Annotated in this window: 19 protein-coding genes; 7 read left to right on the plus strand and 12 right to left on the minus strand. The window is 69.3% G+C overall.

All coding sequences use genetic code 11. The features are described 5' to 3' along the window. Together BLU09_RS22240 and BLU09_RS22245 are read right to left on the minus strand one after the other, a co-directional pair. The coding region (locus tag BLU09_RS22240) for a non-ribosomal peptide synthetase (protein WP_244171946.1) at window positions 1-8,600 on the minus strand (8,600 nt) is incomplete at its 3' end. Between the two features lie 59 nt (window positions 8,601-8,659). Further along, a complete protein-coding gene (locus BLU09_RS22245; RefSeq protein WP_244171941.1) occupies window positions 8,660-13,267 on the minus strand; it encodes a type I polyketide synthase in 4,608 nt (1,535 codons plus the stop codon). A 513-nt stretch (window positions 13,268-13,780) separates the two neighbouring features. On the opposite strand from BLU09_RS22245, the gene BLU09_RS22250 reads away from it, so the two are divergent. Next, the gene (locus tag BLU09_RS22250) at window positions 13,781-18,310 is read left to right on the plus strand and encodes a type I polyketide synthase (protein WP_090491512.1); all 4,530 of its coding nucleotides are present in this window, start codon (window positions 13,781-13,783) and stop codon (window positions 18,308-18,310) included. A 55-nt stretch (window positions 18,311-18,365) separates the two neighbouring features. Next, entirely contained in the window at window positions 18,366-21,560 is a 3,195-nt protein-coding gene (locus tag BLU09_RS22255; RefSeq protein ID WP_090491513.1) for a type I polyketide synthase, read from the plus strand. Between the two features lie 102 nt (window positions 21,561-21,662). Here BLU09_RS22255 and BLU09_RS22260 read toward each other — a convergent pair whose 3' ends face one another. Next, complete coding sequence (locus BLU09_RS22260) at window positions 21,663-22,901, minus strand: GNAT family N-acetyltransferase (protein ID WP_090491514.1); 1,239 nt, start codon at window positions 22,899-22,901, stop codon at window positions 21,663-21,665. A gap of 31 nt (window positions 22,902-22,932) precedes the next feature. Continuing rightward, entirely contained in the window at window positions 22,933-23,619 is a 687-nt protein-coding gene (locus BLU09_RS22265; RefSeq protein ID WP_090491515.1) for a glutathione S-transferase, read from the minus strand. A 143-nt stretch (window positions 23,620-23,762) separates the two neighbouring features. Between BLU09_RS22265 and BLU09_RS22270 the strand changes: the two genes are divergently transcribed. Both BLU09_RS22270 and BLU09_RS22275 read left to right on the plus strand, forming a co-directional pair. Beyond that, window positions 23,763-26,027 carry a lantibiotic dehydratase gene (locus BLU09_RS22270; RefSeq protein WP_090491516.1) on the plus strand — a complete coding sequence of 755 codons (2,265 nt, stop codon included), beginning with the start codon at window positions 23,763-23,765 and terminating at the stop codon, window positions 26,025-26,027. A 55-nt stretch (window positions 26,028-26,082) separates the two neighbouring features. Further along, window positions 26,083-27,522 carry a hypothetical protein gene (locus BLU09_RS22275; protein WP_090491517.1) on the plus strand — a complete coding sequence of 480 codons (1,440 nt, stop codon included), beginning with the start codon at window positions 26,083-26,085 and terminating at the stop codon, window positions 27,520-27,522. 15 nt (window positions 27,523-27,537) lie between these two features. On the opposite strand, the gene BLU09_RS22280 is transcribed toward BLU09_RS22275, so the two are convergent. The 8 genes from BLU09_RS22280 to BLU09_RS22315 all read right to left on the minus strand — a co-directional run bounded on the left by BLU09_RS22280 (window position 27,538) and on the right by BLU09_RS22315 (window position 41,396). Next, the gene (locus tag BLU09_RS22280) at window positions 27,538-28,404 is read right to left on the minus strand and encodes a cupin-like domain-containing protein (RefSeq protein WP_090491518.1); all 867 of its coding nucleotides are present in this window, start codon (window positions 28,402-28,404) and stop codon (window positions 27,538-27,540) included. A 22-nt stretch (window positions 28,405-28,426) separates the two neighbouring features. Then, window positions 28,427-28,750, minus strand: a complete 324-nt coding sequence (locus BLU09_RS22285) for a hypothetical protein (protein WP_090491519.1) — start codon at window positions 28,748-28,750, stop codon at window positions 28,427-28,429. Between the two features lie 25 nt (window positions 28,751-28,775). After that, entirely contained in the window at window positions 28,776-29,528 is a 753-nt protein-coding gene (locus BLU09_RS22290; RefSeq protein WP_090491520.1) for a thioesterase II family protein, read from the minus strand. Next, complete coding sequence (locus BLU09_RS22295; RefSeq protein WP_090491521.1) at window positions 29,525-30,802, minus strand: glycosyltransferase family 4 protein; 1,278 nt, start codon at window positions 30,800-30,802, stop codon at window positions 29,525-29,527. The genes BLU09_RS22290 and BLU09_RS22295 overlap by 4 nt, the downstream gene beginning before the upstream one ends. A 34-nt stretch (window positions 30,803-30,836) precedes the next feature. Next, the gene (locus tag BLU09_RS22300; protein WP_244171942.1) at window positions 30,837-33,917 is read right to left on the minus strand and encodes a type I polyketide synthase; all 3,081 of its coding nucleotides are present in this window, start codon (window positions 33,915-33,917) and stop codon (window positions 30,837-30,839) included. A gap of 18 nt (window positions 33,918-33,935) precedes the next feature. Then, window positions 33,936-38,540 carry a type I polyketide synthase gene (locus BLU09_RS22305; protein ID WP_090491522.1) on the minus strand — a complete coding sequence of 1,535 codons (4,605 nt, stop codon included), beginning with the start codon at window positions 38,538-38,540 and terminating at the stop codon, window positions 33,936-33,938. A 146-nt stretch (window positions 38,541-38,686) separates the two neighbouring features. Then, window positions 38,687-39,718: an LLM class flavin-dependent oxidoreductase gene (locus BLU09_RS22310; protein ID WP_090491523.1), complete on the minus strand. Its 1,032-nt coding sequence runs from the start codon at window positions 39,716-39,718 to the stop codon at window positions 38,687-38,689. Window positions 39,719-39,947: 229 nt separating this feature from the next. Continuing rightward, complete coding sequence (locus tag BLU09_RS22315; RefSeq protein WP_090491524.1) at window positions 39,948-41,396, minus strand: hypothetical protein; 1,449 nt, start codon at window positions 41,394-41,396, stop codon at window positions 39,948-39,950. A gap of 291 nt (window positions 41,397-41,687) precedes the next feature. On the opposite strand from BLU09_RS22315, the gene BLU09_RS22320 reads away from it, so the two are divergent. The 3 genes from BLU09_RS22320 to BLU09_RS22330 form a co-directional block, all read left to right on the plus strand. Beyond that, window positions 41,688-58,841, plus strand: coding sequence for a non-ribosomal peptide synthase/polyketide synthase (locus tag BLU09_RS22320; protein WP_244171943.1), 17,154 nt, complete (start codon window positions 41,688-41,690; stop codon window positions 58,839-58,841). After that, window positions 58,834-71,979 carry a hybrid non-ribosomal peptide synthetase/type I polyketide synthase gene (locus tag BLU09_RS22325; protein WP_090491526.1) on the plus strand — a complete coding sequence of 4,382 codons (13,146 nt, stop codon included), beginning with the start codon at window positions 58,834-58,836 and terminating at the stop codon, window positions 71,977-71,979. The genes BLU09_RS22320 and BLU09_RS22325 overlap by 8 nt, the downstream gene beginning before the upstream one ends. Window positions 71,980-71,982: 3 nt before the next feature. Continuing rightward, a partial coding sequence (locus tag BLU09_RS22330) for a non-ribosomal peptide synthetase (protein WP_143043166.1) occupies window positions 71,983-83,763 on the plus strand: 11,781 nt, incomplete at its 3' end.

The raw sequence follows: 83,763 nt of genomic DNA on the forward strand, positions 1-83,763 counted from the left end.
AGCAGGGCTGCGAGTTCGTCCAGAGAAGGCGTGTGAGGCGGAGCGAGGACGAGGCGTGCACCGTGAAGCAGGGCGCCCCAGAGCTCCAGGGTGGAAGCATCGAAGGCGACGGGGGCGAGCTGGAGGAAGACTTCGTCAGGGCCGAAGTGGATGAAGGGATTGGCGAGGACGAGCCTGACGACGGCGCGGTGGGGGATGCAGACGCCCTTGGGCCTTCCGGTGCTGCCGGAGGTGAACATGACGTAGGCGAGGTCATCACCGCCCACATCCACGGAAGGAGGCGCGTCATGGGGCAACGCGGCGATGAGGTCTGCGTCCGTGTCCACACACACCATCAGCCCGCCCGAGCTGGGCAGCTCATCTGCGAGCGACTCCTGCGTGACGAACACGCTGACGCCGGCCTCCTGAAGCAGCAAGGAGATGCGTTCAGCGGGGTAGTGGTGGTCGATGGGCACGTAGGCGCCGCCGGCTTTGAGGATGGCAAGGAGGCCCACCACCATGTCCGGCGAACGTTCCAGACAGAGGCCCACGCGGGTGCCGCGGGAAACGCCATACGCGCGCAGGTGGTGCGCGAGCTGATTGGAGCGGCGGTCCAGCTCCGCGTAGGTGACGACGCTCTCACCGCTGATAAGCGCCATAGCATCTGGCGTGCGAGCCGCCTGCTCGGAGAAGAGAACGTGAATCGGCGTATCGCGCGGGAACCCGGCGGCCGTCGCGTTCCAGTCGACCAGGAGTTGCTGACGCTCCTCGGTGCGCAAGAGGGGCAACTCCGCCAGACGCTGGTTCTCATCCTCGACGATGGATTCCAGCAGCGTGCGGAAGTGCCCCATCATGCGCTCGGCGGTGGAGGCATCGAAGAGGTCGGTGTTGTAGTTCAGCGCGCCGGAGAGCCCTTCCGGGGTCTCTTCCAGCAAGAGACTCAAGTCGAATTTGACGGTCTCCAGCTCCGTCTCCAGCACACGCAACGAGAGCCCCTGCAACTCCAGTCGCACGGGCGGCGTGTTCTGCAGGGTGAAGGTGACCTGGAAGAGCGGCGAGCGGCTCGGGTCTCTCGCGGGTTGCAGCACCTCGACCAGCTTTTCGAACGGCACGTCCTGGTGTTCGGACGCGCCCAGCGCTGCCGCCTTGGCCTGGGCCAACAGCTCGCGGAAGGTGAGCTCCGGCGACATGCGGGCCCGGAAGACCAGCGTGTTGACGAAGAAGCCAATAAGCCCTTCCAGCTCCGGCCGGGTGCGGCCCGCGATGGGCGAACCGACGCAGAGGTCCTGCTGACCAGAGTAGCGAGAGAGCAGCAACTGCCAGGTCGCCAGCAGGACCATGAAGGGCGTCGCCTCCTGACGGCGCGCCAGTGCAGTCACAGCATCGGAGAGCTTCGCGGGTATCTTCACCGGGAGGAGCGCTCCCCGGTACGTCTGCACCGCTGGGCGCGGCCTGTCGGTAGACAGCTCCAGGGCCGCGGGAGCTCCAGCGAGCTGTTCACGCCAGTAGTTCAGCCGTGATTCCAGCACCGGCCCCTGCATCCATTCTCGCTGCCAGAGGGCGTAGTCGGCGTACTGCACCGAAAGCGGGGGCAGCTGTGCGACGCGGCCTTGGACGGCGGCTTCGTAGCCCTCCGCCACCTCCCGTACCAGTACGCCCACGGACCAGCCGTCGGACACGATGTGGTGCATCGTGACGAGCAGGACGTGCCTGTCCAAAGCCAGCCGGAGCAAGCGCGCCCGGAAGAGCGGGCCACGCACCAGGTTGAACGGGAGATGGGCCTCTTCGTTCGCGAGCTGACGAGCCCGGACATCACGCTCACCTTCGGGCAAGGTGGAGATGTCCGTGATGGGCAACTTCAGCGTCTTGATCGGATGGACGACCTGAACAGGCAGGTCCCCCTCGTTCCGGAAGGTCGTGCGCAGCGCCTCGTGTCGCTGCACCACTCGCAACAGGGACTGCTCCATCGCGCGAACGTCGAGCGCTCCGTCGATGGCCACCGCCGCGGGGTTGTTGTACGTCGCGGTGTCGGGTGTCAGTTGCTCCATCACCCACAGTCGCTGCTGGACGAAGGACTGGGGCAGTGGCTGATCGCGTGGCGCGCTACGGATGGGAGGCAGGGCACTCGCGGTGCCGCGAGCCCGCTCGGAGTCCAGACGCGCGGCAAGCGCCGCCACCGTGCTCTGCTCGAAGAGGGCCCGCAGCGGCAGGTCGACGCCGAAGTCCTGTCGCAGCCGAGTCACCAACTGGGTGGCCAGGAGCGAGTGGCCCCCGAGTGCGAAGAAGTCATCCTCGGCGTTGACCGTCTCGACACGCAGTAGCGAGGCCCAGTGGGCGGCGACACGACGCTCCGTTTCTGTGCTGAGCGGGCGCGTGGCGGCGTGCCGAGGAGCTTCCGGTGCCGGCAGTGCCCTGCGGTCCAACTTGCCATTGGGGGTGAGTGGCAGGGCCTCCAAGGTGACGAAGGCCGAAGGCACCATGTGCTCGGGCAGCCGCTCCTTGAGGAACGGGCGGAACGTACCGGAGTCCACGACAGTGGTGGTCTCCGCCTCCGCAACCACGTAAGCCACCAGGCGTTGCAGCCCTGGCGTGTCTTCGCGGACCAGGACCACGGTGTCGCGCACGGCGGGGTGTTGGCGTAGCGCGGACTCAATCTCTCCCAGTTCGATGCGGAAGCCGCGCAGCTTCACCTGGAAGTCGATGCGGCCCAGGAACTCGAGTTCGCCCTGGGGCAACCAGCGAGCCCGGTCTCCCGTCCGATAGAGGCGGGCGCCGGGGGCCGCGCTGAAGGGATTGGGGATGAACCGGTCGGCTGTGAGCTCAGGGCGATTCAGGTAGCCACGCGCCAGGCCCGCTCCACCAATGTAGAGCTCGCCTGGCACACCTACCGATACAGGCTGCAGGTAGGCGTCCAGCACGTAGGTCTGAGCGTTCGCCAACGGACCGCCCAGCGAAGGAGGCAGGGACGCTCCGCGCACGGGACGCAGCGTGGAGTCCACGGTGCACTCCGTAGGGCCGTAGACGTTGAAGCACTCGATGTGGGGATGGGCGGAGAGCCGGGCCCAGAGCGCCTCGTCCAGTGCCTCGCCCCCAGCCAACACGCGCAAGGGGCGGTGTGCGGCAAGGCACTCGTCCAGCAGCAGCCGCAGCTGTGAGGGAGCGCAGTCCAGCACGTCCACGTCATGCTGCTCCAGCCACGTCAGCATGTCGCGCGCATCCTCGCGAGCGGTCTGCGGCACCACGCACAGCGCATGTCCATCCGCGAGCTGCACCAGTTGCTGCACGGAGGCGTCGAAGGACAGTGACGCGTTGAGACTGACCCGTAGGGGCTTCTCCATGCCTGCGTAAGCGGTGGCCGCCAGCGCCGCGCGCAGGTTCATCACCGAGGCGTGCTGCACCATGACGCCCTTGGGCATGCCGGTGCTACCCGACGTATAGATGACGTAGGCGAGGTGCTGGGGCCCGCTGAGTCTCGGAGGATTGGACGCGTCCCGTGAACCGCTCACGAGCCCTGCGTCATCCACGCTGAGGACCTCCACCTCGTGCCCGGCGAGCTTGTCCGCGACCCGCTGCTGCGTGAGCACGCAGCCGACATTCGAGTCACTCACCATGTAGGCCAGACGCTGGGCGGGATATGCCGGATCCATGGGGACGTAGGCGCCGCCTGCCTTGAGGATGGCGAGGACGCCGACGACCATGTCGACCGAGCGCTCCATGCACAGGCCCACGCGGACCTCGGGCCCAACGCCTCGGGTATGCAGGGCCCAGGCGAGCTGGTTGGCCCGACGGTTGAGTTCGGCGTAGGTGAGCGAGTGCTCATCGTCCAGCACGGCGAGCGCATCGGGAGAAAGGGCCGCGCGGTCCTCGAACCGCTCGTGCAAGCATCCTTCCCAGGCGACCTCTCGGCGCGTGGCATTCCACGCCTCCAGCAGTGTGTCGCGGTCGGCCGGTGGGAGCAGCGCTGCCTGCTCATAACGGCCACCTGGTCCCGCGGCCACGGCTTCCAGTGCGCGCAGGTAGTACTGCCCCAACTCCCGCGTCCGCTCCGCTTCGTGCCGAGTGCCTGTGGTGGCGATGGAGACCGATAGCGACGAGGTGTCGGGATCCTGGGTGAAGGTGACGCCGAGCGGGAGTTCCATCCAGGCGGCGCCCAGCATCTCGTCAACGAAGCGCAGCCCCTTTTGCTGAGACAGCCCTCCCGCGACGTAAAAGTGGATGAAGTTGAAGAGCGTGTCGAACAGGGGCTGGCCGCCGCGTTTCTGCTGGAGCCGCGCCATGGGGTAGCGGCGATGCGGCATCAACTCCTGCTCATGCCTCGCGACCTGTTGAATGAGCTCCAGCCATGTGCCTCCAGGCAGCGTCACCGGGAAAGGCACGCTGTTGAGGAACAGGCCAATCATCCGCTCGCCATCGACGACTTCGGGGCGGCCGTTGGTGACGATGCCGGTGACGACGGATGTGCTGCCTTCGACGAAGCCCCGGACGCGCAGATGCACGGCCAGTAGCACCGTCTTGAGGGACACGCCCGCTTCGTGCGCCACGCGTAGCAAGGCCTGCTGAAGCGGACCAGGGATGCGCACGTCGTGGGTGTGCAGGACGCGCTCGTCGTCCCGGGACCGGAGCGGGCGCGGACTTGCTGCGTCCACTCCATCCATGCGCCGCAGCCAAAACTGCTCGCTCTCGTGGGAGTTCTGGGCTTCGCGCTCCAAGGCCACGAACTGCCGGTAAGTGGCGGCGGGGGACGGCGCGGCGGGGGCGTCCGTGCCCTCCAGCAATTCGAGGTAGCGGCCGAAGAGTTCCGAGAGAAGGGTCGCGGCGCTCCAGCCATCGAGGATGGCGTGGTGGAAGACGATGGTCAGCTGGACGGTGGTTTCCGACCGGCGATGCACGCAGAGCCGCATCAGCGGCGCCCGGTTCCAGGTGAACGGTTGGACGCGCTCCTTCTCCGCCCACGCCTGCAAGTAGGCCGTTTGCTGGGCGGCCTCCAGGTGCTGGAGGTCTTCGAACTTCAGCGGCGGTTCCACTTCACGGTGGACGAACTGGAGGGGCTCTTCATGGCCGTCCAGGTGAAACGACGTGCGCAGGATGGCGTGACGCGCGAACAGCTCCCGGAAGGCTTGTTGGAGCAGCGGTTCGTTCAGCGCCATCTCCACATGGAAGCTGAACATGTCGTGGTAGATGCCGGCCGAGGCATCCAGCGCGCTCTCGAACAACATGCCCGACTGGAGCGCGGCCAGCGGGTAGGCGTCTTCTACGTCCTCGGGCAGCCGCTGACGGTCTGTCTCGGACACGAGGCTGAAGGGCGCGACCTGGCTCGCGGGGGCCACGCTCGTGGCTTTGATGACACCGGCGAGTTCGCGGATGGTCGGGTGTTGGAGCAGCTCCAGTGTGGGCAGTTCCAGGCCTTGTTCCCGCAGCTTCGCGATGACCTGGATGCTGCGGATGGAGTCTCCACCCAGCTCGAAGAAGCTGTCGTCGATGCCGACCTGACGGAGGCCCAGGACCTCGGCCCAGATATCGGCAAGGGTCTTCTCGGAGGCGTTCCGCGGTGCTTCGAACAACGTTCCTGTCCGATTCAGGTCCGCGTACGGGGCGGGCAGCGCCTTGCGGTCCACCTTGCCGTTGGGGGACAGCGGCAGGACCTCCAGCGGCATGAACACCGCGGGCAGCATGTATTCGGGCAGCTGCGCCTTGAGGAATGCTCGGATGCTGCCCACGGCATTCGCGGTCTGTTCTTCCGACCGCGTTGCGGCGTTGGGCACGAAGTAGGCCACGAGGCGCTTGTCGCCAGGAGCGTCCTCACGAGCGAGGACGACGGCCTCCTGGACGCCCGGGGCCAGCTGGAGGACGGCTTCGATTTCGCCCAGTTCGATGCGGAAGCCGCGCACCTTCACCTGGAAGTCGGAGCGGCCGAGGAACTCCAGGGAGCCGTCGGCCCTCCAGCGGACGCGGTCGCCGGTGCGGTAGAGGCGAGCACCTGGGGCGGAGGAGAAGGGGTGAGGGAGGAACTTCTCGGCCGTCAACTCCGGGCGGTGGAGGTAACCCCAGGCGAGGCCGTCACCACCGACGAAGAGTTCGCTAGGGACGCCGACAGGGACAGGCTCCATGCGCGAGTCGAGGACGTAGGCGGAGGAGTGGCCCAGGGGCCTGCCAATGGGGACAGAGGTGCCGAAGGCCTCACCCGCGCGAAGGGAGTGTGTGGCGGAGAAGGTGGTGTTCTCAGTGGGGCCGTATCCGTTGACGAGGACTGCGCCGAGGGCAATGCGCTCCAGGTGCTGACGGACGCGAAGCGGCGGCAACACGTCACCTCCGGCGAGCACCTGCCGGACACCGGCCAAGGCGCTGCCCTGGTGAAGCACCATCTGCTCGAAGAGGGCAGCGGTGAGCCAGAGGGTGGAGACGCGGTGGTGAGTCAGCAGGGCTGCGAGTTCGTCCAGAGAAGGCGTGTGAGGCGGAGCGAGGACGAGGCGTGCACCGTGAAGCAGGGCGCCCCAGAGCTCCAGGGTGGAGGCGTCGAAGGCGACGGGAGCGAGCTGGAGGAAGACTTCGTCGGGGCCGAAGTGGATGAAGGGGTTTTCGAGAACGAGCCTGACGACGGCGCGGTGGGGAATGCAGACGCCCTTGGGCCTTCCGGTGCTGCCGGAGGTGAACATGACGTAGGCGAGGTCATCACCGCTCACGGCCACGGAAGGAGGCGCGTCATGCGGCAAGGCGGCGATGAGGCCCGCATCTGTGTCCACACACACGTGCTTGCTGTTGGATGCAGGGAGTCCTTCCGCCAGTGGCTTCGTCGTGACGAGCACGCCGATGCCGGCCTCCTGAAACAGCAAGGAAATGCGCTCAGCGGGGTAGTGGTGGTCGATGGGCACGTAGGCGCCGCCGGCCTTGAGAATGGCGAGCAGGCCCACCACCATGTCCGGAGAGCGCTCCAGGCACAGTCCCACGCGGGTGCCTCGGGAAACGCCGTACGTGCGCAGATGGTGCGCGAGTTGGTTCGCACAGCGCTCCAGCTCCGCATAAGTGACGATGGTCTCCCCACTGACGAGCGCCACTGCGTCTGGCGTGCGAGCCGCCTGCTCGGAGAAGAGCGAGTGAATCGGCGTCTCGCGTGGAAACGCCGTGGACTCCGCGTTCCAGTCGACCAGGAGCTGTTGACGCTCCTCGATGCGCAGCAGGGGCAGCTCGGAGAGTCGCTGGTCGGCGTTCTCCACCACGCTCTCCAGCAGGCGCACGTAGTGGCGCTCCATCCGTTCGACGGTCTTCGCGTCGAACAGGTCCGCGCAATACTCGATGCGGCCGATGAACCGGTCCGGCCGGTCCTCGCGCAGCTCCATCAGCAGGTCGAACTGGGACGCGCCCAGATCCAACTCCACGTAGCGCGCGAGCAGGCCCGGAATCCGCAGGGCGGGCTGAGGCACGTTCTGGAGGACGAAGACGGCCTCGAAGAACGGATTGCGGCTGGGGTCGCGGGGCGGTTGCAGCTCCTCCACCAGCTTGTCGAAGGGTACGTCCTGGTGTGAGTAGGCATCCAGACAGACCTGCCGCACCCGGTGCAGGAACGAGCGGAACGTCGGGTCCCCTGACGCATCCGCACGCATCACCAGCATGTTGACGAAGAAGCCGATGAGCGGTTCGAGCTCGGGCGCCCGGCGATTGGCGACAGGCGAGCCCACCGCGAAGTCCTGCTGGCCGCTGTAGCGGTGCAGCAGCGTCTGGTAGGCCGCCATCAGCACCATGAAGAGCGTGGCGCCTTCCTTCTGCGCCAACTGCTTGAGCTTCCGTGCCAGCTCTGGCTCGAGCCGGAAGTGGTGCCACCCGCCGCGATATGTCTTCAGCGCCGGTCGGGGATGGTCCGACGGCACGACCAGCGCGGGAGGCTGCGGCGTGAGCTGCCGTCGCCAATAGTCGAGCTGACCGGCCAGCTCCCGCGTTTCGAGCTGATCGCGCTGCCACCGCGCGTAGTCTGGATATTGGAGTTCCAACTCCGGCAGGGGCGAAGGCAGGCCCTCCTCGAAGGCCTTGTAGAGCGCCATCAACTCCTGGAGGAACACGCCCAGGGACCACTGGTCCGTTACGGAGTGGTGCAGGGTCAACAGCACCAGTGCGTGCTGCGCATCGAGCCGCAGGATGCCGACGCGCAGCAGCGGCCCGGCGGAGAGGTCGAACTCGAAGTTCGCCTCCGCGATGATGCGGCGGCGTACCTCATCTCCCTGTGCCTCCAGGGACAGCGCGGACAGGTCCTCTTCCGGGAGGGTGAGCTCCAGCGAGGGGGCGACCACCTGCACCGGATCTCCGCCGTGGCTCCTCAGCGTCGTGCGCAGGGATTCGTGACGGCGCACCACCTCGTTCACACAACGGGTGAGCAGGGCCCGGTCTAGCCGCCCGAAGAACTCCACGCTCACGTGGACGTTGTAGGCAGCCATGCTGCTGGGATCCAGCTCATGCAGGACCCACAGGCGCTGCTGAGGGAAGGATGCCGGAGCGGGCTCGTTGCTTTCGCGCCGCACCAGGACGGGCGCCGCCGCGTGAGGCTGCGCCGACTGCTGCTCCTGGAGGAGCAGGTCGAGAAGGGCGCGCTGCGAGGGAGAAAGCTGCTCGAGGGCCCGAGAGATGTCAGTCATCGAAGTCGATATCCAGAAAGTGGGGGATCGGGTGCTCCAGCGGGGGCTGGAGCTTCCGTTCACGCGGCCTTCACGCCGCGGCGTCGAAGCTCTTCGGCGAGCTCCTGCTCGGAGACGCGGGTGACCCGGTCGAGCAGCTCGCGATAGAGGGACTCTTGTTGCCGCGCCTGGAGGTCGGCGATTGCCTTCGCCAGACCCGCCACAGTGGGCGACGTGAAGAGCAGTGCCAGACTCACGTCCAGCTGCAACCGTGAGCGCAACCGCCCGACGACCTGCGTGGCGAGCAGCGAGTGCCCGCCCAGCTCGAAGAAGTGGTCGTGCCGCGCCACCTGTTCGACGCCCAGGATTTCCTGCCACAGGCCCGCGATGAAACGCTCCAGCTCATTGGCGGGAAGCTCTTCAGCTCCGGTGCGGACCTTGCGAGCGACCTTGGGCAGAGCGACCGTCCGCTGGAGCCACGCCGTCAGACGGCGTGACACGTCACCCGTGGCCACCACCACCGGGCCATCCAGGCCGCCCGTGACGACTCGCTGGAAGGCCTCGGTGGCTTCGTCCTCGGTCATGGCATAGGGCTCGAGGTCAGGAGCGCGCGCATCGCTGGCGCCGGCCGCCCGCGGCCACGGGTCCCAGGCCACGCTCATCCAAGGCGTTCCTGGGCCCCGGCTGCGATGGGCCGCGAACGCATCCACGAAGAGGTTGGCCGCCGTCGAAGGCGTGTCGCCGAACGGAGACAGCACGGCCGCCGACGCGGAGAACAGCATCACGAAGTCCAGCGCCCGGCCGCGCAGGACGTCCTCCAGCACGTACGTGCCGCGCACCTTGGCGCGGAAACGGGCCTCCGCGTCCGGGTTCGTCGCGGAGGGCGAGGTCCGTTCGGGCGGAGCCAGGGGAAGGTCCGCGCAGTGCAGCACCCCGTGGAGCGCGCCGAAGCGCTGGTCCACCTCGGCCAGGACTTCCTGCATCCAGTGCGGCTTGGAGACGTCGGCGCTCAGGACGAGCACCTCTGCTCCGTGTGACTCCAATTCACGCACGCGCTGGATGAGCAGGCTGGCGTCGTCGTCCTCACCCTGGGTGGAAACCCAATCGTCCCAGAGCCGCCGGGGCGGCAGCGGCGTGCGGCCCACCAGCGCCAGCCGTGCCTGCTTCGTGCGCGCCAGATGGCTGGCCAGCAGCAGGCCCACGCGGCCCAGGCCGCCGGTGATGAGGTACACGCCGCGCTCACGCAGAGGCCGCGCGGGGGCGGCTGTCTCCGTCAGCCGAACGGGAGACAGCTCCTGGACCCAGCGGCGTGAACCGCGCAAGGCCACCCGGACGTCTCGGGCCTCCGTGGCGAGCTCGGCGACGAGCTGTTCGGCCAGCGCCGCAACGCCTTCGGAGCCAGGGAGGATCACATCGACGCCGCGCGCGGTGATGTGCACGTGTTGCTGCGACAGCACCTGGCAGGGGCCCAACAGGGGCGCCTTCTCCGGCAGCGCCTCCGCTCGGCCGTCCGGGTCGAACAGGTGGTTGGAGATGACCTCCACCCGGAGGGGGCGCGCATCCTTCAAGCCAGCAAGGGCTTGCCCCAGGTTCACCACGCTGTAGTAGCCCACCGCTTGCGCGGCCTGGAACCGCGTCAGCGCGGAGTCGCGCTCGTCCTGAGGCGTCAGGCTCCACAGGTGGACGAACACTTCAGGCCGGGGTGTCAGATCCTCCAGCGCGCTCAGCAGCGCGACGTAGTCTCCAGGTGCGCTCGGTGCCACGGTGAAGCGCCGGTCACTGTCACGGGAGAACACGGCGCCCGCGTGCACGGTGACGACATGCTGCCCCGCCTCTTCCAACCGGGAGACGAGCTGCGAGGCCAACGGGCCTCCGTCGGTAAACACCACCCAGCACCGGGGCTGGGCGAGCGCGGAGGGCGCCAGCGTGGCAGGGGGCGTGCGCCGCCACGAGGGCAGGTGAAACCAGTCCGCGATGTCGGTCAGCTTGCTGGCGCCCGCCGCCTGCGAGGCCAGCAGCGCGGCGGACCGGTCCAGTGGAGCAACCCAATATCGCTGCCCTTCGAAGGGGTACGTGGGAAGGGGGATGCGCCGAACGGTCTCCGTCCCGTGCACACCGCTCCAGTCCACCTCCACTCCCGCGAGCCACAGCCGTCCCAGCGCATTCAAGAAGACGGCCTCGTCCGGCTGGTCATCCTTGGGATGGCGCGCGGAGGGGACGATGGTGCGCGCGCCGGCGGGCTCGCCTTGGAGCCTTGCCACAGCGGTCAGCGACTGCGCGGGCCCCACCTCCAGCAGGACGCGCGTCGAGTCCTCCAGCAGCACCTGCATGCTGTCCCGGAAGCGTACCGAGTGGCGCAGGTGGTCCACCCAGTACCGAGGTTGAGTCACCTCGTTCCCCGTGACGAGCTGGCCGGTCCGGCTGGAGATGTAGGGCCGCTCGGGTGGACGGAGCGTCAGTCGGGACACGCGCTCGTGGAAGCGCGGCAGGATGCGCTCCAGCATGCGCGAGTGCGCCGCGGCCTCCACGTGCAGTTGGCGGTGCTCCACGCCTCGCGCCGTCAGCTCCGCCATCAATCGCTTCACCGCCGCCAGGGGGCCGGAGACCACGCACTGCGAGGGCGCATTCACCGCCGCGAGGTCCAGTTCCTGGCCCAGCAGCGGCACCACCTCCGCCTCGGGAAGGCTGATGCTCAGCATGGACCCGGCGGGCAGCTCATCCATGAGCTGGCCACGCAGCGCCACCAGGGCCGCCGCATCCTCCACCGACAGCACACCGGCGAGGCACGCCACCGCGTACTCGCCCAGGCTGTGGCCGAGCATCTGCTCCGGCTCCACGCCACATGACATCCACAGCCGCGCCAGGGCGTACTCCGTCAGGAAGATGGCGGGCAGCGCGAGCGCGTTGCGGGAAAGCCCCGGCACCTCTTGAAGGGGCTCCTGGTAGAGCACCGTGCGCAGGTCCACGCCCAGGTGCGGGCGCAGGACGCTGGCGACCTCGTCGGCAGCCTCACGGAAGACGGGCTCCGTGCGGTAGAGGCCCGCGCCCATGCCCAGGTGGTGGGTGCCTCCTCCCGGGAAGAGGAACGCCACGGGGCGGCCTCGAGCCTCTTGCTTCAGCGTCACCAGCCGCTCTGGCTCCTCGCCTCGCAACACGCGGATGGCGTGCTCCCGGTCCTTCACCACGGCGATGCGGCGGTGCTGGAAGGCCTGCCGGCCCACTTGCAGCGTGTAGGCCACGTCCTTCAGCGCCTGCTCCGGGTGTTGTTCCAGGTGGGCGGCCAGCGCCTCCGTCGCGGCATCCAGGGCGGTGCTCGTCTTCGCCGACAACGGCAGCACGTACCAGGGACGGGCGTCCGCGGTGGGGGCGACGGAGGGGGCCTCCTCCAGGATGACGTGCGCGTTGGTGCCACCAATGCCAAAGGCGCTGACGCCGGCTCGGCGAGGGGAGGGGCCCGGCGCCCAGTCCCTCAGGGTGGCGTTGACGAAGAAGGGACTGGTGGCGAAGTCAATCTGCGGGTTGGGCTTCTGGAAGTGCAGCGTGGGCGGCAGCTGCCGGTGCTTCAGCGCGAGGACCGTCTTGATGAGGCTGGCGATGCCAGACGCGGCATCCAGGTGGCCGATGTTGGGCTTCACCGAGCCGAGCGCGCAGAAGCCTGTGTCCTGCGTGCTCGTCCGGAAGGCGCGGGTGAGCGCGCGCACCTCGATGGGATCTCCCAGTTGGGTGCCCGTGCCATGGGCCTCCACATAGGTGATGCTCCGCGCGTTCACCTCCGCGGTCAGCAAGGCATTGCGGATGACGCGTGACTGGCCTTGGACGCTGGGGGCGTTGAAGCTGGCCTTCTGGGCGCCGTCGTTGTTGATGGCCGATCCACGGATGACGGCGTGGATGGTGTCTCCATCCTCCAGTGCGTCCTCCAGGCGCTTGAGCACCACCACGCCCGCGCCGTTACCGAAGAGGGTGCCCTGCGCCTGCGCATCAAAGGCGCGGCAGCGTCCGTCTGGCGATGCAACACCACCAAATTGATACAGGTACCCGGTGCGCTGAGGCGACTGGAGGGCTACACCGCCAGCGAGGGCCATGCGGCATTCGCCCGCGAGGAGCGCCTGGGCAGCCAGGTGCACCGCCACCAGCGAGGTGGAGCAGGCGGTGTGCAGCGAATAGGCCGGACCCTTCAGGTTGAGCCGGTGCGCCACCCGCGTGCTGAGGAAGGCCAGGTCGTTGCCGAGGCCCACCTCGAATGCGCCGAGCATCCCCAGCGCGGCCGGGTTGGAGAAGAGATTGAAGACGTACGTGTTGGTCCGGGCTCCCGCGTAGACGCCGATGTGCTCCCGATAGCGCTCGGGGTCGTAGCCCGCGTCTTCCAGGGCCGCCCAGGCACACTCCAGGAAGACACGCTGCTGCGGATCCATCACCTCGGCTTCCTTGGGGGTGATGCCGAAGAAGGCCGCGTCGAACAGGTCCGCGCCCTCGATGGGGGCCGCGGCGCGCACGTACTGCGGTGACTTGCGCAGCGCCGGGTCCTCCATGACGGAAGGCTCCAGCTCCGACTCCTGGAGGAAGGTGATGGACTCGACGCCATCCCGAAGGTTCCGCCAGTACGCCTCGGCGTTACGGGCCCCCGGAAAGCGGCACGCCAGCCCGATGATTGCAATCTCCAGCCCGTTCCAGTGGGTGTCGCCAGCCATGAGTTCTTGAGTCCCCAAAATGTTTTCGGGAGTCGGAGGTCCCGCACGCTCGCGCGCAGCGGTTCCATTCCGGAGCACGCCGGGGCCCTGGCGCGCGAAACAGCAAGCAACGAAGCAGGCCCCCCAGCGAATCAAGTAAAGCAGCTTTCAAGCCTAAAGTCGCTACAGCATGAAAAACTTATAAGGCACGCCAAGTTACTTTTTCTAGGTAAATTGACTAGGCTGTTATCGCTGGATTACGACTGAGGTTGCCACGTCAGGCAATGTCATACTGGTACCAGGATGAGCTACCTGGACTGTAGTTGCCGTTCTCAGAGAGAGCGGGCGAGCACGCGGCAGGCAGGTGCATGTCGGGCATCCGGTGATTGGGATGCTGGCGTCCCCTGACGTGAGTCCGTCCAGTCCTTCAGTTCATCGAGGCGCCGCCGAGTCTCGTCCCAGGGGCGCTCGGAGCAGCAGCTCGAGCGGTTCGAGTTCCATCCGCCGCGCGCAAGGAAGCAGGGGTAGACAAACATGGGTCGTCACACCCGGTATGAGGGGGACGCGAGTCTCGCGGTAGCCATCGTCGGCATGGCCGCCCGCGTGCCCGGTGCCGAAGACGTGGAGGCCTTCTGGCGCCTGCTGCGTGAGGGCAGGGAGGCCATCACCTTCTTCACCAACGAAGCGATGAAGGCGTTGGGCGTGGAGCCCGGCTGGCTGGCCAATCCCAACTTCGTTCGGGCAGCCCCTGTCCTGGAGCGGCCGGGGCGCTTCGACGCGGCCTTGTTCGGATACGCCCCACGTGAGGCGGAGTTGCTGGACCCGCAGCACCGCATCTTCCTGGAGTGTGCCTGGTCGGCGCTGGAGCACGCGGGCTACGCCCCGGGCCGGTTGACGGTCTCTACCGGCGTCTTCGCGGGCTCCAGCTTGAGCACCTATCTGCTGTTCAATCTGCTCTCCCGGGCGGAGTTCCAGGAGGCCGAGGACACGTTCCCGGCCATGGTCGGGAACGACAAAGACTTCCTGGCCACGCGCGTGGCCTATCACTTCAATCTCAAGGGGCCTGCGCTCACCGTGCAGACGGGGTGCTCGACGTCGCTGGTGGCCACGCACCTCGCCTGTCAGTCGCTGCTGGGCTACCAGTGCGACGTGGCGCTGGCGGGCGGCGTGTCCGTGCACATGCCCCAGCGCACGGGCTACCACTCTCAGGACGGCGGCATCACCTCGCCGGACGGGCACTGCCGCGCGTTCGACGCCAAGGGGCAGGGCACGCTCTTCGGCAGCGGCGCGGGCGTGGTGGTGCTCAAGCGCCTGGAGGACGCGCTGAGTGATGGTGACACCATCCACGCCGTCATCCGTGGCTCGGCCATCAACAACGACGGCGCCGTGAAGGTGGGCTACACCGCCCCCGGGGTCGAGGGACAGTCGGAGGTCATTGCCCGCGCACAGGCCGTGGCGGAGGTGTCCCCGGACTCCATCTCCTACGTGGAGGCGCATGGCACCGCCACGCCGCTGGGAGATCCCGTGGAGGTGCAGGCCCTCACGGAGGCCTTCCGCGCGGGAACGGACAAGCGTGGCTTCTGCGGGCTGGGCTCGGTGAAGACCAATGTGGGCCACCTGGACGCGGCGGCGGGAGTCACCGGCCTGCTGAAGACGGTGCTCTCGCTGGAGCATGGCGAGCTGCCTCCCAGCCTTCACTACGAGAAGCCCAACCCACGCATCGACTTCGAGAGCAGCCCCTTCTACGTCAACGCCGCGCTCAAGCCGTGGCCGGAGGGGGACACGCCTCGGCGCGCGGGGGTGAGCTCGTTCGGGATTGGTGGCACCAACGCGCACATCATCCTGGAGGAGGCGCCTGTCACCCTCCCGGGGGATGCGGCGCGCCCTTGGCAGCTCCTGGTGCTGTCCGCGAAGACATCCTCGGCGCTGGAGTCCCAGACGGCCGCGCTGCTGGCGCACTTGCAGGCCCACCCGGAGCAGCCGCTCGCGGACGTGGCCTGGACGCTTCAGGTCGGGCGAAAGCCCATGGCGCTGCGCCGCGTGGTGGTGTGTGAGGACCGGGCGAGCGCCGTGGCGGCGCTGGAGTCCAAGGACCCGCAGCGCATGTTTACCCTGGCCCCGGGCAACAGCACGCCGTCGGCCGTCTTCATGTTCCCCGGCGGAGGCGCGCAGTACCCGGACATGGGCCGTGGCCTCTACGGCTCCGAGAAGGTGTTCCGCGAGGCCGTGGACCGCTGCTGTGAGCTCCTGCGGCCCCGGCTGGGCTTTGACTTGCGGCCCGTCATGTACCCGGACGCGGCGAATGCCGCGGATGCCGTGCAGCGCCTCAAGCGCACCTCGCTGGCGCTGCCTGCGCTCTTCACCGTGGAATACGCGCTGGCGCAGCTGTGGCAATCCTGGGGCGTGAAGCCCGAGGCGCTCATCGGCCACAGCCTGGGCGAGTACGCCGCGGCCTGCCTCGCGGGCATCTTCTCCTTGGAGGACGCACTGGCGCTGGTGGTGCTGCGCGGCAAGCTCTTCGAAGAACTGCCCGGTGGCGGCATGCTCAGCGTCCCGTTGCCCGAGGCGGAGCTTCGCCCGCTGCTGGGGGATTCGCTGTCCATTGCCGCGATGAACGGACCCGCGCAGTGCGCGGTCGCCGGGACGGTGGAGGCCGTCGAAGCGCTGGCCGCCGAGCTGACCCGGCGCGAGGTGGAGTTCCGTCACATCCCCATCGACGTGGCGGCGCACTCGCACCTGGTGGAGCCCATCCTCGCGCGCTTCGAGTCCTTCGTGGGGACCCTGACGCGCAATGCGCCCACGTTGCCCATTGTCTCCAACGTCACCGGTACGTGGATGACGCCCGAGGAAGCGGTGGACCCGGCTTACTGGACGCGGCATCTGCGGCAGACGGTGCGCTTTGGTGACGGCATCCGCACGCTGGCCGCGCAGCCTGGCCGCGTCTACCTGGAGGTCGGTCCAGGCCGCACGCTGGGGACACTGGCGCGCCTGCAGCTCAATGGGCCCAAGGCCCCCTCGGTACTCTCCTCGCTGCGTCACCCCCAGGACCCGGTGCTGGATGATGCGTTTCTCACCACCACCGTCGGCCGGCTCTGGGCGGCGGGCATGGAGGTGGACTGGAGCGCGGTACATGGCGGCGCTCGGCGTCTGCGTGTGCCGCTCCCGACCTATCCCTTCGAGGGCCAGGATTACTGGCTGGCGCCGGAGGTGTCCTCCTCGCGTCGCAGGGGCGTCGCGCGCAAGAGCGCGGACGTGGCCGGCTGGTTCTATCTGCCCTCGTGGCAGCGTGCGCCGTTGATGCCCAAGGCAGGGCCCGTGACGCCGCGCGGATGGGTCGTCTACCAGGATGCGGGGGGCCTGGGGTCGGCCCTGGCGGAGCGGTTGGAGCGTCTGGGCCACGGTGTCATTCGCGTGACGCCCGGCCCCGGTTTCCGTCAGGTGACGGAGCGCGAGTTCACCGTGGATGGGCGAGCGCGTGAGGACCACGCCCAGTTGCTGGCTGCGTTGAAGGCTCGGAACTTCAACGTGGAGCGCGTGGTGTACCTCTGGAGCCTCGATGTGTCCGGGGCGGACTTCGACGAGGCCCAGGCGCGCGGTTTCCTTGGCGTGCTGCGGATGGCGCAGGCCCTGTCCGGAGCGGAGTTGGCCGGGCCCGTGGAGTTGACGGTGGTGGGCCGCGAAGCGCTGGAGGTGGAGAGCGCCGATGCGGTGGCTCCTGAGCGCGCCACGCTGCCGGCGCTGTGCAAGGTGATTCCGCAGGAGTTGGACACCGTGGCGTGCCGCTACGTGGACGTCCGCACGCCCTCGGTGGATGCATTGGTGCGGGAGGTGACGTCGGATGCCCCGGAGCCGGTGGTGGCCTGGCGCGGCCCTCATCGGCAGGTGCAGGCGTACGAGCCACTGCGCATCGAAGCCGACACGCCGGCGTCCTGGCCCCTCAAGCAGCGCGGCGTCTACGTCATCACGGGCGGCCTGGGCGGCGTGGGCCTGCGGATGGCGGATTATCTGGCGCGCACCAGGCAGGCTCGGCTGGTCCTGGTGGGGCGCTCCGGCGTGGAGCAGGACGCGGATGGCCGCCGTCAACGTGCGGTGCGAGCGCTGGAGGCCGCGGGAGCGGAGGTGCTGGTGGCTCGCGCGGATGTGGCGGATGAGGCGCAGTTGCGCGCGGTCCTGGCGGAGGTGGATTCTCGCTTTGGCGCGCTGGATGGAGTCATCCACGCCGCGGGGCTCGCGGGCGACGGCGCGGTATCGTTGCTTGGAGCCATGGAGCCGACGACGTGCGCGCCGCACTTCCGGGCGAAGGTGCATGGCACCTATGCACTGGACCGGGCGCTGGCGGGCCGCCCGTTGGATTTCGTGCTGTTGGTGTCCTCCAACGCCACGGTGCTGGGCGGCCTGGGATTGGGGGCCTACGCGGCGGCCAATGCCTTCCTGGATGCATTCGCGGCGGCGCGCTCGCGGACCGGGGGCACACGGTGGCTGAGCACCAACTGGGATGGGTGGCCAGCGGATGCCGCCGAGGGGGCGAAGGCGGTCCAGACCAGCATCGACCAGTTCGCCATGACGCCTGACGAGGCCGCGGAGGCCTTCCGCCGGGTGGTGGAGGCGCCTCTGGAAGGACAGGTGTTGGTGTCCACGGGCAACCTGGACGCGCGCGTGGCTCAGTGGGTACGGCGCGAGGGCGCGGGCGCGGGCGCGAAGAAGGACGCGGGGGGCACGTTGCACTCACGTCCCGCGCTGGGCACTGAGTATGTGGCACCCACCGATGAGGTGGAGCGCGCGCTCGTGCGTGTGTGGCAGGAGCAGCTGGGACTGGAGCAGTTGGGCATTCACGACAACTTCTTCGACCTGGGAGGGAATTCACTCCTGTGGCTGAAGATCGTCGGGCGGATGAAGCGGGAGCTGGGGCGGGACGTGCCCCTCACCAGCGTCTTCGAGGCCCCCACCGTGGCCACCCTGGCGAAGAAGCTGGGACAGGGACCGGCCCCTGCGGAGACCACCGCCTTCGAGTCCAGCCAGAGCCGTGGGGCTCAGCGCAGAGAGCGGCGCAGCCGTCGCGAGTAGGGCGCGTGCCCGCGCTGAAGCCCCCTTCGACCTACGAGAACCTGGAGACGACACCTTGGACAGCAAGCTCCCGCAGGAGTTCGACGACGCCGATGTCGCCATCATCGGCATGGCCGGGCGCTTTCCCGGCGCTCGGGATGTGGACACGCTCTGGGCCAATCTCCGCGAGGGAGTGGAGTCCATCCGCTTCTTCTCCAAGGAGGAGGCCCGCGCGGCAGGTGTGCCGGACGAGCGGCTGGAGGACCCGTCCTTCGTGCGGGCCGCGGCCATCCTTCCGGAGCCGGAGTCGTTCGACGCGGCCTTCTTCGACATGCCGCCACGTGAGGCGGAAATCACGGACCCCCAGCACCGTGTCTTCCTGGAGGCGTGCTGGGAGGCGCTCGAGCACGCTGGCTACTCACCGCGTGACTACGTCGGCGCCATCTCCGTGTTCGGCGGCGCCACGCTCAACACGTACCTGTTGATGAACCTGGCGCGGAACCCACGCGTGCTGGAGTCCTTCGAGCCGGTGCAGGTGAACATCGGCAACGGGGGCGACTTCCTGGCCACCCGCGTCTCGTACAAGCTCAACCTGAGGGGTGCCAGCCACACCGTGCAGAGCGCGTGCTCCACCTCGCTGGTGGCGGTGCACCAGGCCTGCCAGAGCCTGCTCAATGGCGAGTGCGACATGGCGCTCGCGGGTGGTGCGTCCGTCAACGTGGGGTTCTTCAACGGGTACCGGCACGCGGAGGGCGGAATGGCCTCGCCGGATGGCCACTGCCGGCCCTTCGATGCGAAGGCGCAGGGCACGCTCTTTGGCAGCGGCGTGGGCGTGGTGCTGCTGAAGAAGCTGCGAGCCGCGGTGCGGGACGGTGACACCATCCACGCCGTCATCAAGGGCACGGCCACCAACAATGACGGTGCGCTGAAGGCGGGCTTCACCGCGCCCAGCGTGGATGGTCAGGCTCAGGTGGTGGCGGAGGCGCTCGCGGCGTCGGCCCTGGAGGCGGATGACATCAGCTACGTGGAGGCCCATGGCACCGCCACGCCGCTGGGCGACCCCATCGAGGTGCAGGCGCTCACCAAGGCCTTTCGTGCCACCACCCAGCGGCGGTGCTTCTGCGCGCTCGGCTCGGTGAAGGGCAACCTGGGCCACCTGGACGCGGCGGCGGGAGTCACCGGCCTGATGAAGACGGTGATGGCGCTGAAGTATGGCGAGCTGCCGCCCAGTCTTCACTACGAGCGGCCCAACCCAGCCATCGACTTCGACAGCAGCCCGTTCTACGTCAACGCCACGCTCAAGCCCTGGCCCGCGGGTAACTCGCCGCGACGCGCTGGCGTGAGCTCCTTCGGCGTGGGTGGCACCAACGCGCACGTGGTGCTGGAGGAGGCTCCCCGGTTGCCCGCGAGCGCACCCTCGCGACGTGCATGGCACCTGTTGCCGCTGTCGGCCCGGACGCCCCCGGCGTTGGAGTCGGTCACGACGCGACTGGTGGAATCATTGAAGAACCAAGGGGGTGTGAATCTGGCGGACGTGGCCTGGACGCTCCAGGCCGGACGCCAACGTTTCCTGCACCGTCGCTTCGTGTTGGCGCGCGGCACGGAGGATGCGGTTGACGCGCTGTCGCAGCCACAAAGCCCTCGCGTGTTCACGGAGGCGCAGGACGCGGTGGAGCGGTCCGTGGCGTTCCTCTTCCCGGGCCAGGGCTCGCAGCACGTGGACATGGGGCGAGCGCTTTACGAGGCAGAGTCCGTCTTCCGCGCCGAGGTGGACCGCTGCGCGGAGTTGCTGAAGCCCCACCTGGACGGACTGGACCTGAGGACGGTGCTGTACCCTCAGTCCGAGGCCGCCGAAGTCAGCGGGACGAAGCTGGCGCAGACGGCGCTCACGCAGCCCGCGCTCTTCACGCTGGAGTACGCAACCGCGCGCCTGTGGATGTCCTGGGGCGTGATGCCGCAGTCGATGCTGGGACACAGCATCGGCGAATACGTGGCGGCGTGCCTCGCGGGGGTCTTCTCGCTGGAGCATGCGCTGAGACTGGTGGCCGCGCGTGGCCGGCTCATGCAGGGACTTCCTTCCGGTGCGATGCTGGCGGTGCCCCTGTCCGAGGACGAGGTTCAGCCGTACCTGCGCGCAGGCGGAGCCGAGCTGAGTCTGGCGGCCGTCAATGGCCCCATGCAGTGCGTGCTGTCGGGGACGCACCCCGCTGTCGAAGCGGTGCGAAAGCAGCTCCAGGAGGCGGGGATTCAGTGCCAGCCGCTGGTGACGTCGCATGCCTTCCACTCGTCGATGATGGACTCCATCCTCGACGCGTTCGCCGCGCAGGTGGCCACGGTGCCGCTGGCGGCGCCCACGCTTCCATTCGTCTCCAACGTCACCGGTACCTGGGTGACGGCTGAGCAGGCGACGAGCCCTCGTTACTGGGCCGAGCACCTGCGCGGGACGGTGCGCTTCGCGGACGGCTTGCACGCGCTCCTCACCGACGCCAGGCGCGTCTTGCTGGAGGCAGGCCCGGGCCAGGTGCTGGGGAAGCTGGCGAAGCGTCACCCCGCCTTCACGGCCTCACACACGGTGCTGGCTTCCATGCCTCCGCCCAAGGACGACGGGGCCACCGCCGGCATGGCGCCGCTGGCCTATGAGACGCTCGGCCGGCTGTGGCAAGCGGGCGTCCGCGTGGACTGGAAGGGGTTCCATGGCGCGGAGGTTCGCTACCGGGTGCCGCTCCCCACCTATCCCTTCGAGCGCCAGCGCTTCTGGATCGAACCCGCCGCCGGCGAGACCGCGCCTCGGGTCACGATTGCATCCCAACCTGTGACGGCGGCGCAGGACGCCACGTCTCAGGTTTCGCAGGTGGAACCAGGGGGCGAAGCTGGCAGTGCTCGCCCGTATCAGTCGCGCCCGCAGCTTCGCAGCGCATATGTCATGCCGGGCACGCCACTCCAGCGGTCGCTGGTGGAGCTGTGGCAGGAGATGCTGGGCGTGGCGCCCATCGGCATCCAGGACAACTTCTTCGAACTCGGCGGCGACTCGCTCATCGCCGTGCAGCTCAGTGGCCGCATCAAGAAGCAGTTGGGCTTGGACCTGCCTGCATCGAGCCTCTACGAAGGCGTCACCGTGGAAGCCCTGGCGGCGCTGCTGAAGCCGGCGGAAGCGGAGGGGCAGGAGCGTCGTGAAGAGGCGCCAGCGGCGGATGCTTCGCTTCAGCGTCGCAAGCAGACCCTGGCGCGGCAGCGCAACCTTCGTCGCTTCGACGACGATGATGATGCGTGACCGCTCCACCACTTGCTGTGATGGACGGCTCGCATGAAGGGGCCGTCCTTCGTGGGCATCGTTTGGGGCGGGGGGCGATGCGGGGGTCCCCGCCTCGAAGTTTCAGGGTGTCTTGCGAATGCGAGCGTTCTGGGTGCCGCTAGCAGCCATGGCCATTGCCACGCGGGAGTAGGCAGACACGTAAGGCTGAAGCACCGTGCGTGACCAGCGCCCCGGAATCCACAGGTAGCTGTACAGCCCGTGCCTGCGCGCGCCACGGCGCCGCTTCGTCTCGTACCCGCTGGCGCCCAGCCAGAGTTTCTTGACGCCGAGCTCATAGGCCCGGCGCAGGGGCTCGTAGAATGCGAGGTTGAAGTACAGCGGCGTCTCGGATGCCCCGGCCTCGGCGCGGCCGACCCGGTAGAACCACATCTCATCGTTCTTGTGGAGCAACAGAGAGAATCCGATGGGGTCGCCGTTCTGGTAGGCGACCACGGCCTCGGCCTCGGGCGAGACGTGCTGGTCGAGCGCTGCCCAGAACGTGGATGGATGGCGGAGGTGCTCGCTGCCGTACTTGGAGTAGGTCACCTCGTAGAACCGCTCCAGTTGCTCCGCCATCTCGCCCATCCGGGAGACGCGCTCGAAGCGAACGCCCGCATCCCGAGCGTGAGCCATTTCCTTCTTGAGCACCCGCCGGACGTCGCTCTTGAACTGCCCCAGGTAGGCGTCGAAGTTGTCCCCCGGGACATCCATGACGTTGTCGTCGTAGATGAAGATTTCCTGGAACGTCGCCGAGGTGAGCGCCTCTCTCAGCGTCGTGTCATCCCGTTCCACGCCGTAGAAGTAGAGCGGCAGCCGCTCGCTGGTGGCGAGGTCCCGGAGCCCTTGGAGGATGAGCTCCCGAGCCTGCTTCGCGACGTCCACGGACTGCGCGGCACAGTGGATGCTGCTCCGCATGCTGAGCGGGCTGGTGACGAAGACGCCGCCATCGAAGCCTGCTCCCGTGCGCCAGGCCACGTTGCGGTAGAGGTCCGCCGCAGCGATGGCCACCCGGCTCCAGGCCGGCCCGTTGGCGAAGCCTTTCTTCCAACTGGTGAAGAGGAAATGCTCCAGCGAGTAGGGCGTGTAGATGGTCTTGCTGCGGGTGATGAAACATGGGCACAGCGCGACGGGAGTGCCCTGCTGATACGCAATGGCATATCGCAGGGACAGCTCCCCCCGGGCCATGGCGGACAGGTCGACCGCGTCCAGCATGCGGAACCAGCGTCGGCCGAAGAAGACGCTCGACTCGGAGGTGAGGGCATCCAGCTCCGCGTCGCTCAGGTGGCTGACGGAGTCGTGGAATTTCAGGGTAAGCGTCATGGCCGGGTGGCTTCGTCGGGCGCGGATTCGCTCAGCCGTTGAGGAGCTGGACGGCGGGGTGCCGCTTGGGGCTGGCGAGGTGCCGCGCGAGGTTGGGGCGCTGCTTCATGCGCTCGAAGAACCCGAACAGCCCAGGGTAGGTGCTCTCCAGAAGATCCTGGAGGCCGTTGTCCACGAGCAGCTCCAGGAAGCCGAAGACGCTGGTGTCCGCCACCGTCACGGAGGGGCCGACGAAGAAGCCGTCACCACTGCCGTTGCTCTTCAGCAGCCGCTCGAAGTGCCCGAGCCACTGCGGCAGTTCCTCGCCCAGGATGATGGGGAGCTGCTCGGAGAGCTGCTCCGGCGTGAGCGAGGTCAGGCTGCGCGCACGCGCCGTCACTTCCTCGACGCCGTCGATGATCATGTCGCAGGCGGCGGTCTCCCGCGCGTCCTTCCCATAGAGGCCGCGGGTGCGCGCGACGTGGCGCATGATGGCCAGGCTCTGCACCACGCGGAAGCCGTCCGGCTCCTCCCACAGCGGCACCTTGTCGAAGGCCAGCATGCCAGCCGCCTTGATGGCCTCGAAGGCCGGTGTCTTCACCTTGGCCTGCACGTCATACGTGCCCAGGTCGATGTCCTCGTACTCCGTTCCGGACTCGGCGAGCAGCAGGCGGATCTTCTCAGCGACGCCTCGACCCGTGAAATACGACAGGCGCGGCAATGATGATTGAGCGTTCATACAGGGTTCGTGGTTGGAAGGGAGAGGCTCTATACTAGAGTAAACGTATTATTCGGAAGGGGCAGACTTCCTTGACTGGTGTATCCGAGCCTCTGGATTCCACGAAGCCCGACGCACCCGCGCTCGTCTCCCTTGCTCCAGGAATGGCCCTGTGGCCTTGGGCCGCGCTGCGTGGCGCCGGCTTTCCCGCTCAGGATGCGCTCCGCCTCGCGGCTCCGACAGCGGCCTCCGCCGCCGATACATGGCTTGCGTCAGGACTTGAGACACCTGGTGACGCACTGCGCACCGCGTTCGACTCGGACCTGCTGGGTATCAGCGCGGCGCTGCGCTCGCTCGCGGGGGAGTCCCACCTGCGCGAGGCCCTCCTGTGGCAGAACCGCCATGCCTATAAGACGGGCGTGGAGCCGCTGGCGGCCCTTCCCGCCACCGCTCGGAACAGCAAGGCCCGGCAGCGTGAGCGGCTGGTGGCCTCCTACGTCCAGCGCTACAGCACCAAGAACGACACCATTGGCTTCTTTGGTCCCGTGGGTTGGGCTCGGCTCTCGCCGTCGAATGAAGGGCTGCGCTGGACGCCCGGACAGCGGCTCGTCTCCCGGCGCGCGGTCTATTTCGAGACGTGGTGCCTGGATGCGCTCAGCGCCGCCCTGGCGCGCGACGCGTCTCTGCGTCACTGGGCACCGCCCCGGCTGTTGCCTTACTTCCGGCTGGAGGGGCACGTGCTTCACGGCCCCATGCCGACGCCGGTGGAGCTGAGCCCGGAGCAGGCGCTGCTGCTGTCTCGGTGTGATGGCTCGGCCAGCGCCGCGAGCATCGCGCGGGAGCTCACGGCCGGTGATTCGCCTGCCTTTGCCTCGCAGGATGAAATCTTCACGGCGCTCGAACAGGCGGTGGGTTTCGGTGTCCTGGTCTGGGGCTGGGAGGTGCCGCTCGTCATCCGGCCCGAGGTGGTGCTGCGCGGTGCGTTGATGGCCATCGAGGATGCAGACGCGCGGGCCCGTGCGCTGGCGCCGCTGGAGCGTCTGGAGCGCGCGCGGGCCGGCGTCGAAGCCGCGGCGGGGACGCCCACGGCGCTGGATGCCGCGGTCGCGGAGCTGGAGGCTGTGTTTCAGGAGGTGACAGGGGCGCCGCCGACGCGCGCGGCGGGCCAGACGTATGCTTCGCGGACGCTCATCTACGAGGACTGTGCGCGGGACGGCGATTTGGTGCTGGGCGCTCCGGTGATTGGCCGGCTCGGAGCCGTGCTGGAGCTGGTGCTGACCGGAGCGCGGTGGCTGGTGGGCGAGGTGACACGGGGGACGCGCGCGGGCCTGGATGCACTCTTCGACCGGTTGTCCGAAGGCGGCGCACCCGTGTCGCTCACGGCGCTCCAGCTCGCCTTCGTCCAGGGACTCAAGGACCCGGCCTCTGAAGCGGAGCTGATGCCCGTGGCCAAGGCCGTCGCCGAGCATCGCCGACGCTGGCGTGAGCTCTTTGCCCTGGAGCCAGAGGTCCGCCGCCAGACGCGCACCGTCGATTCGCTCCGGCCCCGCGTGCTCGAGGCCTTCGGCGAGGTGGGCCCGGCGTGGCGAAGCCGCTGGCACGCCTCACCGGACGTGATGATTGACGCGGCCAGCGAGGAGGCCGTTCGCGCCGGGGACTACCAGTTGGTGCTGGGCGAACTGCATTTGTGCAACAGCATCTCCTCGCTCTTCGTGGAACAGCACCCCGCGCCCGAGGAGCTCTTCGCGCTCGCGGAGCGGTGTGCCTCCGGGGCCGACGTGGTGCCCGTGTTCCCGAAGTCCGAGTGGAGCCAGCGGACGCTGCCGTGTCTCTTCCCGCGAGACAGCCTCTACTACCTCTCCGGGCAGGAGCCGCCGCCCCAGCCGGGTGCTCGCGCGCTCCGCGTGGGGGACATGGTGGTGGAGCGGCGTGACGGCACGCTGGAGGTCCTCGACCGCGTGAGCGGGCGCCGCTTCGGCCTGATGGAGTTCATGGCCGTGTTCCTGGAACAGCGCTGCGCCAGCATCTTCGACCTGGCGCTGGCCGATGACTACTCGCCTCGGGTGACCGTGGATGGCGTGGTCGTCGCCCGTGAGCGCTGGAGCGCGCCTGCTTCCGAGCTGGGCTTCGCCGGACTCACGGACCCGATGGCGCAATGGCTGGAGGCCCGGCGTTGGCAGCAGGGACTGGGCATTCCGCGTTTCGCGTTCTTCAAGGTGGCAACGGAGCGCAAGCCGTGCTTCGTGGACTTCGACAGCCCCTTGCTGGTGGAGATGATGGCGAAGCTGGTGCGGCGCACGGCGGAGGCGTCGCCGGCTTCACGCGTCCAGTTCTCGGAGATGCTGCCGGACCCCGAGCACCTCTGGCTCACCGACGCGGCTCAGCGCCGCTACACGAGCGAGCTGCGGCTGGTCTGCGAGATGTCTTGAACAGCTCGCGGCCTTTCAACGGTTTCACCCCTGTTCATGAAGGAGCCGTACGCCCATGAGCGTGCCCGAGCCGATTCCCGGCGGACAATTCCCTCCAGAAGTCAAAGCGCTGCACGGCCAGCTTTCCCCTGCCGCCGCTGCGTTCCTGGAGTTCACAGAGCGCGTCCCCGAGGCCCTTTCGCGCCACAAGTTCAAGCCGCACGAGGCGTCGCCGTTCATCACCTATGAGCTGCATGCGTGGCCTACCTTCGTGGAGGGCCCGGTTGCACGACAGATGCGGGAGGTCGCCCCGGCGCTCTGCCGGCTCATCAAGCGGGCCCCCCGGCGCCTGCTGGGAGCTACGGATCGCGCGGCGGCGTTCTACGGGCTGCCGCATGAGCGGGCGCACGCGGCGCTCGAGGCCCTGGCGCGGACGGATGACGCCCGCGGAGCCATTGGCCGTGGTGACTTCATCCATGACGGCACGGCCTTCAAGTGCGTGGAGTTCAACCTGACCGCGGGTGTCGGGGGCTGGGAGACGGCCATCCACGTCCAACAGGTGCTGGCGCAGCCCGCGATGCAGCGCTTCGCCATGGAGCAGCGGCTGCGCGTCCGTCAGCCGCGGACGCTGCGCGACTTCTTCTCCAACGTTGTCGACACCGTGCGGCGTGACATCGACTGGGAAGGGGAGTGCAACATCGGCATCCTCTTCTCCCCGAGCACCTTGCCGGAAGCAGGCCCGGCGGAGCAGGTGAGCCGGTTCTTCACCGCCCAGCTCCAGGAACTCCTCCAGCCCGAAGGTGCGCGCGGCGAGGTTCTCCTGGCCGCCTATGGCTCGGTGGAATCAGAGCCCGGCGCCCACCTCACGCTCCGGGGCAAGCGGCTGCACGCCGTGGTGGAGTACGACGCGCGAGACAGGCAGGCGATGGCGGGAGCGACCTACGTCGCGCAGGCTCAGGCCGCGTTCGATGCCCGGACGGTCAGCCTCCTCAACGGCCCGGCGCAGGATGTGCTCGACGACAAGCGCAACCTCGCGCTGCTCTGGGAGCACGTGACGTCGCCCGCGCTGTCCGAGGCGGAACAGGAGTTGGTGCGCCGGAACGTGCCCTGGTCATGCCGGGTGGAACGGACGCACGTCGAGCGGGACGGGGCGCGGTACCTGGTTCCGGAGCTGCTGGCCTCGCAACGCGAGTCCCTGGTCCTCAAGCCGGGCCGGGACTACGGCGGCGAGTCCGTTCTGGTGGGCGGGACGACCTCCGCCGCAGACTGGGACACCGCCGTGCGCAAGGCGCTCGACGTGGGCGGCTGGGTGGTGCAGGAGCGCGTGCACCCGATGCCCCTCCATACGCTGGGACCGGAAGGCACGGTGGTGCCCTACATCGCCGTCTGGGGGCTCTTCGTGCTCGGAGAGACCTACGGCGGGCACTTCCTTCGCATGTGCCCCATGCGGCGGGGCACCGGCGTGGTGAACGTCGCGCAGGGCGCCATCGTGGGCGCCCTCATCGAACTGGAGTGAGGCCTCGGGGCCGCGTTACTGCTCGCGGTACTCGCGGCCCAGCTTCTGCTGCTTGCGGATGCGGCCCACCGCGCTCAGGGCGATGGAGGGGATGAGCTTCGGGCCCAGCCTGGCCAGCATCGACCAGGTCCACCACCAGTAGTTGGTGGCGATGGCGTCCTCCACCGTGTACACGCGGTGCCACCAGCCGTAGGGCAGGTAGAGAATCTCCCCAGCCTCCAGGACGAAGTCGTAGTCCGGGACGAGGCCGCCGGGGAGCTGGTCCGCCTTGCCGCCGTGGGGCGTCAGGTCGTGGGCGCTCACGACGGACCACGGGTGGCTGAGCATCGCCGGGCTCAGCTCCGCGTCCCGCTTGGGCGAATACAACTGCCACTGCTTGCGGCCCACCATGACGGCGTGCAGGTTGTGGGCGCGGTCCAGGTGGAGCTGGGTGAAGGTGCCGCGCGGGCCCATGAAGAAAAGCTGCTCGGTGAGCTTGCGCTGGACGGCGTAGTCGTCGAAGCGGACGTCCTTGTGCAGCTCCGGCAGGGTGCGGAACAGGTCATTGCCGATGAGGTAGCCCGGCGTCTCGCCGCCCTTCGCCTTCAGCGTGTCGACGTACTCCTGCATGCTCATCTTCCGCACGCGGCCCACGCGCTCCACGCCGCCCGTGTCCTTGGCGTTGTATTGCAGCCACTCTACGGGGACGCTCACGTCGCGGTACTTCGTGGCGAAGTAGTCGAAGGTCCACCGCTCGGCCGCGGGCCAGCCCTTCATGGCGTCGGTGAGGATGACGGGTTTGTTGTTCGCTTCGATGCGCTCGTAGAAGGCCCGGCGGTTGTCGAGCGGCATGCGCTCAGGAACCAGGGGTTCTGCGCCCTTATGGGCGGTGGCGGTGCTCATGGCAGCTCTCCCGGGTGGTGCGTCAGGCCGCGCTCTCGCTCTGGCCCTGAGCCTTCTGCAGGCGCTCGAAGTTGTTGTCGATGCCGTGGCGCACGTCCGCCAACATGTGGATTTCGAACTCCTGGAACGCGAAGGACGGCCAGGCGCGCAGCAGCGACAGCAGCGACTCATGCGAGTCGGCGTTGAGGATACAGAGGCCCATCTTCGGGAGGACGTAGTAGGCACAGTCGAAGGTGCCGTCCTGGAGGCGGGCGCCCACCCAGTCACGGACAGCGCGGTTGAGGGCGATGGGGTCCTGGGGCTGGGGGCCCGAAGTGCGGTCCTTGACGTAGACGAGGTACTTCATCGGGAAGGCTCCTTTGGAAATGGGGTCAGCGAGTCGATGCGGGCCGCAGCCTGGTGAGGCTCCGGCGGATGTTCTGCAGCAGGCCGCGCGGCGTCTGTCGCAGGAAGAAGTGGTCTCCCAGGAACGTCTGGGTGGCGAACGGACCGGAGGTGAGCTGGCGCCACGCCTCCGTCGCGTCATCGGGCACGTAGTCGTCGAAGCCGCGGAAGGCGGAGAGCGGGCACGCCAGGACGGGGCCCGGCTTCCACGAGTAGCCCTCACACACGGCGGTGTCCGCCAACATGGTGGCGCGCATCAACGTCAGCAGCTCTTCCGCCATCTCGCCCGACACGGCGCGTGACTCGCCCAGGCGCCGGGCCTCGGACGCGTCGATGTCGTGGGTGGCCGTGGCCGGGGTGTGGGCCTGGAGCGTGTGCGGCGCCCGGTAGCTGGCGACGAAGAGGTGCAGCGGCGCCGGTAGCCCGCGCTGGCGCAGGGCCCGCGTCAGCTCGTATGCGAGCAGCGCGCCCATGCTGTGTCCGAAGAGGGCATAGGGCTTGTCCGTGTGCTTCGCCAGCACGTCCACCAAGGGGGCGATGACGTCCGGCAGTGCGCGCAGGGGCGGCTCGCGAAGGCGGTTCTCCCGGCCGGGGAGCTGCACCGGGCACACCTCGATGTCCTGTCCCAGCTCCGCTTGCCAGGTGCGGAACAGGGAGGCGCTGCCACCCGCGTGAGGCAGGCAGAACAGCCGCGCCCAGGACGCCGGTGCGGGGACGTGGAAGGCCAACCAATCCGTCATGACCGCACCTCGTGTCCCTGTCCGCCAACGAGCTTCTGGTACACGGCGAGGTTGGCGGCCACCATGCGCGGCAGGCTGAACAGCTCCACCACGCGTTGCTGACCGGCGAGCCCCATGCGCCGCGCCCGCTCACGGTCTTCCAGCAGGTTGAGCTGCGCGGCGGCGAGCGACTCGACGTCCACTTCGCGCGGGCCTCCCGGTGCGCCGGGGAGCACCGGGACGAGCAGGCCCGTCTTCTCGTGGTCCACGATTTCCGACGGGCCTCCGGAGCGCGTCGCCACCAGCGGCAGACCAGAGGCCATGGCCTCGATGGCCGTGTAGCCAAAGGGCTCGTAGAGCGAAGGCACCAGCGCCAGATCCGCGATTCGATGAAGCAGCCCGAGCTGCTGGCGTGGCAGCTTGCCCAGCAGCTTGATGCGGTGGCGCAGGTGCGCGTAGCGCTGGGTCAGCGTCTGCACCATCTGCGTGGACTCACGCGAGTCGGTGCCACCGGCCAGGAGGAAGCGCACGTTGGGGCGCCGTTCGAGCACGCGCTCGGCGGCGGCGAAGATGGCGCTGATGCCCTTCATGGGATGGAGCCGGCCCGTGTAGAGGACGACCGGGTCCTCCGGCGTGGCCACCGTGGCGCGCAGCCGGGCGTAGTCCTCCGGCTCGTGCGAGGGCTGGAGGAAGGGGCCCGCGTCCATGCCGCAGTGGATGGTGTGCAGCAGCGACGCCGGCATCCCATAGGTCTCCCGGATGAGCTCGCTCATGGAGTCACTCACCGAGATGACGTTCGTCGACCCGTCGTAGAAGCTGCGCTCCTCCTCGAGAATCTCCGGGTCGGGTGTCTGTCCCCACCATCGCTCGGCGGGCTCGGAGATGTAGTGGCTGGTCCCCAGCACCGGCACACCGTCCTCGTGGGCCAGCGCTCGCGCGGCACGGTGGGTGTGCCACTGATGGAAGTGGATGAGGTCTGGCTTCTCCTCGTGGATGAGCTCGCGGCCTCGGTGAATCAGGTCGTCGTTGAAGACGCGGATGCCGCCCACCAGGGAGAGCTTTCCCGCCTGGGAGAGGCTGCCGCGGCTGGGCGGCATCATGTGCACGGTGAGGTTGGGCTCGCGGAGCACGGCGGGCTCGCCGGGCGTGTACGCCAGGACGGTGACCTTGCACCCGCCGCGCGCCAGCCCGCGGGCCAGCTCGTAGACATAGGTGCCCACACCGCCGGCCACGTTCGGCGTGTACTCCATGGCCAGGAGGAGCGCCTTCAGGGGTGGGGAGATAGGAGGTGCCATGGGGCTGTCTCTCAAAAGGGGTGTGGGCGCGCGGCTAACGGCTGACCGCGCCCTCCTTGGCGGTGAGCTCGGCCAGCATTCGCAGCAGGGCCTCCACCTCCGGGTCGTCATGGCCGGGGCTCTTGCGCTGCTCGGCCACCAGGGCCGCCAGTCGAGCCACCGTCGGCGCCTCGAACAGCGATTGCAACGGCACCGTGAAGCCGAAGGTGTCCCGCAGCCGTCCCACCACCGTGGTGGCCAGCAAGGAGTGGCCACCGAGCGCGAAGAAGTCGTCGTGGACGCCCACCGGCCGCACGCCCAACACGTCCTCCCAGATGCGCGCCACCACCTGCTGGTCCTCGGTGTCGGGGGCCACGTAGGCCACGGCCATCGCGGGGCGGGAGTAGCCCGCGGCGGGGGCCTCGTCAGGCTCCTCCGCTTCGGGGGCGCGCTCCGCGGACGGCGCGGCGGCCAGGGCGCGGTGCCCGTCGGGGGAGACCCAGTAGCGCTTGCGCTCGAAGGGGTAGGTGGGCAGCCCGACGCGTTGGCGCCGTGCCTCGCCGTTGAAGGCTTCCCAGTCCACATCCACGCCGGACAGCCAGAGCTGTCCCAGCGCGCCGAGCAGCACGGCCGTATCCGCCTGCCGCGTGTCCGGATGACGCAGCGATGTCACCGTGGTGGGCGCCTGCCGGAGCGCGCCAGGCTGGGACGCGAAGGTGGTCAGCGTGCGGCCGGGACCGACCTCCAGGAGCACCTGCGCGGGTTGCAGCTGCGCGAGCCCCGCGGCGAAGCGGACGGGCTGACGCAGGTGGCGGGCCCAGTAGGCCGGGTCCTTCGCCTCGGCGGCCGTCACCCACGTGCCGGTGACGTTGGAGAGGAAGGGAATCTGCGGCGCGGACAGCTTCATCCGGCGCAGCCGCTCGGTGAAGGGGGCGACGATGGGGTCCATCATCGCCGAGTGGAACGCGTGCGAGGTGTGCAGGCGACGCGACTGGACGCCACGTGCGTCCAGCCGGGCCTTCAGCGCGTCCACGGCGTCGTCGGGGCCGGCGACCACCGTCATCGACGGCGCGTTCACCGCGGCCACGGACAGCCGCGCATCCAGCGACGACACCAGCTCTGCTTCCGACAGCGCGACGGAGAGCATGGCGCCCGGCGGCAGGTCCTGCATCAGCTGGCCTCGCGCGGCCACCAGGGCCAGCGCGTCCGGCAAGGTGAAGACGCCCGCGAGGCACGCGGCCACGTACTCACCGATGCTGTGGCCCACCATGGCCTCGGGCCGCACGCCCCAGGACATCCACAGCCGCGCGAGCGCGTACTCGATGATGAAGAGGGCCGGCTGGGCCAACCGCGTCTGCTGCAACTGTCGCTGGGCCTCCTCGGCGCGGTCCGCGGTGGGGAAGAGGACCTCGCGCAGGTCCAGCTTGAGGTGTGGGATGAGCCGGGTGGCGCAGTCGTCCACGTCCGCGCGGAACCCACGCTCGTTCTCATACAAGCCCTGCGCCATGCCCGCGTACTGCGCGCCCTGGCCAGGGAACATGAACACGGTGGGCCGGCTGGTGCGCTCCTCGGTGGCGGAGAGCTGCCGGCTGATGTCGCCCAGCGCCGTGAGCGCGTCCTCGCGCCCCTGACAAACGATGGCGCGGCGGTGCGGGTGGCGCCGCCTGCCCACCTGGAGCGTGTACGCCACGTCCGCGGGCTCCAGGCCCTTGTTCGCGCGGAGGTGCTCCTCCAGCCGGGAGACCTGCGCGGCGAGCGCGGTGGGCGTGCGCGCCGACAGGACCAGGAGTTGGTGCGGGCGCGTGGACGGAACCGGAGCGCGGGAGGGCGGCTCCTCCAGGATGACATGGGCGTTGGTTCCGCCCATGCCGAAGCTGCTCACGCCGGCGCGCCGAGGCTCGCGGGCGGGTGCCTTCCACTCGCGCAGCTTCGTGTTGACGTAGAAGGGGCTCGCGTCCCAGGGGATGTTGGGGTTCGGCGTCTCGAAGTTGAGGCTGGGTGGCAGCTTGCGGTGCTTCAGCGCCAGCGCCGTCTTGATGAGGCCCGCCACGCCCGCCGCCGCGTCCAGGTGGCCCAGGTTGGGCTTGATGGAGCCCAGGGCGCAGGTGCGCGGTCCGGCTGCCTCGTCGCCGAAGGCGCGGATGAGGGCCTGCACTTCGATGGGGTCTCCCAGCGCGGTGCCGGTGCCGTGCGCCTCCACGTAGCCGATGCTCCCGGCCGATACGCCCGCGCTGCCCAGGGCCTCGGAGATGACGGCGGCCTGGCCCTCGACGCCCGGCGCGGTGTAGCCCACGCGCGCGGCGCCGTCGTTGTTCACCGCGGAGCCCTTGATGATTGCGTAGATGGGGCTGCCATCCGCCAGCGCATCTTCCAGGCGGCGCAGCGCCACCACGCCCGCGCCGCTGCCGAAGACGATGCCCTTGGCCTGCGCGTCGAAGGGGCGGCAGTGCCCGTCCGGCGACAGGATACCGCCATCCACGTAGCGGTAGCCGCCCTGAATCTGGAGGTTGATGGACACGCCGCCCGCGAGCGCGAGGTCACACTCCTGGTTGAGCAGGCTCTGACAGGCGACGTGGACCGCGACCAGTGACGTGGAGCACGCGCTCTCGATGTTGAAGCTGGGGCCGCGCAGGTCCAGCTTGTAGGCGGCCCGCGTGGTGAGGAAGCTGCCCGCGTTGCCCAGGTTGAGCTGGAGCGGGTCCACCGTGCGCATCAGCTCCGCGTTCCCCAGCAGGTTGAGCAGCAGGTAGGTGCTCAGGGCCTGTCCGCCGAAGACACCCACCAACAGCTCGGGAGGCGGCGCGCCATGGCCCGCGTCCTCCAACGCCTCCAGGGCGCACTCCAGGAAGAGGCGCTGCTGCGGGTCCATGACCTCCGCCTCGCGCGGCGTGTAGCCGAAGAAGGCCGCGTCGAAGCCCGCCACGTCGTCCAGCCGTGAGGCCACCTTCACGAAGTGCGGATCCTTCAGCACCTCGGAGGGCAGGCCCGCCTTGAGGACTGCCTCGTCCGAAAGCGGCTCAATGGACTCCACGCCGTCGCAGAGGTTGCGCCACAGCTCCTCCAGGTTGCGCGCGCCTGGGAAGCGCCCGGCCATGCCGGTGATTGCGATCTCCATCCCCGTGTTGCTGTCCGACACGCTGTCCCCCTCTTGCGCTCAGTTCCCCGACTGGCGCCGCTGCTGGATGAGCTCCCGACGTCTGGCTCCACGGCTTCGCCGCTCACTGGTGGTGGCCGAGGCCTGCTCCTGCCCTCGGGTCAGCAGCCGGGCCATGGCGCTGAGCGTGGGGTTCTCGAAGAGCGACACCACCGGCAGGTCCTTGCCGAAGCGGCGCTTCACCTCGTTGATGACCTTCAGGCCAATCAGCGAGTTCCCACCGAGCTCGAAGAAGTTCTCGTGCAGCGCCACGCTCTCCACGCCCAGGAAGCGCTGCCAGATGTCCGCCAGCTCGCGCTCCGCCTCGTCCATGCTGGCGGGCGCCGCGCGCTCGGTCGCCGGCGCGGCGTCCGCCTCCATGGGGCCCATCAAGTCCTGGAGCAGCGAGGCGCTGCGCGCCATGGCCGCTCGCAGGTCCTCGGTGGACACCACGACGTGGGTGGGGGCCTGCGCCAACACGCGCTCGAAGACGTCCACGCCCTCGGCCGGGGTCAGGGCATGGGCCAGCATCGCCTCCCGCATCGGGTTGGCGCCGTCCGGCATCTGCGTCGTTACGGCCTGACCCACCTCGCGCCAGGTGTCCCAGCCCAGGGAGATGATCGGCAGGTTCCCCGTCGCCGCGGCCTGGTGCGCGAAGGCATCCTGGAAGGCGCATGCGGCGCAGTGGTCAACCTGCCCGGGCTCCGCCGTGTAGGCGGTGCGAGACGAGCAGAGCACGAAGAAGTCCAGGGGCGTGTCGTGCAGCAGCGCGTGCAGGATCCACGTGCCCCACACCTTGGGACGCAGGACGTCCTCCACGGCCTTCTGGGTGCGGAGCTGGGCCAGGCCGCCCGCGGGCACGCCCGCGGCGTGGATGACGCCGTGGAGTTCGCCAAAGGACTGGCGCGCCCGGCGCAGCAACTCGGCCATCTGCTCGGCGTCGCCCACGTCCGCCGGGAGGACCAGGACCTCGGAGCCCAGGGCCTCCAGCGCCAGCACTTGACGAATCCGCTGACTCACCCGGTCCTGCTCACCGTGCTCGGCGAGCCAGGAGTCCCAGGTGTCTCGTTCCGGCAGGGCATTGCGGCCCACCAGCACCAGCCGGGCCTGGACCTGCCGCGCGAGCGACTCCGCCAGCACCAGGCCGATGCCACCCAGGCCGCCGGTGATGAGGTACGTGCCTCGCGGACGCAGGCGCGGCGGCGCATCCGCGGCGGGCGCGGAGATGCGCACCTGCTCGAACGACTGTTCCCAACGGCTCGGGCCTCGGAGCGCCACGGCGCCGTTGGAGGAACCCGTGGCCAGCTCACCCACCAGCCGCGTCACCAGGGCCTGGAGCGTCTTGCTACAGCGCGGGGCCTCCACGTCGATCGACCGACATGTCAGGCCCGGCACCTCGTGCGGCAGCACACGGCAGGCGCCCAGGAGCGTGGCCTTCTCCGGGGCCAGCACCTCATGTCCGGTGACGGCCTGCACGCCGCTGGAGACCACCGTCATTTGCACGGGCCCGGCCGCGCCATGGCCAGCCAGGGCCTGTGCGAGGAAGAGCAGGCTGAAGAAGCCTGTACGCTGGGCGTGCTCCACGCCCGCCAGTCCTTCTCCCGTGGAGTCCACGCTCCACAGGTGGACGATGCGCTCGGGCCGGCAGGAGTCCTCGGCGAGCGCGTTCAGCAGCGCCGCGTAGGTCTCCGGGCGGGTTGGGTCCACTTCGAAGGCGCCGTCATCCACTCGGCGGAAGTCGGAGCCCTGTGACACCCGGGTGACCCGGCCGCCGCTCTCCGCCAGCCGTGTCGCCAAGGCGTCTCCCAGCCCGCCGGTGTCGGTGAAGACGAGCCAGTTCTGGGGCGCGGCGGTGGTCGCGCGCGGCACGAGCGTGCGCTTCCAGGAGGGCAGATAGAACCAGTCCGCCGCGTCCTTGCGCCGGGCGAGCGGGACGTCGCTGGCGATCGCGATGCCGGCTGCATTCGGCTCCAGCCAGTGCCGCTTGCGCTCGAAGGGGTAGGTGGGCAGCACCACGCGCCGGCGCTGCTCTCCGGCCTGGAGACGTCGCCAGTCCATGGGAACGCCCGCCGCCCAGAGCCGGCCCAGCGTGGTGAGGACGAAGCGCATGTCGGAGCCGGGCTCACGAGGCGCCCGCATCGACGTGAGCACCACGGTGGGCTGGCCGCGCTCCACCTGCAGGCGCGCGAGCGAGCCCAGCGTCCGCCCGGGACCGACCTCCAGCAGCACGCGCGACGGGTTCTCCAGCAGGCAACGCACGCCCGGACCGAAGCGCACCGTCTGCCGCAGGTGGCGCACCCAGTACCTCGGGTCGGTGGCCTCCTCCTCGGTCACCCATGTCCCCGTGACACCTGAGACGAAGGGCTGCGTCGGCGTCTGGAGCTTCAGCCGACCGACGAAGGCCGCGAACGCCGGCAGGATGGAGTCGATGAGGTGGGAGTGCGCGGCCACATCGATGTGGACGCGGCGGTGCTCGATGCCTCGCGCCGCCAGGTCGGCGGAGAGCGCATCCACCGAGGCGGTGTCACCGGCCACCACGCATTGCGACGGTCCGTTGACGGCGGCCAGGGACAGGTGCTCGCCCAGCATCGGCAGCAGCTCCTGTTCGGACAGGGCCACGCTCACCATCGCGCCAGAGGGAAGCTGCTCGAAGAGGCGGCCACGCTCGGCCACCAACGCCAGCGCGTCCTCCAGCGAGAAGACCCCCGCGAGGCAGGCGGCCACGTACTCGCCCATGCTGTGGCCAATCATCGCCTCGGGCCGGATGCCCCAGGACTCCCACAGCTTCGCCAGCGCGTACTCCACCGTGAAGAGCGCGGGCAGGCCCACGGAGGGACGGGGAAGGGGCGCGCCCGCGTCCGCGTCGCCCGCCGGGTACAGCACCGTGCGAAGCGACGGTCCGCCGCGGCGCTGGAAGATGGCGGCGCACGCGTCGAAGGCTTCGCGGAAGGCGGGCTCCTTCTCGTACAGCTCCTGCCCCATGCGCAGGTGCTGCGCGCCACCGCCGGGGAAGAGGAACACGACGGATCGGCCACCGTCCTTGGCCACGTCCGTGAACACGCGCTCGGGGTTCACCTCGGACAGCACCGTGGCCGCGTCCTCGCCACTCTCGCAGACCACGACGCGCCGGTGCGGGAAGGCCTTGCGGCCAACCTGGAGGGTGTAGGCCACGTCCGCCAGGGATTGCTCGGGGTGCGCCTCCAGGTGCGTGCCCAGGTTCTGGGTGAGCGCGTCGAGCGCGGCCGGCTTCTTCGCGGAGAGCACCAGCAGCTGCCATGGCCGCGACGGACCGGAGGGCGCTGGGGGCGGCGGCGCTTCCAGCAGTGCGTGGGCGTTGGTGCCACCAATGCCAAAGGAGCTCACGCCCGCGCGGCGCCGGTGGTCATGCGGTTGCCAGTCCCTCAACGCGGCATTCACGAAGAAGGGGCTGCGCGCCCAGTCGATGTTCGGGTTGGGCGTGTGGCAGTGGAGGGTGGGGGGAATGCGTCCGTGCTCCACCGCCAGGGCCGTCTTGATGAGCCCGGCCACGCCGGCCGCCGCGTCCAGGTGGCCGATGTTCGACTTGACCGAGCCGAGCGCGCAGAAGCTGGTGGCCTCGGTGCCGGCGCGGAAGGCGCTCGTCAGCGCGGAGACCTCGACCGGATCTCCCAGCAGGGTGCCGGTGCCGTGCGTCTCCACGTAACCCACGGTGTCCGGCGTCACGCCCGCCAGGGCGTGGGTGCGGGCGATGACCTCCGCCTGTCCCTCGGCGCTGGGCGCGGTGTAGCCGAGCTTCGAGGCACCGTCGTTGTTGATGGCGGAGGCCCGGATGACGGCGTGGATGTGGCTGCCGTCCGCGAGCGCGTCATCCAGCCGCTTGAGCACCACCACGCCCACGCCGCTGCCGAAGAGCGTTCCCTGAGCCTGTGCGTCGAAGGGGCGGCAGTGGCCATCCGGCGACGCGATGCCACCGGGCTGGTGCACGTAGCCCGTGCGCTGGGGCACGTCCACGGACACGCCGCCCGCGATGGCCACGTCACACTGGAAGCCCATCAGGGACTGACAGGCCAGGTGGGTGGCGACCAGCGACGTGGAGCAACCCGTCTGGACATCCAGGCTGGGGCCCTTGAGGTCCAGGTGGTACGCCAGTCGCGTGGCGAGGAAGTCCTTGTCGTTGCCAATCATCACCTGGAAGCTGTCGCTCGATTCGAGCAGCTCCGGGTGCGTGCGCAGGTTGAAGAGCAGGTACGTGCTCAGGCTCGTGCCCGCGAAGACGCCCACCGAGCGCGACTCCGTATCCAGTCCGTGGCCCGCGCGCTCGATGGCCTCCCACGCGCACTCCAGGAAGATGCGGTGCTGCGGATCCATCAGCGCCGCCTCGCGCGGCGAATAGCCGAAGAAGCTCGCGTCGAACGCGTCCACCTGGTCCAGCACGGCTCCGGCGCGCACGAAGCCTGGCTGTCGCAGGCGCTCCTCGGGAACGCCGCGTGCCTTCAGTTCGTCGTCCGTGAAGAAGCGGATGCCCTCCACACCCTCGCAGAGGTTCCGCCAGAAGGTCTCCACGTCGGGGGAGCCCGGGAAGCGGCCCGCCATTCCGACGATGGCAATGGCCAGATCGTCGCCTTCACTCAGGTTGTCTTCGCTCATGGCAGTCGACGAACTCACGTTCAGGAAGCGAGATGGGGTAGCGGCCCGGCGGCACCACGCACACTCCCCACGGAGCCCTCATGTCGCGGGGCTCAGGGCGGTGGCCGTGACGCGGGGCAGGGCTCCGCGTTGCGCGGAGGCGAGGCTCAGCTGGCTGCCTGGGCGGCGGGCGGCGTGCTCGTGAGAGAGAACGCGTCAGCAAGCAGCTCGTAGGAGCGCATCCGGGCGCGATGGTCGTGGACGATGGTGGTGACGAGCAGCTCGTCCGCCTGGAATTCGGCGGCCATGCGCAACAGCTGTTCCTTCACCTGGTCCGGTGAACCACACACGACGCGCTTGCGGTCGAACTCGAGTGTGGCCAGGTCCTCGGGCGTGTAGGCGTAGGCCTCCGCCTCCTCGATGGAAGGAATGGGCGCTTCGGGCCGGCCCCTGCGCGTGTTGATGGTCAGCAGGTCGCTGCTCCGGGCTATTCGCCGGGCCTCCTGCTCGGTCGGGGCACAGATGACGTAAACGCTGACGGCGGAGTTGGGCGCCGCCTGCACGTGCGAAGGCTGGAAGCGCTCGCGATACCCCCGCGTCACCGGGCCACCATGGATGGGGTTGAAGAAGTGCGCGAAGCAGAAGGACAGACCCAGCCGGGCCGCGAGCGCGGCGCTCTGCTCGCCCGAGCCCAGGGCCCAGACCTGCGGCATGCCCGGCGCCATGGTCTTCAGGCTCAGCTTCTCGAACTCGGGCGTCGCGGGCGTGGTGCCCGACAGGAAGGCGACGAGATCCTCCAGCTTCGTGGGGAAGTTCTCGTTGTTCATCGGCGGCCCGTAGGCCAGTGCGCGGGCCACCAGGTCCGTGCTGCCTGATGTCCGGCCGATGCCCAGGTCGATGCGGTTGGGGTGGAGCGTCTCCAGCAGCCGGAAGACCTCGGCGACCTTGAAGGGGCTGTAGTTCGACAGCAGGACGCCGCCCGTTCCCACCCGGATGCGAGACGTCGCCGCTGCGACATGCGCGACGAGGATTTCCGGCGCCACGCCCGCGAAGTGTCCTGAGCCGTGATGCTCCGCGAGCCAGAAGCGGTGATAACCGAGCTGCTCGGCGGCTCGAGCCAGCTCCACCGTGTTTTGGAAGGCCGCACGTGTCTGGGAGCCGCTGGCGACGATGGAGTGATCGAGAACACTGAGCTTCACGGCGAGCGTTCCTTCCCGGGCAGACGGCGCCCTCGGGGCCGCTTCGAGACGGGCCGAGTCGTCGCGTGTCCGCGTTTCATGATGGTGACAAAGCCTATAGTAACGCGGTTATCTGCGACAAATGGGATTTGGTTGATTATGCTTGAAAATTGAGAATGGGTGTCAGCCCGGAGTGAGCCTGAATGCCAGGGGCTCTTTCGTTCCCCGAGGCTCGGTGTGACACAGGCTGTTACTCAACGACGACGAGCGCGCACATCAACGCGCCTTGGGTCGCGTTGACCACGTCCTTGCCCTGACCGGTGGGGTTCAGTCGCACCATGGTTCCGCCGTAGCGCTCACCGAAGACAAAGGCGCCCCAGATGAGGATGTGGGGGCCCACGGCGCCGTCATCCCGCAGGAAGTGGTAGGGGCGGGGCTCGACGCGCTCCTGGACAATCCACCCGCCGTGCTCCAGGGCTTCCTGGATGGCGGCGTCCCAGTCCTCGGCGGTCATCGCGCGGCCAATCAGCACCGACTTGCCGCCATAGGCGCGGCCCGCCTTGAGCACCAGGCCTTCGCGCTTCGAGGCGGCGAGCTCGTCGGGCAGCCACACGGAGGCGCCGTCGCGCGTCGTCTGGGTGGAGCGCACGCGGCGCGTCCAGGGAATGTGCCGGCGGATGAGCTCACGCTCCTCTTGCGTGAGCTCGGGTGACGCTTCGTTCTCTGACAGCAGCGCGATGTTGAGCTTGTCGTCGAGCAGCTCCTGCGCTGGGCCGTTGTAGAGACACAAGGTGCGCGCGGCGAGCGCGGCGCGGACGCGGGCGTCGAAGTCCAGGCCCACCACTTCGAGCCGATCTCTCGCGTCATGTTCCTGCACGGCATGCAGTCGCCGGCCGCGCATCGTGAAGCAGTGGCCCTCCGCGTCCTTCACCTCGCTGTAGGTGCCAATGAGCACCTCGCCCTTCGCGCCTTCAGCAGCGAGCAACTCGCTCAGCGTGCTGTTGAGCAGCAGCGTTGCCATCTCCCTGCCCGTGGCGTCGGGCAGCTCGTTGTCGGGGAAGAGCACGGCCAGGTTGCATTCGCCCTCCCACGCAACGGTCCGTCGCACGTCCTCGACGACATGACTCAGGAAGGCTCGCAGCGTGTCCTGAAGCTGGATGCGCAGGCCCTGCTCCTCGGTGAAGCGCTGGAGCACGGGCTGGTCCATCACCACCTGAGCCTTGAGCCCCGTCTCCCATCCGCCCAGGCCCGCCATCATGTTGATCTCAAGGCACTTGAGGCCGTCGGCCGAGTCGATGAAGTCCCCGCGACTGAGCGCGCCGCGCGCGTCCTCCGTGTTAGCCAGGACCTCCGCCGCCACGCGCGCCCGTTCCAGCGAGACACCGTAGTAGTCGGCGATGCGCCGAGGGTCGCCGTCCAGCAACAACCGAGGCCCGCGCTTGACGAGCCGGCAGAGCTTGACCGAGACCTCCTCCAGCTCACGGTCGCGGCGCGAGTCGATGAGGAGTGGCCACCGGTGCAGCTCGTAATACATCAGCGGTGACGCTTCGAACTTGTGGAAGCGGTGCCGCGCGAACACCTCGGGCGTCCGCTCCGCGAACTTCAGGAAGGCCACCGCCGCCGCGGACAGCTCACCGTGCAGCGCCTGGATTTCATCGGAGAACTTCAGCTCGCCTGGGGATCTGTTGACGTGTGGCATTTTCCGGGTAATAGCACTTTGACTGAGAGTGCGTATAAAGCGGCTGTTTTACGTGCTCGAAGCGACGGCGGCTCACGCGGAGGCTTCAGCCTTCCGGGGCGTCGGCTGAGCTGATCCCGCAGCGCGAACGGGGTGTTGGTCTGGAGCCGCGTCAGCAGCCGCTGCGCGCGAGCCCAGCACCAGGACTCCGGACGAAAACCGGAATGTGGGTGCTCATAGCTTATGCTGCGCGTTCCCCCCCAGCGAAGGTCTCCGGCTTTTCCACAGCTCCACCCCTTGGAACCTCTCACCATGCGCTCCCACCCGGCCGCGACACTGCTGGAGCTCCTCGAAACGCAGACCCAGTCCCTGGGTGAACGGCCGCTGTACACGTTCCTGGAGGATGGCGGGGATGACGCGGTCCTGAGCTACGCCGGGTTGGATTTGCGAGCCCGGCGCATTGGCGCGGCACTCCAGGCCCTGGCGCAAGCGGGTGAGCGGGCGGTGCTCCTCTATCCACCGGGCCTGGAGTACGTCGCGGGTTTCTTCGGCTGCTTGTATGCCGGGTTGGTCGCCGTCCCAGCCTATCCGCCGGACCCGATGCGGCTGGAGAGGACGTTGCCTCGGCTGCGCGCCATCATCCGGGATGCGCGCGCGAGCGTCGTGCTCACCACCTCCTTCATCCAGGAGATGGGGGAGGGGCTCTTCGAAGGCGCCCCCGAACTCGCCGCGCTCCGCTGGGTGGCTACCGACGCGCTGCCTGAGGGGACCGAGGCGGGGTGGCGCCGTCCGGCTCCCTCGCGGGACACGTTGGCCTTCCTTCAATACACGTCCGGCTCCACGGGGGATCCGAAGGGCGTGCAGCTCAGCCATGGGAACCTGCTGCACAACCTGGGGCTGATCTCCCACGCGTTCCAGGTCCGCTCGGACAGCGTGGGCGTCATCTGGCTGCCGCCGTACCACGACATGGGCCTGATTGGCGGCATCCTCCAGCCGCTCTATGCGGGCTTCCCGGTGGCGCTGATGTCGCCGCTCGCGTTCCTTCGCCGCCCACGGTTCTGGTTGGAGTCACTGTCCCGCTTCGGTGGCACGATCAGCGGCGGCCCGTGTTTCGCCTTCGACCTGTGCGTGAGGAAGGTGCCTCCCGCGGAGCGTGAAGGGTTGGACCTGCGTCGCTGGGAGCTGGCCTTCTGTGGGGCCGAGCCCATCCGCCCGGAGGTCATGACCCGCTTCTCGGAAGCCTTCGCTCCCGTGGGCTTCCAGCGCGAGGCGCTCTATCCCTGCTATGGGCTCGCGGAAGGCACGCTGATCGCCTCGGGTGGACGCAAGGGCGAAGGTGTCCTCACGCGGACGTGGGACGCCCAGGCGTTGGAGCGGAACGAGGCGCTGGCGGTCGAGGACGGCCCCGGGGCGCGCCCGCTGGTGGGGTGCGGGCAGACGCTGCCTGAGCAGACGCTGCTCGTGGTGGACCCGGAGACGCGTCGCGCTTGCCCGCCCGAGCGGGTGGGGGAGATCTGGGTCTCCGGTCCCAGCGTGGCCCACGGCTACTGGGAGCGGCCCGAGGAGAGCGAGGCGGCGTTCGGAGCGCGATTGGCGGATTCGGACAGCGGCCCTCGGTTCCTGCGGACGGGAGACCTGGGCCTGCTGAAGGACGGCGAGCTGTTCGTCGTGGGCCGGCGCAAGGACCTCATCATCCTCCGCGGGCGCAACCTGCATCCGCAGGACCTGGAGCTGACGCTGGAGCGCAGCCATTCGGCGCTGCGGCCCGGTTGTGGCGCGGCGTTCTCCATCGACGTGGGCGGCGAGGAGCGACTCGCGGTGATGTACGAGGTGGACTCGCGCAAGCCGTGGACCGCCGAGGACGTGGTGGGCTCCGTCCGCCGGGGTCTGGCGGAGACGCACGAGGTCCAGCTCCACACGCTCGTCCTCATCGAGCCGGGCACGCTGCCGAAGACGTCCAGCGGGAAGATTCAGCGGCGTGCTTGCCGGGCCGAATGGCTCGCGGGGACGGCTCGGGCGCTGCTGACCTGGAGCGAGTCGGAAGCAGACGCGCCCCAGGCTGTGGCGCCCGCGCCTGACATCACCGCGTCCGAGCCGCTCACCGTGGAGGCACTGGAGGCGTGGTTGCTGGCGCGGATCGCCGCGCGGCTTCGCGTCCGTCCGGAGGAGTTGGCGACGGATGCGCCCATCACGTCCTTCGGTCTGGACTCACTGGGCGCCGTGGAGCTGGCGAACGACGTCGAGGCCCTGGGCGTGGTCCTTCGGATGGAGGTCCTGCTTCAAGGGCCGACGGTGGGGGAACTCGCGCGGACCCTCTTCGCGGCGCGTGGGAAGTCCGCTGGCGCCGAGCTGACGCGGGGGGAGGAGGGGACGCCCGCGCCGCTCTCCTCCGCGCAGCAGCGACTGTGGTTGTTCGAGCAGTTGGCGCAGGGAAGCGCTGCGTATCACCTGCCGGCGGCGGTACGGCTCACCGGTGTGCTGGATGAGATGGCGCTGGAGCAGGCCTTCACTGCAATCGTTCAGCGCCACGCGGCGCTCCGGGCGACGTTCCGCGACGAAGATGGCACGCCGTCGCAGGTGACCTCGTCGGTGCCGGTGTCATCACTTCGCCGGGTGGACCTCCGCGACGTCCCGGGGGATGCCCGCGAGGAGGCCGTGCTTCGTCTGGCCGAAGAGGAAGCGCGGGCGCCGTTCGACCTCGAGCGCGGTCCGCTGCTCCGGGCCACGCTGTTTCAATTGGACGCACACGATCACCTGCTGGTCGTGGTGATGCACCACATCGCCTCGGATGGTGCTTCGTTCGCCATCCTGGCCCGGGAGCTGAGCGCGCTGTACGCGGGTGATGCTGCGCTGCCGCCGTTGGCCTTCCAGTTCCCCGACTTCGCGCGCTGGCGCCGCGAGGTCGAGGCGGACGGTGCCCTGGCCATGTCGCTCGACTGGTGGAAGGCGCGGCTGGCGGGTGTGCCCGCTGCGCTGGAGCTGCCCGCGGACCGCTCTCGACCGCCCATGCCGTCCTATCGCGGTGGCCGCGTGGCAGTGCGGTTCCCGGAGGCGCTGACGGCTCGGTTGGAGGCGTTGGGCCGGAGCGAAGGCGCCACGTTGTTCATGACGTTGCTGGCGGCTTTCGAGGTGCTGCTCGCGCGTCATTCGGGGCAGGCGGACTTCTGCGTCGGAACGGCCGTCAATGGGCGTGAGCGGGCGGGGCTCGAAGGGTTGATGGGATGCTTCCTCGACCTGGTCGTCCTGCGCGCGTCCGTGTCCGGCTCATCACGTTTCCGCGAACTGTTGGGACAGACGCGGGAAGGCGTGCTGGCGGCCTTTGCCCACCGGGGCGTTCCTTTCGAGCGGCTGGTCGACGCCGTCCAACCCACGAGGGACCCCTCTCGCGCCCCCTTGTTCCAGGTGCTGTTCGTGCTCCAGCCGGAGCCCGGCGCGGGACTGGCGCTGCCTGGCCTGGAGTCTCGCCGCGTTGAGGTGGACCCGGGGGCCACGCCCTACGATTTGACGCTGTCGCTGGCCCGAGGGGCGGAGGGACTGGGCGGATGGCTCGAGTACGCCACGGACCTGTTTGATGCGGACACCGCCGCGCGACTGGTGGCGCGGCTGGGCGTGCTTCTGGAGGCCATTGTCGCGGACCCTGACCAGCGCCTGGCCATGCTTCCGCTGTTGCATGAGGCAGAGCAGCGCCAGGTGCTGGTCGACTGGAATGACACGCGGGCGGAGTTCCCGGAGACGTGCATCCATGCGCTCGTGGAGTCGCAGGCACAGCGCACGCCGGACGCCATTGCCGTGGTGTGTGGCGACGGGGTCCTCACGTACCGTGAGCTGAACCAACGCGCCAACGCCGTGGCATGGCGGCTGCGCGAGCAGGGCGTTGGTCCTGAGTGCATCGTGGGCCTCTTCGCCGACCGCTCCGCGGATCTGGTCGTGGGCCTGCTGGGCATCTTCAAGGCGGGCGGTGCGTACCTGCCGCTGGACCCGTCGTACCCCGAGGCTCGGCTCGCGCAGATGCTGGAGGACTCTGGCGCCTCGGTGGTGCTCGCGCACCGGCATCTGGCGGGCGCGCTTCCGGTCGGCGATAGGACCGTGGTTCCGCTGGATGTGGCTGGCGAGGCGGACGCCGCGCCACCGGGAGCCGTGGGGCCCGACAACCTGGCCTATGTCCTCTACACCTCGGGCTCCACCGGCAAGCCCAAGGGCGTGCTGATTCCACACCGCAACGTCGTCAGCTTCTTCACGGGCATGGACGCGCGCGTGGGGACCGAGCCGGGGACGTGGCTCGCGGTGACGAGCGTCTCCTTCGACATCTCCGTGTTGGAGTTGCTCTGGACGCTGGCGCGTGGCTTCAAGGTCGTCGTGCAGGGCGAGCAGGGGGCCTTGGGGGCCGCACCGCGCCGGGTGACGCGGTCGCGCCAGAAGCCTCTGGGCTTCAGCCTCTTCTACTTCGCGGCGGACGAGGGGGCTCCAGGCGCGGAGCGTTACCGGCTGTTGCTCGAGGGCGCGCGGTTCGCGGACCGTCATGGCTTCCAGGCGGTGTGGACGCCGGAGCGCCACCTGCATGCATTTGGTGGGCTCTATCCCAATCCGTCCGTGACGAGCGCGGCCATCGCCGCCATCACCGAGCGCGTGGCCATCCGCGCTGGCAGCGTCGTGCTGCCTCTGCACCACCCCGTGCGCGTGGCCGAGGAGTGGTCGCTCGTCGACAACTTGTCGAAGGGCCGCGTCGGCATCTCCGTGGCGCCGGGCTGGCACGCGGATGACTTCGTCCTCGCGCCAGAACGGTATGCGGAGCGCCGGGAGCTGGCGCGGCGGGACCTGGACACGTTGCGGCGGCTCTGGCGCGGTGAGTCGCTGTCGTTCCCCAATGGCGCGGGGACGCCCATCGATGTCCGCATCCGTCCGAGCCCCGTGCAGCGCGAGCTCCCTGTGTGGCTGACCGCCGCTGGCAATCCGGACACGTTCCGCGAAGCGGGCCGGCTGGGCGCGGGCGTCCTGACGCACCTCTTGGGACAGCGGTGGGAGGAGCTGGAATCACGCATCGCGCTGTACCGCGAGGCCTGGCGCGAGGCGGGCCACAAGGGGGAGGGGCATGTGACGCTGATGCTCCACACGTTCGTGGGGCACGACGTGGAGCGCGTGCGAGAGACGGTCGAAGCGCCGCTGCGGCGCTACCTGAGCAACTCCGCGGACCTGATGCGCGGGTTGGGCCGGACGCTGGGCGTGGACCTGGATCCCGCATCGGTGCGTCCAGAGGACCTGGACGCGCTCGTGGGACGGGCCTTCGGGCGCTTCTTCGACGGGGCGGGACTCTTTGGGACGCCGCGCACCTGCCGGGAGCAGGTGGCGCGCATCGAGGCGCTGGGCGTGGATGAGGTCGCGTGCCTCATCGACTTCGGCGTGGACACGGATGCCGTGCTCGCCAGCCTTCCGGCGCTGGATGCCGTGCGGCAGCGCTGCGAGCGGGACTTCCGGCTTCAGTCGCAGGAGGAAATCACCGTGCCCGCGCAGCTTCGCCGGCACGGAGTCACGCATCTGCAATGCACGCCTTCCCTGGCCCAGGCGCTGCTCTTGGAGCCCGGTGCGGCCGGGGCGCTCGCGGGGTTGGAGCGCCTGCTCGTCGGCGGTGAGGCGCTGTCCGCGGAGTTGGCGGAACGCTTGCGGGGCACCGTGGGCGGAGCGCTGCTCAACATGTACGGCCCCACGGAGACCACCATCTGGTCCTCGTCGCACGCCGTGGATGGTTCGCCGGGACCGGTGCCCATGGGGACGCCCATCGCCAACACGTCGCTGTACGTGCTGGATGCGGAGCTGCGGCCCTTGCCCGTGGGTGTGCCCGGTGAGCTCTACATCGGTGGCATGGGGGTCGCTCGGGGCTATCACGCGCGGCCGGAGCTGACCGCCGAGCGATTCCTCCCGGACCCGGCGTCCTCCAACGCGGGTGCCCGGATGTATCGAACGGGCGACCGGGCTCGGTGGCGCGCGGATGGAACGGTGGAGTTCCTGGGTCGGGTGGACCACCAGCTCAAGGTCCGTGGCTTCCGGGTGGAGCCTGGCGAAATCGAGTCCGTGCTGGCGCGGCACTCCGACGTGGCGCAGGCCGTGGTCGTGGCGCGGGAGGAGTCTGCTGGAGGCGCGCGCCTCGTCGCGTACGTCGTCGCCCGGCCGGGTACGGCGCTTTCGGTGGAGGCGCTGCGGGCCTTCTCCCGGCGCTCCCTGCCGGAGCACATGGTGCCTTCGGCGTTCGTGCCACTCGATGCGCTCCCGCTGACGCCCAACGGGAAGGTGGACCGGAAGGCGTTGCCCGCGCCGGAGGGCGTCCGTGACATCGCTCGGGAGTACGTGGCGCCTCGGACGGACACTGAACGCCGTTTGGCCGAGCAGTGGGCCTCGCTGCTGGGCGTGGAGCGGGTAGGCGCGGAGGACGACTTCTTCGCGCTGGGCGGGCACTCGCTGCTGGCCACGCGCGCTGCTTCCCGGATTCGTGAGGCGTTCGGGGTGGACCTGCCCCTGCGTGAGCTGTTCGAGTCGTCGTCGCCCGCGGCCTTGGGCGCGCGCATCGATGCTCGCCTCCTGGGGGCGTCCGGGGTGCCTCCGTTGGTGGCCCGGACTCATGAAGGGGCGCTGCCGCTGTCCTTCGCGCAGCAACGGCTCTGGTTCCTGGAGCAGCTCGAGCCCGGCGGCGCCGCGTACAACGATGCGGTGGCTGTCCGTGTGGAGGGGGCGCTCGATGTGGCGTTGCTGGAGCGCTCACTGAGAGAGGTGGTCCGGCGGCACGAAGTCCTCCGCGCCACCTTCCACGATGACGGAGGTACGCCTTCCTGGCGCATCCATCCCGAGGCCCGGCTTGCGCTGGACCGGGTGGACCTGACCTCGCTGTCGGGGGCTGCTCAGGCGGAGGCCCTATCGTCGCGATTGGCGGAGGAGTCGCTGCGGGCGTTCGACCTCGGCGCGGGACCGCCGCTTCGAGCCACACTGCTCCAGGTGAGCGCGCGTGAGCACGTGCTCTTGTTGGTGCTGCACCACCTGGTGACGGATGGCGCGTCCATGGGCGTGCTCGTGCTCGAGGCGGCGGCGCTCTATCGGGCCTTCTCCCAGGGGCAGGTTTCGCCGTTGTTGCCGCTCCCGCTCCAGTACGTGGACTACGCGGCGTGGCAGCGTGACTGGCTTCGCGGCGAGGCGTTGGAGGCGCAACTCGCGTACTGGCGGACCCGGTTGGGAGGGGCACCTCGGGCGCTGGACCTGCCCACGGACCGGCCTCGACCGGCCGTGCGCAGCAGCCGTGGTGTGAGCCGAAGCGTGCTCCTGGGCTCGGAGTTGTCGCGTGCGCTGAAAACGTTGGCCCAGCGCGAGGGCGCCACGCCCTTCATGGTGCTGCTGGCGGGCTTCTCCGCGCTGCTGTCCCGTCATGGCGGGCAGGATGACCTGTGCGTGGGAACGCCGGTGGAGGGCCGTGACCGGACCGAGCTGGAAGGGCTCATCGGCTGCTTCGTCAACACATTGGTCCTGCGCATGTCGCTGGCGGGCGCGCCGTCCTTCCGGGAGTTGATTGGCCGTGCGCGGGAGATCGTGCTGGGGGCCTTCGCGCACCAGGACGCACCCTTCGAGGAGCTGGTGAAGGCGCTCCAGCCCGAGCGCGACCTGGGCCGCAGCCCGCTGTTCCAGGCCATGATCGTGATGCAGGAGGACCCGCTGCCGGAGTTGGTGATTCCGGGGCTGCGGCTGAACGTCCAGCCGCAGCCGAGTCTCACGGCGAAGTTCGACCTGCGACTCATCATCACGGACACGGCGGACGGCTTCTCCGCGAACCTGGAGCTGAGCACCGACCTGTTCGAGCCGGATACCGCAACGCGCCTGCTGGAGCACCTGCGCGTCCTGTTGGAGGCGGGCGTCCGTGAGCCGGAACAGCAGGTGCACGCGCTTCCCCTGATGACCTCGGCGGAGCGGCACCGGGTCCTGGTGGCGTGGAATGACACGGACCGCCCTCGGCCGGGAGTGAGCGCCCTGCATCGGCTCGTCGAAGCGCAGGTGGACCGCACACCGGATGTGGTGGCGCTGAGCTTCGAGAGCGACACCCTCACGTATCAGGAGCTGGACCAGCGCGCGAATCAGCTCGCGCGCTATCTGCGGGCCCGAGGCGTGGGGCCGGACACGCGGGTCGCGCTGTGCGTGGAGCGTTCGCTGGAGATGGTGGTGGGGCTCCTCGGCGTGCTCAAGGCGGGGGGCGCCTACGTGCCGCTCGACCCGGAGTATCCCCGCGAGCGGCTGGAGTACATGCTCGCGGATGCCGCGGCGCCGGTGCTGCTGACGCAGGCTCGGTTGTCGGAACGCCTGCCTCGGGGCGGCGCCACCGTGGTGTGTCTGGACTCGGAGTGGGACGCGGTGGCGCGCGAGCGCGAGGAGCGTCTCGACGTGACCGTGGAAGGGAGCGGGCTGGCGTACGTCGTCTACACCTCGGGCTCCACGGGCCGGCCTAAGGGGGCGATGAACACGCATGCCGCCATCTGCAACCGGCTCCTGTGGATGCAGGAGGCCTACGGGCTGGATGCGAGCGACCGCGTCCTCCAGAAGACGCCGTTCAGCTTCGACGTCTCCGTGTGGGAGTTCTTCTGGCCGCTGCTGGCGGGCGCGCGGTTGGTGATGGCGCGGCCTGGCGGGCACCGGGAGCCCGCGTACCTGACGGACACCATCGCTCGCGAGCGCATCACCACGTTGCACTTCGTGCCGTCCATGCTCCGGCCCTTCCTGGAGGAGCCGGAGCTGGCGGTGTCCTGCGCCAGCCTGAGAAGGGTGTTCTGCAGTGGCGAGGCGCTGCCTCCCGAGCTGAGTGATCGCTACTTCTCGTGCCTGCTCGCCGAGCTTCACAACCTCTACGGCCCGACGGAGGCCGCGGTGGACGTGACGGCGTGGGCCTGCTCACGTGAGGACCGTGGGCATGTCGTGCCCATCGGGCGCCCCATCGCCAACGCGCGGATGTACGTGCTGGACGCGCGGCTGCGTCCCGTGCCGGCGGGTGTGCCGGGTGAGCTGTACATCGGTGGTGCACCGCTGGCGCGCGGCTACTGGCAGCGGCCGGACCTGACCGCTGAGCGATTCCTCCCAGACGCCTTCGCGGCGCAGCCGGGGGCGCGGATGTACCGGACGGGCGATCAGGCTCGCTTCCTGGCGAATGGCGCCATCGAGTACCTGGGCCGCCTGGATGACCAGGTGAAGCTGCGGGGCTTCCGCATCGAACTGGGAGAGATTGAAGCCGTGCTGTCCCAGCACCCCGGAGTGCGTGCGGCGGCGGTGGCGATTCGAGAGGACGTCCCGGGAGACCGGCGCCTCGTGGCGTATGTGGTCGCGTCTTCGGGGGACGTGGCATCGGAGCTTCGGGCCTTCCTCGGTGAGCGACTGCCCGAGCACATGGTGCCGTCGGCCTTCGTCACGCTGGACGCGCTCCCGTTGTCGCCCAGTGGGAAGCTCGACCGTCGTGGCCTCCCCGCACCGGTGCGGGCAGTGCAGGGGCGTGGTGCGGCCCACGTCGAGCCGCGTAACGCGCTGGAACTCGAGCTCGCGCAAATCTGGGCGGGCGTTCTGGGCGTCGAGCGGGTAGGCGCCGAGGACCGCTTCTTCGACCTGGGCGGTGACTCCATCCTCGCGCTTCAGGTGATTGCGCGGGCGCGGCAGGTGGGCATCCACCTCACCGCGCGCCAGCTCTTCCAGCATCCGACGGTGGCAGGGCTGGCCCAGGTGGCGACGAGCCGTCGTCGCCTGGGAGACCAGGGCCCGGTTGTCGGGCCCGTGCCGTTGACGCCCATTCAGCGGTGGTTCGTCGAGCGCGAGCTTCCCGAGGCGCATCACTTCAACCAGGCGTTGATGCTGGAGCCCCGTGAGCACCTGGGGGCGGACGTGCTGGCCCGTGCACTGCGGGCCCTCGTGGACCATCACGATGCGCTGCGGCTGCGGCTGTCGCGGAGTGAGACGGGGTGGGCTCAGTCGTGTGCGGAGCCAGCGTGTGACGTGCCACTGCGTCTCGTGGACCTGTCCGGGTTGGATGCAACCGCCCGGGCCGTGGCGATGGAGCGCACCGCTACGGAGGAGCAGGCGGGTTTGGACCTGAACGCGGGGTGCCTCCTGCGCGCGGTGTTGTTCGACCTGGGGCCAAATCGGACGGGACGGCTGCTGCTGGTCATCCACCACCTCGCGGCGGACGGTGTCTCCTGGCGCGTGTTGTTGGAGGACCTGGAGACGGCGCTTCGGCAGCTTGCCCGCGGCGAGCCGGTGGTGCTTCCCGCGAAGACGACGTCGTTCCAGGCCTGGGCACGACGGTTGGAGGCGCATGCCGCCTCGGGAGCGCTCGCGGAGGAGGGGGCCTACTGGCGGGACGTGCTGAGCGCGGATGTGGCCGCGCTTCCTCGGGATGTGCCGGGTGGGGTGAACGCGCAGGGCTCGGAGCGCGTCGTCACGGTGGCGCTGGATGCCGAAGTGACGCACTCGCTGCTTCGTGCATCGGCGGCGATGTCACAGCCGGGCGTTGAAGACGTGCTCCTCACGGGGGTTGCGAGCGCGCTGGCCCGATGGAGCGGCGAGCGTCGACTGCGCATCGACCTGGAGGGCCACGGGCGCGACGAGCTGTTCGACGACGTCGACCTCTCACGCACGGTAGGGTGGTTCACCGCGTTGTTCCCTGTGCGTCTGGAGTTGCCGGAGGGGTTGGCGTCCGCTTCCGTGCTCGCGTCGGTTCGCGCGGCACGCGAGCACCGGAAGGGCAGAGGCCTGGGATATGGCCTGCTGTGCCACCTCCGTCATGAGGCCGGCGCCTCGTCTGAGGTCCTCTTCAATTATCTGGGGCAGCTCGACTCGGGGGCTCGGGACTCGGCGCTGTTCACGCTGGCGCCCGAATCCACGGGGGCCTCGCAGGGAACGCGTGGGCTCCGGAGCCATGTGTTGGAGGTGGTGGCTCGCGTCGTGGGCGGACGCCTGGAGTTGGCCTGGCATTACAGCGAGGCGCTGCATTCGCGCGCGCGCATCGAAGCCGTGGCGCGTCACTGTGTCGAAACGTTGGTGGAACTCGCGGGCGCGACGGAGGAGCGTCATGCGCTCTCACCCCTCCAGCATGGGTTGTTGTTCCAGGTGCTGCTGGAGCCCGGCACCGGCGCGTACTTCGAGCAGCGGAGCTGGACGCTCGCCGGTCCGCTGAACGCCGGAGCACTCCGGCGGGCATGGGCGGCGGTGTCCGAACGGCATTCCTCACTGCGCACCTCGTTCCTCTGGGAGGGGTTGGAGGACCCTGTCCAAGTGGTCCATGTACGTGCGACCCCCGCGTGGACTGAGCTCGACTGGCGCGGGCGCTCCTCGGAGGAGCAAACCCAATCACTGGCCGCGTTCCTGCGTGAGGACCGGGCGCAGGGCTTTGTCCTGTCGCGGGCGCCGCTGATGCGGCTTGCGCTGATTCGACTGGAGGACCATGCCTGGCGGTTCGTCTGGAGCTTCCATCACCTGCTGCTGGATGGGTGGAGCCTGGCGCGCGTCCTTGGCGAGGTGCTCGATGCTTACGCGGCGATTGTCGCGGGGGCAGATTGGCGCCCGCCCGCCGCAATGGATTACCGCGCCTACGTCGAATGGCTGGGGCGCCGCCGACCTGATCAGGACGAAGCCTTCTGGCGGGAGCAGCTCGAGGGCATCGAAGCGCCGACACCATTGCCTGCGGAAGGAGGCTCCATCGCGGCGCATGACACGGGTGAGCACGCGCTGGAGCTGGGCGAGGCCGATACCGCTGCGCTCCAGGCGTTCGCACGCCGCCATGGGCTCACGCCGAGCACCCTGGTCCACGGTGCGTGGGCGTTGCTGTTGTCCCACTATGGGGGCGGGCAGGATGTCATGTTCGGGACGACGCTCGCGGGCCGTCCGCCGGAGCTGTCAGGCATCGAGGAAGCCGTCGGGTTGTTCATCCACTCGCTCCCGGTTCGCGCCCGTATCCAGCATGGCGCAGGGTTGCTGCCCTGGCTGAGCGAGCTTCAGTCCCTGCTGGTGGAGCTGGGGCAACGGGAGCACGTCCCGCTCACCCGGCTTCAGGGGTGGAGCGACATTCCCCGCGGCACGCCGCTGTTCGAGAGTCTCCTCGTGTTCGAGAACTACCCGGTGGATGCGGCGCTCGCGCGCGGTGCGGCCGGGTTGGAGCTGCGGGACTTCTCGGCCTTCGAGCGCACGCACTATCCGCTGACCGCCGTGGTGGTTCCGGGCCGCTCCATGCGGCTGAAGCTGCTGTACCGGCAAGAGCGAATCTCAAAGGCCGCCGCCGAGCAGTTGCTGACGCACTGGCGCGGTCTGCTTCAGGCGATGTGGCGTCGTCCTGAGCAGCGACTGGGCGACGTGTCCCTGTTGTCGGAGGCCGAGCGGCGCCGCGTGCTGGTGGAGTGGAACGCCACCGCGACCCCGTACCCCCGCGAAGCCACGGTGCATTCGCTGTTCGAGTCGCAGGCCGAGCGGACGCCAGAGGCCGTGGCGGTGCGGTATGGCGGCACGGCGCTGACGTACGCGGAGCTGAACGCGCGGGCGAACCAGGTGGCGCGCCGGCTGGGGGCCCTGGGCGTCCGACGAGGGACTCACGTGGGCCTCTGCGTGGAGCGCTCCGCCGAACTGGTCGTTGGGATGCTGGGCATCCTCAAGGCGGGGGCGGCCTACGTGCCCCTGGATCCGGCGTACCCGCGCGAGCGGCTCGCATGGATGGTCGCGGATGCGGGGGCACCCGTGCTGCTGACGCAGGAGCGGCTGCGGGGGGCGGTGCCTTCGGAGAGCGTGAGTGTCCTCACGGTGGAGGAGGTCTCGGCAATAGGGGACGCCGCTGGAACGGCGGCGCTTGGAACCGGAGTTGGCGCAGCGGATGCCGCCTACGTCATCTACACCTCCGGCTCCACGGGGACTCCCAAGGGCGTCTGCGTTTCCCATCAGGCCGTGGTCCGGCTGGTGGTGGAGACGGACTTCATCCGCGTGGTGCCTGAGGATCGCGTGGCGCAGGCATCCAACGCCTCATTCGACGCGGCCACGTTCGAAATCTGGGGTGCGCTCCTCAACGGCGCCCGGGTGGTTGGCGTGGAGCGGGAGACAGCGCTCTCTCCGAGTGCCTTCGCGTCCTGGCTGAGGGAGGAGGGCATTCGCGTCCTCTTCCTCACGACGGCCTGGTTCAACCAGGTGGCCGCGGAAGTGCCGGACGCCTTCAGCGGCTTGCGACAGCTGCACTTCGGAGGTGAGGCCGTGGACCCGAGGCCGGTCCGCCGGGTCCTTCGCGAAGGTGCTCCCGAGCGGCTGCTGCACGTCTATGGCCCCACGGAGAACACCACCTTCTCCACGTGGCACCTCGTCACGGATGTGCCCGAGGGCGCCGTATCGATTCCCATCGGGAAGCCGCTGGCGAACACGGTTCAGTACGTGCTCGACGAGGACATGGCGCCGGTGCCGCCAGGAGGCGTGGGGGAGCTGTGGCTTGGTGGCGACGGACTCGCCTGGGGCTATCTGGGACAACCCGCGCTGACGGCGGAGCGCTTCGTTCCGAACCCGTTCAGCGAGCGCCCCGGGACGCGGCTCTACCGGACAGGTGACCGGGTCCGTCTATTGGCGGATGGGGCGGTGACCTTCGAGGGCCGCGTGGACGCGCAGGTGAAGGTGCGAGGCTTCCGCGTGGAGCCGGGCGAGGTCGAGGCCATGCTGCTTCGTCACCCGGACGTCCGGCAAGCCGTGGTGTTGGCGCGAGAGGATGAAGCAGGGGGCTCGCGGCGCCTGGTGGCCTACGTCGTACCGACCGCGGAGGCCGCCGCGACTCCCGCGCCTTCGCTCCTGCGGACCTTCCTCGCCGCGCACTTGCCGGCGTACATGGTGCCTGCCGCCTTCATGGTGCTGGGGCGCCTGCCCCTGACGCCCAACGGCAAGGTGGACCGGCGTGCGCTACCCGCGCCCACCGTCGAATCGGAGGTCATCGCACCGAGAGGCCCCGAGGAGGAGTTGCTCGCGCGACTCTTTGGCGAGCTGCTCGGCGTCTCTCGGGTTGGAGCGTCCGACAGCTTCTTCGATTTGGGTGGACATTCCCTGCTGGCCACTCGGGTCGTCACGCGGATTCACGCCACCTTTGGCGTCGCCTTGTCGCTGCGGGAGCTCTTCGACGACCCGACCGTGGCGAGGCTGGCCGAGCGCATCCGCGAGGCCCGACAGTCCGCTGGCTCGGCGCGCCCGCCGCCCATCGTCCCCGTGTCCAGGGACAACCCCTTGCCACTGTCCGCGATGCAGGAGCGCTTGTGGTTGCTGGAGCAGCTCCAGCCGGGCACGGCCCTCTACAACGTCCCCTGGGCCGCATGGCTCTCCGGGCCGCTGGACGTGCCTGCCTTGGAGCGGGCACTGGCGGGGCTGTTCCTGCGTCACGAAGCCCTGAGGACCACCTTCTCCAGCAACGCGGGAGAGCCGGTCCAAGTCATCCATCCGAGCGGCAACGTGGCGCTTCTCGTGGTCGACCTTGGGGGGCTTCCGGAGGAGGCGCGTGAAGCACAGGCCGTGCTCGCCGCGTCGGAAGAGGCTCGCCGCCCGTTCGACCTGGTGAATGGACCGCTGTGCCGGGCATTGCTGATTCGCACGGCTGATGATTCGCACCTGCTGGTCCTCACGCTGCACCACATTGTCTCGGACGGGTGGTCACTGGGCGTTGCCGTGCGGGAGCTGTCGGCGCTCTACGCCGCGGAGCTGGAGGGCCGGCCTTCCTCGCTGCCAGTGCCCACCATCCAGCCAGCGGACCATGCGGTGTGGCAGCGTCAGTGGCTGCAGGGAGAGGCGCTCGCGGCGCAGGTCGGATACTGGAGAAGGCAGCTCGCCGGAGCGCCGCCCGTCCTGGAGCTTCCCAAGGACTTCCCCCGGCCGAGCTTGCAGCGCTTCCGGGGCGACACGCTGGCGGTGCGTTTCCCCGCCGAGCTGTCGGAGGCGTTCCGTGCGCTCTGCATTCGCGAAGGCGTCACGCCCTTCATGGGCCTGCTGGCGGCCTTCCAGCTCCTGCTGTCGCGGGTGTCGGGCCAGGAGGACGTGTGTGTGGGAGCGCCCATCGCGGGCCGGCAGCAGCCTGGGCTGGAGAACCTGATTGGCTTCTTCGTCAACACGCTGGTGCATCGCGCGCGTCTGCCGCGCTCGAGCTCCTTCCGTGAGCTCCTGCGGCAGGTGCGGGAGACGACGTTGGACGCGTACGCCCACCAGGACGTTCCGTTCGAGAAGCTGGTCGAGGCGCTGCAACCACCTCGGAGCTTGAGCCACGCGCCCCTGGTGCAGGTGGTGCTCGCGCTCCACGAAGCCACGCGCCAGGACGTCGCGCCGGAAGGGCTGGCTCTGCGCCCAGTGGAGCTGGCCTCGGGGACAGCGAAGTTCGACCTCACGTTGTCCCTGACGGACGCGGCAGAGGGGTTCACCGGAACCTTGGAGTTCGACGCGGACCTCTTCACTCGGGAGACAGCCGCGCGGCTGATGAAGGGGCTGCGGGTGTTGCTGGAGAGCGCGGTGGCGGATGCGGGCCAACGCCTGGGCGAGCTGCCGATGATGGACGCGGCGGATCGTCAGCGCCTGCTCGTGACGTGGAACGACACCGCGGTGGAGTACCCCCGAGAGGCGTGCCTCACGGCGCTCTTCGAGGCGCAGGCGGCCCGCTCGCCGGAGGCCGTCGCAGTGGTGTGCGAGGAGGCTCGGCTCACCTACGCGGAGCTGGACCGGCGGGCGAACCAGCTTGCGTGGTACCTGCGCACGCGTGGCGTGGGACCGGGAACTCCGGTGGGGCTGTGCGTGCCGCGTTCGTTCGACCTGGTGGTGGGGATGCTCGGCATCCTCAAGGCTGGTGGTGCCTACGTGCCGTTGGACCCCACGTACCCCCGCGAGCGCCTGGCCTTCATGGTGGAGGACACGCGCCTGCCCGTGGTGCTGGCGCAGCAGGCGGTGGTGGACTTGCTGCCTTCGGGCAGTGCGGACGTGGTGCTCCTGGATTCGGCCTGGGATGAAATCGCGCGTGAGCCCAAGGTTTCTCCTCGCGTGACGGTGCCGGCGGAGTCGCTGGCGTACGTCATGTACACGTCGGGCTCCACGGGGCGGCCCAAGGGCGTCTGCGTGCCGCAGCGCGCGGTGGCTCGGCTGGTGCTGGGCTCCCGTTTCGCGCGGTGGGGCGCGGACGAGGTCTTCCTCCAACTGGCGCCCATCTGCTTCGACGCCGCCACCTTCGAGCTGTGGGGCGCGCTGCTGCACGGCGCGAAGCTGGTCCTCTTCCCAGCGCAGCCTCCCACGGTGGACACGCTCAAGGACGTGCTGGCGCGTCACGGTGTCACCACGTTGTGGCTCACGGCCGCGCTCTTCGAGGCGCTCTCCGCCGCGAGGCCGGACGCCCTGGACGGCGTGCGGCAGCTCCTGGCGGGCGGCGATGTGCTCCCACCGGCAGCGGTGCGGGAGCGGCTTGGGCGCGGCGGCATCCTGGTCAACGGGTATGGGCCCACCGAGGGCACCACCTTCACCTGCTGCCATGTGATGGAGGGCGCCGTCGCGCCGGGGGCCATTCCCATTGGCCGGCCCATCGCCAACACGCGGGTGTACGTGGTGGACGCGGAGCTGCGCCCCGTGCCGGTGGGCGTACCGGGTGAGCTGCTCATCGGTGGAGACGGCCTGGCCTGGGGTTATCAGGGACGGCCGGAGCTGACGGCGGAGCGCTTCGTTCCGGACCCCTTCGGCTCGGAGGCGGGCGGGCGGCTGTACCGGACGGGCGACAGCGTGCGCTACCGCGAGGACGGCACGCTGGAGTTCCTCGAGCGGTTGGACGGTCAGGTGAAGGTGCGTGGCTACCGGGTGGAACCGGGCGAGGTGGAGGAGGCGTTGCGCCTGCACCCGTCGGTGGCCGAGGCGGTGGTGGTGGCGCGGCCCGACCCCGCGGGAGGCAAGCGGCTGGTGGCCTACGCGGTGCCTCGGGCAGGGGAGACGTTGGACCCTCGCGGCCTTCGCGACTTCCTGGCGGAGTCGCTGCCCGAGTTCATGGTGCCTTCCACGTTGGTCCCGCTGACGGCGCTGCCGCTCACGCCCGTGGGCAAGCTGGACCGGCGCGCGCTGCCGGAGCCGGAGGTCTCACGCCCAGCAGGGAGTGCCTTCGTGGAGCCCACCACCGCGCTGGAGCGTCAGGTGGCGGCGCTCTGGGCGAAGGTGCTCGGCGTGGAGCGGGTCGGTGTGGAGGACCACTTCTTCGCGGACCTGGGCGGCAGCTCCATGTCCGTGGTCAAGGCGTGCGCATTGCTGCGCGACGAGCTGAAGCGCGACGTTCCGGCGACGCGCTTCTTTGAACATCCCACGGTCCGCGCGTTCGTCATGTCCCTGGAGCGGGACGGCGAGACGGCGGCAGACACCCAGGACAATGAGGCCCACGTGGATCGCGCCCAGCAGCGGCGTCAGGCGATCCGCCGGCAGGGTCGGCGAGGGAATCACGGCAATGGCTGAGCTTGATGACATGCAGGGTGAGGACTCCAGCAGCGACATCGCGGTCATCGGCATGGCGGGGCGCTTCCCGGGCGCTCGCAACCTGGGTGACTTCTGGAACAACGTCCGAGGCGGCGTGGAGTCCATCTCGTTCTTCTCCGAGGACGAGCTGGAGCGCTCACCGCTCATCCCCGAGGACCTGTGGCGGCACCCGCGCTTCATCCGCGCGGGGGGCATCCTCGAAGGCGCGGACGGCTTCGACCACGGCTTCTTCGACATCCCGCTGCGTGAGGCGCAGTGGATGGACCCGCAGCAGCGCGTGTTCCTCCAGTGCGCCTGGGCGGCGCTCGAGGACGCGGCGTATGACCCGTCTCGTTACAAGGGTCGCATCTCGCTCTACGCGGGCGCCGGTTCGTCCGGCCACCTGCTGAACCTGCTGAGCGAGGCACGGAAGGACGCGGGCGCGGGCCTGGAGTTGGCCACCGCGGGTCCGGAGAGCCTGGCGATGAAGGCGTCCTTCAAGCTCCAGCTCCGGGGCGAGAGCGTCGCCGTCTACACCGCGTGCTCCACCGGCCTCGTCGCCATCCACATGGCCTGCCAGAGCCTGCTGACGCGGCAGTCGGACATCGCGCTCGCGGGCGCGGTGCGCATCGCCAGTCCGCAGCGCACGGGCTACCTGCACCAGGATGGGCTCATCTTCTCGCCGGACGGGCACTGCCGCGCCTTCGACCACCGCGCGGGTGGCACCGTGGCGGGCAACGGCGCGGGCGTGGTGGTGCTCAAGCTGCTGTCGGACGCGCTGCGGGACGGTGACCACGTCCACGCGGTCATCAAGGGCTCGGCCGTCAACAACGACGGTCAACAGAAGGTCGGTTACACGGCGCCGAGCATCGAGGGCCAGACGGAGGTCGTCGCGGACGCGTTGGCCTATGCGGGCCTGGGCGGTGACGACATCAGCTACGTGGAGGCACACGGTACGGGCACGTCGCTGGGCGACCCCATTGAAATCGCCGCGCTGACGCGAGCGTTCCGGAAGACGACGGAGCGTTCGCGCTTCTGCGCCATCGGCTCGCTCAAGACGAACCTGGGGCACCTGGACGCGGCGGCCGGCGTGGCGGGGTTCATCAAGGTGGTGCTGTCGCTTCAGCACGGCGAGCTGCCGCCGAGCCTCCACTTCGAGCGCGCCAACCCGGAGATTGATTTCGAGCGCAGCCCATTCTTCGTCAACGCCACGCTCAAGGCGTGGCCACGGGAGAATGGGCCGCGCCGTGCGGGGGTGAGCTCCTTCGGCATCGGTGGGACCAACGCCCACGTCGTGCTGGAGGAGGCGCCCCCGGAGGCGGAGAAGGCGCGCGGCCACCGTCCGTTGCACGTGGTGACGTTGTCCGCTCGGACGCCTTCCGCCCTGGAGGTGATGGCGCGCGAGCTGGCGACGCACGTGGAGTCCGCGCCGGGACTGGCGCTGGAAGACGTGGCCTTTACCCGGAACGTGGGCCGCCGTTCCTTCGAGCATCGCCGCGCGGTGGTGGCGGCGGATGGCGCCGAACTGACGGAGCGGCTGCGCAAGCCCGCGGCGGTGGAGGCGGGGCGGAATCGCCGCGTGGCCTTCCTGTTCCCGGGGCAGGGGGCGCAGGCGGTGGGCATGGGCCGCGAGCTGCACGCGGTGGAGCCGGGCTTCCGGAAGGATGTGGACGCGGCGCTGGCACGGTTGGAGCCCTCGCTTTCCGCCGAGGTGCGCGCGCTCCTGTTGCCCGCGCAGGGACAGGAGGCCGTCGCGGCCCAGAAGCTGGCGGACCCTCGCGTCGCGCTGCCCGCGCTCTTCATCGTCGAGCACGCGCTGGTCCGACTCTGGATGTCCTGGGGCGTCCGGCCGCATGCGGTGCTGGGCCACAGCTTTGGTGAGTACGCCGCGGCCTGCGTGGCGGGTGTATTGTCGCCGGAGGACGGCCTGCGGCTCGCGGTGGTGCGTGGCGCGCTCATGGCGCGGATGCCCGCCGGCGCGATGCTCGCGGTGGGGTTGGAGGAGGCGGAGGTCCTTCCGTTGCTCGGCGAGGGACTCTCGCTGGCGGCTGTCAACGGCGAGGGCCGGTGTGTCGTCTCGGGCCCGGTGCAAGTCATTGAAGCGTTGCAGGCCACGCTGTCGAGCCGCGGCGTGGGCATGGTGCGGTTGCCGTCGGCCCATGCCTTCCATTCCAGCGCCGTGGAGCCGCTGATGGTGGACCTGGCGCGGGCGGTGTCCTCGCTGCGCCTCCAGGAGCCGACGCTACCGTATGTGTCCAGCCTCACGGGCACGTGGATTCGTCCGGAAGAGGCCACCGACCCCACGTACTGGGCTCGGCAGATGCGGCAGCCGGTGCGCTTCGCCGCGGGCCTGGAGACGCTTTTCGCGGATGGGTGCAGTGTCCTGCTGGAAGTGGGACCCGGGACGGACCTGACGTCGCTGGCGCGGGGACGGGCGCGCAAGGAACGGCAGCTCGTCGTGGCGCCTTCGCTGCGCCGTCGTCCCACGGAGAGCGATGCCCGTGGGCTGTTGCAATCCCTGGGAGACCTCTGGGCGGCCGGGGTGGACATCGCCTGGGAGAAGTTCCATGGCGCGGAGCCTCGCCGCCGCGTGTCGTTGCCCACGTATCCGTTCGAGGAGAAGTCCTGCCGTCTGGAGTCGTCGGGCGCGCCGCTCGTGTTGCCCACGGCCTCCGGGCCGGTGGCAGGGGCCGCGCTGGCTGGCACCAGCTCCGTGCTTCCCCTGGCCACCCCTGGCGCATCGGCTCCCGTCACCGTGGGGGAGATCCAGCAGCGCGTCATGGAGATCTGGCGCGAGCGTCTGGGCGCAGTGGAGGTCGGCCCGGATGACGACTTCCTGGAGCTGGGCGGCAACTCACTGATGGCGGCGCAGATGCTGACCCGTCTGCGTGAGACGTTCTCCGTACAGCTCCCGCTGAGCGCGCTGTTCGAGGCCCCCACCGTGGCGGGCATCTCCGCGCGCATCGAGGCGATGCTCCAGGCGGCGGGCCCCCTGGGTGGCAGGGCGGCATCCGAGGTGATGTTCCGCATCGACCGCGCGGGTGAGCTGCCGCTGTCCGTGGTGCAGGAACGCGTCTGGCGGATGGAGCAGCTCGACCCGGGCAACCCGTCCCTCAACATGCCCCTGGCGGTGCGCATCTCAGGCGCGCTGGATGTCCCGATCCTGGAGCGGAGCATCAACGAAGTCATCCGCCGGCATGAGATGCTCCGCGCGACGTACCGCGTGGACGACGGGCGTGTGCGCCAGCGGTTCTCCGCCGAGGTCCGCATCCAGGTGCCCGTGGTGGACCTGCGTTCCCATGGGGGTGACCGGGAGGCGGAGGCGCTGCGGCTGGCATTGGACGAGGCGGTGCGGCCGTTCTCCCTGGAGCACGGGCCCATCGTCCGCGCCAGTCTGCTGCGACTGGCGGAGACGGAGCACCTGATGTTGCTCACGGTGCATCACATCGCCTCGGACACGCTGTCCATGGTGGCTTTCTTTCGTGAGGCCGCGGCGAACTATCAGGCGTTCCTCGCGGGGCAGCCCGCTCCGCTGCCGGAGCTGGCGGTGCAGTACGTGGACGCGGCGGCCTGGGAGCGCCGATCGCTCGCGGGTGGAACACTGGCGGCCCAGGAGGCGTACTGGCGCGAGGTGCTGGCGGACCTGCCTCCGTCATTGGCGCTGGCGGCGGACCGGCCGCGAGGGGCCGACCTGCGGCTGCGTGGTGCCCGCTTCCCGGTGGCCTTCTCGCGTGAGCTCAGCGCGGCGTTGATGGGCTTCAGTCAGCGCGAGGGAGTGACGCCCTTCATGACGCTGCTGGCGGCCCTGGCGGCGGTGCTCGCCCGGTACTCAGGGCGCGAGGACATCGTGGTGGGGACGCCGGTGGGCAACCGCGCCCGTGGCGAGCTGGAGCCTCTCATCGGCTTCGTGGCCCATGCGATGGCGCTGCGCACCGACCTGTCGGGTGACCCGTCGTTCCGAGAGCTGGTGGCGCGTGCTCGTGAGACGACGGTCGGCGCGTCCAGTCACCAGGACGTCCCCTTCGAGCACCTGCTGCCGTTGGTGGCCTCCGGCAGGGACCCGGCACGCTCGCGGCTGTGTGACGCGGCGCTGGTGCTGCACGCGCACGTCACCACGGCGCCGCCCTCCGTGGCGGGCCTGGACATGCAGTTGGTGGAGGTGCCGGGAACGCCCGCGCAGTTCGGTGCCACGCTCGGTGAGCTGACGCTGCTGCTGAATGAGAGCGAGCGCGGCGGCTTCCACGGTTTCATCGAGTACGCCACCGACCTCTACGACGAGCCGCGCATCGCGCGCCTGTCGGCCCACCTCCAGACGTTGCTGGGGGCGGCCCTCGCGAACCCGGACCTTCGCGTGTCACGGATGCCGCTGGCGGCACCGGAGGAACGGAGCGCCGCTGCGAGGGGACCTGCGTCCTCGGTGCAGCGCCTCCAGGCCGAGGGCCTCGCGGTTTCCAGCATGTCGCCCGCCGGTGGGCCGTCGAGCATCGGGCATCGAGACTTCGCAGACGCGGCTGTCCAGGCTCGATTCGCGTCGTGGGTGAAGCGGACACCGGACGCTGTGGCCATCTGCATGGGTGAACGCCGCCTGTCGTGGCGGGAGCTGTCGGAAAGGGCCCGAGGTCTCGCGGCCCGGTTGAAGCAAGAGGGCGTGGGCAGGGACGTGCCGGTGGCGGTGCGCGTCACGCCATCCGTGGAGTCGGTCATCGCGCTTTGGGGCGTGCTGGAGGCGGGAGGCGCGTGTCTGCCCGTGTCGGCCGGTGAGGTCGCGGAGCTGGCGTCCCTGCTGCCCGCGCAAGGACCTCGGTTGTTGCTGGTTCCTCGGACGGAGGACGTGCCGTCGTTGCCGAAGGGACTCCGCGCCGTCGCGGTGGACTCCGTCGATTCGAGCGCGGATGCGATGGAGCCCGTGCCCGGGGAGCGGCTGGCCTTCATCGTTCCGGCGCCCGAAGCGCTGGGAGGACACGGCCGGGTCATGCTGAGCCACCGCAACGTGGCGCACGTGTTGGCCTCACTGGATGCCCGGACGGGCGCGGGCGAGGGGGGCGTGTGGTTGGCGGTGGGTGGTCCTTCGGCTGACCCGTCGGGACTGGACCTGCTGTGGGCACTGGCGCGTGGGATGCGCGTCGTCCTTCCACCCGAGCAGCTCGCCGCGCGCTTCGCTGTCCTGGGCCGGAAGCCGGACACCCGGCGGCCTCTCGACTTCAGTCTTTCGTACTTCGCCAACGATGAGGACTCGCTGGGCGACGAGAAGTACGAGCTGCTCCTCGAAGGCGCGAAGTTCGCGGACGCACATGGCTTCTCCGCGGTCTGGACGCCGGAGCGGCGCTTCCACTCCTTCGGTGGATTGTATCCACAGCCTTCGGTGGTCGGCGGCGCGCTGGCGATGCTCACGCGGCGCGTGCAGATTCGCGCGGGCAGCGTGGTGTTGCCGCTCCATGACCCCATCGAAGTCGCCGAGCAGTGGTCCGTGGTGGACAACCTGTCCCGTGGGCGCGTGGGGCTTTCATTCGCCACGGGGTGGCACGCGAACGACTTCTCGCTCTCACCGGGGACCTTCGACCGGCGGCGCGAGGTGCTCATTGAACGCCTGGAGGAAGTGCGGCGGCTGTGGCGCGGCGGCACGGTGCTGCGGCGCAACGGCGCGGGCAACGAAGTGGAGCTGGCGCTGCGCCCCAAGCCGAAGCAGGCGGAGCTGCCGGTCTGGCTGACGTCCACGGGCAACCCGGAGACGTTCCGGAAGGCCGGTGAGGTGGGGGCGGGCATCCTCACCAACGTGCTGGGACTGGGCTCCAACCTGGACGAGCTGGCGACGAAGGTGGCGCTGTACCGCGAGACGTACCGCAAGGCGGGACACGGCTCAGGCCAGGGGCACGTCACGTTGATGCTCCACACCTTCCTTGGCCAGGACCTGGACGAGGTGCGCGAGGCCGTGCGCGAGCCGCTGCTGCGGTACTTCCGCAGCTCGGTGGACGTGTTCGCCAACCTGGTGGCCAGCCAGGGCCTTCAGGTGGACGTGCGCGGCCTCACGCCAGAGGACGTGGAGGCGATGCTCGCCCAGGGGGTGGAGCACTACATCAAGGAAGGTGGCCTCTTCGGCTCGGTGGAGGACTGCGTGCGCGTGGTGGAGCGCGTGCGCGCCCTGGACGTGGACGAGATTGCCTGCCTCGTCGACTTCGGCGTGGCGCTGGAGCCGATGATGTCCAGCCTCCGCTTGCTGGACGTGGTGCGTCAGCGCAGTCAGGTGCAGGCGCTGCCCGCGGATGCGGTGCTGGCCGAAGGCGATGCTGGATTCGGCGCACTGCTGTCGCTGGTGCAAGACGAGGGCGTCACCACGCTGCGCTGCGCGCCGTCGCAGGCGCGTGCCCTGGCGGAGCTTCCTGGCGCCGAGGCGGCGCTGGGGAGCGTTCGTCTCTGGGTGCTCGGAGGCGAGCCGCAGGACCTCACCAGCTCGGCGCGGCACGTGGCGGTGGCGTCCTCCTTGGTGGGCGCGGCGTGGCCGTCTCCCGCTTCGGCGCCCGTGTATGTACGGGATGCGTCCGGCGAGCCGGTGCCGGTTGGCGTGGTGGGAGAGCTGGCCCTGGGCGGCGCGGCGGTTCCGCTGGGCTTCTGGAATGACCCGGAGGCCACGCGGGCGCGCTTCATCTCCGTTCCCAGGTCGGATGAGCGCTTCTTTGTGACGGGCCAGCGTGCTCGTTTCCGCGATGCCGGCGAAGTGGAGTGCGTGGCCCCCGCGCGTGCGACAAAGGCGCGGCGTCCTACCTCGCAGCCCGCCCGTGGCACCGTGGGCACCAGGCCCCCCACGCAGCAGACGGTGAGCGCGGAGGTTTCCTCGGCGACGGCCACACCCGTGGTGCGAGTGGGGCGGGACAAGCCGCTGCCGCTGTCCTTCCCGCAGCAGCGCATCTGGTACCTTCACCAGTTGGACCCGGCGGGCATCGCGTACAACAACACCGTCACCCTGCGTCTCGATGGCGCGGTGGACGAAGCCCTCTTGGAGGCCGCGCTGAACGCGCTGGTCCGCCGGCATGAAGTCCTGCGCACGACCTTCGCGCTCGAAGACGGCGGTGCGTACCAGGTGATCGCCGACGCCATGCCCCTGGTGCTGGAGCGGCTGGAAGCCCGAGGCAGCACGCTGGAGGCGCGGGAGGAAGACGCGCTGAAGCAGGCCCTGACCGAGGCGCGCAAGCCCTTCGACTTGATGCACGGCCCGGTGATGCGAGCCGTGCTGATTCGCATCAGCGAGGCCGTGTCCGTGCTGCACCTCACGCTGCACCACATCGCCTCGGACGGATGGTCTGGAGGGGTGCTCTTCCGCGAGCTGGTGGCGGGCTACGAAGCGCTCGCGGCGGGCCAGCCGTCGCCGCTGCCGGAGCTCCCGATTCAGTACGCGGACTACGCTGTGTGGCAGCGCGGCTGGCTGGAGGGGCCGGGCATGGAGGCCCAGCTCGCGTACTGGAAGAAGCAGCTCGCGGGCGCGCAGGTGTTGGAGCTGCCAACGGACCGTCCCCGTCCCGCGCGCTGGACGGGCCGGGGGGGCCGTCTCCAGGTCTCCGTGGACAAGCCCGTGATGGACGCGGTGTGGGCCGTGGGCCGGCGCGAGGGCGCCACGCCCTTCATGGTGCTGACGGCGGCGTTCCAGACGCTGCTGCACCGGTACTCCGGGCAGGACGACATCATCGTCGGCACGTCCGCTGCGGGCCGCAACCGTCCGGAGCTGGAAGGGCTCATCGGCTGCTTCCTGAACACGCTCGCCATCCGAGGCGACCTGTCGGGAGCCCCCACCGTCGTGGAGCTGCTGCGCCGGGTGAAGGTGGCGTCGATTGGCGCGTATGCCCATCAGGAGATTCCGTTCGAGCGGCTGGTGGACGAGCTGCGCGTGCCGAGAGATCCGAGCCGCATGCCGCTGGTCCAGGCGATGCTCACGTTCCACAACACGCCGCCCGTCGAGGTCCGAACGCCAGGGCTGGGCGTGAAGATGGTGGAGCTGGACATTGGTGCCACCAAGGTGGACCTGTCACTGGAGTTGCGTGAGACGCCGCGGGGCCTCACGGGCGCCTTGGAGTACCCAGCGGATCTGTTCGACCGGTCCACGGTGGCGTTGCTGTGGGAGCGCTTCGTCCGGCTGCTCCAGGGCATCGCCGCGAATCCGTCGCAGCGCGTGTCGGAGTTGCCGCTGCTGTCCGACGCGGAGCGCCAGCGGATGCTGGTGGAGTGGAACGACACCCGCGAGCCCTTCGCGGCGGACGCGACGCTGCATGGCTTGTTCGAGGCGCAGGCCGCCCGGACGCCGGACGCGGTGGCGGTGGTGGCCGAGGGCCAGCAACTCACGTACGCGGAGCTGGAGGAACAGGCCAACCAGCTCGCGCACCACCTGCGCACGCTGGGCGTGGGTCCCGAGGTCCGCGTGGGGCTGTGCGTGGAGCGCTCCGTGGAGCGGGTGGTGGGGCTCCTGGGCGTGCTGAAGGCCGGCGGCGCGTTCGTCCCCTTGGACCCTGAGTACCCCACGGCTCGGTTGACGCACATGATGCGGGACGCCCGTCTGTCCGTGGTGGTGACGATGGATGACATCGCGGACGTGCTCCCCGCGGGCGGCGAGCTGCTCGTCGCGCTGGACGGCGACGCGCGCCATCTCGCGCGCAACCCGTCGGAGCCACCTCGCGTGGGTTCGTTGCCGGAGCATCTGGCATACGTCATCTACACGTCCGGCTCCACGGGCACTCCGAAGGGCGTGCTGGTGCCGCATCAGGGCCTCTGCAACACCCTGGGCACCATCATCCGGGCGCATGACGTGCGGCCAGGGCGGCGTGTGCTCCAGGCGGCGGCGCTCGGGTTCGACGCGTCCGTCCTGGAGGTGTTGTCCACGCTGGTGGCTGGGGCGGAGCTGCACCTGGCGCCGCGCGAGTCGCTGTTGCCGGGAGAGCCGCTGCGCGGGCTGCTGGAGTCGCGGGGCATCACCACGGTGACGCTCACGCCTTCGTCCCTGTCGCAGTTGGAGCCGGAGGGCCTTCCCTTGCTGGAGACGGTCATCTCCGCAGGAGAAGCCTGCTCGCCGGAGCTGGCGCGGCGATGGAAGCCGGGGCGGCGACTGCTCAACGGCTACGGGCCCACGGAGGCGTCCGTCTGCGCGACGCTCTCCACCGAGCTGGACGTGGAGCGCCCGGACATCGGCCGTCCCGTCGCGAACATGCGTGCGTACGTGCTGGACGCGCGGGGGCAGCCCGTGCCTCCGGGCGTGCCGGGCGAGCTGTACCTGGGCGGGCCGGGTGTGGCGCGTGGCTACCTGGGAAGGCCGGAGCTGACGGCGGAGCGCTTCGTCCCGGATGCATTCTCGGGAGAGGCGGGGGCGCGGCTGTACCGCACGGGCGACCGGGTCCGTTTCCTCGCGGACGGTCGCATGGAGTACCTGGGCCGCACCGACTTCCAGGTGAAGCTGCGCGGCTTCCGCATCGAGCTGGGCGAAGTGGAGGCGGTGCTGCGCCAGTACCCCGAGGTGCGTGACGCGGTGGCCCTCGTGCGCGAGGACACGCCGGGAGCGCGGAGGCTGGTGGGGTACGTCGTGCAAGCCGCCGAGCTGGATGCATCGGCGCTGCGCTCATTCATGAAGGAACGGTTACCCGACCATCTGGTGCCCGCTGCCTTCGTCGCGCTGGACGCGCTTCCGCTGTCACCTGGCGGGAAGGTGGACCGGGCGGCGTTGCCGGCTCCGGACGCCGCGCGCGGAGGCAACGCGAAGGTGTTCACCGAGCCGCGCACGGAAGCGGAGAAGGCATTGGCCGCGCTCTGGGCGCAGGTACTGGGCGTGGAGCGCGTGGGCCTGCACGACAACTTCTTTGAGCTGGGCGGCGACTCCATCCTGGGCATCCAGATTGTCTCCCGGGCCAAGGCCCTGGGGCTGGAGTTGGAGCCGGCCATGCTCTTTGAGCGGCAGACGCTCGTGGAACTGGCGGCCGCCGCCGGGACGGCGAAGGCAGGCACGGCGGAGCAGGGGCTGGTGGAGGGGCCCGTGCCGCTGACGCCCATGCAGCGCATCTTCTTCGACGAGTGGGCGTTGCCTCAGCCGCACCACTACAACCTGGCCGCGGTGCTGGAGGTGCGCCGCCCGGTGGATGCCGCGCTGCTGGAGGAGGCGTTGCGGACGCTGGTGTCGCACCATGATGCGCTCCGGCTGCGCTTCACGCGGGCGCCGGAAGGCTGGCGTCAGTCCATCGCGGGCGTGCCCGAGCGAGTGCCCGTGAGGCGCGTGGACCTGTCTTCCCTGCTGGAGGCGGAGCAGGGCGCCGCATTGGAGTCCGTGGGCGCGGAGGTCCATCAGAGCCTGGACCTGGGCGAGGGGCTGCTGCTGCGCGCGGCCTTGTTCGAGCGGGGCGCGGGCCGGACGTCCCGGCTGCTGCTGGTGGTGCACCACCTGGCAGTGGACGGTGTATCGCTCCGTCCGTTGCTGGAGGACCTGGAGACCGCGTACTCGCAGCTGGAGCGAGGCGCTTCGGTGTCGCTGCCGCCGAAGACGACGTCCTTCAAGGCGTGGGCGGAGCGGCTGTTGTCGCACGCTCGGACGGACGAGGTGGCGCGCGAGCTGCCGCTCTGGAAGGCCTCGCGTGATGTCCCCTCGCTCCCTGTGGACCTGCGAGGAGGCGACGACACGGCGGGCTCGGAAGCGCTGGTGACGGTGACGCTGGGCGTGGACGAAACGAAGGCGTTGGTGGGCGAAGTGCCCCTGGCGTACCGGGCGCGCGTGGATGAGGTGCTGCTCACGGCGGTGGCACGCGCGGTGTCCCGCTGGACGGGAAGCCGCAACGTGCGGCTGGAGCTGGAGGGACACGGGCGTGAGGCCCTCTTCGGTGACGTGGACCTGTCTCGCACCGTGGGCTGGTTCACCAGCACCTTCCCGCTGGAGGTGGAGTTGCCGGAGGCAGGCAGTCCAGGAGACGCGCTCCGGACGCTGCGGGATGCGCGGCGGCGGTTGCCGGTGAATGGCATGGGCTACGGCTTGCTGCGCTACCTGCGCGAAGACACGGCCCAGACGCTGCGCGCCGCGCCACGCGCGGAGGTGGGGTTCAACTACCTGGGCCAGCTCGACGCGGCGGCTCGGGGGGCGGAGCGCTTCGCCCTCACGGAGGAGCCGAGCGGCGCGTGGCATGGCGCGGGAGGCCGCCGGCCGCACCGTCTCGAGGTGAATGCCGTGGTGTCCGAGGGCCGGCTGAAGGTGGCCTGGGCCTACAGCACGCGCGTCCACCAGCGGGCGACCATCGAAGCCGTGGCTGACGACTTCCTGTCGTCGCTGCGTGAGCTGATGGAGGGCCGGAGTACGCCGGACGCGGCGCGCCGTTCGCCTGGGGACTTCCCGCTCGCGCGCCTCTCGTCCTCCTCCTTGGACCGCTTGCTACGGCAGTTCCCGGCCGTGGAGGACGTGTACCCGCTCACGTCACTTCAGCAGGGCATGCTGTTCCATGTCGCGCTTGCGCCCCAAGGCTCGGGGGTCTTCCATGAGCAGTTGGCGTGGACGTCACGCGGGAACGTGGATGCTGCCGCGCTGCGACGGGCGTGGGCGGTGGTCATCGCTCGCAACGCGGTCCTGCGAACGTCCTTCATCCACGAGGGACTGCCGGAGCCGCTCCAGGTGGTCCATGCCAAGGCGGACCTGCCCTGGACGGAACACGACCTGCGCGGTGTTCCCGCCGAGGAGCAGCGCGCCCGGCTCGACGCGCTGGTCCGTGAGGACCGTGCCCGTGGCTTCGACCTGGCGCCCGCGCCCCTGGCCCGGATGGAGGTGGTCCGCCTGGCCGAGCAGGAGTACCGCTTCCTCTGGAGCCACCACCATCTGGTGATGGACGGGTGGGGCGTGGGCGTGATGTTGCAGGAGGTCTTTGCCTGCTACGCGGCGCTGACGCAGGGGCTCGACGCGGCGTTGCCTCGTCCCGCGGCCTGGCGCGACTACATGGCCTGGTTGCAGCGGCAGGACTTGTCTCGTGCCGAGGCGTTCTGGCGCGAGGAGCTCGCGGGCTTCACCACACCCACGCCGCTCCCCGGCGCCCGGAACGCCGCGCCCGGGATGGAGGCCGCCGTCACGGGTGAGGAGATTCTGTGGCTGTCGCAAGAAGCCACAGCCGCGCTTCAATCCTTCGCACGGCGCAACGCGGTGACGCTCAACACGCTGACGCAGGGCGCGTGGGCGCTGCTCCTCGGGCGCCATGCGGGGCAGGAGGACGTCGTCTTCGGAGCCACGGTCTCCGGGCGTCCCGTGGACCTGCCGGACGCCGAGTCCATGGTGGGCTTTTTCATCAACTCGCTGCCTATCCGCGTGGAGCTGTCTGTCGACGCGCTGGTGGTGTCCTGGCTGCAGAAGCTCCAGGCACGGCAGCTGGAGATGCGGAAGTACGAGCACAGTCCGCTGGTCCAGGTGAAGGGCTGGAGCGACATGCCTCGGGGCCTGCCGCTTTTCGAGAGCCTGCTCATCTTCGAGAACTATCCGCTCGACACCTCGCTGGGGCAGGGCGTGCCGGGGCTGGAGGTGGTGGACGTGGAGAGCCGTGAGCAGGGCAACCACCCGCTCATTGCCTATGTGGTTCCCGGTGACAGGCTGCGCTTGAGCCTGGCCTACGCTCCCGAGCTGCATGGCTCGGACGTGGTGGCTGAGTTGCTGGAGCACTGGCGCATTCTGCTGGAGGCACTGGCCTCAGGCGTGGAGCGGCTCGCCGACGTGACATTGCCGGGAGACGCCAAGCGGCTTCAGGCCATGGCCAAGGCGCAGGTGGGCTCCATGGGGCATGCCGCGGAGTACGTCGCTCCCTCGACGCCGGAGGAATTGGCGCTGGCGGGGATCTGGACGGAGCTGCTCGGCCGGCCGCGCGTTGGCGCTCGGGACGACTTCTTCGCCTTGGGCGGACACGTGGGGATGGCCGCGCGGATTGTGGTGCGCGTGCGTGAAGCGTTGGGCGTGGAGCTGCCGCTGCCGGCGGTATTCGAGTCGCCCACGCTCGCTGGCATGGCGGAAGTGGTGTCCCGGATGGCGGGCTCGATGAAGCAGCTCGCGAATGACGCCATCACACCGGCGTCGAGGTCGCTGGACCCGGCCGCGTTGGACCAACTGTCGGACGAGGAACTGGACGCGCTGCTGGACGCGACCGAGGTGGAGAGCTGAGCCATGGGGAACGAGACGGACAAGAAGCCCACGCTCACGCGCGAAGAGAAGCTCGCACTGCTCGCGAAGCGGTTGGAGAAGAAGCCCCGGCCCGCGTTGCCGCTGACGTTCTCCCAGCAGCGGGTGTGGTTCCTGGTGCAGCGCTCACCCGGGCTGCCTGCCTACCACCTGCCGCTGGTCCTGGAGTTGTCCGGCCGTCTGGATGAGGCCGTGATGGAGCGGAGCTTCCAGGAAGTGGCGCGGCGCCACGAGTCGCTGCGCACGCACTTCGGCGAGGTGTCCGGCACACCGGTGCAGTTCGTCGATCCCCAAGCACGCCTGCCGTTCACGGTGGAAGGACTGGAAGACGTCCCCGAGGCGGCGCGCGAAGCCGCCGTGCGGCAGCGCATCCAGCTTGAGCTGGAAACACCGTTCGACCTGTCCCGTGGCCCACTGGCTCGCGGGGTATTGCTGCGCGTGGCGCCGGAGCGCCATGTGCTCCTGGTGGTGGTGCACCACCTCATCTCCGACCCAAGGTCCATGGGCGTGCTCGCCCACGAGGTGGTGGCGCTCTATGACGCCTTCGCCCAGGGCCTGCCGTCGCCGCTGCCTGTGTTGCCGCTCCAATATGGGGACTACGCGTCCTGGCAGCGGGGCAAGCTTCGTGGTGACGCGCTCGACGCGCACCTGGAACTCTGGCGCAAGCGGCTGGAGGGCGCGCCGCATGAGCTGGAGCTGCCCACGGATCGCCCGCGGCGCTCCGCGACCGGACGGGCTGCTCGGCGCAGGGCCTTGTTGCCCGTGCCATGGGTGGAACGCCTCGAGTCGCTGGCGCAGGCCGAAGGCGCCACGTTGTTCATGGCCGTGCTGGCGGGGCTCCAGGTCCTGCTTTCTCGTTACACCGGGCAGAAGGACCTGCTCGTTGGCGCCTCGCACACGAACCGGGGCAGGCAGGAGACGAAAGGGCTGGTGGGCCTCTTCGCCGAGCCGCTGGTCCTGCGAGCGGACCTCTCCGGCCGGCCGGGCTACCGTGAGCTCCTGCGCCGCGCGAAGGCGGACACGGAGGAGGCCTTCGCGAACGCGCATGTTCCTTTCGAACCGCTGCTGAGTGCACTGGGCGTGGAGCAGGACCCGATGCACGCACCGATGTTCCAGGTGCTCTTGGGGGAAATCGACGCGCCGCCACCGCTTCGCGAGGTGCAGGGGCTCGACGTGCGCGTGCTCGACGCCGATGTATCGAGCACCGACGTGGACCTGACCCTGATGATGTCCCGAGGCCCTGAGGGCCTTGCGCTGACGGCCCTGTACAACGCGGAGTTGTACGACGCGGCCACCATCGAGGGACTGCTGGGCCATCTGGAGACGCTGCTCGACGCGGCGGTGACGTCACCCGACCGGCCCGTGGAGACGCTGGTGATGCTCCCGGTCGAGGAGCGGCACCGCTTGCTGGAGACGTGGAACGGCGCGAACGAGTCCCTGCCTCCGGACGCCTGCGCCCATGCATTGTTCGAAGCGCAGGTCGCGCGGACACCGGACGCCACTGCCGTGGTGTCCGGCGGCGAGTCCGTGACGTATCGCGAGCTGAACGCGCGGGCGAACCACGTGGCGGCACACTTGCGAGCGCTCGGCGTGGGCTTGGAGTCCCGGGTGGCAGTGTGCGTGGAGCGCTCAGTCGAGTTGCTGGCGGCGTTGCTGGGGGTGCTCAAGGCGGGTGGCGCCTACGTGCCACTGGACCCGGAGTACCCAGCGGAGCGGCTGGGCTACATGCTGGAGGACAGCGGTGCTCGCGTGGTCGTGGCACGGCGGCAGTACCGCGAGAGGCTGGGCGAGGCACCAGGGCGGGTCTGGTTGGACGTAGCGTCGCTCACGCCGGACGCAGCGGGGATGACGTCCGCGCCGACCGCCGTCGTTCCACCAGAAGCCGCGGCGTACGTGCTCTACACGTCGGGCTCCACGGGCCGGCCGAAGGGCGTGGTGGTGCAACACCGCTCACTTGTGAGCTTCATTCGCGCGGAGTGGCAGGTTTGCCCGGTGGAGCCGGGCGATCGGGTGCTCCAGTTCGCGTCCATCAGCTGGGATACCAGCGCGGAGGAGATCTATCCGTGCCTCACGCGCGGCGGGACGCTGGTACTGCGAACGCCGGAGATGCTGGACGTCCCGGAGGTCTTCCTGGCCCGGTGTGAAGCGGCCGGCATCACCCAGCTCAACCTGCCCACCGCCTTCTGGCATGAAGTGACGGCGAGCCTGGATGATGGCAAGGCGCGCCTGCCCTCGGGGCTGAAGTGGGTGGTTATCGGTGGCGAGCGCGCCGTCCCCGCGCGGGTGTCGCAGTGGCGGCAACGCGTGGGCCGCGCGGTGCCTCTGCTGAACACGTACGGCCTCACCGAAGTGACAGCGGTGGCCACGGCCGTGGACCTGACCACCGACACCGAGGACTTCGGGCGCGAGGTGGCCATTGGCCGGCCGCTGTCGAATGTCCGCGTCTACGTCCTCGACGGGGAGCTGGAGCCAGTCCCCGCGGGCGTGGTGGGCGAGCTGTACGTCGGTGGTGAAGGTGTGGCACGCGGGTATCTCGGCCGGCCGGAGCTGACCGCGGAGCGGTTTGTCCCCGCGCCCCAGGGGGACGGGGCGCGCCTGTACCGCACCGGCGACAAGGCGCGATGGCGGCGGGATGGCGTACTGGAGTACCTGGGCCGGGGTGACTCGCAGGTGAAGGTGCGCGGTCATCGCATCGAGCCCGGTGAGGTGGAGTCGGCGCTGCTCGGGCAACCGGGCGTGCGCGAGGCGCTGGTCGTGGTGCGCGAGGACGCACCGGGCGACAAGCGACTGGTGGCCTACGTGGTGCCCCGCGATGGGCGTGTGCTGGAGGGCGGTGAGGTGCGTGCGGGGCTGGAGTCGCGCCTGCCGCGATTCATGGTGCCGCAGGCGGTGGTGGTGCTGGAGCGACTTCCGCTGCTTCCGAACGGGAAGGTGGACCGAAAGGCGCTGCCAGCGCCGGAGGCGGCACGGGACGCTCGAAAAGAGGCGCACGTCGCGCCTCGCACGCCCGTGGAGCAGATGCTCGCGGGCTTCTGGGCGGAGGTGCTGCGCCTGGAGACGGTGGGGCTGCACGACAACTTCTTCGAGGTGGGCGGACACTCGCTGCTGGCAATGCAACTGGTCGCGCGGGTCCGAGAAGCCTTCCGAGTGGACCTGCCGCTGCGCGACGTCTTCGAGTCGGCCACGGTGGCGGCGCTCGCGGAACGGATTTCCAGGGCGGTGGCGACCGCGGGGATTCCGGCGCCTCCGCTGAAGCGGATGGATCGCGGCGGCACGGCTCCATTGTCATTCGCGCAGCAGCGGCTGTGGTTCCTGGCGCAGCTCGACCCGGCCAATACGTCCTACAACCTCTGGGCGCCTGTGCGCGTGACGGGGGCGTTGGACGTCGGTGCGCTGGCACGGAGCTTCGAGGCGTTGATCCGCCGGCATGAGGCGCTGCGCACCACGTTCCGCGCCGAAGGTGGCTCGCCGGTGCAGGTCATCTCCGCGGAGACGCAGGTTCCGCTGGAGGTGGTGGACCTGTCCGTATTGCCAGAGGGCGAACGCGAGGCCTCGGCGAAGGCACGGACCGAGGCGGAAGTGGGCCGGCCGTTCCAACTGGAGCAGGGGCCCTTGCTGCGTACGGTGCTGCTCAAGTTGTCCGAACAGGAGCACGTGCTGGTGCTGGTGATGCACCACATCGTGTCGGACTACTGGTCCATGGGCATCCTCGTGCGGGAGGTGGCCGCGCTCTACGAGGCATTGTCCCAGGGGCGGCCGGCACAGCTGACCGAGCTGCCCGTGCAGTACGCGGACTTCGCGATGTGGCAGCGCGATTGGTTCAAGGGGCAGGTGCTGGAGTCACAGCTCGCGTACTGGCGGAAGCAGCTTGCCGGGGCGCCGCGAGCGTTGGAGCTCCCCACGGACAAACCGCGACCCGCGACGCAGACGTTCCAGGGCGCGAACCTTCAGGTCCTGTGGCCGAAGGTGCTGTGGCGTGAGGTGGAGTCGCTCGGCCGACGCGAAGGCGCGACGCCCTTCATGGTGTTGCTGGCCGCGTTCCAGACGGTGCTGTCGCGCTACTCGGGCCAGGACGACGTGAGCGTGGGGGCTCCCATCGCAGGGCGTTCGCACTCGGAGACGGAGGGGCTGATTGGGTTCTTCGTCAACACGCTGGTCCTGCGGTCGAAGCTGTCGCCCGCGCTGAGCTTCCGCGCGCTGCTGAGGCAGGTCCGTGAGGTGACCCTGGGCGCCTATGCGCACCAGGACGTGTCATTCGAGAAGCTGGTGGAGGAACTCCAGCCCGAGCGTGACCTGAGCCGCAGCCCGTTGTTCCAGGTGACGCTGACACTTCAGAACACCCCTGCCGCCGAAGTCCAGCTGAGGGGCATCACCCTCAAGGGACTGGCGGCGGAGGAGAAGACGTCGAAGTTCGATCTGTCACTGGTTGTGGAGGAGGTGCCGGACGGCGTCGTGGCGATGGTCAACTACAACAGCGACCTGTTCGAGGCCGGGACGATGGACCGGCTGCTCGGACACTTGAGGGTGCTGTTGGAGGCCGCCGTCGCTGAGCCGGAGACGCGGCTGGCCGAGCTGCCGTTGATGGGGAGTGACGAGCGGCACCGGCTGGTGGAGGAGTTGCGTGGGACGGCTTCCACGTACCCACGCGATGCGAGCCTGAGTGTCCTCTTCGAGCAGCAGGCGCAGCGGACGCCGGACGCAGTGGCGGTGGAGTACGAGGACCGGCAACTGACGTACGGGGAGTTGAATCGCCGTGCCAACCAGTTGGCGCACCACCTGAAGGGCATGGGCGTGGGGCTCGAGGTGCGGGTGGGGTTGTGCGTGGAGCGCTCGCTGGAGCTGGTGGTGAGCGTGCTGGGCATCCTGAAGGCGGGGGGCGTGTACGTGCCTTTGGATGCCAGCTACCCGCTGGAGCGTCTGGCGTGGATGAAGGCGGAGGCCGGCGTCGCAGTGCTGGTGGCGCAGGAAAAGCTGGCGGACGAGGTGGCCGCGGGTGGCGAGCTGGTGGTGTGCGTGGACACGGAGTGGGACACGCAAATTGCCCTGCAACCGGAGGTCGCACCGAGCACGCATGTGGGTGGGGGCAACCTGGCGTACGTGATGTTCACGTCAGGGAGCACGGGGAAGCCGAAGGGCGTAGGCGTACCGCATCGAGCGGTGTCACGCCTGGTGCTGGGGACGGACTTCGCGCACTTCGGGCCTGAGGAGGTGTGGCTGCAACTGGCGCCCATCTCCTTCGATGCATCGACGCTGGAGGTATGGGGCGCGCTGCTGCACGGCGCGAAGCTGGTGGTGTACCCGGCGGGGACGCCGTCGTTGGAGGAGCTGGGCCGGAAGCTGGAGTCTTCAGGTGTGACGTCGCTGTGGCTGACAGCGGCGCTCTTCGAGCAGATGCAGGCACGGCAGCCGAAGGCGCTGGCTAGCGTCCGTCAGCTGCTGGCGGGCGGCGACGCGCTGCCGGTGTTGCGCGTGAAGGAGCGGTTGGAAGCGGGCGGTGTGCTCATCAACGGGTACGGCCCGACGGAGAACACGACGTTCACCAGCACGTACCGAATGGAGAGGCCGGAGGAGGTAGGTGCCTCGGTGTCCATCGGCCGGCCGGTGAAGAACACGGTGGCCTACGTGCTGGACTTGGGGATGCGCCCGGTGCCGGTGGGGGTGCCGGGTGAGCTGTACGTGGGCGGAGACGGGTTGGCAGTGGGGTACGTGGGGCGCCCGGAGCTGACGGCGGAGCGCTTCGTACCAAGCCCATTCGGTGAGGGAGAGCGACTGTACCGCACGGGGGACGTGGTGCGGTGGCTGAGCAACGGGACGTTGGAGTTCCTGGGTCGCGCGGACATGCAGGTGAAGGTGCGTGGGTACCGCATCGAGTTGGGTGAAGTGGAGGCGGTGCTGGCCCAGCACGTTGGCGTCAACGAAGCAGTGGTGGTGGCGCGGGAGGATGGGGGCGAAGGCAAGCGGTTGGTGGCCTACGTGACGGCGCAAGAGGGCGCGGAACTGGAGTCCAGCGCGCTGCGAAGCCACGTGAAGCAGCGACTGCCCGAGTACATGGTGCCGTCAGCATATGTGGTGCTGGAGTCGCTGCCGCTGACGCCGAACGGGAAGGTGGACCGTAAGGCGCTGCCCGCCCCGGATGCCCAGGGGCCGAAGACGGCACACTTCGAGGCGCCTCGCACAGCGACCGAGCAGAAGCTGGCGTCCATCTTCACTGAGGTACTCAACGTCGAGGGCGTCGGACTGGAGGGGGACTTCTTCGAGTTGGGTGGCCACTCGCTGCTGGCCACGCAGTTGGTGTCGCGCGTCCGCGAGTTCTTCCAGGTGGAACTCCCCCTGAGGGACGTCTTCGAATCTCCGACGGTGGAGAAGCTCGCTCTCCGGCTGGAGGAAGTGCAGGCGGGGACTTCATCCCTTCACGCACCGCCCCTGAAGCGGAGCCCTCGGTTGGGGGCACTGCCGCTATCGTTCGCTCAGCAGCGGCTGTGGTTCCTCGAACAGCTGGAGCCAGGCAGCCCCGTTTACAACATCCCCTTGGCCATCCAGCTTTCGGGCGCCCTGCGAGTCGATGCACTGGAGCGCGCGCTTCGTGAGTTGGTGCGGCGCCACGAAGTCCTGCGAACGACGTTCCGCTCCGAGGGCGGGACGCCCGTACAAATCGTCTCCCACCAGGCGGTGAATGCACTACCGGTGGTGGACCTGTCGTCGCTCTCGTCCGAGGCGGCCGAGGCGGAGGTCCAGCATCTGCTGCGTGAGGAATCCCTTCGCGGATTCGACCTCGCCAGTGGGCCGTTGCTACGCACGCGATTGTTGAAGCGCTCCGAGGCGGAGCATGTGCTCCTGGCGAACATGCACCACATCGTCTCGGACGGGTGGTCCATGGGCGTCATCGTCCGGGAACTCGCTGCGCTCTACGGGGCCTTTCGCGAAGGGCAGCCGTCGCCGCTGCCTGAACTGGACGTGCAGTACGGTGACTTCTCCGCTTGGCAGCGCGCCTGGCTGGAGAGTGGCGCGCTTCAGCGGCAACTGGACTGGTGGCGTCAGCAGCTTGAAGGAGCCCCTCACGTCCTCTCGATTCCCACGGACAGGCCGCTGCCCGCGGTTCAGACCTTCCGAGGCGCGAATCTCCCGGTGAGCATCCCACCAGCGTTGTCTTCAGGCGTGAAGGCACTGGCGCAGCGGCATGGTGCAACGCCGTTCATGGTGCTGCTGGCGGGCTTCCAGGTGTTGCTATCCCGGTACTCGGGGCAGGACGACCTGGTGGTGGGAACGCCCGTCGCCGGGCGTAACCGCGCGGAGACAGAAGGGCTCATCGGCTTTTTCGTCAACACCCTGGCGTTGCGGGCACGCGCGTCCGCTGAGAAGCCGTTCCTCACGCTGCTTCGCGAGGTGAAGGACGCGGCGCTGGGTGCCTACGCGCATCAGGACGTTCCATTCGAGCAGCTCGTGGAAGAGCTCCAGCCGGAACGCACGCTCAGCCACTCGCCGCTGTTCCAGGTGATGTTCTCCCTGCAGAACACACCGGTGCCGGCGGCGCTCGTGCCCGGGCTTTCGATGAGCGCGATGGACACGGAGATCGGCGCCGCGAAGTTCTTCCTGACGCTGGCGTTGGAAGACCTGCCGGACGGCTTCTCCGGCGTCTTCGAGTACAACGCGGACCTCTTCGAGCCGGCCACCGTCCAGCGCATGGCCGCGCACTGGCTCACGCTGTTGGAGGCTGCCGTGGCCTCCCCGGACCGCCGATTGTCCGAGCTGCCGCTGCTCTCTCCTCGAGAGCGGCACCAGCTCCTGGTGGAGTGGAACGACACCACAGCGGAGTATCCACGCGATACGCCCGTGCACGTGCAGTTGGCGGACCTGGCGACGCGCATTCCGGAAACGGTGGCGCTCGCTTGGGAGGGTGGGCAGCTCACTTTCGCGGAGCTGATGGCGCGGAGCCGCTTGTTGGCGGCGCATTTGCGGCGCTTGGGAGTGGGCCCCGAGGTCCGGGTGGGCCTCTTGGCGCGCCGATCGCCGGAGTTGGTGGTGGGACTGCTCGCCATCCTGGAGGCCGGTGGTGCCTGGGTGCCGCTGGAGCCGGACGCTCCCCGTGAGCGGCTGACGCGCATCCTGGAGGACGCGGCGCCCGAGGTACTCCTCACCCAGCGGGCGGTGCGAGACCTGGCGCCCGCGACCTCGATGCCCGTGGTGTTGCTCGAGGATGACCTTGGGTCATTCGCCGCTGGGACTTGGGATGCGAGCGTGGTGGCGGACAACGCCGCCTACGTCCTCTTCACCTCGGGGTCCACGGGACGTCCGAAGGGCGTGCTCGTCTCCCACCGCGCATTGGCGCGACACACGGCGTGGTTCATCACCGCGTTGAAGCTGGGCGTGGGAGACCGGGTGTTGCAGAAGGCCTCTGCTGGCTTCGACGCCTCGGTGCCCGAGCTGCTGGCCACGCTGGTCTCTGGTGCTCGGCTGGTCATCGCACCGCCTGATGCGGAGAGCGACACCGAGGTGCTGCTGGCCGCGTTGGAACGCCAGCAGGTCACGGTGCTCCAGTTGGTTCCGTCGCAGCTTCGCGTCCTGTTGGCGCACGAAGGTGTGGCGCGAGCCGCGGGCCTGAGGGTTCTGGTATCCGGGGGCGAGGCGCTGCCGGTGGAGCTCGTTCATCAGGCTCGGGAGCGGTTGCCGTCCACGCTCATCATCAATGCGTACGGACCGACCGAGACCACGGTCGATGCCACGGCCTGGCTGGGAGGCGACCTGGGCGAAGGCCCCTTCGCGCCCATTGGCCGACCCATCGCGAACACCCAGGCCTACGTCCTGGATGCACAGGGCCAGCCGGTCCCCGTGGGCGTCCCGGGTGAGCTCTTCGTCGGTGGAGATGGTCTGGCTCGTGGGTACGTGGGCCGGCCAGACCTGACGGCGGAGCGTTTCGTGCCTGACGCCTTGGGACGTACACCGGGCGCCCGGCTCTACCGCACGGGGGACCAGGTGCGGTGGCGCTCGGGGGGCTCGCTGGAGTTCCTGGGCCGTGTGGACACGCAGGTGAAGGTGCGGGGGCACCGCGTCGAACCCGGCGAAGTGGAGGCGGTGCTTGCGGAGCACCCGGCCATCCACGTCGCCGTGGTGGTGTCACGGAAGGACGTTTCGAATGAGACGCGGCTCGTGGCCTACGTGGTGCCAGGCGATGCGTCAGGAGCGGTGGATGCCACAGTGCTGCGCGCCTTCCTGGTGGAGCGCCTGCCTCCAGCCATGGTGCCCTCGTGGTTCGTGGTCCTGGAATCGCTGCCGCTGCTCCCCAGCGGAAAGGTGGACCGCAAGGCGCTGCCCGCGCCCGACATGGACGTCAGCGAGCGACAGTACGTCGCACCCCGCACCCCGACGGAAGAGCTGCTGTGCGGCTTCTTCAGCAGGGTGCTGGGCGTGGAGCGCGTGGGCATCCACGACGGATTCTTCGAGCTGGGGGGCCACTCGCTCCTCGCGACACAGCTCGTCTCTCGGGTGCGGTCGGCCTTCCGGGTGGAGCTCGCGCTGCGGGAGTTGTTCGAGGCGCCCACGGTCGCGGACCTGGCGCGTCGAATCGATCAGGCGAAGCAGTCTGGGGCCGAGATGCCGATGCTTCGGAGCTCGGCGGTGCCTCGCGCACGTGAGCTCCCCTTGTCGTTCGCGCAGCAGCGGCTTTGGTTCCTGGATCAACTCCAGCCAGGAAGTGCGTTCTACAACGTGTCCGCGGTGGTGAAGTTGACCGGCCCGCTGGACCCGAGCGCGCTGGAGTGGAGCTTCGAGGAACTGGTGCGTCGCCATGAGGCCCTGCGAACGACCTTCCGGGCCCAGGGGGGGACCCCGGTACAGGTCATCTCGGCCGATCCGACGCTCGCCTTCGCTGTGGTGTCCCTGGAAGCGCTGGATGACACCGAGCGCGATGCCGCTGCGAAGCGCTGGGCTGAAGAGGAGGCCCAGCGGCCCTTCGACCTGAAGAAGGGGCCGTTGCTGCGGGCCACGTTGCTACAGCTGCGGGAGCGGGAGCACGTGCTGGTGCTGGTGATGCACCACATCGTGTCGGACGAATGGTCCATGGGCATCCTCGTGCGCGAGGTGGCCGCGCTCTACGAGCCGCTGTCCCAGGGACAGCGCTCCTCGTTGCCGGACCTTCCGATTCAGTATGGCGATTACGCTGTCTGGCAGCACCAGTGGCTGGCAGAGGACGTGTTGGAGGCGCAGCTCGGATACTGGCGACAGCAGCTCGCTGGGGCGCCGAGTGCGTTGGCGTTGCCCACGGACAAGCCCCGCCCGGTGATGCAGACGTTCCGCGGGAGCATGCAGGAGGCGCTCTGGCCCTCCGAGCTATGGGCCGCGGTAAAGGCGCTCGGGCAGAGAGAGGGCGCGACACCGTTCATGGTGCTGCTCGCGGCCTTCCAGACGCTGCTGTCGCGCTACTCGGGCCAGGATGACGTGAGCGTGGGCTCGCCTATCGCGGGCCGCACGCGTGAAGAGACGGAGGGGTTGATTGGCTTCTTCGTCAACACGTTGGTGCTGCGGACGAAGGTCTCCCCTGTGTCGATCTTCCGCGAGCTGCTCGCTCAGGTGCGGGAGGTGACGCTGGGTGCGTATGCGCACCAGGATGTGCCGTTCGAGAAGCTGGTGGAGGAACTCCAGCCCGAGCGTGACCTGAGCCGCAGTCCGCTGTTCCAGGTGACGCTGACGCTGCAGAACACGCCTTTCTCCGAGGTCCAACTGCGGGAGCTGACGCTGACGGGCGTCGACGCCGAGGAGCAGACCTCGAAGTTCGATTTGTCGCTGCTCGCGGAAGAGGTACCGCACGGGTTCTCCGTGGCGGTGAACTACAACAGCGACCTGTTTGAAGCCGCGACGATGGAACGGTTGCTGGGGCACTTGCGGGTGTTTCTGGAAGCCGCTGTGAGCGCTCCAGAGACGCGGCTTCTCGACTTGCCGCTGATGGGGAGTGAGGAGCAGCAGCGGTTGGTGAAGGAGTGGCGCGGGACGGCTTCCACGTACCCACGCGATGCCAGCCTGAGTGCCCTCTTCGAGCAGCAGGCGCAGCGGACGCCGGACGCAGTGGCGGTGGAGTACGAGGACCGGCGGTTGACGTACGGGGAGTTGAACCGGCGCTCCAACCAGTTGGCACACCACCTGAGAAGCATGGGTGTGGGGCCCGAGGTGCGGGTGGGGTTGTGCGTGGAGCGCTCGCTGGAGTTGGTGGTGAGCGTGCTGGGCATCCTGAAGGCGGGAGGCGTTTACGTGCCGCTGGATGCCAGCTACCCGCTGGAGCGTCTGTCGTGGATGAAGGCGGAGGCCGGCGTCGCAGTGCTGGTGGCGCAGGAGAAGCTCGCGGATGAGGTGGCCGCGGGTGGCGAACTGGTGGTGTGTGTGGACACGGAGTGGGACACGCTGATTGCCCTGCAACCGGAGGTCGCACCGAGCACGCATGTGGGTGGGGGCAACCTGGCGTACGTGATGTTCACGTCGGGAAGCACGGGGAAGCCGAAGGGCGTGGGCGTGCCCCACCGAGCGGTGTCACGCCTGGTGCTGGGGACGGACTTCGCACACTTCGGGCATGAGGAGGTGTGGCTGCAACTGGCGCCCATCTCCTTCGATGCATCGACGCTGGAGGTATGGGGCGCGCTGCTGCACGGCTCGCGGTTGGTGGTGTACCCGGCGGGGACGCCGTCGCTGGAGGAGTTGGGCCGCAAGCTGGAGTCGTCAGGTGTGACGTCACTGTGGCTGACGGCGGCGCTCTTCGAGCAGATGCAGGCGAGGCAGCCGAAG

Source organism: Myxococcus virescens (assembly GCF_900101905.1).
GTDB classification, from domain to species: domain Bacteria; phylum Myxococcota; class Myxococcia; order Myxococcales; family Myxococcaceae; genus Myxococcus; species Myxococcus virescens.

Bases quoted from the DNA above. Each gene is read 5' to 3' on its own strand.
- BLU09_RS22245 (WP_244171941.1), bottom strand. From the start codon at position 13,267: ATGGCTGGCGACACCCACTGGAACGGGCTGGAGATTGCAATCATCGGG.
- BLU09_RS22250 (WP_090491512.1), top strand. From the start codon at position 13,781: ATGGGTCGTCACACCCGGTATGAGGGGGACGCGAGTCTCGCGGTAGCC.
- BLU09_RS22260 (WP_090491514.1), bottom strand. From the start codon at position 22,901: ATGACGCTTACCCTGAAATTCCACGACTCCGTCAGCCACCTGAGCGAC.
- BLU09_RS22265 (WP_090491515.1), bottom strand. From the start codon at position 23,619: ATGAACGCTCAATCATCATTGCCGCGCCTGTCGTATTTCACGGGTCGA.
- BLU09_RS22270 (WP_090491516.1), top strand. From the start codon at position 23,763: ATGGCCCTGTGGCCTTGGGCCGCGCTGCGTGGCGCCGGCTTTCCCGCT.
- BLU09_RS22275 (WP_090491517.1), top strand. From the start codon at position 26,083: ATGAGCGTGCCCGAGCCGATTCCCGGCGGACAATTCCCTCCAGAAGTC.
- BLU09_RS22280 (WP_090491518.1), bottom strand. From the start codon at position 28,404: ATGAGCACCGCCACCGCCCATAAGGGCGCAGAACCCCTGGTTCCTGAG.
- BLU09_RS22285 (WP_090491519.1), bottom strand. From the start codon at position 28,750: ATGAAGTACCTCGTCTACGTCAAGGACCGCACTTCGGGCCCCCAGCCC.
- BLU09_RS22290 (WP_090491520.1), bottom strand. From the start codon at position 29,528: ATGACGGATTGGTTGGCCTTCCACGTCCCCGCACCGGCGTCCTGGGCG.
- BLU09_RS22295 (WP_090491521.1), bottom strand. From the start codon at position 30,802: ATGGCACCTCCTATCTCCCCACCCCTGAAGGCGCTCCTCCTGGCCATG.
- BLU09_RS22305 (WP_090491522.1), bottom strand. From the start codon at position 38,540: ATGAGCGAAGACAACCTGAGTGAAGGCGACGATCTGGCCATTGCCATC.
- BLU09_RS22315 (WP_090491524.1), bottom strand. From the start codon at position 41,396: ATGCCACACGTCAACAGATCCCCAGGCGAGCTGAAGTTCTCCGATGAA.
- BLU09_RS22320 (WP_244171943.1), top strand. From the start codon at position 41,688: ATGCGCTCCCACCCGGCCGCGACACTGCTGGAGCTCCTCGAAACGCAG.
- BLU09_RS22325 (WP_090491526.1), top strand. From the start codon at position 58,834: ATGGCTGAGCTTGATGACATGCAGGGTGAGGACTCCAGCAGCGACATC.